98 protein-coding genes, 3 tRNA genes, 1 pseudogene and 1 riboswitch (2 of these 103 cut by a window edge) are annotated in these 115,343 nt (G+C 64.2%); of the genes and pseudogenes, 49 read left to right on the top strand and 53 right to left on the bottom strand.

What is annotated here, in order from left to right; translation table 11 throughout:
• The 3 genes in view from EUV02_RS04430 to EUV02_RS04440 are tightly spaced (each overlapping or abutting the next) and all read left to right on the top strand, a layout consistent with a single transcriptional unit that may run on beyond the window.
• On the top strand, positions 1-601 hold the 3' portion of the coding sequence (locus EUV02_RS04430; RefSeq protein WP_135244977.1) for an isopenicillin N synthase family dioxygenase. It extends 338 nt beyond the left edge of the window; only the last 601 of its 939 coding nucleotides appear in the window; its start codon lies off the left edge, out of view; it ends in the stop codon at positions 599-601.
• Positions 598-2,106, top strand: a complete 1,509-nt coding sequence (locus EUV02_RS04435; RefSeq protein WP_243445757.1) for an alkaline phosphatase — start codon at positions 598-600, stop codon at positions 2,104-2,106. Before EUV02_RS04430 ends, EUV02_RS04435 begins: the two co-directional genes overlap by 4 nt.
• Positions 2,106-3,257, top strand: coding sequence for an aminotransferase (locus EUV02_RS04440; RefSeq protein ID WP_135244979.1), 1,152 nt, complete (start codon positions 2,106-2,108; stop codon positions 3,255-3,257). Before EUV02_RS04435 ends, EUV02_RS04440 begins: the two co-directional genes overlap by 1 nt.
• 3 nt (positions 3,258-3,260) lie before the next feature.
• On the opposite strand, the gene EUV02_RS16000 is transcribed toward EUV02_RS04440, so the two are convergent.
• The 3 genes from EUV02_RS16000 to fmt all read right to left on the bottom strand — a co-directional run bounded on the left by EUV02_RS16000 (position 3,261) and on the right by fmt (position 5,213).
• Complete coding sequence (locus tag EUV02_RS16000; protein WP_279379490.1) at positions 3,261-3,386, bottom strand: hypothetical protein; 126 nt, start codon at positions 3,384-3,386, stop codon at positions 3,261-3,263.
• Between the two features lie 184 nt (positions 3,387-3,570).
• A complete protein-coding gene (gene truA / locus EUV02_RS04445) occupies positions 3,571-4,311 on the bottom strand; it encodes a tRNA pseudouridine(38-40) synthase TruA (protein WP_135244980.1) in 741 nt (246 codons plus the stop codon).
• On the bottom strand, positions 4,308-5,213 hold the full coding sequence (gene fmt, locus EUV02_RS04450) for a methionyl-tRNA formyltransferase (RefSeq protein ID WP_135244981.1): 906 nt from the start codon (positions 5,211-5,213) through the stop codon (positions 4,308-4,310). The genes truA and fmt overlap by 4 nt, the downstream gene beginning before the upstream one ends.
• A gap of 230 nt (positions 5,214-5,443) precedes the next feature.
• Between fmt and recR the strand changes: the two genes are divergently transcribed.
• The 3 genes from recR (at position 5,444) to def (ending at position 7,163) form a co-directional block, all read left to right on the top strand.
• Complete coding sequence (gene recR / locus EUV02_RS04455) at positions 5,444-6,040, top strand: recombination mediator RecR (RefSeq protein ID WP_135244982.1); 597 nt, start codon at positions 5,444-5,446, stop codon at positions 6,038-6,040.
• Positions 6,041-6,169: 129 nt separating this feature from the next.
• Entirely contained in the window at positions 6,170-6,565 is a 396-nt protein-coding gene (locus EUV02_RS04460; RefSeq protein ID WP_207790106.1) for an endonuclease domain-containing protein, read from the top strand.
• Between the two features lie 43 nt (positions 6,566-6,608).
• Positions 6,609-7,163, top strand: a complete 555-nt coding sequence (gene def, locus EUV02_RS04465; RefSeq protein ID WP_135244984.1) for a peptide deformylase — start codon at positions 6,609-6,611, stop codon at positions 7,161-7,163.
• Here def and EUV02_RS04470 read toward each other — a convergent pair.
• The 4 genes from EUV02_RS04470 to purF all read right to left on the bottom strand — a co-directional run bounded on the left by EUV02_RS04470 (position 7,126) and on the right by purF (position 11,229).
• Positions 7,126-7,878, bottom strand: coding sequence for a hypothetical protein (locus EUV02_RS04470; protein ID WP_135244985.1), 753 nt, complete (start codon positions 7,876-7,878; stop codon positions 7,126-7,128). The two genes, def and EUV02_RS04470, sit on opposite strands and share 38 nt — an antisense overlap.
• Before the next feature lie 167 nt (positions 7,879-8,045).
• Positions 8,046-8,666 (bottom strand): PEPxxWA-CTERM sorting domain-containing protein, encoded by a 621-nt coding sequence (locus EUV02_RS04475; protein ID WP_135244986.1) that lies wholly within the window; start codon positions 8,664-8,666, stop codon positions 8,046-8,048.
• Between the two features lie 270 nt (positions 8,667-8,936).
• Positions 8,937-9,635, bottom strand: coding sequence for an SDR family NAD(P)-dependent oxidoreductase (locus EUV02_RS04480; RefSeq protein WP_135244987.1), 699 nt, complete (start codon positions 9,633-9,635; stop codon positions 8,937-8,939).
• A 121-nt stretch (positions 9,636-9,756) separates the two neighbouring features.
• Positions 9,757-11,229 (bottom strand): amidophosphoribosyltransferase, encoded by a 1,473-nt coding sequence (gene purF / locus EUV02_RS04485; RefSeq protein WP_135244988.1) that lies wholly within the window; start codon positions 11,227-11,229, stop codon positions 9,757-9,759.
• A gap of 111 nt (positions 11,230-11,340) precedes the next feature.
• On the opposite strand from purF, the gene hisI reads away from it, so the two are divergent.
• The 9 genes from hisI to EUV02_RS04530 all read left to right on the top strand — a co-directional run bounded on the left by hisI (position 11,341) and on the right by EUV02_RS04530 (position 21,658).
• A complete protein-coding gene (gene hisI, locus EUV02_RS04490) occupies positions 11,341-11,706 on the top strand; it encodes a phosphoribosyl-AMP cyclohydrolase (RefSeq protein ID WP_135244989.1) in 366 nt (121 codons plus the stop codon).
• Positions 11,703-12,344 carry an NAD(P)H-binding protein gene (locus tag EUV02_RS04495; RefSeq protein WP_135244990.1) on the top strand — a complete coding sequence of 214 codons (642 nt, stop codon included), beginning with the start codon at positions 11,703-11,705 and terminating at the stop codon, positions 12,342-12,344. The genes hisI and EUV02_RS04495 overlap by 4 nt, the downstream gene beginning before the upstream one ends.
• A gap of 51 nt (positions 12,345-12,395) precedes the next feature.
• Entirely contained in the window at positions 12,396-13,607 is a 1,212-nt protein-coding gene (locus tag EUV02_RS04500; protein WP_135244991.1) for a cytochrome P450, read from the top strand.
• A gap of 50 nt (positions 13,608-13,657) precedes the next feature.
• Positions 13,658-14,098, top strand: coding sequence for a MerR family transcriptional regulator (locus EUV02_RS04505; protein ID WP_135244992.1), 441 nt, complete (start codon positions 13,658-13,660; stop codon positions 14,096-14,098).
• Positions 14,099-14,129: 31 nt separating this feature from the next.
• On the top strand, positions 14,130-15,923 hold the full coding sequence (locus EUV02_RS04510; RefSeq protein ID WP_135244993.1) for an acyl-CoA dehydrogenase C-terminal domain-containing protein: 1,794 nt from the start codon (positions 14,130-14,132) through the stop codon (positions 15,921-15,923).
• A gap of 76 nt (positions 15,924-15,999) precedes the next feature.
• Positions 16,000-17,211, top strand: coding sequence for an acetyl-CoA C-acetyltransferase (locus EUV02_RS04515; protein WP_135244994.1), 1,212 nt, complete (start codon positions 16,000-16,002; stop codon positions 17,209-17,211).
• A 130-nt stretch (positions 17,212-17,341) separates the two neighbouring features.
• A complete protein-coding gene (locus EUV02_RS04520) occupies positions 17,342-19,528 on the top strand; it encodes a 3-hydroxyacyl-CoA dehydrogenase NAD-binding domain-containing protein (protein ID WP_135244995.1) in 2,187 nt (728 codons plus the stop codon).
• Positions 19,525-20,796, top strand: coding sequence for an NADH:flavin oxidoreductase/NADH oxidase family protein (locus tag EUV02_RS04525; protein ID WP_166430496.1), 1,272 nt, complete (start codon positions 19,525-19,527; stop codon positions 20,794-20,796). The genes EUV02_RS04520 and EUV02_RS04525 overlap by 4 nt, the downstream gene beginning before the upstream one ends.
• 43 nt (positions 20,797-20,839) lie before the next feature.
• On the top strand, positions 20,840-21,658 hold the full coding sequence (locus EUV02_RS04530) for a metallophosphoesterase (protein WP_135244996.1): 819 nt from the start codon (positions 20,840-20,842) through the stop codon (positions 21,656-21,658).
• Here the strand turns inward: EUV02_RS04530 and EUV02_RS04535 are convergent.
• The 3 genes from EUV02_RS04535 to EUV02_RS04545 are packed head-to-tail and all read right to left on the bottom strand — an operon-like array spanning position 21,633 to position 24,288.
• Positions 21,633-22,034: a VOC family protein gene (locus EUV02_RS04535; RefSeq protein ID WP_166430497.1), complete on the bottom strand. Its 402-nt coding sequence runs from the start codon at positions 22,032-22,034 to the stop codon at positions 21,633-21,635. The two genes, EUV02_RS04530 and EUV02_RS04535, sit on opposite strands and share 26 nt — an antisense overlap.
• Before the next feature lie 19 nt (positions 22,035-22,053).
• Positions 22,054-22,971 carry a cysteine synthase A gene (cysK, locus tag EUV02_RS04540; RefSeq protein WP_135244998.1) on the bottom strand — a complete coding sequence of 306 codons (918 nt, stop codon included), beginning with the start codon at positions 22,969-22,971 and terminating at the stop codon, positions 22,054-22,056.
• Between the two features lie 51 nt (positions 22,972-23,022).
• Positions 23,023-24,288 (bottom strand): MFS transporter, encoded by a 1,266-nt coding sequence (locus tag EUV02_RS04545; RefSeq protein ID WP_135244999.1) that lies wholly within the window; start codon positions 24,286-24,288, stop codon positions 23,023-23,025.
• A 158-nt stretch (positions 24,289-24,446) separates the two neighbouring features.
• On the opposite strand from EUV02_RS04545, the gene EUV02_RS15885 reads away from it, so the two are divergent.
• Positions 24,447-25,070, top strand: a complete 624-nt coding sequence (locus tag EUV02_RS15885; RefSeq protein WP_243445758.1) for a PEPxxWA-CTERM sorting domain-containing protein — start codon at positions 24,447-24,449, stop codon at positions 25,068-25,070.
• An 18-nt stretch (positions 25,071-25,088) separates the two neighbouring features.
• Here EUV02_RS15885 and EUV02_RS04555 read toward each other — a convergent pair whose 3' ends face one another.
• Positions 25,089-27,398 carry an ATP-dependent helicase gene (locus EUV02_RS04555; RefSeq protein WP_135245000.1) on the bottom strand — a complete coding sequence of 770 codons (2,310 nt, stop codon included), beginning with the start codon at positions 27,396-27,398 and terminating at the stop codon, positions 25,089-25,091.
• Positions 27,399-27,459: 61 nt separating this feature from the next.
• Entirely contained in the window at positions 27,460-27,978 is a 519-nt protein-coding gene (locus EUV02_RS04560) for a hypothetical protein (protein ID WP_135245001.1), read from the bottom strand.
• Between the two features lie 199 nt (positions 27,979-28,177).
• Between EUV02_RS04560 and EUV02_RS04565 the strand changes: the two genes are divergently transcribed.
• Complete coding sequence (locus EUV02_RS04565) at positions 28,178-28,861, top strand: lipid-binding SYLF domain-containing protein (protein ID WP_135245002.1); 684 nt, start codon at positions 28,178-28,180, stop codon at positions 28,859-28,861.
• A gap of 20 nt (positions 28,862-28,881) precedes the next feature.
• Here EUV02_RS04565 and rsmD read toward each other — a convergent pair whose 3' ends face one another.
• Entirely contained in the window at positions 28,882-29,427 is a 546-nt protein-coding gene (gene rsmD, locus EUV02_RS04570) for a 16S rRNA (guanine(966)-N(2))-methyltransferase RsmD (RefSeq protein WP_243445759.1), read from the bottom strand.
• Positions 29,427-30,365, bottom strand: coding sequence for a pseudouridine synthase (locus EUV02_RS04575; protein ID WP_243445760.1), 939 nt, complete (start codon positions 30,363-30,365; stop codon positions 29,427-29,429). The genes rsmD and EUV02_RS04575 overlap by 1 nt, the downstream gene beginning before the upstream one ends.
• A 279-nt stretch (positions 30,366-30,644) precedes the next feature.
• Between EUV02_RS04575 and EUV02_RS04580 the strand changes: the two genes are divergently transcribed.
• A tRNA-Leu gene (locus EUV02_RS04580) sits at positions 30,645-30,729 on the top strand.
• A gap of 94 nt (positions 30,730-30,823) precedes the next feature.
• The gene (locus EUV02_RS04585; protein WP_166430498.1) at positions 30,824-30,991 is read left to right on the top strand and encodes a hypothetical protein; all 168 of its coding nucleotides are present in this window, start codon (positions 30,824-30,826) and stop codon (positions 30,989-30,991) included.
• On the opposite strand, the gene EUV02_RS04590 is transcribed toward EUV02_RS04585, so the two are convergent.
• Entirely contained in the window at positions 30,988-31,566 is a 579-nt protein-coding gene (locus EUV02_RS04590) for an Rrf2 family transcriptional regulator (protein WP_166430499.1), read from the bottom strand. The genes EUV02_RS04585 and EUV02_RS04590 overlap by 4 nt on opposite strands.
• Positions 31,567-31,718: 152 nt before the next feature.
• Here EUV02_RS04590 and EUV02_RS04595 point away from each other — a divergent pair, with 152 nt between their 5' ends.
• On the top strand, positions 31,719-33,437 hold the full coding sequence (locus tag EUV02_RS04595; RefSeq protein ID WP_207790107.1) for an alginate export family protein: 1,719 nt from the start codon (positions 31,719-31,721) through the stop codon (positions 33,435-33,437).
• A gap of 16 nt (positions 33,438-33,453) precedes the next feature.
• Entirely contained in the window at positions 33,454-34,485 is a 1,032-nt protein-coding gene (locus EUV02_RS04600) for an SDR family NAD(P)-dependent oxidoreductase (protein ID WP_135245007.1), read from the top strand.
• Positions 34,486-34,697: 212 nt separating this feature from the next.
• Here the strand turns inward: EUV02_RS04600 and EUV02_RS04605 are convergent, their stop codons facing one another.
• The 4 genes from EUV02_RS04605 to EUV02_RS04620 form a co-directional block, all read right to left on the bottom strand.
• Positions 34,698-37,013, bottom strand: a complete 2,316-nt coding sequence (locus tag EUV02_RS04605) for a molybdopterin-dependent oxidoreductase (protein ID WP_135245008.1) — start codon at positions 37,011-37,013, stop codon at positions 34,698-34,700.
• Positions 37,014-37,048: 35 nt separating this feature from the next.
• Positions 37,049-37,747: an SDR family NAD(P)-dependent oxidoreductase gene (locus tag EUV02_RS04610; RefSeq protein ID WP_135245009.1), complete on the bottom strand. Its 699-nt coding sequence runs from the start codon at positions 37,745-37,747 to the stop codon at positions 37,049-37,051.
• Positions 37,744-38,325 (bottom strand): 2-hydroxychromene-2-carboxylate isomerase, encoded by a 582-nt coding sequence (locus EUV02_RS04615; RefSeq protein WP_207790108.1) that lies wholly within the window; start codon positions 38,323-38,325, stop codon positions 37,744-37,746. The genes EUV02_RS04610 and EUV02_RS04615 overlap by 4 nt, the downstream gene beginning before the upstream one ends.
• 184 nt (positions 38,326-38,509) lie before the next feature.
• On the bottom strand, positions 38,510-39,103 hold the full coding sequence (locus tag EUV02_RS04620; RefSeq protein WP_135245010.1) for a TetR/AcrR family transcriptional regulator: 594 nt from the start codon (positions 39,101-39,103) through the stop codon (positions 38,510-38,512).
• Positions 39,104-39,288: 185 nt separating this feature from the next.
• On the opposite strand from EUV02_RS04620, the gene EUV02_RS04625 reads away from it, so the two are divergent.
• The 3 genes from EUV02_RS04625 to EUV02_RS04635 are packed head-to-tail and all read left to right on the top strand — an operon-like array spanning position 39,289 to position 41,503.
• Entirely contained in the window at positions 39,289-40,032 is a 744-nt protein-coding gene (locus tag EUV02_RS04625; protein ID WP_243445761.1) for an SDR family NAD(P)-dependent oxidoreductase, read from the top strand.
• Positions 40,033-40,043: 11 nt separating this feature from the next.
• The gene (locus EUV02_RS04630) at positions 40,044-40,664 is read left to right on the top strand and encodes a 2-hydroxychromene-2-carboxylate isomerase (protein WP_135245012.1); all 621 of its coding nucleotides are present in this window, start codon (positions 40,044-40,046) and stop codon (positions 40,662-40,664) included.
• Between the two features lie 53 nt (positions 40,665-40,717).
• Positions 40,718-41,503 carry a crotonase/enoyl-CoA hydratase family protein gene (locus EUV02_RS04635; RefSeq protein ID WP_135245013.1) on the top strand — a complete coding sequence of 262 codons (786 nt, stop codon included), beginning with the start codon at positions 40,718-40,720 and terminating at the stop codon, positions 41,501-41,503.
• Positions 41,504-41,601: 98 nt separating this feature from the next.
• Here the strand turns inward: EUV02_RS04635 and EUV02_RS04640 are convergent, their stop codons facing one another.
• The 3 genes from EUV02_RS04640 to EUV02_RS04650 all read right to left on the bottom strand — a co-directional run bounded on the left by EUV02_RS04640 (position 41,602) and on the right by EUV02_RS04650 (position 46,892).
• Positions 41,602-43,164 carry an acyl-CoA synthetase gene (locus EUV02_RS04640; RefSeq protein ID WP_135245014.1) on the bottom strand — a complete coding sequence of 521 codons (1,563 nt, stop codon included), beginning with the start codon at positions 43,162-43,164 and terminating at the stop codon, positions 41,602-41,604.
• Between the two features lie 141 nt (positions 43,165-43,305).
• Positions 43,306-44,694 (bottom strand): sulfatase family protein, encoded by a 1,389-nt coding sequence (locus EUV02_RS04645; protein ID WP_135245015.1) that lies wholly within the window; start codon positions 44,692-44,694, stop codon positions 43,306-43,308.
• Entirely contained in the window at positions 44,691-46,892 is a 2,202-nt protein-coding gene (locus EUV02_RS04650; RefSeq protein WP_135245016.1) for a beta-glucosidase, read from the bottom strand. Before EUV02_RS04650 ends, EUV02_RS04645 begins: the two co-directional genes overlap by 4 nt.
• A gap of 263 nt (positions 46,893-47,155) precedes the next feature.
• Here EUV02_RS04650 and EUV02_RS04655 point away from each other — a divergent pair, with 263 nt between their 5' ends.
• The 8 genes from EUV02_RS04655 to EUV02_RS04690 all read left to right on the top strand — a co-directional run bounded on the left by EUV02_RS04655 (position 47,156) and on the right by EUV02_RS04690 (position 56,462).
• The gene (locus EUV02_RS04655) at positions 47,156-48,916 is read left to right on the top strand and encodes an N-acyl-D-amino-acid deacylase family protein (RefSeq protein WP_243445762.1); all 1,761 of its coding nucleotides are present in this window, start codon (positions 47,156-47,158) and stop codon (positions 48,914-48,916) included.
• A gap of 9 nt (positions 48,917-48,925) precedes the next feature.
• Positions 48,926-49,810: a beta-keto acid cleavage family enzyme gene (locus tag EUV02_RS04660; protein WP_135245017.1), complete on the top strand. Its 885-nt coding sequence runs from the start codon at positions 48,926-48,928 to the stop codon at positions 49,808-49,810.
• A 21-nt stretch (positions 49,811-49,831) separates the two neighbouring features.
• Positions 49,832-51,577, top strand: a complete 1,746-nt coding sequence (locus tag EUV02_RS04665; protein ID WP_135245018.1) for an N-acyl-D-amino-acid deacylase family protein — start codon at positions 49,832-49,834, stop codon at positions 51,575-51,577.
• 179 nt (positions 51,578-51,756) lie between these two features.
• A complete protein-coding gene (locus EUV02_RS04670; RefSeq protein ID WP_243445763.1) occupies positions 51,757-51,999 on the top strand; it encodes a hypothetical protein in 243 nt (80 codons plus the stop codon).
• Positions 52,000-52,001: 2 nt separating this feature from the next.
• Positions 52,002-52,247 (top strand): hypothetical protein, encoded by a 246-nt coding sequence (locus tag EUV02_RS04675; RefSeq protein ID WP_135245019.1) that lies wholly within the window; start codon positions 52,002-52,004, stop codon positions 52,245-52,247.
• A gap of 39 nt (positions 52,248-52,286) precedes the next feature.
• Entirely contained in the window at positions 52,287-53,972 is a 1,686-nt protein-coding gene (locus EUV02_RS04680; protein WP_135245020.1) for an N-acyl-D-amino-acid deacylase family protein, read from the top strand.
• Entirely contained in the window at positions 53,969-54,931 is a 963-nt protein-coding gene (locus tag EUV02_RS04685; protein ID WP_135245021.1) for an alpha/beta fold hydrolase, read from the top strand. The genes EUV02_RS04680 and EUV02_RS04685 overlap by 4 nt, the downstream gene beginning before the upstream one ends.
• Before the next feature lie 10 nt (positions 54,932-54,941).
• Positions 54,942-56,462: an FAD-dependent oxidoreductase gene (locus EUV02_RS04690; protein WP_135245022.1), complete on the top strand. Its 1,521-nt coding sequence runs from the start codon at positions 54,942-54,944 to the stop codon at positions 56,460-56,462.
• 9 nt (positions 56,463-56,471) lie between these two features.
• Here the strand turns inward: EUV02_RS04690 and EUV02_RS04695 are convergent, their stop codons facing one another.
• Both EUV02_RS04695 and EUV02_RS04700 read right to left on the bottom strand, forming a co-directional pair.
• Positions 56,472-57,824, bottom strand: a complete 1,353-nt coding sequence (locus EUV02_RS04695; protein WP_166430500.1) for a sensor histidine kinase — start codon at positions 57,822-57,824, stop codon at positions 56,472-56,474.
• A gap of 10 nt (positions 57,825-57,834) precedes the next feature.
• The gene (locus EUV02_RS04700) at positions 57,835-58,494 is read right to left on the bottom strand and encodes a response regulator (RefSeq protein ID WP_135245024.1); all 660 of its coding nucleotides are present in this window, start codon (positions 58,492-58,494) and stop codon (positions 57,835-57,837) included.
• A 239-nt stretch (positions 58,495-58,733) separates the two neighbouring features.
• Here EUV02_RS04700 and EUV02_RS04705 point away from each other — a divergent pair, with 239 nt between their 5' ends.
• Positions 58,734-65,501, top strand: coding sequence for an FG-GAP-like repeat-containing protein (locus tag EUV02_RS04705; protein WP_135245025.1), 6,768 nt, complete (start codon positions 58,734-58,736; stop codon positions 65,499-65,501).
• Between the two features lie 208 nt (positions 65,502-65,709).
• The gene (locus EUV02_RS04710; protein ID WP_135245026.1) at positions 65,710-67,455 is read left to right on the top strand and encodes an amidohydrolase; all 1,746 of its coding nucleotides are present in this window, start codon (positions 65,710-65,712) and stop codon (positions 67,453-67,455) included.
• Between the two features lie 61 nt (positions 67,456-67,516).
• Here EUV02_RS04710 and EUV02_RS04715 read toward each other — a convergent pair.
• The 8 genes from EUV02_RS04715 to EUV02_RS04750 all read right to left on the bottom strand — a co-directional run bounded on the left by EUV02_RS04715 (position 67,517) and on the right by EUV02_RS04750 (position 74,616).
• Positions 67,517-67,591: transfer RNA gene (locus EUV02_RS04715), tRNA-Glu, on the bottom strand.
• An 80-nt stretch (positions 67,592-67,671) separates the two neighbouring features.
• Positions 67,672-69,048: a class II 3-deoxy-7-phosphoheptulonate synthase gene (locus EUV02_RS04720; protein WP_135245383.1), complete on the bottom strand. Its 1,377-nt coding sequence runs from the start codon at positions 69,046-69,048 to the stop codon at positions 67,672-67,674.
• Between the two features lie 220 nt (positions 69,049-69,268).
• Positions 69,269-70,612 carry a glutathione-disulfide reductase gene (gene gorA / locus EUV02_RS04725; protein ID WP_135245027.1) on the bottom strand — a complete coding sequence of 448 codons (1,344 nt, stop codon included), beginning with the start codon at positions 70,610-70,612 and terminating at the stop codon, positions 69,269-69,271.
• A 60-nt stretch (positions 70,613-70,672) separates the two neighbouring features.
• Positions 70,673-71,056, bottom strand: coding sequence for a GFA family protein (locus EUV02_RS04730; protein WP_135245028.1), 384 nt, complete (start codon positions 71,054-71,056; stop codon positions 70,673-70,675).
• Between the two features lie 55 nt (positions 71,057-71,111).
• A complete protein-coding gene (locus tag EUV02_RS04735) occupies positions 71,112-71,606 on the bottom strand; it encodes a CinA family protein (protein ID WP_243445764.1) in 495 nt (164 codons plus the stop codon).
• Between the two features lie 39 nt (positions 71,607-71,645).
• Positions 71,646-72,839, bottom strand: a complete 1,194-nt coding sequence (locus EUV02_RS04740) for a bifunctional 2-C-methyl-D-erythritol 4-phosphate cytidylyltransferase/2-C-methyl-D-erythritol 2,4-cyclodiphosphate synthase (RefSeq protein ID WP_135245029.1) — start codon at positions 72,837-72,839, stop codon at positions 71,646-71,648.
• Positions 72,840-72,904: 65 nt separating this feature from the next.
• On the bottom strand, positions 72,905-73,282 hold the full coding sequence (locus tag EUV02_RS04745; protein WP_135245030.1) for a hypothetical protein: 378 nt from the start codon (positions 73,280-73,282) through the stop codon (positions 72,905-72,907).
• Between the two features lie 62 nt (positions 73,283-73,344).
• Positions 73,345-74,616: an alpha-amylase family glycosyl hydrolase gene (locus EUV02_RS04750; protein WP_166430501.1), complete on the bottom strand. Its 1,272-nt coding sequence runs from the start codon at positions 74,614-74,616 to the stop codon at positions 73,345-73,347.
• A 229-nt stretch (positions 74,617-74,845) separates the two neighbouring features.
• Between EUV02_RS04750 and EUV02_RS04755 the strand changes: the two genes are divergently transcribed.
• Positions 74,846-76,099, top strand: coding sequence for a peptide MFS transporter (locus tag EUV02_RS04755; protein WP_279379500.1), 1,254 nt, complete (start codon positions 74,846-74,848; stop codon positions 76,097-76,099).
• A 17-nt stretch (positions 76,100-76,116) separates the two neighbouring features.
• Here EUV02_RS04755 and EUV02_RS04760 read toward each other — a convergent pair whose 3' ends face one another.
• A complete protein-coding gene (locus tag EUV02_RS04760) occupies positions 76,117-77,571 on the bottom strand; it encodes a CYTH and CHAD domain-containing protein (RefSeq protein ID WP_135245033.1) in 1,455 nt (484 codons plus the stop codon).
• 74 nt (positions 77,572-77,645) lie between these two features.
• Between EUV02_RS04760 and dusB the strand changes: the two genes are divergently transcribed.
• From dusB to hflX, 7 genes and pseudogenes are all read left to right on the top strand, one after another.
• Positions 77,646-78,668 (top strand): tRNA dihydrouridine synthase DusB, encoded by a 1,023-nt coding sequence (gene dusB, locus EUV02_RS04765; protein ID WP_135245034.1) that lies wholly within the window; start codon positions 77,646-77,648, stop codon positions 78,666-78,668.
• A complete protein-coding gene (locus EUV02_RS04770) occupies positions 78,665-79,804 on the top strand; it encodes a two-component system sensor histidine kinase NtrB (RefSeq protein WP_166430503.1) in 1,140 nt (379 codons plus the stop codon). The genes dusB and EUV02_RS04770 overlap by 4 nt, the downstream gene beginning before the upstream one ends.
• A gap of 5 nt (positions 79,805-79,809) precedes the next feature.
• Complete coding sequence (ntrC, locus tag EUV02_RS04775; RefSeq protein ID WP_135245386.1) at positions 79,810-81,267, top strand: nitrogen regulation protein NR(I); 1,458 nt, start codon at positions 79,810-79,812, stop codon at positions 81,265-81,267.
• 111 nt (positions 81,268-81,378) lie between these two features.
• Entirely contained in the window at positions 81,379-83,817 is a 2,439-nt protein-coding gene (locus tag EUV02_RS04780) for a sensor histidine kinase (protein ID WP_135245035.1), read from the top strand.
• A 1-nt stretch (position 83,818) separates the two neighbouring features.
• Positions 83,819-85,225, top strand: a complete 1,407-nt coding sequence (ntrX, locus tag EUV02_RS04785) for a nitrogen assimilation response regulator NtrX (protein WP_135245036.1) — start codon at positions 83,819-83,821, stop codon at positions 85,223-85,225.
• Between the two features lie 151 nt (positions 85,226-85,376).
• Positions 85,377-85,610, top strand: a pseudogene (hfq, locus tag EUV02_RS04790) (RNA chaperone Hfq); the annotation flags it as partial.
• A 110-nt stretch (positions 85,611-85,720) separates the two neighbouring features.
• Entirely contained in the window at positions 85,721-86,986 is a 1,266-nt protein-coding gene (gene hflX, locus EUV02_RS04795; protein ID WP_135245387.1) for a GTPase HflX, read from the top strand.
• Between the two features lie 166 nt (positions 86,987-87,152).
• On the opposite strand, the gene EUV02_RS04800 is transcribed toward hflX, so the two are convergent.
• The 10 genes from EUV02_RS04800 to EUV02_RS04845 are packed head-to-tail and all read right to left on the bottom strand — an operon-like array spanning position 87,153 to position 97,007.
• A complete protein-coding gene (locus EUV02_RS04800) occupies positions 87,153-88,220 on the bottom strand; it encodes a beta-N-acetylglucosaminidase domain-containing protein (RefSeq protein WP_135245038.1) in 1,068 nt (355 codons plus the stop codon).
• Positions 88,217-89,014 (bottom strand): nucleoside triphosphate pyrophosphohydrolase, encoded by a 798-nt coding sequence (gene mazG, locus EUV02_RS04805; RefSeq protein WP_135245039.1) that lies wholly within the window; start codon positions 89,012-89,014, stop codon positions 88,217-88,219. Before mazG ends, EUV02_RS04800 begins: the two co-directional genes overlap by 4 nt.
• Positions 89,015-89,045: 31 nt before the next feature.
• Positions 89,046-89,840, bottom strand: coding sequence for an MBL fold metallo-hydrolase (locus EUV02_RS04810; RefSeq protein ID WP_135245040.1), 795 nt, complete (start codon positions 89,838-89,840; stop codon positions 89,046-89,048).
• A complete protein-coding gene (locus EUV02_RS04815) occupies positions 89,837-90,619 on the bottom strand; it encodes a TatD family hydrolase (protein WP_135245041.1) in 783 nt (260 codons plus the stop codon). Before EUV02_RS04815 ends, EUV02_RS04810 begins: the two co-directional genes overlap by 4 nt.
• Positions 90,619-92,169, bottom strand: coding sequence for a methionine--tRNA ligase (metG, locus tag EUV02_RS04820; RefSeq protein WP_135245042.1), 1,551 nt, complete (start codon positions 92,167-92,169; stop codon positions 90,619-90,621). The genes EUV02_RS04815 and metG overlap by 1 nt, the downstream gene beginning before the upstream one ends.
• Positions 92,170-92,189: 20 nt before the next feature.
• A complete protein-coding gene (locus tag EUV02_RS04825) occupies positions 92,190-93,203 on the bottom strand; it encodes a DNA polymerase III subunit delta' (RefSeq protein ID WP_135245043.1) in 1,014 nt (337 codons plus the stop codon).
• Positions 93,197-93,826: a dTMP kinase gene (gene tmk, locus EUV02_RS04830; RefSeq protein WP_135245044.1), complete on the bottom strand. Its 630-nt coding sequence runs from the start codon at positions 93,824-93,826 to the stop codon at positions 93,197-93,199. The genes EUV02_RS04825 and tmk overlap by 7 nt, the downstream gene beginning before the upstream one ends.
• Positions 93,826-94,992: a D-alanyl-D-alanine carboxypeptidase family protein gene (locus tag EUV02_RS04835; RefSeq protein WP_135245045.1), complete on the bottom strand. Its 1,167-nt coding sequence runs from the start codon at positions 94,990-94,992 to the stop codon at positions 93,826-93,828. Before EUV02_RS04835 ends, tmk begins: the two co-directional genes overlap by 1 nt.
• A 37-nt stretch (positions 94,993-95,029) precedes the next feature.
• The gene (locus EUV02_RS16005; protein WP_279379491.1) at positions 95,030-95,920 is read right to left on the bottom strand and encodes a septal ring lytic transglycosylase RlpA family protein; all 891 of its coding nucleotides are present in this window, start codon (positions 95,918-95,920) and stop codon (positions 95,030-95,032) included.
• Positions 95,921-95,936: 16 nt separating this feature from the next.
• Positions 95,937-97,007: a lytic murein transglycosylase gene (locus tag EUV02_RS04845; protein WP_243445765.1), complete on the bottom strand. Its 1,071-nt coding sequence runs from the start codon at positions 97,005-97,007 to the stop codon at positions 95,937-95,939.
• Between the two features lie 139 nt (positions 97,008-97,146).
• Here EUV02_RS04845 and EUV02_RS04850 point away from each other — a divergent pair.
• Positions 97,147-97,233, top strand: a tRNA-Ser gene (locus tag EUV02_RS04850).
• A gap of 7 nt (positions 97,234-97,240) precedes the next feature.
• Here EUV02_RS04850 and EUV02_RS04855 read toward each other — a convergent pair.
• The 6 genes from EUV02_RS04855 to EUV02_RS04880 form a co-directional block, all read right to left on the bottom strand.
• Positions 97,241-98,047, bottom strand: a complete 807-nt coding sequence (locus EUV02_RS04855; protein WP_135245047.1) for an SDR family oxidoreductase — start codon at positions 98,045-98,047, stop codon at positions 97,241-97,243.
• Positions 98,044-100,251 carry an NAD(P)-binding protein gene (locus EUV02_RS04860; protein ID WP_166430504.1) on the bottom strand — a complete coding sequence of 736 codons (2,208 nt, stop codon included), beginning with the start codon at positions 100,249-100,251 and terminating at the stop codon, positions 98,044-98,046. Before EUV02_RS04860 ends, EUV02_RS04855 begins: the two co-directional genes overlap by 4 nt.
• Positions 100,252-100,341: 90 nt before the next feature.
• Complete coding sequence (locus EUV02_RS04865; protein WP_166430505.1) at positions 100,342-101,970, bottom strand: TIR domain-containing protein; 1,629 nt, start codon at positions 101,968-101,970, stop codon at positions 100,342-100,344.
• A 204-nt stretch (positions 101,971-102,174) separates the two neighbouring features.
• Positions 102,175-103,665 carry a sulfotransferase gene (locus EUV02_RS04870; protein ID WP_135245050.1) on the bottom strand — a complete coding sequence of 497 codons (1,491 nt, stop codon included), beginning with the start codon at positions 103,663-103,665 and terminating at the stop codon, positions 102,175-102,177.
• Positions 103,666-103,667: 2 nt separating this feature from the next.
• Positions 103,668-103,928, bottom strand: a complete 261-nt coding sequence (locus EUV02_RS04875; protein WP_135245051.1) for a hypothetical protein — start codon at positions 103,926-103,928, stop codon at positions 103,668-103,670.
• Between the two features lie 84 nt (positions 103,929-104,012).
• Entirely contained in the window at positions 104,013-105,446 is a 1,434-nt protein-coding gene (locus EUV02_RS04880) for an arylsulfotransferase family protein (RefSeq protein WP_166430506.1), read from the bottom strand.
• 145 nt (positions 105,447-105,591) lie between these two features.
• On the opposite strand from EUV02_RS04880, the gene EUV02_RS04885 reads away from it, so the two are divergent.
• Positions 105,592-106,386, top strand: a complete 795-nt coding sequence (locus EUV02_RS04885; protein WP_166430507.1) for a potassium channel family protein — start codon at positions 105,592-105,594, stop codon at positions 106,384-106,386.
• Positions 106,387-106,394: 8 nt separating this feature from the next.
• On the opposite strand, the gene EUV02_RS04890 is transcribed toward EUV02_RS04885, so the two are convergent.
• Positions 106,395-107,366: an NADPH:quinone oxidoreductase family protein gene (locus tag EUV02_RS04890; protein ID WP_166430508.1), complete on the bottom strand. Its 972-nt coding sequence runs from the start codon at positions 107,364-107,366 to the stop codon at positions 106,395-106,397.
• A 249-nt stretch (positions 107,367-107,615) separates the two neighbouring features.
• Here EUV02_RS04890 and EUV02_RS04895 point away from each other — a divergent pair, with 249 nt between their 5' ends.
• A complete protein-coding gene (locus tag EUV02_RS04895; RefSeq protein WP_135245055.1) occupies positions 107,616-109,211 on the top strand; it encodes an AMP-binding protein in 1,596 nt (531 codons plus the stop codon).
• Between the two features lie 10 nt (positions 109,212-109,221).
• A complete protein-coding gene (locus tag EUV02_RS04900) occupies positions 109,222-109,635 on the top strand; it encodes a DUF2177 family protein (protein ID WP_243445766.1) in 414 nt (137 codons plus the stop codon).
• A gap of 57 nt (positions 109,636-109,692) precedes the next feature.
• On the opposite strand, the gene rpmE is transcribed toward EUV02_RS04900, so the two are convergent.
• The 3 genes from rpmE to EUV02_RS04915 all read right to left on the bottom strand — a co-directional run bounded on the left by rpmE (position 109,693) and on the right by EUV02_RS04915 (position 111,777).
• Positions 109,693-109,923: a 50S ribosomal protein L31 gene (gene rpmE / locus EUV02_RS04905; protein ID WP_135245056.1), complete on the bottom strand. Its 231-nt coding sequence runs from the start codon at positions 109,921-109,923 to the stop codon at positions 109,693-109,695.
• Between the two features lie 87 nt (positions 109,924-110,010).
• Positions 110,011-110,658, bottom strand: a complete 648-nt coding sequence (locus EUV02_RS04910) for an HAD-IA family hydrolase (RefSeq protein WP_135245057.1) — start codon at positions 110,656-110,658, stop codon at positions 110,011-110,013.
• A 39-nt stretch (positions 110,659-110,697) separates the two neighbouring features.
• Positions 110,698-111,777, bottom strand: a complete 1,080-nt coding sequence (locus EUV02_RS04915) for a zinc-binding dehydrogenase (protein WP_135245058.1) — start codon at positions 111,775-111,777, stop codon at positions 110,698-110,700.
• 91 nt (positions 111,778-111,868) lie between these two features.
• Positions 111,869-112,058: riboswitch (cobalamin riboswitch) on the top strand.
• A 170-nt stretch (positions 112,059-112,228) separates the two neighbouring features.
• Here EUV02_RS04915 and EUV02_RS04920 point away from each other — a divergent pair.
• The 3 genes in view from EUV02_RS04920 to EUV02_RS04930 are tightly spaced (each overlapping or abutting the next) and all read left to right on the top strand, a layout consistent with a single transcriptional unit that may run on beyond the window.
• Positions 112,229-114,043: a TonB-dependent receptor plug domain-containing protein gene (locus EUV02_RS04920; RefSeq protein ID WP_166430509.1), complete on the top strand. Its 1,815-nt coding sequence runs from the start codon at positions 112,229-112,231 to the stop codon at positions 114,041-114,043.
• Positions 114,040-114,822 carry an ABC transporter substrate-binding protein gene (locus EUV02_RS04925; protein ID WP_135245060.1) on the top strand — a complete coding sequence of 261 codons (783 nt, stop codon included), beginning with the start codon at positions 114,040-114,042 and terminating at the stop codon, positions 114,820-114,822. The genes EUV02_RS04920 and EUV02_RS04925 overlap by 4 nt, the downstream gene beginning before the upstream one ends.
• Positions 114,819-115,343: the 5' portion of a FecCD family ABC transporter permease gene (locus EUV02_RS04930; RefSeq protein ID WP_135245061.1), read on the top strand. Its footprint extends 441 nt past the window's final position; 525 of the gene's 966 nt are visible here — the first part of the coding sequence; the start codon lies at positions 114,819-114,821; its stop codon lies off the right edge, out of view. The genes EUV02_RS04925 and EUV02_RS04930 overlap by 4 nt, the downstream gene beginning before the upstream one ends.

Consider the following 115,343-nt stretch of genomic DNA (forward strand, 5'->3'; position numbering starts at 1 on the left):
GCCGAATGTGTGGCCCGCCGAGATTGCCGATTTCGAGCCGGCGGTACGGACGTTGTTTTCGGCGCTCGACGGTGCCGGGGCACGGGTGCTGCGGGCGATTGCACTGCATCTGGGGCTGGCGGCGAATTACTTCGTCGAACCGGTGCGCGACGGCAATGGCGTGTTGCGATTGCTGCATTACCCGCCGCTGGCGCCGGGCGTGGCGGGCGAACGCGCTGCCGCGCACGAGGACATAAACGTCATCACCTTGCTGTTCGGCGCCGAGGAGGCGGGTTTGCAGTTGCGCGACCGTGCCGGCCAGTGGCGCGACATTGCGGTGCCGGACGGCGCGCTGGTGTGCAACATCGGCGACATGCTGCAGCGGCTGACCAACCACCGGCTGCCCTCCACCACGCACCGCGTCATCAATCCGGCGCCGGAACGGGCGGGCAGGGCGCGCTATTCGATGCCGTTTTTCCTGCATTTCGCGCCGGATTTTGTCATTCGGACGCTGCCCGGGTGCATCGACAAGGCGCGGCCCGACCGCTATCCCGAAGCGATCAGCGCCGACGCCTATCTGCAGCAACGGTTGCGCGAAATCGGCCTGTTGGGGGACGGATGATGATGACACGTGCGATACTGGCGGCACTGCTGATGACGGCGGCGGCGGGCGCCGCGCCGGTGCTGACGACCTCGGCGACACAGGATCCCTATTGGCAGGTCGGGCGCGACACGTTGGCGACGCGGCTGCATGTCGTCAACCGGCCGGCGCATGCGAAGAACGTCATCCTGTTCATCGGCGACGGCATGGGGATTTCTACGATCACCGCGGCGCGCATTTTCGACGCGCAGGAGCGCGCGCGCAAGGCCGGCACCAAGGCTTTGGGCGAGGAAAACAGCCTGTCGTTCGAGAAGCTGCCGTTCAGCGCGTTGGTAAAGACCTATAACACCGACGCGCAAGTCCCTGATTCGGCTGGCACAGCGTCGGCAATGAACACCGGCATCAAGACGCGCATTGGTTATATCAACTTCCGCCAGGACCAGACTGCAACGGCGTGCGCGACGCCCGATGCGTGGCCGCGGACGCTGGCCGAAATCGCCAAGGGCCAGGGCATGTCGGTCGGCGTGGTGACCAACACGCGGCTGACGCACGCGACTCCTGCCGCCGTCTACGCCCACGTCCCCAACCGCAACTGGGAAGGTGCCGACGCGACCTTCCCGGCGAAGGACCGCGCCGCCGGCTGCCCCGATATCGCCAGCCAGCTCGTCAATTTCCGCTTCGGCAACGGCATCGATCTCGCGATGGGTGGCGGTCGCGCCAAGTTCCAGCCCAAGGACGCCGGCGGCTCGCGCGATGACGGCAAGGACCTCGTCGCGGTATGGAGCGCGCGCTACCCGGCCGGCCATTATCTCGGCGACGCGGCCGCACTGCGCGCGCTCAAGCCGACTACAGCGGGGCCGGTGCTCGGCCTGTTCAGCCCCGATCACATGTCGTACGAAACCGATCGTGATGCGGCGAAGCAGCCGAGCCTGACCGAAATGACGACGTTTGCCATCGCCAGGCTCGCCGCCAGCTCGCCCAAGGGCTATTATCTGATGATCGAGGGCGGGCGCATCGATCATGCGCACCACGCCAGCAACCCCTACCGTGCGCTCAGCGAAACGCAGCAATTCTCGCAGGCGATTGCCGCGGCACTCAAGCAAATCAATCTTGATGAAACACTGGTGCTGGTCACTGCCGATCACAGCCATACGCTGACAATTTCGGGCTATCCGCAACGCGGCAATGACATTCTCGGCTATATCCGGCCGACGCCGGCGGGCGAGGGCGGCGACGGGCTCGACGAAGATGGCGACTCGATCGACGATCACGGCCAGCCGATGACGACGCTCGGCTATCAGAGCGGCCCGTGGAGCGGCACCATCGAAGGCCAGAAGCTGTCGCCGCGCCTCGCGCCCACCGACAAGAACTACATCTCCGACAAGCTCCACGGCACCGGCAGCGAAAGTCATGGCGGCGAGGATGTCGCACTTTTCGCCACCGGCCCGTCGTCAAACCTCGTCGGCGGTGTCATCGAGCAGAACGTCATTTTCCACATCATGGCACAGGCGCTCGGCTGGCAGTAATGAACCCGTTCTACGCCAATATGCCGACGACAATTTTCGAGGCGATGTCGGCGCGCGCCCGCGCGACCGGGGCGATCAACCTTGGGCAGGGCTTCCCCGATGCGCAGGGGCCGCGTGATGTGCTGCAGGCGGCGGCGGACGCTTTGTTCAATGAGTCGAACCAGTATCCGCCGATGTCGGGGCTGCCCGGGCTGCGTGCGGCGGTGGCGGCACATTACAGTGCGCACCAGGGCCTCGACCTGACGCCGGACGAAATTATCGTCACCTCGGGCGCGACCGAGGCGCTGGCCGCGTCGATCCTCGCGCTGGTGCGTCCCGGTGACGAGGTGGTGCTGCTGCAGCCGATGTACGACAGCTATCTGCCGATGGTGCGCCAGGCCGGCGGCATTGCGCGGCTGGTCAATCTGCAGGCACCCGACTGGCAGGTCACGGACGCCATGTTGGCCGAAGTTTTTAACGCAAAGACCGCGCTGGTCGTATTGAATACGCCGCATAATCCAACGGGGTCGATGCTCAATGCGCAGTCGCTCGCCGTCATTGCCGACTATTGCCGGCGCTTCGATTGCGTCGCGCTGTGCGACGAGGTCTGGGAGCATGTGGTGTTCGACGGCACCGCGCACCTGCCGCTGCTGGCGCTACCGGGGATGCGCGAGCGCTGTGTCAAGATCGGCTCGGCGGGCAAGATTTTCGCGCTGACCGGCTGGAAGGTCGGCTGGATTTGCGCCTGTCCGGCGCTGTCACAGGCGATTGCCCGGGCGCACCAGTTCCTGACATTCACGACGGCCCCCAATCTGCAACACGCGGTGACCTATGGGCTGGGTAAGCCCGCCGACAGCTTCACCGCGATGCACGCCGATCTGCAGCGCTCGCGCGACCGGTTGCGCGCGGCGCTTGAAGCCGCCGGCTATGCGGTGGCGCCGAGCGTCGGCACCTATTTCATGTCGATCGACCTCGCCGCCTCGGGGCTGGCGCTGGGCGATGTACAATTCTGCGATGAAACGCTGGTCGACGGCGTTGCGGCCATCCCGGTGTCGGCCTTCTACGCCGAGGCGCCGTCATTCAACCATGTGCGGCTATGCTTTGCGAAATCGGATGCGACACTCGACGCGGCTGCCGCGCGGCTGGCGACGACGCGGGCGCGGCTGGCCTAGGCGTCAGGCGTTGTAGTTGAGCAGCAGATACACCAGCAACAAACCGACGCCAGTGCCGACAACCAGCCCGACCAGCCAGACGAACACACCACTTTGCGCGATGCGCTTGTGGAAACCAAAATCGACCACAGCAAACTCTCGAACCCATCCATGCAGCCACGCCGCATGATTCCGACCCCTGTATCAAATGACGCAAAAAGCATGCCAGAATCTGCGCTGATACAAGTGCTTGATATCGCTTCATTCAAGCCAGTTCGTGTGACACGCGATTGTAATATTTTCTGACTCGGTTAGGGCAAGCCCAAGCAGCGGTTCAGTCGTAACGCGCGGTCAGGAATGTCAGGCCATCGGGCGGGGCGTTGAACCCCAGTGCCGCACGGTTGCGCGCCGCGAGTGCCGCGCCAAGCGTCGCCGCGCTCCAGCCGCCATGGCCCACCAGCTTGAGGCAGCCGACCATCGAGCGCACCTGATGGTGCAGGAACGACCGCGCGCCGGTTTCGATCAGCACCGCGTCACCGTCGCGGCGCACCGAGATGTGGTCGAGCGTCTTGACCGGGCTCGCCGACTGGCAATGCGCGCTGCGGAAAGTGGTGAAATCATGCCGCCCGACGAGCAGTTGCGCCGCGTCATGCATGGCGTCGGCATCGAGTGGCTGCGGCACGCGCCACGCCAGCCCGCGGTCGACGGTCAGCGGCGCGCGGCGGTTGATGATGCGGTATTGATAGCTGCGTGCGGTGCAATCAAAGCGTGCGTGGAATTCGGGGTCGGCTACGGTGCAATCGGTGATGGCGACCGGGGCGGGGGGCAGCTTGGCGTTGATCGCCGCCATCAGCCGGTACGCGGCGATGTCGCGTTCGACATCGACATGCGCGACCATCGCGCGGGCGTGCACCCCGGCGTCGGTGCGGCCGGCGCCATAGACCAGCACGGTTTCGCCGGTGACGGCGTGGATGGCCGCCTCGATGGCGCCCTGGACGCTGGCGCCACTCGCCTGCCGCTGCCAGCCGACGAACGGCCGGCCGTCATATTCGATGGTCAACCGGAAACGCGTCACGCGACGTGCGTGCCCGGCGTGATGGTCCAGCCGTTGAGCAGCGCCGCGGTCGCCATCACCGGCTTGCCGGCGCGCTGCACCAGCGTCGGGCGAATGGCATCGACGCCGCACGCCAAGGTCAGCCGGTCATCGAGGACGGTGCCCGGCGTGCCGCGCGCTGCGACGACATCGACGGCGAGCAGCTTGAGGCGCTCGCCGGCGAGTTCGATAAAGGCGCCCGGTGCAGGGTTATAGGCGCGCACCAGCCGTTCGAGGACCAGCGCCGGCTGGGCGAGGTCGAGCCGGGCTTCGGCCTTGTCGATCTTGTGGGCATAGGTGACGCCGGTTTCGGGCTGCGGCTCGGGGCGCTGCGTGCCGAGCAAATCCAGCGTTTCGACGAGCAAGCGCGCGCCGAGCATGGCGATTTCGGCAGTGAGATCGCCGGCGGTCTTGGTCTCGATCTCGATCACTGCCGAACGCCACATCGGGCCAGTGTCGAGCCCGCGCTCCATCTGCATGATGGTGACACCCGTCGCCAGGTCACCCGCAGCAATCGCGCGCTGCACCGGCGCCGCGCCGCGCCAGCGCGGCAGCAGCGAGCCATGGACATTGATGCAGCCGTAACGCGGCGCATCGAGCAACGCTTGCGGCAGGATCAGGCCGTAGGCCGCGACCACGGCGACATCGAGCGTCAGTTCGGCAAACGCCACGACATCGGCAGGATCCTTGAAATTGACCGGCGTGCGCACCGGAATCCCCAACGCCTCGGCGCGGCGCTGGACCGGCGAGGGGCTGAGCTTGTGACCACGCCCCGCCACGCGCGGCGGCTGGCAATACACCGCCACCACGTCATGCCCGGCCGCAACGAGCGCATCAAGCGTCGGCACGGCAAAATCCGGGGTTCCCATGAAGGCAATACGCATGCGCGGTGCTTTATACCTGTCGCGGCGCGCGTGCAAAGTTGGTGTGCAAGCTGAAGGGCCTCCGGCGGGCAGGGGCTTGCCCCTGCACCCGATTTTTTGGGGCGGTTCAACGTACATCGACGTGGCGCCAGGCTGCACCGCAATCAATCGGGTGCAGGGCCAAGGCCCTGCCCGCCGGAGGCTCTTTCCTGCCATTGCCATCGCTGCCGCACGACGGCATAGCTAACGCCATGTCGTCTCCCGAAATCGATGCGCTGGCGCAGGCGCTGGCACGGCTGCCGGGGCTGGGGCCACGGTCGGCGCGGCGTGCGGTTTTGCATCTATTGAAGCGGCGCGAGACGGCGCTGGTGCCATTGATTGCGGCGTTGCAGTCGGTCGCGGCCAATCTGTCGACGTGCGAGATTTGCGGCAATGTCGATACGCGCAATCCGTGCGGCGTGTGCACCGATCCGCGGCGCGATGTTCGGCAGCTGTGCGTTGTCGAGGAGGTCGCCGATTTATGGGCGCTCGACCGGTCGCGGCTGTTTCCGGGGCGGTTCCATGTGCTCGGCGGCCGCTTGTCAGCGCTCGATGGCGTGACGCCCGAGGATTTGAGCATCGCGGCGCTGGTGGCGCGGGTGCGCGCCGGCGGCATCGAGGAAGTCGTACTGGCGATGAACGCGACGATCGAGGGGGCGACGACAATGCACTACATCGCCGAGCAACTGCGCGGGCTGGGCGTGCGCGTCATGCAGCTGGCGCACGGCATGCCGGTGGGTGGCGAGCTCGATTACCTCGACGAGGGGACATTGGCGCAGGCGCTGCGGGCGCGGCGGCTGGTCGACTGAACCTTCTCCCTCCCCCCTGCGGGGAGGGCGACTCAGCCGGAGGCTGAGCGGGGTGGGGGTGCCACCGTCACGCCAACACACGCCAAACCCGCTTGCCGCAACTGCCAAACCACGCGCATGCTTGGCTGTATGACCGACCTGCACCCGCGCGCCCGCGCCATGCGCAACGCTGCAACGCCTGCCGAGCGCGCCATGTGGAATATTCTGCGTACGCCGCCGCTGGCGACATGGCATTTTCGCCGTCAGGTGGCGTTCGAAGGCCGCTACATCGCCGATTTCGCATCGTTTTCTGCGCGATTGGTCATCGAATGTGATGGGGCTTCGCATGACCAGACGTTTGCGGGGGACTCGGCGCGCAGTGGCTGGTTCGCCGGGCAGGGATATCGGGTGCTGCGATTTGCCAATCAAACCGTTTTGACCGAGCGCGAGGCGGTTTGGCGGACGTTGGTGCAGGTGTTGGGGGTGGCACCCCCACCCCGCTCGCGCGCCGCGAGTCGCCCTCCCCGCAAGGGGGAGGGAGGATAGGCGGCGCTTGACCGGCGGCGTCGGACTACCTAGCTAGCGCGCCATGGCTATTCTCCCGATCCTTGAAATTCCCGATCCCAAGCTGCGGCTGATTTCGGCGCCGGTGGCGAGCGTCACCGACGCGCACCGCCAGCTGATGGATGACATGCTGGAAACCATGTACGATGCACCCGGTATCGGGCTCGCAGCGATCCAGGTCGGCGTGCCCGAACGCATCCTGGTCATCGACCTGCAGCGCCGCATCACGCCGGTGGATGACGAGGGCAACGAGATCGAGGCCGAGGCGCACGACGTTCGCGAGCCGCGGTATTTCGTCAATCCCGAGATCGTCTGGGAGTCCGAGGAGTACGGCGTCTACAACGAGGGCTGCCTGTCAGTTCCCGAAATGTACGGCGATGTCGAACGGCCGGCGCGGGTGCGGGTCAAGTGGCTGGGTTATGACGGCGCCGCGCATGAGCAGGAACTCGACGGGCTGCTGGCGACCTGTTTGCAGCACGAGATGGATCACCTCGACGGCATATTGTTCGTCGACCATCTGTCGAAGCTCAAGCGCGACATGATCATGAAAAAGCTGACGAAGGCGCGCAAGGGCAAGTAGCGCGGCGGCGGCGCAACACGGTACCGGTTGCGGCAAAACCGCCAAGCATCATGGTCCAACCTGCCGTCTCGGGAACCCCGGGCACCACCGGCATCTCGTCGCGCACGCTGAATTTCACGGCACCCGCGCTGGTGCCATAGGCGTCAGCCTGCCGGTGTCCGTTGAGGTTCAGGCTGAAGCCGCCGCCATGATCGGTGAAGCGCCTTGTCGGGGAAACGAAATCGAGCTGGGTTGGCATCGGTTTCAACGCCACATTGTTGAAAATCAGGGCCTGGCCCCAGCCATAATTGCTGAAACGCGCGATCGAGTAATAGTCGGTCAGCCCGACTTCGACCGCGCCATAGGATTCCGCCATATAATAATGGTCGTAAGTGTCGCAGCCGCGGGCATCGGGGTCGAAAAAGTCGATCTGCGGCAGGTGCTGTGAAATGCCGTTGATCGTCACGGCAACATCGAGGATCGGATTGCACTGCCAACGGCCCTCGAGAAGCTCGGATACGCCGGGCATCGGGTTATGGTCGCCAATCGCCAGATCATAGCGATAGACCGTCGTATATTCCTTGCCGGTGAGATCGGTGCCGGGTGCGCCGAACAAGCCAGCACGATCATAGCCGCTGGCGAGCGTGCTCCTGAATGTGGCAATCTTGATGTTCGCCAGAACCGGCGTGGCGAGCAGAGCCGTCAGGACTGCAACGCTGCGCAACATGATGCCCATCGGACCCTCCATGTTATAGGCGCATTTTTAGCACGTTGTTCGCCAACCGGCAATTTTACCAGAACTGCACCGGCACGGTAGCAGGACACGCGGCATGGTTCGCTGGCGAACACGAAAAAGGGCGCGGCGTTGGCGGCCGCGCCCTTCATCGTTGCAGCGACCTGCGATTAAGCGATCGCGCGCGTCCGGCGGCGCAGCGTCGCGCCGACCATGCCGAAGCCGACGATCATCAGCGCCCAGCTGGCGGGTTCGGGAACCGCACCGCCGCCAACCGAGAAGCTGACTTCGAAGATGCCGTTTTGGCCGTAGGTGCCACCGGTGCCATTGGTCGGGAAATTGAGGCCCGAACCGAAGATCTGCAAATCGCCGCCATAGGTGTATTCGGGGATCGACACGATGCCCGTAGCGAACGAGTTGAACGTGCCGTCACCCAGGAACTCGCCACCGATGACATAGCGACCGGCGCCGAGCGTGTAGGTCGGGATCGCGCCCCAGACAAAGTGACCGACAACCGGATCGGTGCCGAGCACCGTGGTCGACGTCAGCAGCGTGCCGGCCGAATCCCAGATGCCAACCTGATGGTTGCTGCCGCGGCCGTTGTCCCAATAGCCGAGCGCGTTGATTGTGACGGGACCACTGAGCGAGAATGAATAGCCGAGCGTGAACGGGCGACTGTCGCTCAGCGTGCCGGCGGAGGTATATTCGACGGCCGGCGTGATGACGACTGCCTGTGCCGCGCCCGCCGCTGCCAGCGCCAAAGCGCCAGCAACCATGTGTAAAGCCTTCATATTGGTCCCCTGTTGAAGTCTCGTGGATATTTGCAGACGTCCCCTGTGCTTCTCACCAAGAATGTCTGCACTCAACTTTAAGCAATATTCATGCCAATTCATTAGCCACAAAAGAGCGTTATTGTTTCAGCAGGTTGTGAAATAGTTAATATTTATGCGACAAAATTGTGTAAAGAATATTGACACAATCCTGCCGATTAGCGCGCGCATGGGCACGCTGTGTCGACTTGCTGCCATGCTTTGGAGGCCGGGACTACGGCCGAAAGTCGCTCAGTAGGCGACGCGTCCGCCGGTTTCGAAATCGTCCTGCAGCAGCTTGACCAGCACCGCCGCGACATCGGCGGGGGTCTTGAGCGTTGTCGCATCTTCGCCGGGGAAGGCGCGGGCGCGCATCGTGGTGGCGGTGGCGCGCGGGTCGAAGCTGATGGCGCGGACCTGGGTGATGTTCATGATTTCGGCGGCATAAGTGGCGACCAGGCTTTCGAGCGCGGCCTTGGTCGCGGCGTAGCTACCCCAATAGGCGCGCGGGGCAACCGCGAGGCTGCTGGTGACGGCGACCAGCCGCCCGGCGTCGCTGGCGCGCAGCAGCGTGTCAAAGGCGCGGATCATGCGGAAATTGGCGGTCAGGTTGAGCGATACGACCTGTTCCCACTCCTTGAGCGCAATATGCGGCACGGGGGTCAGCGTGCCCAGCGTCGAAGCGTTGAGCACCAGAATGTCGAGCTTGCCCCAGCGGTTGGCGAGCGCGCCGGCGAGCCGGTCGATGCCGTCGAATTCGCGCAGGTCCATCGGTGCGATAGTGGCGGTGCCGCCGGCGGCATGGATGCGGTCTTCGACTTCGACCAGCCCGGCTTCGGTGCGCGCGGTCAGCACGACATGCGCGCCGGCTTTGGCGAGCGCTTCGGCGGTGGCGGCGCCGATGCCGCGGCTGGCGCCGGTAACGAGCGCGATTTTTCCGGTGAGGTCCATCAGTTCAGTCCATAAAGCGGGAAGGGGAAGGGCCTCCGGCGGGCAGGGGTGACCCCTGCACCCAATTACTGTGCGCTCTTCAAATGGGTGCAGGGTCTAGACCCTGCCCGCCGGAGGCCCTTTAAATCATTCTCTCGGCAAGCATGCTCAACTGGTCGGGAACCTCGGCCTCCTCGAAATCGGTGAGGCGGGTCGGGTAATCGCCGGTGAAGCAGGCATCGCAGTACTGCGGGGCGTCATCGAGGCGCAGGTCTTCGCCGAGTGCGCGGTAAAGGCCGTCGATCGACAGGAACGCCAAGCTGTCGACCTTGATGTATTCGCGCATGCGCTCGACATCCATGTTGGCGGCGAGCAGCTTTGAACGTTCGGGGGTGTCGACGCCGTAGAAGCAGCTGTGGCGCGTCGGCGGGCTGGCGATGCGCATGTGGACTTCGGCGGCGCCGGCGTCGCGGAGCATCTGGACGATCTTCAGGCTGGTAGTGCCACGGACGATGGAGTCATCGATCAGCACGATGCGCTTGCCGTCGATCATCGCACGGTTGGCGTTGTGCTTGAGCTTGACGCCGAGGTTGCGGATCTGGTCGCCGGGCTGGATGAAGGTGCGGCCGACATAGTGGCTGCGGATGATGCCGAGTTCGAACGGCAGCCCCGATTCCTGCGCGTAGCCGATGGCGGCCGGCGTGCCCGAATCGGGGACGGGGACGACCATGTCGGCATCGACCGGACTTTCGATGGCGAGCTGCGCGCCGATCTTCTTGCGGACCTGATAGACCGACGAGCCGTCGACGACCGAGTCGGGGCGGCTGAAATAGACGTGTTCGAAAATGCACGGGCGCGGGCGCATGACGCCGAACGGCCGCAGCGAGCGCAGACCGCGTGGGGAAACGACAACCATTTCGCCGGGTTCGACCGAGCGCAGGAAGGTGGCACCGACAACATCGAGCGCCACGGTTTCCGACGCGAAGATATAGGCGTCGCCCAAGCGGCCGAGCACCAGCGGCCGGACGCCGAGCGGGTCGCGGCAGGCGATCATGCCTTCGCCGGTCAGGCAGACGAGGCTGTAGGCGCCTTCGACCTGCTTCAGCGCATCGATGAACTTGTCGAGCAGCGTCCGGTAGGTGCTGGTGGCGACGAGGTGGATGATGACTTCGGTGTCGCTGGTCGACTGGAAGATGCTGCCCCGGCGGATGAGTTCGCGGCGCAGCTTGACCGAATTCGAGATGTTGCCGTTGTGCGCCACCGCAAAGCCGCCCGAGGCGAGCTCGGCGTAAAGCGGCTGGACGTTGCGCAGCGCGGTCTCGCCGGTGGTCGAGTAGCGGTTGTGACCGATGGCGATATCGCCGACGAGGCGCCGGATGACTTCCTCGCTGTCGAAGTTACCCGCGACATGGCCCATCGCGCGGTGCGTGTGGAAGTCCTTGCCGTCGAAAGTGGTGATGCCGGCGGCTTCCTGGCCGCGGTGCTGCAGCGCGTGCAGGCCGAGCGCGGTCAGCGCTGCGGCGCCTTCGCTGCCGTAGACACCGATGACCCCGCACTCTTCGTGAAGCTTGTCATCATCGAATGGATTGCCAAAAGGAAGTGTCGTGAGGTCCATCGGGACTCCCCAAGCATTGCGCGCATCAGCTATAGCGTTCGGGCCATATAGTGGCGGCGCGGGCGTTTGTCTCCCCCCAAGCTGTCACATCGCTGCAACAGGAGCCATGCATTGAGCGACAGTGACCGCGAGACATCGACCGTTCTCCACCCCAAATGGGACGAGCGCGGGCTGATCCAGGCCGTCGCCAGCGACGCCGACAGCGGCGAGCTGCTGATGGTGGCGCACATGAACGCCGATGCACTGGCCGCGACCATCGCCACCGGCGAGGCGCATTACTGGAGCCGGTCGCGCGCCGAGGTCTGGCACAAGGGCGGCACGTCGGGTAACATCCAGACGGTCGTCGAAATGCACATCGACTGCGACCAGGACGCGCTGTGGCTCAAGGTCAAGCCCGCCGGGCCGGCGTGCCACACCGGCGAGCGCAGCTGCTTTTACCGCCGGCTGCAGGACGGCAAGCTGGTGCGCGAGGCATGAGCGTGCTGCTTGCCGGGGCCACCGGGCTGGTCGGGTCGCGCGTGCTCGATTTGCTATGCGCGGCCGGTACACCGGTCGTGGCTGTTGCAAGGCGCGCGACGGGCAAGACCGCACCGGCGTTGACCGAGGTCATTGCCGACTTCGCCGCGCTGCCACCGCTGCCCAAGGCCGATGTGGCGATCTGCGCGCTCGGCACCACCATCCGCATTGCCGGCAGCCAGCCGGCGTTCCGTGCCGTCGACTATGACGCGGTGCTGGCGTTTGCGCGTGCGGCGCAGGCTGCCGGCGTCACGCATTTCGTCCTGATCAGCTCGGTCGGCGCCAGTGCGGCGTCGCCGGTGTTCTATTCGCGGGTGAAGGGCGAGGTCGAACGCGACATCGGCGTAATGAACTTCGCGCGCTTCGATGTCATCCAGCCGGGACTGATCCTCGGCCCGCGCCCCGACCGGCGCCCGGCGGAGGCGATGTTCCAGGCTGCAGCGCCGTGGCTCAACCCGCTGCTGTTCGGGCCGGCGGAGCGCTACGGCGGGATTGCTGCCGATGTAATTGCCGCTGCAATCGTGAAGCTGGCGAAGCTGCAGACGCCGGGGCGCTTCGTCCATCAAAACGGGGAATTGCGTAAACTGGCGAAAGCCTAGACATTGTCGAGGCCAGACCGGGCAGAAAGTCCGGCGGCGGGGAGGGATGCGATGACCACGGCCGTACCGACGGGCCTGCAGTTGACGGTTTTCGACGAGACGTTTCGCAACCGTCCGCACGAATATTTTGACCTGTTGCGGCAAGCCGAGCCTGTCCATCGCGACACGACGCTCGGTCGCGTCGTGCTGACCCGCGCCGCCGATGTTGCTGCCGTGCTCAAGGATCGCAGTTTTTCGGTCGATAACCGCAAGGCCGCGCCCGATTCGATCGTGCAGCGCCTGATGACTGCAGAGGACCGTGACGCACCGCGCTCGATGCTGGCGCTCGACGATCCCGACCATGCGCGGCTGCGGCGGCTGGTGACGCATGCCTTCAACGCCCGCGCGATCGAGGGCATGCGGCCGCATATAGCCGTCGTGGCCGACGCGTTGCTCGATGCGGTTGCCGACGCCGAACAATTCGACCTGATCGAGGACTATGCCTCGCCGCTGCCGATCATCGTCATTGCCGAAATGCTCGGCGTCGGTGCCGCGGACCGTGCCGACTTCCGGCGCTGGTCGAAGGGCCTCGCCAATGTTTTCTCGCCGTTGCGGACGCCGGAGCATCTGGCCCAACTCAAGGTCAATGCCGACGAGCTCAGCGCCTATTTTGCCCGCGCGATTGCCGAACGCCGCGCCACGCCGCGTGACGACCTGATCAGCGCGTTGATCGCGGTGGAGGACAACGGCGACCGGTTGAGCACGCAGGAAATCATCACGATGTGCAACCTGCTGCTGCTGGCAGGGAACCTGACCACCACCGACCTTATCGGCAATACCGTGCTGGCGCTGCTCCAAAACCCCGAGCAGCGCGCCAAGGTCATGGCCGCGCCGGCGCGGATCGTCGATGCGATCGAAGAGACGCTGCGCCTTGACCCGCCGGTCATGCAGTCACTGCGGATTGCCACCAGTCCGCGGGCGGTTGGCGGCATCGAACTTGCCGAAGGCGCTGCGATCACGCCGTTCCTGATGGCGGCGGGGCAGGACCCAACGGTGCACAGCAATCCGCTGAGCTTTGACATCGACCGGCTCGACAAGACGCACTTCGCGTTCGGCGGCGGCGTGCACTTCTGTCTGGGGGCGCCGCTGGCGCGCGCCGAGGCGGAAATCGCGCTGTCGCGGTTGCTGGCGCGCTTCCCCGATTTGGCGCTGGCCGGACAGCCGATCGAGCGCAACATTTCGGCGGCGTTCAACGGCGTCAAGGCGCTTTGGGTGAAGGCTTGAAACACACCCGTATTCTTGACCCTGACGTTAACGTAAACTAATTAGGTTCCATGCCTCCAGAAACGCTTGAGAACTTCGCCACTGTCGCCATTCCCGCACCGCCCGGGGATGCCGAAAGTTTTACCATCACCGATCTCGCGACGGGCTTTGCCATCACGCCGCGCGCCATCCGATTCTACGAGGACCAGGGCCTGATCTCGCCGCAGCGGCAGGGTCAGAACCGCGTCTATTCGCGGCGCGACCGGGCGCGGCTGGCGTGGATTTTGCGCGCCAAGAATGTCGGGTTCAGCCTGGCCGAAATCCGCGAGATGATTGACCTGTACGATGTCGGCGACGGCCGCGTGCAGCAGCGCCGCGTCACTATCGAAAAATGCCAGACGCGCATTGCCGCGCTGGCCGAACAGCGCGCCGATATCGATGCGACGATCGACGAGTTGCAGCAATTTGCCGACATGGTCGAAAGCCTGATTGCCGACACGGCGACAAACTGAGGCCAAAACGGCCACCAACTAGGATTTTCACATGCCCAGCTACCGCGCTCCCGTGAAGGACACGCTGTTCGTGTTGCAGTCGGTCTGCAAGCTCGACGCGCATTCGAACCTGCCGGGCTTTGCCGATGCGACCCCCGATGTCGTGCAGGCGGTGGTCGAAGAAGGCGGCAAGTTCTGCGAAGGCGTGCTGGCGCCGATCAACCATTCAGGCGACCTGCAGGGCTGCACGCGCCACGCCGATGGCAGCGTCACCACCCCTGACGGCTTCAAGGCGGCGTATGACGCGTTCGTCGAAGGCGGCTGGGGCACATTGATGGCGCCGTCGGACTATGGCGGGCAGGGGATGCCGCACATCATCGGCACGGTGTTCCAGGAATTTTCGGCGAGCGCCAACATGGCGTTTGCCATGTACCCCGGCCTCAACGAGGGCGCGCAGGCGGCGATCATGGCGGTCGGCTCGCCGGAGCTGAAGGAGCGCTTCCTGCCCAACATGGTCCACGGCCGCTGGACCGGCACGATGAACCTGACCGAGCCGCAGTGCGGCACCGACCTCGGCCTTATCCGCACGCGCGCCGAGCCGCAGGCCGACGGTAGCTACAAGATCAGCGGCACCAAGATTTTCATCTCGGCGGGCGAACATGACCTGTCGGAAAACATCATCCACCTCGTGCTGGCGAAGACCCCCGACGCGCCCGACAGCGTCAAGGGCATCTCGCTGTTCCTGGTGCCGAAGTTCCTCGTCAACGCCGACGGTACGCTGGGCGCGCGCAACGGCGTGTCGTGCGGCTCGATCGAGCACAAGATGGGCATCCACGCCAACGCCACCTGCGTGATGAACTATGACGGCGCCACCGGTTATCTGCTCGGCGAGGAGATGAAGGGCCTGCGCGCCATGTTCATCATGATGAACGCGGCGCGACTGGGCGTCGGCGTGCAGGGGCTGGCGCAGGCCGAAGTCGCCTACCAGAACGCCGTGACCTATGCCCGCGACCGCTTGCAGGGCCGCGCGCTGACCGGCGCCAAGAACCCCGACGCCAAGGCCGATCCGCTGATGGTGCACCCGGATGTGCGGCGCATGCTGATGGACGGCCGCGCCTTCATCGAGGGCGCACGGGCGCTGATCCTGTGGGGCGGATTGCAGGTTGACCTCGCGCACAAGGCGGCAACGCCCGAAGAACGCGAACTTGCCGACGACCTGATCTCGCTGCTGACGCCGGTCATCAAGGGCTATTGCACCGACAAGGGCTATGAAATCGCCACGACGTCGCAGCAGGTTTACGGCGGCCACGGTTATATCGCCGAATGGGGCATGGAGCAGTTCGTTCGTGATGCGCGCATTGCGCAGATCTACGAAGGCACCAACGGCATCCAGGCGATGGACCTTGTCGGCCGCAAGCTGGCGATGAACGGTGGCCGCGGCTTGCGCGCCTATCTCGGACTGATTGCCGAGAATGTTGCGTCAGGCAAAGCCGATCCGCGCACCGAAGCGCTGGCGACGGGTCTGGAGAAGGCCGCGGGCGAACTGCAGGCCGCGACGATGTGGCTGATGCAGAACGGCATGACCAATCCCGACAATGCCGGTGCCGGCGCAACCGCCTATCTGCACCTGATGGGCATTGTCGCGCTGGGCGAGATGTGGCTGCGCATGGCCATCGCCAGCCACGCCGCGCTCGACGCCGGCAGCAGCGACAAGCCGTTCTTCGAAGCCAAGCTGATCACCGCACGCTATTTCGCCGAACGCAACTTCCCCGATTGCGGGGCGCTGCGTCGCAAGATCGAAGCCGGCAGCGCCGCGATGATGGCGATGCCAGCGGAAGCGTTTTAGTCCCTTCAATCGGGTGCAGGCCTCAGGCCTGCCCGCCGGAGGCCCTTTCTAATTCTGTTCGTTTGGGAGACTGACCATGGCTGAAGCCTTCATCTACGACGCGGTCCGCACCCCGCGCGGCAAGGGCCGCAAGGACGGCGCGCTCCACGAAATCACCCCGATCCAGCTGGCGACGCAGATGCTGCAGAGCATCCGCGACCGCAACGGCATCGATACGGCGGACGTTGATGACGTGGTGCTCGGCTGCGTCGGGCCGGTGGGCGAGCAGGGTGCCGATATTGCGCGCGTCGCGGTGCTCAACGCCGATTATGCCGAAACGACGGCGGGCGTGCAGGTCAATCGCTTCTGCGCGAGTGGGCTGGAAGCGTGCAACATGGCCGCGGCGAAAGTCATTTCGGGCGAGGCGATGTTCGCGATTGGCGGCGGTGTCGAGAGCATGAGCCGCGTGCCGATGGGCAGCGACGGCGGCGCGTGGATGATGGACCCGGCGGTCAACCACAAGACTTATTTCATGCCACAGGGCATCGGCGCCGACCTGATCGCGACGAAGTACGGTTTCAGCCGTAACGACGTCGATGCTTATGCGATGGAAAGCCAGAAGCGCGCCGCGCGCGCCTGGGCCGAGGGCCGCTTCAAGAACAGCGTCATCGGCGTCCGCGATGTCATCGGCGAAGTCGTGCTCGACCATGACGAGCATATGCGGCCGCAGACCGACATGCAGTCGCTGGGCGCACTGGCGCCGGCGTTCGAGGGCATGGGCGAGGCGATGCCGGGCTTCGATGCCATCGCGATGCTCAAGTATCCCGAAGTCGAAAAGATCAACCACGTCCACCACGGCGGCAATTCGAGCGGCATCGTCGATGGCGCCAGCGCGGTGCTGATCGGCAACGCCGAAATCGGCAAGAAATACGGCCTCAAGCCGCGTGCGCGCATCAAGGGCGCGGCGTCGATCGGCTCGGAACCGTCGATCATGCTGACCGGCCCGTCGTTCGTCACCGAAAAGTTGCTCAAGCGGCTGGGCATGAGCGTCGCCGACATCGATCTGTATGAATTGAACGAGGCGTTCGCCAGCGTCGTGCTGCGCTACATGCAGGCGCTGAACATTCCGCACGACAAGATCAACGTCAACGGCGGCGCCATCGCGATGGGCCACCCGCTCGGCGCCACCGGCGGCATGATCCTCGGTACCGTACTCGACGAGCTCGAGCGTACCGGCAAGCAGACCGCGCTGGTGACGCTGTGCGTCGGCGCCGGCATGGGCACCGCCACGGTTATCGAACGGATTTGACCGCCTGAAACCGCTGGTTGCCGGTCCCCGCGTCGCTCATCCCGAGCGCAGTCGGGGGCCGACCAGCGCTGGACCAGTCCCTCGACTGCGCTCGGGACGAGCGAGGTCGGGTTATGAAAGGGAAGAAGTCATGACCACTGCCATTCACCAGAGCCTCGATGCCGATGGTATCTTGCTGCTGACGATCGACGTTCCCGGCCAGACGATGAACGTCATCACCCCCGAAGTGAACGCCGACTTGGCCGCCGCAGTGGCGCGCATCAAGACCGATGACGCGGTCAAAGGCGCGGTGCTGACCAGCGGCAAGGCGTCGGGCTTCATGGCGGGCGCCGATCTGAAGGGCATGGCGGCGATCTTCGGCGACGGCAGCGGCGGCGATCCGGCGAAGTCGAAAATGGCGAACCTGTTCGACGGCGTCTATGCGCTCAACAAGCAGCTGCGCGAGCTCGAGACCTGCGGCAAGCCGGTGGCGGTGGCGATCAACGGGCTGGCGCTCGGCGGCGGGCTCGAATTCACGCTGGCCTGCCACTACCGCGTCTGCGCCGACAATCCGAAGATCGCGCTCGGCCTGCCCGAAGTGCTCGTCGGCCTGTTCCCCGGTGGCGGCGGCACGCAGCGGCTGCCGCGGCTGATGGGCGTGCAGCCGGCGCTGATGTACCTGATGCAGGGCAAGAACATGAGCCCGCAGGAAGCGCTGGGGCTCAAGGTCGTCCACGAAGTTGCGCCGCTGGCCGAAATCGTCGACCGCGCCAAGGCCTGGGTCAAGGCCAACCCGACCAAGGGCGTGCAGCCGTGGGACGAAAAGAACTTCCGCTTCCCCGGCGGCGTCGGCATGGCGAGTCCGGCCTTCGCGCAGGCGTTCATGGCGGGCACTGCAGTGGTCGGCAAGCAGACCAGCTTCAACATGAACGCGCCGCTCGCCATCTTGTCGGCGGTCTATGAGGGCTCGCAGCTGCCGATGGACACGGCGCTGCGCGTCGAGAGCAAATATTTCGCCAAGATTGTCGCCGACCCGCAGGCCGGCAACATGATCCGCTCGCTGTTCATTTCGAAGCAGGCCGCCGAAAAGGGCGCGCGCCGGCCCAGGAACATCGCACCGATGTCGCCGAAGAAGATCGGCATGCTCGGCGCCGGGTTGATGGGCGCAGGCGTCGCCATGGTCAGCGCGCAGGCCGGCATCGAAGTCGTGCTGCTCGACCGCGACTTGGCCGCCGCCGAAAAGGGCAAACAATACACCGCCGACCGGCTCGCGAAGAAGCGCATGGACGCCGACAAGGCTGCCGCCATTCTGGCGCGCATCCACCCGACCGCCGATTATGCCGATCTGAAGGGCTGCGACCTCGTCATCGAAGCAGTGTTCGAAGACCGCTCCATCAAGGCCGATGTCACCAAGAAGACCGAAGCGGTGGTAGGGGCCGACACGTTCTTCGGCTCGAATACCTCGACCTTGCCGATCACCGGCCTAGCCGAAGCGTGGAGCAAGCCCGAGAATTTCATTGGCATCCACTTCTTCTCGCCGGTCGAGAAAATGCCGCTGGTCGAGATCATTGTTGGTAAGAAGACCGGACCGGAAGCCATTGCCAAGGCTATCGATTATGTCGCGGCGATCAAAAAGACACCGATTGTCGTCAATGACAGCCGTGGCTTCTACACCTCGCGCTGCTTCGGCACCTATGTCCAGGAAGGGCTGGCGCTGCTCGGCGAAGGCACGGTGCCGGCGCTGATCGAAAATGTCGGCAAGCAGGCCGGCATGCCGGTCGGACCGCTCGCGGTGAACGACGAAGTCGGGCTCGACCTCGCCTATAAGGTCGGGCAGGCGACGAAGAAGGATCTGGGCGACGCCTATCGCCCCGGCCCCGGTGAAGCGGTCATCGAAAAGATGAACGAACTCGGCCGCTTCGGGCGCAAGAACGGCAAGGGCTTCTACGTCTATCCCGAAGACGGCAGCAAGAAGTTCATCTGGCCCGATTTGCTGGCGACGGTGGCCAATGCCGCCGACGATCAGCCCGGCGCCGCCGCGGTCAAGGAGCGGCTGATGTTCCGCCAGCTCGTCGAATGTGCGCGCTGCTTCGAGGAAGGCGTGCTCGAAACCCCCGAAGATGGCGACCTCGGCGCCATTTTCGGCTGGGGCTTTGCGCCGTTCACCGGCGGGCCGTTCAGCATGATGGACACCATCGGCATCGCCAACGTCGTGGCGACGCTCGACCGGCTGGCACAGCGCCACGGCGAACGCTTCAACGCCCCCAAGCTGTTGCGCGACATGGCAGCCGCCGGCGAGACTTTCTACGGCCGCGCTGCCGCGAAGAAAGCCGCGTGAGCGACGCGCTCGGCACGCCCGTCACGCTGCCGTCGGGCATCGGGTTCAAGAACCCGATTGCCAAGGCGGCGATGACTGAAGGGCTTGCCGGGCGCGACGGCCACCCCAATGAAGGCCATGCGCGCCTGTACCGGCGCTGGACGGCGGGCGGGGCAGGGCTGTTGATTACCGGAAATGTCCAGGTCGACCGCCACCACCTCGAACGGCCGGGTAATGTCGTCGTCGATGCGCCACTCGATGCAGCCGCCCGCGCCGCGTGGCAGCGTTGGGCCGCGGCATCCAGCGAACATGGCGCCAAGGCCTGGGTGCAGGTCAGCCATGCCGGGCGCCAGACACAGGTCGCTGTCAACAAGACCCCCAAGGCGCCGTCGGCGGTCAAGCTGAGCCTGCCCGGCGGCATGTTCGGCATGCCCGAACCACTGACCGAGGCCGAAATCCTCGATTTGATCGCACGCTTTGCCAATGCGGCCGTGGTCGCGCGCGAAGCCGGCTTTGCCGGCGTGCAGATCCACGCCGCGCACGGCTATCTGATCTCGCAATTCCTATCGCCGCTCGCCAATCGGCGCACCGACGCCTGGGGCGGCAGCATCGAAAACCGCGCACGCTTCGTGACAGAAACGGTCAAGGCGGTGCGCGCCGCAGTCGGCAATGACTTCGGCGTCGGCGTCAAACTCAACAGCGCCGACTTCCAGAAGGGCGGCTTTGCGTTTGAGGATTGCATCACCGTGTCGGGCTGGCTCGCCGATCTCGGTGTCGATCTGCTCGAATTGTCGGGCGGCAGCTACGAGCAGCCGGCGATGATGGACTTTGCCGGCATGGACCCGCCCGAGCGCCCCAAACAGGCGTCAACTGCGGCGCGCGAAGCCTATTTCGTCGATCTCGCCAAGGCGCTGATGGCCGGGCGAACACCGCCGCTGCTGGTCACCGGCGGCTTCCGCAGCCGCGCGGCGATGGAGCAGGCGCTCGCCGCCGGGATCGCCATGATCGGCATTGGCCGGCCGTTGTGCGGCGCCCCCGACGCGGTTGCCGACTTGTTGGCTGGCCGCATCGACAGCCTGCCGCGCTTTGAAACGCAGCTGCGTATCGGGCCGGGGCTGCTCGGGCCGAACTCGCCGCTCAAGCTGGCGCGTGCGCTCAACGGTTTCGCCGCACAGGCCTGGTATTATGTGCAGCTGCGCCGCATTGCCGCCGGCGAGCCGCTGGCGCTCGACATCAATCCACTGATGGCATTCCTCTCCGAGCAGCGCGACGCCAAGACGCGCAGCTGACGCGGCGCTTGTATTGCCGGCGGCGTTGCGCCATCTGGCCGCGATGCGCCGCATCCTGCTTGTCCTTTTGCTCATTCTCGTCGCGTTCGGCGTGTTCGGTTATGCAGGCGCGCGCCAGCAGCCGAAGATCGTGCGCTACGACGTCGCACTGGCGGACTGGCCGGCGGGACAGCCGCCGCTGCGTATCGTCCAGTTGAGCGATCTGCACGGCAGTTGGCTCGACATGCCGCCCGACCGGATCAGTGGCATCGTTGCGCAGGTCAACGCGCTGAAGCCCGATGTCATCGTGCTGACCGGCGACTATATCGGCGGCAAGGTGTTCGACTGGCCGCACATTCGCCTTGAAGATTTCACCGACCGGCTGGGCAAGCTGCAGGCGCGCTATGGCGTCTATGCCGTCGTCGGCAATCATGACACGCGCTACTGGACGCGCTGGGCGTTCGACCGTGCCGGTATCCACACGCTGATCAACCAGCACGCCGATATCGGGCCGGTGATCATTGCCGGCCTTGATGATGCGACCAATGTCGGTAACACCGCCGTGGCGCTGCGCACGCTCGTCGCGCAGGCGCAGGGTGACAAGCCGCTGCTGGTGCTGGCGCATGAACCCGATTATTTTCCGTACGGCAACGCGGCGGTCGATCTGATGATCTCCGGCCACACGCACGGCGGGCAAATCATGCTGCCGATCATCGGCGCCAAAAGCCTTGGCCCGTTTCTCGACAGCCATTTGCGCGGGCTATTCTACGAAAGCAGCCGCTGGCTGGTCGTGTCGTCCGGGCTGGGGACGTCGATCGTGCCGATGCGCATCGGCGTGCGCCCTGAAATCGTCGTGATTACCGTCGGTCCGAAAGCGCCTTGAGTTCGACGGTGTTGCCACTGGGATCGCGCACGTAGAACGAATAGCCGTTGTCATGCGCCTGTTCTTCGATAATGGCAGTGGCTGTTTGTGCGAGATGGTCGCGCAAGGCTTCAGCCTCGGCAGCGACAGCGATGCAGAAATGGTCGATGTTGCGGCCGCCGGTGACGTCGGGCCTTGCCCAGCTGCCGGCCGTAATCGCTGGTGCGACAAGCGCCAGGCCCGACGCGCCGACCTGCATTTCGACCATCGCGAATTGGTCGAGGCGCTCGACTAGTTCGGCACCCGCGACCACTTCATAGAAGCGCACCGCTGTGTCGAGGTCATCGACCAACACCAGAATGTGGTCGATGCCGATTGCCCGGATGGGTCCAGCCATCGCCAAGCCGGCGCTGCGTTCAGGCTTCCGGCAGGAAGTCGGGCACCGACAGGTAACGCTCGCCGGTGTCATAGTTGAAACCGAGGATGCGCTTGCCGGCCAGCTCGGGCAGCTTCTGCGCGATGGCGGCGAGCGTTGCGCCGCTCGAAATGCCGACCAGCATGCCTTCGGTGGTCGCCGACTTGCGCGCCCAAGCCTTGGCATCGTCGGGGGCGACCTGGATGACGCCGTCGAGCAGCTTGGTGTGGAGGTTTTCGGGGATGAAGCCGGCGCCGATGCCCTGAATGGCGTGCGGGCCGGGCTGGCCGCCAGAAATCACCGGCGACAAAGTCGGTTCGACGGCGAAAATCTTGAGCCCCGGCCACTTCGGCTTGAGCACTTCGGCGACACCGGTGATGTGGCCACCGGTACCGACGCCGGTGATGATTGCATCGATCGGCGTGTCGGCAAAGTCGGACAGGATTTCCTGCGCGGTGGTCTTGACGTGCGCGGTGATATTGGCGGGGTTTTCGAACTGCCCCGGCGTCCACGCGCCCGGGGTCGATTTGACGATTTCAGCAGCGCGTTCGATGGCGCCCTTCATGCCCTTTTCACGCGGCGTCAGGTCGAACGTCGCACCGTACGCCAGCATCAGCCGGCGGCGTTCGAGCGACATCGATTCGGGCATGACGAGGACGATCTTGTAGCCCTTGACCGCCGCGACCATCGCCAGCCCGATGCCGGTGTTGCCGCTGGTCGGCTCGACGATGATGCCGCCGGGCTTCAATACGCCGCGCGCTTCGGCATCCTCGATCATCGCCAGCCCGATGCGGTCCTTGATCGACCCGCCGGGGTTGGCGCGCTCGGCCTTGATCCAGACTTCGGCGTCGGGGAACAGGCGGCTGACGCGGATGTGCGGCGTGTTGCCAATGGTGGCGATGATGCTGTCGGCTTTCATGGCAGGTCCTCTTCAAGTCCACTAACATACTAGGCTTTGAAAATCGGCGTGTCAGCCGCTTTCGCGCGGTACGAAACGGTCGGCGCGGCGCAGTTCGGGGAACCACCACGCCCATAGTCCGGTGACGATTATAGCACCGATGCCGCCGAGCACGACAGCCTCGACGGGGCCAAGCCACGCCGCGGTCAGCCCGCTTTCGAACTCGCCCAGCTCGTTCGATGCCGAGATGAACAGCATCGACACCGCCGACACGCGACCACGCATTTCATCGGGCGTATGCAGCTGGATCAGCGACGAGCGGACATAGACGCTGACCATGTCGGCCGCACCGAGCACGGCGAGCGCCGCCAGTGACAGATAGAGGTTGGTCGACAGCCCGAAAACGATGGTGGCGACGCCGAACAGCGCGACGCAGCCGAACATCTTGACGCCGACGCGGTTGGCCAGCGGCCGCCATGCCAGCACCAGCGCGGTCAGCGCTGCGCCGGCTGCGGGGGCAGCACGCAACGGCCCGAGCCCCTCGACGCCCACGTGCAGGATATCGCGCGCAAACACCGGAAGCAGCGCCGTGGCACCGCCGAGCAATACCGCGAAAAGATCGAGGCTGATCGCGCCAAGCACGATCTTGTTGCGCTGCACATAGCTCAGCCCTTCGACGGTCGAACGCCACGGGCTGAGTTCGGAACGCGGAGGCCGCGGCACTTCGCCGATCGCCATCAGGCCGATGAACGCCAGCGCGAACAATCCGGCGGCGGTGAAATAGGGCAGGTAGGCCGCGCCGGCATACAAGAACGCCCCCAGCGGCGGCCCGGCCACGGCGCCGACCTGCCAGCTGATCGAATTCCACGCGATGGCAGTGGGCAGAACCTCGCGCGGCACCAGATTGGGCGCCAGCGCCGACAGCGACGGGCTGGCAAACGCCCGGCCGACACCGAGCAGTACCGCGACGGTGAACAGCGCCACCATCGTCACGCCGCCGGTCATTGCCAGCAGACCCAAAGCCACCGCGCAGCCCAGTTCGAGCGCCACCGCAGCGCGCGCAATGAACCGCCGGTCAACGCGGTCGGCAACATGGCCGACCACCAAAGTCAGCGCGAACAGTGGCAGGAACTGCGCCAGCCCGACCATGCCGAGCAGGAACGCCGCCTCGCGCGGTGCCATCGTCTCGCGCGCCAGGTCGTAAACCTGCCAGCCGAGCACGACGACCAGCATCATGCTGCCCAGCGTCGACGCCAGCTTGGCGGTCCAGAACGCGCGGAAATTGGCGAAGGCGAAGGGGGAGGCGGGCGGCAGTTCGGAAGGGGTCGGTTTGGCCATGCGCCTGTTTTGCATGTGTGCCGCGCTGGCGCAAATGATGTGCGGCATAGAATTGATTTGTCACGCCCTAGGCCGGCTCGACACACGGGGATCCAAAAGGGTCTTGGCAATCCCTAAAAACTGCCTAATGTTTAAAACTCATAGCGGGGGCAGATATCATGAAACTTAAGGCAATTGCGGCGCTGGCACTTTTGGGTGCGGCGGGTTCGGCGCAGGCGGTAACGCATACCATCGTGTCGACGTTCGATCCGACAACCGTTACGCGCTATTTTTTCAACACCGTGATGTTGCCGAACACTCTGCTGATCGGCGTCGGCGACACGGTCGATCTGACGATCAATTTTACCGGCGGCCAGTCAGTCACCATCGACAATGCCAATGCGCTGTGGACCGGGCTTTTCGTCGGCCGCGCGCCCTATGAAACGGTGACGACGAGCGGCACGATGACGATGCAGGGCGCGTTCGGCCCGGCGATCGTCAGCCAGTCGGTGACACAGAACAATCAATATGTGCATATCGGCAGCTATTATTCGCCGGTCGCGACGGCGAGCGGTCCGATCGGCTTCAAGTCGCTGCGCCAGGTCTTCTCCGTTGATGCCGACCAGTTCGGCACGCAGCGCGACTATGTCCAGTCGTTCTTCTATTTTCAGGGCGATCTGACACCGGGCGGCGGCGGTGGCACAGTGCCCGAACCCGCCAGCTGGGCGATGATGGTCGCGGGCTTCGGCCTTGTCGGCGCGGCGCTGCGGCGGCGCGTGACACGTGTGACCGTCAACGCCTGAGCAAGCGCAGCGCCGCGTTCAGGCGGTCACTTCGATAAAGCTGTCGAGCACGCGTTTGCTGCCGGCCTTCTCGAACTCGATCTCGAGCTTGTTGCCATCGATGGCGGTGACGGCGCCGTAGCCGAATTTGCTATGGAAAACGCGGGTGCCGACCGCCACGTCCTTGCGTGCCGGCTGGGCGAAGCTGACAGCGCTGGCGCGAGCTTCAACCGGCGCGGCGCGGGCGACGTTGCGGCCGCGGCCGCCGAGCGCGCCTGAATAGGGTTCGACGGTGGCGGCGCGCTGCCAGCCGGGGCCGCGGCCGGTGCCGCGCGCGACATCGGCGAACGGGTCAGCTTGCCCAAGCGCGGCGCGCCACAGGCTCGGGCCGCCGCTCAGCGTGTCGCTCGACTTGATGGCGTCTTCGGGCAGTTCGGCGATGAAGCGCGACGGGATGCTCGACGTCCATTGGCCGTAGACGCGGCGGTTGGCGGCGTGGAGGATGGTTGCTGATTTCCGTGCGCGGGTGATGCCGACATAAGCGAGGCGGCGTTCTTCCTCGAGGCTGGCGTTGCCGCCTTCGTCGAGCGAGCGCTGCGACGGAAACACGCCTTCTTCCCAGCCGACGAGGAAGACATGGTCGAATTCGAGGCCCTTGGCGCCGTGCAGCGTCATGATCATGACCTTTTCGGTCGCCTCCGACGCCTCGTTCTCCATGACCAGCGCGACATGTTCGAGGAACGCCGTCAGGTTCTCGAAATCCTCCATCGCGCGCGTCAGTTCGAGGAGGTTGTCGACGCGGCCGGCGGCTTCTGGCGACTTGTCAATCTGCCACATCGCCAGATAGCCCGATTCTTCGAGGATGACGCGCGCCAACTCGGGGTGCGGCAGTTGGCCGAGTTGGTCGCGCCAGCGCGCGATGTCCTGCATCAGGGCGGCGAGCGCGCGGCGGGCGGCGGGTGTGAGTTCATCGCTTTGGACGATGGCGTTGGCAGCGGCGGCGAGCGGCTTGCCCTGGGCGCGGGCGAGTGCGTGCAGCCGCTGTAGCGCCTTGTCGCCAAGGCCGCGCTTGGGGGTGTTAACGATGCGTTCGAATGCCAGGCTGTCGGCGGGCGAGGCGACGATGCGCAGATAGGCGAGCGCGTCGCGGATTTCGGCGCGTTCGTAGAAGCGGAAGCCGCCGACGATACGGTACGGCAGCCCGATGGTGATAAAGCGGTCTTCGAACTCGCGCGTCTGGAACTGCGCGCGCACCAGGATGGCGCATTGGTCGAGCGCCACGCCGTCGCGCTGCAGCGCCTCGATGCGTTCACCGACGCGGCGGGCTTCTTCGGGGCCGTCCCAGACACCGATGACTTCGACCTTGTCGCCGCCGTCGCTCGCCGTCCACAGCGTCTTGCCGAGCCGGCCGCCGTTGTGCGCGATCAGCCCGCCGGCGGCGGCGAGGATGGGCGCCGTCGAGCGGTAGTTCTGTTCAAGTCGGATAATCGTTGCGCCCGGGAAGTCCTTCTCGAACCTCAAGATATTGGCGACTTCGGCGCCGCGCCACGAATAGATCGACTGGTCGTCATCGCCGACGCAGGCGATGTTGCGGCGTTGCTGCGCCAGCAGCCGCAGCCACAGATATTGGGCGACATTGGTGTCCTGATATTCATCGACCAGCACATATTTGAAGCGCTGTTGATAGCCCGCCAGCACGTCAGGATGCGCGAGGAAAATGGTCAGCATGTGCAGCAGCAGGTCGCCGAAATCGGCGGCGTTGAGTTCGGCGAGCCGGGCCTGATAGCGCGTGTAGAGCGCGATGAGCTTACCGTCGGCAAAGTCGTGGGCTTCGTGCGCCGGCACCTGCGCCGGGGTCAGCCCGCGGTTCTTGAAGCGATCGATATGCCCGGCGAGCGCCTTGGCGGGCCAGCGCTTGTCGTCGATACCGGCCTCGATGATGATCTGCTTCATCAGCCGCTGCTGGTCATCGGTGTCGAGGATGGTGAAATTGCTGTCGAGGCCCACCAGTTCGGCATGGCGCCGCAGCATCCGCGCCGCCACCGCGTGGAATGTGCCGAGGAACTGCAGGCCTTCGACCGACTGCCCCAGCAATGCCGCCATGCGGTGCTGCATCTCGCGCGCCGCCTTGTTGGTAAAAGTGACGCAGAGGATTTCGGACGGCCAAGCCAACCGCGAATGCAGGATATGCGCCAGCCGCGTCGTCAGCGCGCGCGTCTTGCCGGTACCGGCTCCCGCGAGGATCAGCACGGGGCCATCGGTGGTCAGCACCGCCTGACGCTGCGGCGCGTTGAGGCCGGACAGGTAGCGCGGCTCGCCGGTGGCGGCAGGGGCGGGAGTGGCAGTCATTGCCGGAACAAGTAAGGAACATCGCACGGGCTGCCAAGCCCTGTTTGCGAATTAGGTTGCTTCAGCCAGCGAGCGTCAGCGGCCCGATGCGCAAGATGAGCGCCGTATCGGGGTTTTCGGCGCGCGGCGGCTCGAGGTGCAGCGCCACCGGCACCGCGCGGTCGATCCCCAGCCCGGCGAGCAACGCCGCCTCGACAGGGTCTGTAGCGGCGTGCGGGATTTCCAGAAAGGCGTTGCGATGTACCGCGTCGATGACGACGCCGGTCATCAACTCCGCGGCAACCAGCGACTGCGCGACGATACCGACACGGTAGCGCAATTCCAGCTGCAGCGGCGCCAGCGCGCCACGCGGCAGATTCCGCAGCGGTTCGGAAGGTGCCGCACCAAGCAACATCACCTGAATGCGGTTGCCCGGCGTCGACGCCGCCGGCAAGGCCGCAAGCACCACCGGCGTATGCGCGAGTAGCGCCAGTGTGACCGACACGCGTGCCAGCGCCAGCCCGGCATCGGCGGTGATTTCGGCTTCAAGACACTGGCGCAGCGCAATGCCGGCCTGGGCGATAGCGATCGAACTGGACATGTCGGGCTGCCGAAGTTGTTGCTGCGGCGCGATGCTAGGTCGCGCGCCGCGGCTTGTCACCTGTGCGTTCGTCGCAATCGTCTCTTTCCACGTCGTTCAGGCAGGTCTATCATTTTGGTACAGGTTCCCGCGCGTTGGCTCACCGGTGCGGTTCGACTATTTTCGCGGCAATCCGCCGCAAGTTAGGGAGTGACCTACAATGACGCATTATCCGACCCGCCGCATGGCGCTGACGCTGGCGGTTGCCGCCGGCGTGACGATGGCGATGGGGGCACCCGCCGCCGCCAAAGTCAGCGACCAGCAGAAGCTCGTCGATGATTCGACCGCAACGCTCAAGGATTTCCTCAGCGACAAGCAGATGACGTGGCTCAACGCCAACATCGGCAAGGCGAAGGCCGTGATCATTGCGCCGTCGGTCGTCAAGGCCGGCTTCATCTTCGGTGGTTCGGGCGGGCAGGGCGTCGTGCTGGCGCGCGGCAAGGACGGCAAATGGGCCGGCCCGGCGTTCTACAAGCTCGGCACTGCCAGCGTCGGCTTCCAGGCCGGTGTTTCGGATTCGGCGATGGTCGCGCTGGTGATGAACCAGAAGGCGCTTGACAGCCTGATGGCCGGTTCGTTCAAGCTCGGCGCCGATGTCAGCGTCGCGGCCGGGCCCGTCGGTGGGGGCGCCAAGAGCAACCTGAAGGCCGATGTCATCGCCTATTCGAAGTCGAAGGGCCTGTATGGCGGCGTCAATTTCTCGGGCACCGGCATCGCCACCAACAACAACTGGAGCGAGCAGTTCTACAGCGTCAAGCCGCTGACGCCGATCGACATTCTGGTGAAGCGTTCGGTCAAGCCGGGCACAGCAGCACCGCTCGTCGCTGTGCTCGAAGGCAAGTAAGATACCTGCGCCCGTTGCCGTCAGGGCAGCGGGCGCAACAGGTGCAGCCGCGCCTTGCCGTGTTTGCGTGACACTTCGACACTGAAACCCGGCACGTCGAGCTCCTCGCGGAAGCCGGTTTCGACCGAAATTAACGCATGCGGTGCGATCCAGCCTTGCGCCTGCAGCCGCGCCAACGCCGGCGGCACCAGCCCGGCGCCATAAGGCGGATCGAGCAGCACGACGTCACAGGCTTCGCGCGCGACGCCAATGTTTTCAACCGATTGCGGCACGATGCTGCTGTCATATTCAGCTTCGAATGTCGCAACATTGGCCTTGAGCACGGCGAGCGCGACGCGTTCATTCTCGACAAAGCTGGCGTGGCGGGCGCCGCGTGACAGCGCCTCTAGCCCCAGCGCACCGGTACCAGCGTAAAAGTCACCGACATGCAGGCCTTCGAAGCTGCCGAGGCGGCTGGTCAGCATCGAGAACAACGCCTCGCGGACACGGTCGGCGGTCGGGCGAGTCGTTTCTCCCGGCGGCGAGGCCAGGGCGCGGCCGCGCCACTTTCCCGCAATGATGCGCATCAGTCGCGGGCCTTGCCGAACGATTTCTTGAGCCGCACGATGGCATCGCTGTCGATTTCGGCGACGCCGCGCACCGGCAGTTCACCAAGTTCGAACGGGCCATAGGCGACCCGGATGAGCCGCGACACCTGCAACCCGAGGAATTCGAGCACGCGGCGGATTTCGCGGTTCTTGCCTTCGGTCAGCCGCATCGAAATCCACAGATTGCGGCCGGTGCGGATTTCGATATCGGCGTCAATCGGGCCGTAGTGCATGCCGTCGATGGTGATGCCGTCGATCAGCGCGTCGAGCGTCGCCACCGAGATGTCGCCGTAAGCGCGGACGCGGTAGCGCCGCGACACCGCGTTGACCGGCAGCTCGAGCTGGCGCTTCAACGCACCGTCGGTGGTCATCAGCAACAGGCCTTCAGTGTTCATGTCGAGCCGGCCGACCGGCACCAGCCGCGGCAAGCCCGGCGGCAGCACGTCGAAGATCGTCGGTCGGCCGGCAGGGTCACGCGCCGTGGTCAGGAAGCCCGCGGGCTTGTTGAACGCGAACAGCCGCGTCGGCTCGATCGAGGCGACGGGATCGCCGTTGACGGTGACGCCGTCGAGCGATGACAGGATGAATGCCGGGCTTTCGAGCACCTTGCCGTGCACCGCGATGCGTCCTTCGGTGATCATTCGTTCGATATCGCGGCGCGAACCGACACCGGCGCGCGCCAGCAGCTTGGCGATGCGCTGCGGCTCGATGGCGCCGGCGCCGGGGGCGCGCGCTTCGGCTGCACGACGCTCGCCGCGGCCGCGACGGCCGGCGGGAATGGTTGGTTCGCCGGTCGGCACCCCGCCGCGCGGCAGCCGCACGGGGCGACCGCCGGGGATGTGCTGGCGCAGCTCGCGCACCGATGTGGCGAGCGGTTCACCGCCGTCGCGGCTGCGACGTGGGTCAGTCGCACGCACGGGCCGCGTATCGGCGCTACGAGGTGGACGCGAGTCCGCTGTGCGTGGCGGGCGCTCGTTGAACGGGGAGGGCGGACGCGCGCCGCCAGGCTTGCCGCCAGGCGGGCGATTGCCGGGGGGACGGTTGCCGGGCGGGCGACCGCCGGAGGCGCCGCCGCCACCGGGAATGCGAGGAGGTCTGGACATAATCGCCTCCGTGCGGTCTTAGCGCCAAATAGGCAAGGTTTGTTTGTTGAAGCGTTGCACACCCGCGCGTCATCGGCTAGCAGCGTGGCCGATGCCCCTGTGGTGAAATTGGTAGACGCGCTCGACTCAAAATCGAGTGCCGCAAGGCGTGCTGGTTCGAGTCCGGCCAGGGGCACCATTAATTTCTGTGTACCATAATCGATCAAGCTTGAGCCTAGCGCCGAGCTACGACGGCAATGACCGGTTCGGGGCCGGAAGCGGTCCGTCCGGTTTTGGTCGATCGTACTGGGATAGCTGCCATTGGTATTCGCCAGAACGGCATCCCGGCTATCGACCCCATTCCGGTCAACTACGAGCCGACATTCGATGCCCGAATCCGGCCGCTCGCGAGGCGACCGATCTTCGGCCGCAAGGGCGCCGATTGCGGCTCGGCAGATTAGGAGTCGAAGCTGGCCGCCGCATTTGCTGAGGGCAGTTTGTGCAGTTCGATCCAGCCGCGCGCGGCCAGCAGCCCCGCGAATTGGGTGAATAATCCGTCGAGCATATCGATGGCAGTCAGCGTGGGCGGGCTCAAGTCACTCGATGCCTGCGCATCGACGACAAGATGGCCGTTTGCACCGCGCACGACCCAACCGGCCTTGACGAGCTCGTCGACTTTGCGCCGCACGCTTTCGCGCGGAATGCCCGTCGCCGCCGCAATAGATCCAATGTTGGTCAGTCGCTCCTGACTGAGCGGCGGTATCACGTTGCCAAGCTGTTCGAACCGCGATGTTTGAAACTGCGGCTCACCAAGCATCTGTTGGCCGATCACCGCCAGAATCATGATCTTGTCGAGGTCGTTGCCAAACACCTGCCGCAGTTCGACGAGGATGCGCAGATGACCTTCGACCCACAGCCAATGCGTGCGCGCGAAGTCTTCCTTCATCAGGCTGGCAACAAGGCCGCGTAGCGTGGCGTCTGGTGGTGAGGCTGCCATCCGCCAAATGGACAGGAATTGGCGCCGGTCGTCAATCAAGCGCGCCGTTCATGCGCTGGAATGTCGCGCGCGGTGCTGCCATGATACCCAAATTGGGCATCAAGTGACTGCACCGAATTAATCGTAGCATATAGGGTCTTGCGGCGCAGTATCGCGCGGCAGTCCAGACGGCGGGGTTACCGGTGGCAGCAATGACCGCATCGTTCGGCATGTGGCGACGGCTGAGCCATGGCGTGCGCTTCATCGCGCTGCTACTGTCCATTGTTGCCACGCCGGTGGTGGCGCAGGTCGGGCCCGATCCGTGGGAGGATTTGCGCATCGAGACCGTGCGTATCGCGCTGGTCAACGCGCCCGAAGACCCCGGCGAACGCAGCGCGCTCGAAGACAGCGCGCGCAAGGCACTGGGGCTGTTTCCGGGTTCGGGTTTCCGCAACCTGCTGCTCGACTGGGGGCTGGGCCGCGTGTCGGGGTTGGCGCGCATCGCCGACGCCAAGGCCACGCTTGAACCGGGCACAATGGGCGGCGTCATTATCAACGTCACGGTCACGGTCCGTGAAGGCAAGGTCGCGACGGCTCCACCTGCGCCGGGATTCCCCTATTTCCGCCGTACTGCCGACAGCGTGCTCAAGCTCAAGGCCGTCGCGGCGACGCTGGCCTATGCCAACCACAACGCCTGGTACGCCCAGCCCGATGCGTTTCTGGGCGCCAATCCGCTCGCCGACGGTCCGTCGGGTGCCGGTTGGTCGGCGTGGGGCGAAGGCGCGTATGAAATGGGCGTGCAGGGCATCGGGCCGCTGACGCCGTCAATCTACGTCTATGGCAGTCTGTCGTACATGTTCACCGAATCGGGCGGGGCCGAGCTGTTCACCAGCCAGACGCGCAGCTATGGCGCGGTCGAAGACGCCTATGGCGGCGTGGTTTTCGGCAAGACCTGGGACGACGGCCGGCGGCTGGTGGTCAATCTGTCGGCGGGGCGGCAGCCATTCAAGATTGCCGACGGCATGCTCATCCGCATCACCGCCGGCAACGGTTTCGACCGCGCCGGCCTGCAGCTCAACCCGCGCTGGGCCGCGGACATGCTGTATCTGGCGGAGGCGCGCTACAACAACATCAAGGTCGCGGTGTTCCACTTCAATCCCGACGAACTGCCGCCGATCGATTCGCAGACACTGGTCAACGGCATCAACGTCGAAACCGGACTGGGCACCGACAAGCAGTTCGGGTTGACGTACCTGCATGTGCCGCAATCCGGCTACGGCTATTACACGCCGACGTCATCGGGGACTCGCGCCGGGCTCAACGTCTTCGACCTGCGTTTCTATTGGCAACCGACGCTGACCAGTCAGAGCGGGCCGTATTTCCGCACCGAAGTCGCGCATCAGCGCAACAACGACAATGTCTTCGAAATGCGCGCCTGGGGCGGTTATGTCGAAGCCGGCTGCACGGCGACGCGCTGGGCATGGAGCCCGACGCTGAGCTACCGGCTGTCGTATTTCAGCGGCGATGACCCGACGACACCGACCTATGAACGCTGGGACCCGCTGTTTTCGGGTGGCACCCCCGAAGAATGGGTGCAGGGCATCAATCACTACAAGATGTTCCAGGATTCGAACGTGATCGCGCAGCGGCTTCAGGCGCGGATGCGACCTGGCCCGCGCGCCGAATTCGTGCCGCAGCTGTGGTTGTTCACCGCCGACCAGACCAACAACATCGGCGGCACGCTGTCGACGCTGGCGGGCAAGCCGCTCGGCTGGGAAATCAACGGCACGTTCAAATATTTCCCGACACGCAACATCTATATCCAGTCCGGTGTCGCCGCGACCTTCCCGCTTTCGGGGGTCAGCGACGCGATTGCCGCACCGCTGTCGCCGTGGTTCAGCGCGATGGCGATGGCACGTTTCAGTTTTTGAGCAGAGGAGAAGTCTGATGGATCGTCGTTCTTTGTTGCAGGGTCTCGCGGTGGGCGCCGCAGCCATGCCCGTCGCGCAAGCCGTGGCGGCTGAAAAGGCCGCGGCGAGCGGTGCGACACCCCCGACGGCGGTGCCGGTGGCTGGTGCGACCGCGCTTGAAGTCACGCCGCTCGATCCGGCCTATTTCATCCCCGGGCGTTTCAACGGCAAAACCATCGTCATCACCGGCTTTGCCCGTGGCATGGGGCGCGGCGCCGCGATCCGCGCCGCCCGCGAAGGCGCCAATATCGTCGGCATCGACTGGCTGCCCGCTGAGGCGCGCGCCACCGCGGCCGAGATCACCGCCGCGGGCGGCAGGATCGCCTATATGGTCGGTAATGTCGCCAAGACCGAGGATTGCGACAAGCTCGTCGCACTGGCGGTGCAGAGGTTCGGCGGCGTCGACCTGGCGATCAACAATGCCGGGGTGATGGACGGCGTCTATTCGGGCGACCCGATCGACTATCCCAAGCAGAAGCCGCTGGTGTTCGCGCCTGTCGCCGAAGCCAGCGACGAATATTGGGACAATGTCTTCGCAACCAACGCCGCCGGCGTATTCAAATCGATGCGCGCCGAATTGCGCCAGATGGTGGCGCAAAAGCGCGGCGGTGCGATCGTCAATGTCGGATCGATTGCCGGGCTGACCGGGCTATCCGGCAACCCCGCCTATGTCGCCAGCAAGCATGCGGTCAACGGCCTGACGGCGAACACCGCCATCGACTATGCGCCGTACGGAATCCGCGTCAATTCGGTCAACATGGCGGCCACCGACACGCCGATGGTCGAACGCGCCGGCAAGCTGGTCGCTGCGGTCAACAAGGAGAGCGCTGGTGGCGGCACCAGCATGGGCAAGATCAAGACCGAGTCGATCCAGATGTACGCCAGCCCGACGCACCGCATGGCGACGGTGTGGGAACAGGTCGCGGTGATGCTGTTCCTGCTGTCGCCCGAATCGTCGAACCTGACCGGCGCGCAATATGCCACCGACGGGGGGTGGACGGCGTATTGAACGGCGATCCCGAAAGGTTTTGATACAGCCGATGTTCGAGCCGGATGGACCGGCAGCAATCGAGCATCGACTGTTGTGTATCTAACGACCGGAATAGCGCGCGTTGCGACCGAGGCACATTTCTGACCGGATTGGGGCCGATAGCGGAAAGGCAGCTTTAGGTCGCGCAATCGCAATTCTGGCCATTATGTGAACTCCGCGGTAGGCCATTGCTAGCCTGTGACCTGCTTGGCCCAGACTTCCTGTTCTTCGTGGAAGCTGATCTCCGCTAGAGTCGGCAGCTCGACGCGGATTGCCACATTCTTGTGGTGCGGCGTGCGCGCGATCGGGTCGCAGTCTTCGGTCATGGTGATCATGTTGAGGCGCGGGCCGATGGTGACCCGGCCTTGCGGCGTATCGTAAATCTGTCCGTAGCCGTGCGGCAACGAAGCCTGGCCGCGGTGCAGGCGGGGATCGGCGTCAACCCTGACCACCAAGCGCCCAGCCGGGGTCACGACCGCCATCCAGCCGCCGGCGACGCCGTTTGCCGCCGCCAAATCATCGGGGTGCATGTGCAGCGCGCCCGCCGGGTCGTTCTTGCGCCAGCGCGGGTCGCGGATGGCCTGATTGGCGTTGTAGTGGCGGCGTTGCCCGGCGATCAGCATGATCGGGTATGCCGGGTCGGGCTCGACAACGGCGACGTTCAGCCGCGCCAGCCAGTCGAACATTTCGGGAATGGCAAGGTGCACCTTGCCGTCGGCATGCCCGACCAGTCGCCACAGGTCTTCGTGCTTTTCATCGGTGAAGATCACGCCGGAGCGCCGGCTGACCATGGCTTCGAACAGCGCTTCGCCCAGTGCCGGGCCTTCGCCTTCGAACCCGGCGCCGATCACGGCGTCGCGGTTGACCCGGGCGCATTGGTGGGCGGCCGGCCACCACACCGCTGTCGCCGCGGCACCCGGCGGCAGCGCCTGACCCAGCGTCTCGTAAAGGATGACGGGCGCGATGTAGCGGTGATGCGGTGCTTCCTTCAGCAACTCGGCAAAAGCTGCGGAAAAAGCCGAGCGGTCCGAAACAGCCAGTTCGCGCAGATGCTCCAGTTGCGCGTCCGCGGGCATGAAGCCCATGGCGCGGATGAGCCGCGCATAGATTTCGGGCTCGGGCTGCGTGCCGGGCAACGGGTCGAACAACGGCTCGCGCAGCTGGAAGACATTGTGCGGGTATTCGAAGTTGAACAGCGTGTTTTCCCAGCGTTCGAACTGGTTGCAGGCCGGCAGGACATAGTCGGCCAGCCGCGCGGTTTCGGTCATGGCGACTTCGACGACGACGAGCAGATCGAGGCTCGAAAGCGCTTTTTCGACGGCGGTGGTGTCAGTCACCGTGTTGGCGGGGTTGCCCGAATCGACGAACATGGCGCGGACGCGTTCGGGGTGATCAGTCAGGATCGTCTTGGGCAGGTCGTTGGGCGGCGACAGCCCGGCGATGCGCGCCTGACCGGTGGCAAGGTCGGCCGAGCCTGGACGCGAGTGGCCCCACATCGGTGCGAGCCAGGTGTGGAGGCCGTTGCAGCCGGGCTTGAGGAAATTGCCGGTGACGAGGAACAGCAGCTTTTCAAGATAGGCGTTGAGCGTCGAATTGCGCGACTGTTGCACACCGACGTCGGCGCGCACTGTCATCGATGCAGCGTCGATGATCATGTTGACGGCCGACTCCGCCTGTTCGCGGCTGATGTCGGCCGCCTTGAGCCAAGCATCGACGGGCACTTTCGCAAGTTCGGTGCGCACCTCTTCCCAGCCGGTGGTGCGGGCGGCGAGAAATGCATCGTCCTGTCCGCCGCGTGCGACGATCATGGCGAGCAAGGCGCCCAGCAGGAAGGCATCGGTGCCGGGGCGCAATGCGAGGTGGAGGTCGGCAAGATCGGCAACTTCGGTGCGCCGCGGATCGATGACGATCATCTTGCGGTTCGGGTCTTTGCCGATGGCCGACATGGCGTCGCGCGCCCGCACAAAGCCGTTGGCCATCCACGGGTTGCAGCCGAGCACGATGGTGAGTTCGGCGCCATGGACATCTTCGGCGGTGTGAATGTTGTGCGCCCCGAACATGTGTCCGTTGACCCAGAAATCGCCAGTCTTCTCCTGCGAGACGGCGCTGAAATAGGGGCCGCTGCCCATCACGCCGCGCAGCGCCTGGCCGAACACGCCGCCCATCACGCTGCCTTGGCCGCCGCCGCCGTAATAGCCGAACGCCTGCGTGCCGCCGACGGCGCGCACGTCATGCAGCTTGGCCGCGATCTCGGCAATTGCCACGTCCCAGCTGATCTTTTCGAAGTCGCCGTTCTTGGTGCGGCGCAGCGGGCTGGTCAGCCGCAGCGCGCGGTCATTGGCATAATAGGGCAATCGCCCGGCCTTCTGGCAGATGTAGCCGAGCGACTTGGGGTTGTCCTTGTCGCCGCGGACGCGCTTCATCACGCCGTCTTCGATCTCGACTTCGATGCCGCAGTTCACATAGCACAGGATGCACGCCGACTTTCGGGTCACGGTTTCAGACATCGTCAATGCTCCTGCGAAGGCGGCGTTATGGCTGGCTACCAATTTTCCCGGTACGGTCGCACTTCGGCGAGGAACGACCACGCCGAACGGTCCTGATGCGCCAGATGATAGACTTCGTCGGCGATCGCGGACGGCTTGATGAAGAAGTCGTCTTCGGCGGTGGTGTAGAGCGCCCGCGCCCACGGCACGTCGATAACGGCGTCGACGATCAGATAGGCGACATGCACCCCCTTGGGACCGAGGTCGCGCGCGATCGATTCAGCCAGAATGCGTTGCGCGGCCTTTGTCGGCGCGAAGCCGGCGAACTTGGCGCGTCCGCGCTGTGCCGAAGTATTGCCGGTGACGATGATCGCGCCCCTGCCGCGTTCGACCATCAGCGGCGCGGCCCAGCGCGCGAGGTGAAGCAGCGCCATGACATTGACGTCGAAATTGAGTTGCAGCGTTTTGGGCGCCACTTCCATGAAGTCGGCAAAGGCGCCGCCGACGGCATTGTGCACGACGACTTCGGGTGCGCCGGCACGCTGCCGTATGGCCTCGAGCGCCGCGAGCAGCGCCGCGGTATCAGTCACGTCACAGGGCACGGCAAACGCGTCGGGGAGTTCGGCGGCAAGTGCATCAAGGCGCGCCACGTCACGCGCGATCATGGCGACCTGATAGCCGCCAGCAACGAAACGCCGGACCAGCGAACTACCCGTGCCGGGGCCGACCCCGGTGACGACAGCGAGCGGCTTCATGCTGCGGCTCCCATGGTGTCGCGCATGAAGTCGAGCCGGTCGTTGCCAAAGAACATCTCGGTCCCGACAAAGAATGTCGGCGAGCCGAACACGCCGCGTTCGGCGGCGGTGGCGTTTGCGGCATCGAGCAGCGCTTCGAGCACGGCGCCGTCCATCATCTCCGCCAGCCCCGCAGCGCCCGCAACGCCCGCCGCGGCCAACAGCGCGGCGATTTCGGCAGGCGACCCCAGCGGCGCAGGTTCGCCCCACATCGCGTTGAACAGCGCCGTCGCGGCTTTGCGGCGCTCGGGGCCATCGGGGATGGCTAGCGTCGCGCGCAGCAACAGACGGCCGTCAATATCGCGCATTTTGGGATTGGGGCTCATCGGCACGCCGTAGCGACGCGCCCAGCGGCCGAGATCAACCGAGGCGTAGGCGCCCTTGGCCTTGCAGGTGATGGTGGTCGGCGTGTTGCCCACCCGCTTCATCACGTCGATGACATCGAACGGGTGCAGCGTCAGGTCGATATCACCGGTCTGCGTCATCGCCAGATACGAGTAGGGACTACGATAGTCGAAATGGAATTCCACAGCTGCCACGACTCGTCTCCTCGCTGTCAGACTGGCAATTCTGTATGATGCCTATCATGCTAAATCAAGCGGGATTCCAGAGCTGACGCGGAATCCCAGCTGGCCAATGGGGCGTGTCCGATTCTGTATGACGGAGACTAGCTGTGCGCGCAGCGGCGCCTAGCGCGCCCGGGGTTCCCGAAAAAGTGCGAGCCTAGTTTTTGTGTCCGTCGTGGAGCGCCGCAAGCTCGAGAATCGATTTGCGCGTCAGCGCCAGCACCCGATCGGCCAGCGGATCATCGCCCAGAATGCGCGAAATCATCATAGCGCCGACCATCATCGACCAGGCGGATACGGCGAACTGCTCGGTATCCTGTCCGGATTCACCCAGCGCTTCGCCCATGGCGTCGAACGATTTGACCAGCTGCTGCGCCATGACAGCGCGGACTTCGGGATCGGCGCGGCTGACTTCGCCGGCGAGCGTCGGAATGGCACAGCCGCTGCTTGGATGATCGCGATGCGCGGGGCTGAGATAGCTGTTGACGATCGACTTGACCGTGATGCTGCCGTTCTTGCCGGCATACGCAGCGGACGCCTTTTCACCATCGGCCAGTGCCTGTTCAAGCGCCGCGGCAATCAGGTGCGCGCGCGATTCAAAGTGCCCGTAAAAGCCGCCGTGCGTCAGGTTGACCGACTTCATCAGGTCACCCACGCTGATGCCATCGAGGCCCGATTCACGGATTTTCGTCGCCGCCGCAGCCAGAATGCGCTCGCGGCTTTGGGCCTTTTCAGCCTTCGAATGTCCCAATTTCGGTCTCCATCTGTATCGGCATCATCCGGCAACATGACATATATCATGCTGATTTGATACTGCCAGCAGCATGCAAGCTTGACCACCTGAATGATAAACATCATACAGATGGCCAAGCTCGAATGGCGCGGTAAATGCGATCCGGCGTGCAGTTTCGGCTTGCTTGGTGGAGGAGAAGGCAGGTGGAACGGGTATCGGCGAAGGAAGTTTGTCTGGTAATCGGCGCAGGTGAAGGCGCCGGCGCCGGCATCGCCCGGGCATTTGCTGCGGAAGGCATGCCGGTGTGCATGACCCGGCGCGCCCGCAGTCTGGACCAGCTCAAAGCCCTTGCCGAGGCCATTCGCAGCACCGGCGGCGAGGCGCATGCTTTCGGCGTCGACGCACGCTCCGAGGCAGAAACGATCGAGCTGTTTGCCACCATCGAACGCGACATCGGGCCGATCAGCGTCGTGGTGTTCAACATCGGCGCCAACGTCCAGTTCGGCATCCGCGAGACGACGACGCGGGTTTTCACCAAGGTTTGGGAAATGGCCTGCTTCGCCGGATTTCTGGCCGGGCGCGAGGCGGCGCGGGTCATGGTCCCGCGCGGAAAGGGCACCATCATCTTTACCGGCGCAACCGCCAGCATCCGCGGTCGTGAAAATCTCGCGGCGTTTGCGGCTGCCAAGAACGGCCTGCGCGCCGTTGCGCAGTCGATGGCGCGCGAACTGGGGCCGCAGGGCGTGCACGTCGCGCATGTCATCTGCGACGGTGCGATCGACGGGGTGTTCACCAGGTCGCGGATTGACGATGTCACGCCGCTGCTCGACGAAGACCTCATCCTGAAGCCCGACGACATTGCCAGCAACTATGTCATGCTGCACCGGCAGCAGCGCTCGGCATGGACACATGAACTCGATCTGCGCCCGTGGCGCGAAAAATGGTGAGGAGCCCCGACATGAACAAACCCGTCATCGAATTCATCTTCGATTTTGCCAGCCCGAACGCGTATATGGCGCTGAAAGTCCTGCCGAAAATCGCCAGCCAGAACGGCGCGGAAATCAAATTGGTCCCGTGCCTGCTCGGCGGGATATTCAAGCTGACCGGCAATCAGGCGCCGTTCAATGCGTTTGCGGGCATCAAGGGCAAGCTCGAATATGAGCACCTGGAAATGCAGCGTTTTATTGAGCTGCACAAACTGCAAGCGTTCCGGATGAACCCGCATTTCCCGATCAACACGCTGGGGCTGATGCGCGGCATGGTTGCAGCGCAGCACATGGGGGTCGCGAACGAATATCTGGACATCGTGCTCGGCGGGATGTGGGAAGCTGGCGAAAAAATGGATGATCCGGCGGTGTTTCTCGCCTGCTTGAACAAGGGTGGCCTCGACGGGCAGCGCTTGATCGAGCTTGCGAACAGCCCTGACGTCAAGGCGGAGCTGGTGGCCAACACCGATGCAGCGGCCGCACGCGGCGTGTTCGGCATTCCGACCTTCTTCGTGGGTGACGAGATATTCTTCGGCAAGGAACGCATCGGCCAGATCGAGGACTTGCTGAAGCGGATGGCTGCCAGCGCCTGAATTGCTGAATTGCAATCGTCATGCAGAGGCGCGACGACCGAAGGAGAGCAATGATGTCCGACATGTCCGATGGTCGCGTCTATGCCGAACGGCACGACCACATCCTGAAGATCATTATCGACAATGTGGCGAAGAAGAACGCCTTCAGCCCCGAGATGATGGCGCAGCTTTCCGATGCGCTGACGCTGCTCGAAAATGATGATGACCTTTGGGTGGGCGTCGTGTGTGCTTCCGGCAGCGCCTTTACCGCCGGGCTCGACATGCCGAAGTTCTTTGGTCCCACCGCTACGGTGAAGCCGCATCCCGAAGGCAATATCGACCCGTTTGGGCTTGCCAACCAGTGCACCAAGCCGATCGTCACCGCGGTGCAGGGGATTTGCTTCACCATCGGCATCGAACTCATGCTATCGGGCGACATCGTTGTCGCGGCAACCGACGCGCGCTTTTGCCAGATGGAAGCCAAGCGCGGCATCGCGCCGTTGGGCGGCGCGCACTTCCGCTACATGACGCGCGCCGGCTGGGGCAACGCGATGTACCATCTGTTGCTGTGCGACGAATTCAGCGCTGTAGAGGCCTATCGTATCGGGATGGTCCAGGAGCTTGTGGCGCCCGGCGAACAGATCGACCGCGCCATGGAGCTCGCCCGCATCATCGCCGCGAACGCCCCGCTCGGCATCCGCGTGACAAAGACCGCCGGCCGCAAGTTCATCGAGGCCGGCGAGCAAGCCGCCATCGACGCGATACCGGGAATCAAGGATCAGGTGATGAACAGCGCCGATGCCGCCGAAGGCATCAAGTCGTTCGTCGAGCGCAGGTCAGCAGTGTTTCAGGGCCGGTAGCCTCGTATCGATGCGCCGGCATCGGAATGCGCGTGTGATTCAGTAAATGGATGCCGCACCATTCTGCGGTGCGGCTCCGAGATTTTTTTGACCCGCGCCTAGCGCCGGTTGCCGGCGACCAGTTCGAGCGGGGTTGCGGCCTTGCCCCAATAGGTGTCGCGGATCAGGCGCTTGTAGAGCTTGCCGGTCTGGTGGCGCGGCAGTTCGACCATGAAGTCGATGCGGCGCGGCGACTTGACGTGCGACAGGCGTTCGCGGAGCCAGGCCGAGACTTCGGCGGCGAATTCGGGGGTGGCGTCGGCCCAGTCCATCGGCTGGATGACGGCGACAACTTCCTCGCCCATTTCCTCGTGCGGGGCGCCGACGACGGCGACATCGGCGACCTTGGGGTGGCCGATGAGCAGGTTTTCGATTTCCTGCGGATAGATGTTCACGCCGCCCGAAATGATCATGAAGCTCTTGCGGTCGGTGAGGTAGAGGAAGCCGTCCTCGTCGAGCCAGCCGACATCGCCGAGCGTCGACCAGCCGTGCTTGTTGAGCGATTCAGCGGTCTTGGCTGGGTCGCCGTAGTACTCGAACTGGCCGCCGCCGGCGAAGAACACCAGGCCTTCGCTGCGCACCGGCAGTTCGTTGCCGTCCTCGTCGCAAATCTTGACTTCGACACCCATGCCCTTGCCGACCGAGCCCTTGTGCGCGAGCCATTCGGTCGAGTTGCAGACGCAGAAGCCGTTGCCTTCGGTGCCGGCATAATATTCGTTGATGATCGGGCCCCACCAGCTGATCATCGCTTCCTTGACCGGCACCGGGCAGGGCGCTGCGGCGTGGAATACTGCGGTCAGCGACGACAGGTCATATTTGTTGCGCACGTCGTCGGGCAGCTTGAGCATGCGGATGAAGTGCGTCGGCACCCATTGCGCGCTGGTCACCTTGTGGCGTTCGATGGCTGCGAGCGCCGCTTCGGCATCAAAGCCCTCCATCATAACCACGGTGCCGCCCAGCGACTGCACCGCCATCGACCAGCCGAGCGGTGCGGCATGATACAGCGGCGCCGGCGACAGATAGATGGTGTCGGCGGACCAGCCGTAAAGCGCAGTGCCGATCATCGCGAGCGTATTCGGCGCGGCGATATCGGGATCGACGACGCCGGCGCGCTTGACGCCCTTGGGCCGACCGGTGGTGCCCGACGAATAGAGCATCGCGCTGCCCGACGTCTGGTCGGCAATCGGCGTTGCCGGATAGCGGGCACGTGCCGCCTCGAAATTCTCGAAGCCGCTGGCGGTTTCGCCGAGCACATAGAGGTTGCTGGTACCCGCCTGAGCAGCGGCGGGCACGGCAATGCCGAGCAGCGCTGTCGAGGCGATGAACGCCTTGGCCTGGCAATCCTGGAGGATGTAGGCGACTTCATCGACGGTCAGCTTCGACGACAGGCAGGTGAAACGCAGCCCGGCGCGCTGTGCGGCCCATAGCAGCTCGTAATAGCGCGGGTGGTTTTCGATGAAGAAGGCGATGCCGTCGCCGGCCTGCAGCCCGATGGCGCGGAACAGTTGCGCGCCCTGGTTCGAGCGATCGTCGAGTTCGCGATAGGTCACCGTCTCGCCGCTGCCGGCCATGATCAGCGCGGCCTTGTCGGGGTTGGTCTGCGCGTGAAGGTAAGGATGCATGGCGGTTCTCCGGTCGGTCGAAGTGGGGACGTCTACGGTTGACGTAAGCGTCAAGTCTCAGCGGGCTTTATGTCGTGCAGGGGCCCCGCGTCTATACCCTCGTGACGTTGCACCCGCCGCCAACGTTCAAATGTTGCGAGCCTAGGGTTGCGCCGGTTTCATCATCGCTTCGTAGAGCGCGCGATAGACCGGCGGAATGTCCTTGGCTTTCATCGGGCCGAACGTCGCCCGCGCGGCCTTCAGCCGGGCCTGCATTTCGGCGAGCACATCGGGGTGCAACGACGCGACGCTGTAGTTTTCGCGCGCGTCGGACGCCACGTCGTAAAGCTGCGGCGAGCCCATCTTTTCGAGCGGCAGCAGCACGCTCCGGTAATATTCGGCAGCGACATATTTCCAGCGCTGGGTGCGGACGCCGACGAGATCCTCATTGTCGAAAATCAGCAGTTGATCGTGCGGGGAGGGGTCGCCCGCCGTCAGCAGCCGCCCGATATCGGCACCGTCGAGCGTCACGCCCGCGGGCAGCGGCGCACCGGCCATCGCGCAAAATGTCGGCAACAGGTCGATGCCCATGGCGATCGAGTCGACGCGCTTGTTCGCCCGCACGACGCCGGGCTGGCGCGCGATGAACGGTACGCGGTAGCCGCCGTCATAGCCGGCGCCGCCCTTGCGGTCGCGCAGGTCGCCAGCCGAACCTTCGTACCAGGGGCCGTTGTCCGAGGTGAAGATCAGCAGCGTGTCATCGGCGATGCCGAGCTTGTCGAGCTTGGCGAGCAGCCGCCCGACCAGCGCGTCGATTTCGGCGACGACATCGCCGTAGGCGCCCGCTTTGCTGGTGCCGCCGAACTTCGGGTCGGGAAAGTTGGGCAGGTGCGGCGCACTGAGCGCCAGTTCGACGAAGAATGGCCGCGCAGCGTTGACGGTGATGAAGCGTTCGGCGGTTTCGTAGAACTGCTGCTGCAGCCGCGCCTGCTCGACGGGAATGCCGAGTGGTTTCACGCCGCTGCCGTCGTCGGCGAACTGCTCGAGCGGCTGCATGTCATGGCTGTAGGGGATGCCGAAGAATGCATCGAAGCCGTGCTTGACCGGCGACCAGTCGGGGCCGGTGTGGCCGAGGTGCCATTTGCCGAACAGCCCGCTGACATAGCCTGCGGGTTTGAGCGCTGCGGCGATGGTCACCTCGCTGGTCGGCAGCACACGCGTGTCGCCCTTTGCCATGATGACCTGATAACCAAGCCCGGTGCGGATCGGGTAGCGGCCGGTCAGCATGCCGGCGCGCGACGGCGTGCAGATGTTGGCGGGGGCGTAATAGTCGGTGAGCGTCGTGCCCTCGCGCGCCAGCCGGTTGAGGTTGGGCGTGCGGATCGAGGTGCCGCCGTTGGCTTCGATGTCGCCGAAGCCGAGGTCGTCGCACAGGATGACGATGAAGTTGGGTTTCCTGCGCGGTGCTGCATAGGCAATCCCGCCCATTGCGGCGAGCGCCAGCGCCGCCGTGCTGGCGCCGAGGAACTGGCGGCGGCACAGCACGCTCATGGTTTCCAGTGCCGTGCGGCCAGCGTGACTTCGACCGGCGTGCCGAGGTCGGTCGCCGAATTGCCCAATGCGAAGCTGTAGCGGCCGGCGGCGATATTCCAGCCGTCCTTCTCCCAGCGGGCGATGGTGCGCGGGTCGAGCTTGACCTCGACCTGCTGCGCCGCGCCGGGTGCCAGCGTCAGCTTGGTGAAACCCGCCAGTCGCTGGCGCGCGCTGCCGTTGGCATTAACGAGGTAGAGCTGCGGCGTCACCGCGCCGGCGCGCGCGCCACTATTGCGGATGCTGAAGCTTGCCGTCAGCGTGTGCGGGTCGACGTGCAGCGCGCCGGTTTCAAAGCTTGTGTAGCTCAGCCCATACCCAAATGGAAACAGCGGCTTGCTGCCGTTCCTTGCGAACCAGCGGTAGCCGACGTCGGCGCCTTCGATGTTGTAGTTGGCGCTGAGCGTTTCGCCCTGCAGGGCCCGGCCGTCGAAGCGCGGCTCGAGCGTATCGCTGCCATCGAGCTTGGGGCGCGGCAGTTGGTCGAGGCTGGCGGGGAAGCTGACGGGCAGGCGGCCCGAGGGGTTGGTATCGCCGAACAGCACGCTGGCAATCGCTTCGCCGCCGCGCGCGCCGGGATACCAGGCCTCGATGACCGCAGCGGTCTTGTCGAGCCACGGCATCATCACCGGCCCGCCGGTTTCGAGCACGACGATTGTGTTGGGGTTGGCGGCGGTGACTGCGGCAATCAGCGCGTCCTGGCCGTACGGCAGCGACAGGTCGGGCACGTCCATGCCCTCGCCGGTCCACTGCGTTGCGAAGATGATGGCAATGTCCGACTTGCGCGCGATGGTGACCGCGTCAGTGATGTAGTTGCCGTTGCGGTAGCGGATCTGCGCGTTCGGCGCGTGCGCACGGATCGCCTTGAGCGGCACCGAGCGGTGATAGAACTGCCCCATGAACGGTGCGAACGGCCCGTCGCCGCCGATCGGCACGTTGATCGCCGGGCCGCCCATACCCTGCACCTGCGACGAGCCGCCGCCCGACAGCACGCCGCTGTCGGCATAGCCACCGATGACGGCGATCGATTTGGCGCTGGCAGCGAGCGGCAGCGCATTCTTGTTGTTGCGCAGCAGCACGATGGCTTCCTTTGCCACCGCCTCGGCGAGGACCGCGTTGGCGGCGAGGTCGATGGGCTTGATGACGGGCGGGTTGGTGTCAATGCCGACCGCGTACATCGAGCGCAGGATGCGGCGGTTCATGTCGGCGACGCGAGTCGTATAGGCCGGGTCGCTGGCTGCCTTGGCAGCGAGCGGCGCACCGAAGAACGGCGCCTTGTCGAGCTGCGCGCCCATTTGCTGGTCGAGCCCGGCGAGCGCGCTTTCGACGCCGTCGACCGAGCCCCAGTCGGACATCACCCAGCCCTTGTAGTGCCAGTCGCGCTTCAACACGCCGTTGAGCAGCCAGTCATTGGCGCTGGCCTGGGCGCCGTTGACCTTGTTGTACGAGCTCATCACCGCGCCGGGCTGGCCGCGTTCGATGGCGATTTCGAACGCCAGCAGGTCGCTTTCACGTGCGGCGGCTTCGTCGATGATGACGTCGACGAAATGCCGCCCGGTTTCCTGGCCGTTGAGCGCGAAATGCTTGACCGTTGAAATGACGTGCTGCGACTGGATGCCCGCCACCGCAGCGCCGCCGAGCAGCCCCGAATGTAGCGGGTCTTCGCCAAGATATTCGAAGTTGCGGCCGTTGCGCGGGTCGCGCACCAGATTGATGCCGCCTGCGAGCAGGACGTTGAAGCCCTTGGCATGGGCTTCGCCGGCGATCATTGCGCCGGCGGCTTCGAGCAGCGGCGGGTTCCATGTCGCGCCCATCGCCATGCCAGATGGCAGCGCCGTCGCGCCGTCCTTTCGCGCGCCGCCGACATAGGAGACGCCAAGGCTGGCATCGGTCTGCGTCAGCGCCGGCACCCCGAGCCGGGGGATGCCCGCCACATAGCCCGCGCCGAGGATGGCTTCCTTGGGCAGCGGGTCGCCAAACATCGGCAGCGCCATGATGCCGATGGTCAACGTCGTGCGCTCGTCGGCATGCATGGCTTTTTCGGTGGTCGCAGCGCGGTCGTCGGGGGACGGTGCGGCCTGCGCCGATGCCGCAGCAAGCGCAGTGCCGGCGAGCGCAATCAGGTGGTGCCCGATCTTGGGCGGGTTTGCTTCCGGCATGTCAGTCTCCCCATCGACGATGTGCGATCTTTGTCGCGACTTCGGTCAGTGGTTAGGCGGCAGCGCTTCGGACTGTCCGCCCGGCCACTGCCAAGCTTGGCACAACGACTACCCCATCACCTGCGCGCCGCCAAGCCGGTGCAATGCCGGTCGGGCCGGGGCTATGATGTGTCCGATTGTCATAATGGCACACAGCCTTGATTGCGGCGAATTATGGTCTGCGGCAAAATCAGCGATTGTGACGTGGCGCCCGACAGTGCAGCATGGCCGTTCAAAAAAGTGAAAACGAGGAACTTGGGGTGATGTACGATCTGGTGCTGCGTGGTGGCTTGATTGTCGATGGTTCGGGCGAGGTGCCCTATGTCGGCGATGTGGCAATTTCGGGCGAGCGCATCGTCGCGGTCGGCGAAGTTGTCGGCACCGGCCAACGCGAAATCGATGCGCGCGGGCTGATGGTCACGCCCGGCTGGGTCGATATCCACACGCATTATGATGGCCAGATCACCTGGGACTCGCGCGTCACGCCGTCCTCGACGCTGGGCGCGACGACGGTGGTGGTCGGCAATTGCGGCGTCGGCTTCGCGCCGGTGCGGCCGCAGGACCATGACACGCTGATCCGGCTTATGGAGGGCGTCGAGGACATTCCCGGCGCCGCGCTGCACGAAGGCCTGTCGTGGAAATGGGAAAGCTTCGGCGACTATATGGACGCCGTCGAGCGGCTGCCGCATGACATCGATGTGGCGGTGCAGGTGCCGCACGGCGCGCTGCGCGTCTATGTGATGGGCGCGCGCGGGGCCAACCGCGATCCGGCGACGCCGCAGGAAAATGCCGCGATGCGGTCGCTGACTGCCGAGGCCATCCGCGCCGGCGCCATCGGCTTTTCCACCACCCGCACGATGGTCCACCGCACCGCCGACGGCGACCTGACGCCGACCGTCGGTGCAGCGCGTGCCGAGATGGAGGCCATCGCCCACGGCCTTGCCGACGCCGGTGCCGGGGTGTTCCAATGGGTGTCCGACTTCCGCGACATGGATGAGGAATTCACGCTCGTCCGCGATCTCACGACGATTTCGGGCCGACCGCTCAGCTTCACGATGGTGCAGGCCGATGTCATCCCCAATCAGTGGCGCGAACTGTCGCGACGCCTCGACCAGGCGGTCGCCGACGGCCTGCCACTCAAGGCGCAGGTGGCCGGACGTCCGGTCGGGCTGATGCTCGGGCTGCAGGGCTCGGTGCATCCATTCGTCAGCCGGCCGAGCTATCAGGCGATTGCCGGATTGCCGCTCGCCGAAAAGGTCGCGGCATTGCGCGATCCCGAACTTCGCCGTGCGCTGATTGCCGAAGAACCGCTGCCCGACCACCCGTTCGTCAATTCGCTGGCAGGCGCCTATCACAAGATGTTCCTGATCGGTGACCGTGTCGATTACGAACCGTCACCGGAAGACAGCATCGCGGCCATCGCCGAACGGCAGGGCGTCAACCCCGACGAGCTGGTCTATGACGCGCTGCTCGCCGACGAGGGCCACGCCTTCCTGTTTTTCCCGATGCACAATTACACCGAGGGCGATCTGGAAAACGTTCGCCAGATGATCACCAATCCCAACACGCTGGCCGGGCTCTCCGATGGCGGTGCGCATGTCGGGGCGATTTGCGACGTCAGCCTGCCGACCTTCATGCTGACGCACTGGTGCCGCGACCGTAGTCGCGGGCCGTTGCTCGACCTGGCGGAGACGGTGCGGCAGCAGACGCTCGACACCGCGCGCGCCGTCGGCCTCGACGATCGCGGGCTGTTGGCGCCAGGCTATCTGGCCGACGTCAATCTGATCGATTTCGACAGGCTCGAACTCGGCAAGCCGTATATGGCGTATGACCTGCCGACCGGTGCACGCCGGCTGATGCAGAACGCCGAGGGCTATGTCGCGACGATCAAGTCGGGGCAGGTCATCTACGCCGACGGCAAGCCGACCGAGGCGCTGCCGGGCAAGCTGGTGCGCGGCCACCAGCGCCAGCCAGTCGCGGCCTGAGGCCAACACATGGACCCGCTGATCATCGAAGTCGCGCTCAACGGCGGCACCCCCAAGAAGCGCAACCCGCATGTGCCGGTAATGCCCGCCGAAATCACCGCGGATGCGCTCGCGACGATGGAGGCAGGCGCCGCCATCGTCCATTCGCACATCGAGCGCTTTGAGCTGACCGGCGATGCGGCGGTCGAGCGCTATCTCGAAGGCTATGCGCCGGTTCTGGCGGCACGCCCGGATGCGATCCTCTGGGGTACGGTGGCCGCTGCCAAGGGCGTCGAGGCGCGCTTCGGCCATTACCGCGGGCTGGCTGCGGCCGGCATGCGCATGGGGGCGTTCGATCCGGGATCGGTCAACCTCGGCAGCGAAGGGCCCGACGGCCTGCCCGGCATGTCGATCGTCTATTCGACATCGTTCGACGAGATTGCCGGGCTGGTGGCGCTGGTCGACGAAGCGCGACTGGGGCCGGCGATTGCCATCTATGAACCCGGCTGGCTGCGCACGACGCTGGCGTATAAAAAGGCCGGGCGGTTGCCAGCGGGTGCCTTCGTCAAACTCTACTTCAACGGTCGCTACAATTTCATCGACGGCAAGCGCAGCAACATCGCCTTCGGCCTGCCGCCGACGCAAACCGCGCTTGATGCCTATCTCGAACTGCTGTCGGGCTCGAAGTTGCCATGGGCAGTCGCGGCTATCGGCGATTGTGTGATCGATACTGGCCTCGCGCGCCTCGCCATTGAACGCGGCGGCCATGTCCGTGTCGGGCTAGAGGATTTCGGTGGCGAGCGCCAGCCGACCAATGTCGCGCTGGTCGAGGAAGTCGTGGCGCTGGCCAAGGCTGCGGGCCGCAAGATCGCGACGCCGGCGGAAGCCGCGCGCATCCTCGGCCTGCCCAAGTGACTGCGAAATAGGGGACGCACCATGTACGATATTCTGGTCAAGAACGGCACCATCGTCGACGGCACCGGCGCACCGCGCTTCCGCGGAAATGTCGCGATTTCCGGCGGCAAGGTCGTCGACGTCGGCGACGTTTCGGGTGCGGCCAAGCGCACGATCGATGCCGACGGCTGCGTCGTCACCCCCGGCTTCGTCGACATCCACACGCATTATGACGGCCAGGTGTGCTGGGACAATGTGCTGGCGCCGTCGTCGATCAATGGCGTCACGTCTGCCGCGATGGGCAATTGCGGCGTCGGCTTCGCGCCGGCGCGCGTCGACAAGCATGACTGGCTGATCCAGCTGCTCGAAGGCGTCGAGGATATTCCCGGCACGGCGCTCGCCGAAGGGCTGACGTGGGACTGGGAGAGCTTCCCCGAATATCTCGATGCGCTGGCGGCGCGGTCGTACACGATGGATATCGGCACGCATGTCCCGCACGCAGCGCTACGGGCGTTCGTCATGGGCGACCGTGGCGGAGATCATCTGGCGGTGCCGAGCGACGACGAGATCGCCAAAATGGCGCGATTGACGGTAGAGGGTATGGACGCCGGCGCGCTCGGTTTCTCGACATCGCGGACGCACGCGCACCGTAGCCGCGACGGCGTCAACATCGGCACGTTGACCGCGGGCGACCCTGAACTGCTCGGCATTGCCGCTGCCATGCGCCAGCGCGGCAAGGGTGTCATCCAGCTGATTTCGGACGCCTATCTGACCGCCGATGACGATTTTGCCGCGGCCGAACTATCGTTGATCCGCCGGCTCGCCGAAACCAGCGGCCGCCGGCTGTCATTCACCGTCCAGCAAACCGACGATTCGCCCGAACGCTGGCGCAGCATCTACAACGAAATTGACGCGATGGTCGCTGATGGCCTGTCGGTCAGCGCACAGGTCGCGCCGCGGCCGATCGGCGCGATCCTGTCGTTCGCATCGACGACCAATCCATTCATCGCGACACCGACCTATCGCCGCATTGCCGCCGCCAGCGCGAATGTCGCCGAGCGGCTGGCAGCGCTCGCCGATCCGGCGGTGCGTACGGCGATCCTTGCCGAACATGCCGACTTCCGGCCGACCGAGGGCTTCATTGCCATCCTGACCTGGGGCTTCAAGCGCATGTTCCGGATGAGCGATCCGGTCGATTACGAGCCACAGGAAAGCCAGTCGCTCGCCGCCGAAGCCGCGCGCGCCGGTGCAGACCCGGCTGCCTACGTCTATGACACGCTGATGGAGGAGGGCGGCCAACGGCTGCTCTACATGCCGCTGATCAACTACGCGCACGGCAATCTCGACGATGTCCACAGCATGATGACCGGCAAGCATGTGCTGTACGGCCTGTCCGACGGCGGCGCGCATTGCGGCACGATCTGCGACGGCAGCTTCCCGACGACTACGGTGGCGCTATGGTCAAAGGGCAACAAATCGGGCCGCTCGGCGTCGATTGAAAGCCTCGTCCATGGTTATACGCAGCGCAATGCCGCGCATGTCGGCTGGCACGACCGCGGGGTGCTCAAGCCCGGCTATCTTGCCGATCTCAACGTGATCGCGCTCGACGAACTGTCGCTGAGCCCGCCCGAAATCGTCCAGGATCTGCCTGCCGGTGGCACGCGACTGCTGCAAAAGCCGCACGGCTATCGCTGGACGCTCAAATCGGGCGTGCCGACATTCGAGAACGGCGTCTGGACGGGGCAGACCCCCGGCGGCCTGTTGCGTGGCGAACAGCAACGCGGCTGACGCATAGGGGGAATCGGCCCAAACCGACCGCCTCACATCGGCAGTCAACGGTGTCGCACCGCTAGGTTTCCGTTTGCGTTAACCTGCGAACTGTGCATCAATCTCTATGACCGATGCCGTGCGGCCATAGCGCGTGAGCGCCCGCCTGCGGAGTTCGGAAAGCTATCTGGGGAGAGAGCATGAACGTCATGGCAAAGGAACTGTCTGCAGTACGCAAATCGGTACTGCCGCAGGGTGGCGACACCTGGGCGACAATCGCCCAGCGCGAGCTGCCGGGCACCGCCGAAAGCGACGCGGTGTCGATGCTGCAGAGCTGGAACCTGCATGTCTTCATGCGCGCCGCGGGTGGTGTCGGGCGGATGCGCGGCGACAATCCGATCCTGCCGAGTGATGTCATTTTCATCGAGCCGCCAAAGGCCTGAACATGGCTGGCGCCACGATCAGCGAAGTCCATGTCGTTGCCGCACATGACGGCGAGGCCGAGCTGCGCATTACGCTGGACTTCGGCAACGGCGGTCAGTCGGTGGTGACGCTCGACGAATTCGCGACGCGGGCGCTGATGACATCCTGCGGCGCCACCAGCGCCGAGCAACTGATCGGCGTCGACTGGGCGCACGTCCGCGACGCGCTGATTGCCGCGTCGGGCCGCTTTGCCGAAGCTGCGGCCTGAACAAAAACGCACACATTGAATGCAAGGGGAGAGTTGAAAATGTACGATCTGGTCATCCGTAACGGGCGCATCGTCGATGGTTCGGGGCTGCCCGCCTATAGTGCCGATATCGCCGTCAACGGCGACCGCATCGCGCGCATCGGCCACATCGCTGCTGCCGGGCGCCGCGAGATCGACGCCGCCGGCAAGATCGTCGCCCCGGGCTTCATCGACCCGCACACGCACTTCGATGCGCAACTGCTGTGGGACGGCTATGCCAAGCCGGCGCTGTCGCACGGCATTACCACGGTGGTCGCGGGCAATTGCTCGCTGTCGCTGGCACCGCTGAAGGCCGAACACCGGATGAAGCTGGTCGGCATGTTCAACCAGATCGAGGAAATGCCGTTGAAGGCGTTCCGCGAAGGCGTGGTCTGGGACTGGGAAAGCTTCGGCGACTATCTGGCGCGCATCCGCAAGGGGCTGGCGATCAATGTCGGGCAGCTGGTCGGGCACAGCGTCATCCGGTTGTGGGTGATGGGTGACGCCGCGATGGAACGCACCGCCAACCCGCAGGAAATCGCCGCGATGCAGGCGCTGCTGCGTGAATGCCTCGACGCCGGCGCCATCGGGCTCTCGACGAGCTATGTCGACATGGACGAGACGCTGAAGCCGGTGCCGAGCCGCTATGCCGACGCCGACGAAGTCGATGCACTCGCCAGCGTGCTTAGCGAATATGGCCGCGTGCTGCAGATCGTGCCTGAATTCTACGACCCCGATCTCACGATCGCGCGGCTCGACCAGCTTGCCGAGCTGTCGTTGAAGCACAGCATCCCGACGACTTTCTCGCCGCTGTTTGTCAGCGCCGACAATGCCAAGGCAGTGGCGCGGGTAATGGCGCGCGTCGATGAACAGTTCGCGCGCGGTGCGCGGGTGTGGCCGCAGGTGCAGACGCGGCCGATCGACATCAGCTTCAGCTTCGCAGTGCCGAGCCTGATCTTCATCCGCTTCCCCGGCTGGTACAATGTCATGCGCTTCGGCACGCCTGACGAAATCATCGCGGCGTTCAGCGAACCCGAAAGCCGCGCCAAGCTGATCGCCGAAGCAACGCCGATGATGGGGCTGTGGTCGTTCCTGCGGCTGCGTCAGGTGGCGAGCGCGGCGAACCAGCCGCTGGTCGGCAAGACACTGGTTGAAATCGGCCAGCTGCGCGGTGTCACGCCGCTCGAAGCGATGATCGACCTGTCGATCGAGGAAAAGCTCGACGCGCATTTCCTTGCCGAAGGCATGGGGCATAACCAGGACGTTGAAGTCGGCGGGCTGCTGCGTCATCCACGTGTCCATATCGGCGCCAGCGACGGCGGCGCACACATCCTGTCGTTCTCGACCTATGGCGACACCGGCTATCTGTTCGGGCATTTCGTGCGCGACGCCGGCATGCTCACCGTCGAGGAAGCGGTCAAGAAGATCACCTCGGACACTGCCGCGATCTGGGGCATCCCCGACCGCGGGCTGCTGCAGGCCGGGCAGATTGCCGACATCGTGGTGTTCGATGCCGCTGCGATCGACCGCGGCGCCGAGGTCTATGTCCAGGACGTGCCGGGCGACGGCAGCCGCTATGTCCGCGATGCCCGCGGTGTCGATACGGTGATCGTCGGCGGCGGTGTCGCGTGGAGCGCGGCCGATGGCTATTCGGCCGATGCGCGCGGCGTCATCGTTCCTGCAGCTCTCGAGGGAGCTGCCGCATGAGCTGGGCGGGCGTAACCGAACGGCGCATCGCGACCAACGGCATCGAGCTCAATATCGCCGAGGCGGGGAAGGGGCCACTGGTGCTGCTGCTCCACGGCTTCCCCGAAAGCTGGTATAGCTGGCGCCACCAGTTTGCGCCGCTGGCGGCTGCCGGCCACCATGTCGTGGCGCCCGACATGCGCGGCTATGGCAAGAGCGACAAGCCCGAAGCGATCGACGCTTATAATCAGGTAGAGGTGGTCAACGACATCATCGGGCTGATTCCCGCACTTGGCTATGAACAGGCCGTGGTCATCGGTCACGACTGGGGTGCGCCGACTGCCTGGGCGACGGCGCTGTTCCATCCCGACAAGGTTCGTGCGGTGGGCGGGCTGTCGGTGCCGTTCATGCCGCGTTCGCCGGTGCAGCCGATGCCTATGCTGCGGATGCTGTTCAAGGGTCAGTTCTTCTATCAGCTCTATTTTCAGGAACCGGGTGTTGCCGAGGCCGAGTTCGAAAAGGACATCAAGGGCGGCCTGCGCAAGTTCCTCGTGATGGCGGGCGGCGAGACCGATCTCACCAAGCTGCCGCCCAAGACGGAGCATGACGACCTGCTGTCAAACCTGCCCGATCCCAAGACGCTGCCGGCGTGGTTGAGCGAGGCCGACCTCGACTTCTACACCGGCGAATTTACGCGATCGGGCATGCGCGGGCCGCTCAACTATTATCGCAACCATGATCTCACCTGGCGGCTGACGCATGGCGCGCCTACGCAGATCCACCAGCCAGCGATGTTCGTCGCGGGCGCTGCCGACGGCGTGGTGATGATGGCGGCAGAGGCGATCAAGGCGCTGCCCAGTTTCGTGACCGACCTGCGCATCAATCGGATGATTCCGGGCATCGGGCATTGGACGCAGCAGGAAGCGCCCGATGCGGTCAACGCCGCCATTCTGGAATTCCTGCACGATATCGATGGCTGACGGGGACAGTATGACTGAGAAGGTAATCGTCATCGGGGCGGGCATCGGCGGGCTGTGCACGGCGCTGCTGCTGGCGCCATCGGGGCGTGAAATCATAGTTCTTGAACGCGACGGGCCGCTGGCGTCCACCGACCCTGACGAACTGTTCCGCAGCTGGAAGCGCAACGGTGTCGCACATCTGCGCCAGAGCCATGCTTTTCTGGCGCGGCTGCGCACGATTATGAAGACCGCGCATCCGGCGCTGCTCGACGAGCTGATGGCGAACGGCGTGCGCGAAATCACCTTCGACATGATGCTGACGCCGTCGCAGCAGGAGCGCTACCGCGCCGCGCCCGAAGATACCGAGCTGACAATCATCACCAGCCGGCGCACGACGCTCGAAATGACGATGCGGCGCTACGTCGAAACGCTGCCGAATGTTTCGCTGCGCTGCGGCTTTCGCGTCAGCCGCCTTGTCACGCAAATGGCGGCCGATGGTATCATCGATGTCACCGGCGTCGAGGGCGAGGACAATGGCACCCCGGTGACGTTGACCGCCGACATCGTCGTCGATGCATCGGGTAAGGGTGGAAACCATATCAAGCAGTTGATGACCGAAGGTGCGAATGTACACGAGGAAGGCGAAACCGCCGGTATCCTTTATTACACCCGCCATTACCGCTTGCGCCCCGGCCAGGTCGAACCCGACCGCCACGCCAATCCGCCGGCGTCGGGCGATCTCGGCTATATCAAGTTCGGGGTCTTTCCCGGCGACAATGGCAATTTTTCAATCACCGTCGCGGTCCCCGAAATCGAAAGCGTGCTGCGCCAGACGATTGTCGATCCCGATATCTTCCACGCCATGACGTTGAAACTGCCCGGCCTGCAACCGTGGACCAATGCCGAACGCTCGGAACCGACCAGCAAGGTTGTCGGCATGGGCGACCTCGTCAGTCGCTGGCGCGACATGGTCGTCGACGGCAAGCCGGCAGCGCGCGGCTATTTCGCGCTGGGTGACACGCTGGTGCGCACCAACCCGCTGTACGGGCGCGGCTGCTCGTTCGCCGCAGTCAGCGCGCAGTGCCTCGGCAATGTCCTCGATGCCCATAACGATCCGGTGGCGCGTGCCGTTGCCTTCCACGCGGCCATACTGGCCGAACTACAACCCTATTATCTTGACCAGCGACGGCAGGACCGTTCCGCCATCAAGCGCGCGCGACATACGCTGACGCCGGGCTACACGCCGCGGTGGCGGGCGCGCATGCAACAGAGCTTCGTCGATGACGGCATCCGCATCGCGCTGCGATCGGACACACGACTGCTGCGTGAGGCGATGCGCGGCTTCCACATGCTAGAGCACCCCGACAACTGGCTGCGCAAGCCGCGCAACATGGCGGGCGTGCTCTATTACTGGGCGCGCGGCAAACGCCTCAACGCCGCCGCCTATCCGCCGAACCCCGGTCCCGACCGCGAGACAATGATGCGCACGCTTGGTCTGGACTATAGCGCCGACCTTAATCCCGCAGATGCGGACACGGCACTGGCGGCCTGACGCAACGGCTTATGCGCCGCGCGGCGCGGGCAGGGTGACTGTTACGATCAGGCCATGGGGATCGCGGTTCGCGACGGTGATCTCGCCGTTGTGGCGCATGACGATACGGTCGACAATCGACAGGCCGAGCCCGCTACCAGGCTCGCTGCTCGACAGCCGGACGAAACGGTCGAACATAGCACGCTGGCGCTCGGGCGGCACACCCGGCCCACTGTCCGAAACGCTGAGGGCAACCTTGCCATCGTCGCGCCGCGCCAGCGCGACCCTGACGTCGCCGCCCGCCGGTGTATAGCGAATGGCATTGTCGAGCAGGTTGCGCACCACCATCATCAGCGCCTCGAGCTGGCCTTCGACGATGATGTCGGGCGCGATATCGGCTTCGAAATTCTGGCTTTTGGCGATCGCGGCCGACACCATGACGCGCGCCACGGCATCGGTCAGCTTCGACATATCTACCGGCTTGCGCACGACCTCGCTGCTCGACAGGCGGCTGAGGTCGAGCAACTGGTCGATAACCCCGGCCGCACGGTTCGTCGCTGCCACCAGCCCGCGCGCAATCGCTTGACGGTTGCTGTCGCCGTCGAGCGCACGTTCGACGACCTGCGCGCGCGCTTTGACCGCCGCAATCGGCGTCCGCAACTCGTGCGCGGCATTGTCGACAAACTCACGCTCGTGCGCGATGGCAGCACGCATGCGCGCGATCAACCGGTTGAAAGCATCGAACAGCGGCGCAATTTCCACCGGCACGCGATGGCCGTGCAGCGGTTCGAGGTTCGACGGCGCGCGCGCATCGATCTGCTCGGATATCTGTAATACCGGGCGCAATGCGGCAGCGACCTGAATGTAGATGATCGCGCCGATCGCCAGAATCAGCGACAGCACCGGCAGCAGCAGGCTGAGCATGATTTCGCGCACCACGGTATCGCGCAGCTGCGACGATTGACTGATCTCGACGATTACCGGCTCGCCGGGATAGGTAATGGCAAAGCTGCGCCAGCGCTGGCGGCCGATGCTGCGATCGCTGAACCCCGGCGCCGGTGGATTGCTGGCCGCTGGCAGTGCGCCCGACTGGGTAACAACAATGCTGCCCGACCAGATGCGAAAGCCATTCTGCACGCCGAACAATTGCTCGAACTCCGGCGAGCGGACAGTCGGTGTCTGGCCAATAGCCTCGCCTTCTGTGGCTTCATGGCGCGCCAGAAACAGTACGAAGCTGGCTTCCTGCTGCATCTGGTCGTCGAGCAATAGCGCCACGGTGCGCTGGGTCACCGCCACCGCCGATATCGCCATCGCCGTGATCGCCAGTGCCAGCGGTATCATGATCGCCGCGGTCATCGCACGGCGCAGCGAATAATGCTTCACGGTGCCGGACCTACGACGCGGCCGGCACGATATAGCCCAGCCCGCGGATCGTCTTGATGCGGTCAGCGCCGAGCTTGCGGCGCAGGTGCGAAACATGCACTTCAATGGTGTTGCTCTCGATCGCCTCGTCCCAGCGGTACAGCCGCTCTTCGATTTGCGCCTTGCTGATGACATGCCCGATATTCGACAACAGCACGTCGAGCACCGCGAGCTCGCGCGCTGACAATGCGACGGGCGCACCGTCCAGTGTCACCTGGCGCGCGGCAGGCGCATAGACCATATCGCCGTGCACGATCACCGGCGCCGCGCGACCCTGACGGCGGCGGATGACGGCATCACAACGCGCCGTGAGTTCCTGCAGGTCAAACGGCTTGATCAGATAATCATCAGCCCCGCCATTCAGGCCGAGCAGCCGGTCATCCAGCGTCGCGCGCGCCGACAGGATCAGCACCGGCAACATGTTGGACGCGCGTCGCATCCGCGCCAGCAGGTCGAGCCCCGAGCCGTCGGGCAGCGCGATATCAAGAATGACCATGTCATAGTCGCCGGTTTCGAGCGCCGCCTCGCCATGGTCAATGGTGTCGACGCGCTCGACGAGAAAGCGCGGCGCCAGACCGTCGACAATCGCCGCGCCCAGCATGTCGTCATCCTCGACCAGCAAAATCGTCAAATTTCCAACCCTCAACTACGCAATCTATCGCACCCGGCCCGACATTTCGAAAGCTTAAGCTGGGCTTCAGCTTCATCTGCCAGAGCAATGTCGGGGCGTAGCGCGGCCCCCCCGCCGCCGCTACGTCCCGCCCGCTTTTGCTCGTTGCGTCAACTTTCACTGCGTTACCAGTCCGCAACGCGCGCGGCCAGTCCAAGCCGCATCGCATATCGTCCGATACCCAGCTCAAGGAAGCCTTCATGCCGATCCCGCAAACCAAGGTCTACCTCACCACAGCGCTCGCCAGCGGCCGCGCCTACAAGTTCCTGCCCAATGCGGCGGGCGACTTTGCGACGATCAACAACGGCGCGCCGTTCGCACCGTGGCTCGGTGTGGTGAACGACCTCAACGGCGACGGGCGTCCCGACTTTATCATCGGCGCGGCAAGCGACAGCGACAAGGCCTTCGAGGCCGGGCGCGTGTTCATCTATCTGGGTGCGGTGGCAGCTGGCAGCACCAACCAGGTAGCGAGCAGCCTCAACGCGGTCATCATCGACGGCGTCAACGCCGGTGACCGTGCCGGCTCGGCGGTCGGCTCGGTCAGCGACCTCAACGGTGACGGCAAGGCTGAAATCCTCATCGGCGCACCGGGAATGGAAAACGGCACCGTTGTCGATGCCGGCGCGGCATTCGTCATCTGGGGCCGCTCGACGGCAGGTGGCATCGATTTGAACGATCCGTTCACCGGCAATGGCCAGGGCTATGCCATCAAGGGCCAGACCTCGGGTGACGAGGCCGGCACGACGATCATGTCGATCAGCGACCTCAACGGCGACGGCAAAGCCGACATCATCGTTGGCGCGCCCGGCAATGACAGCGGCGGCTCGAACGCCGGTGCGGTCTATGTCGTGTGGGGCAAGTCGACGACGACCGGCGTCAGTCTCGGCAGCGTCGCTGGCGGCACCGGCGGCTTCAAGATTCTCGGCGATACCGGTGGCGACCGCATCGGCAAGGCCATCGGCACGGTTGCCGACCTCAACGGCGACGGCAAATCGGAAATCCTTATCGGCAGCCCCGACAGCAAGATCGGCGGCACCAATTCGGGCGCGGTCTATGTGCTGTTTGGCAAAGGTACCGGCACTGCCGTCGACCTGACCGCCGTCGCCAATGGCACCGGAGGCTATGTCATCAAGGGCGTTGCGCAGGACATGGCCGGCGGCGCGGTAACCGGACTGGGTGACGTCAACGGCGACGGCAAGGCCGACATTCTGGTCGGCGCAGCGCGTTCAGACAGCGCCTATGTGGTGTTCGGCAAATCGACGACCACGGCAGTCGATCTCAACAACGTCCGCGCCGGCGTCGGCGGCTACTGGATCCAGGCAGAAGCCGCAGGTGATCTCGCTTCCATCTCGGTCGCGGGCGGCGCCGACTTCAACCATGATGGCATCAACGACATCGTCATCGGCGCGCAGGACAATATCGAAGGTGGCAGCAATGCCGGCGCGGTCTACATCGTCTGGGGCGGCGTCACCGGCGGCGTCATCGACCTCGCGCTGGTTGCACAGGGCATCGGCGGCGCGAAAATCGTCGGCGGCGTCGGCAGCCGGACCGGCTCGACCGTCGCCATCACCGGCGACGTCAACGGCGACGGTACCGCCGACCTCATGATCGGCGCACCGGGTACCTCGGAAGGCGCCTATGTGCTGTTTTCCGACCCCAACTGGCTGCCTTCGCCGATTTACGGCACCAATGGCGATGACATCATCGATATTGGCTATGTCAGCGGTCCACACACGGTTGGTGCGACCGATGACGTCATTCTGGCGCTCGACGGCAATGATGTGGTCAACAGCGGCGGTGGCAACGATGTTATCGAAGGCGGCAACGGCGACGATGTCATCGACGCCGGCGCCGGCAATGACAGCATCGACGGCGGCACCGGCATCGACACGATGGCGGGCGGCAGCGGCAACGACACATTTTATGTCGACGATTCGAGCGATGTGGTCACCGAAAACGCCGGCGAGGGGACCGACACGGTGCAGGCAAGCGTCAGCTATGTGCTTGGCGCCGATGTCGAAAATCTTGTGCTGACCGGCTTCGGCCTCGATGGCACCGGCAACGACCTCGCCAACACCATCACCGGCACCGCCGGCACTGATTTCCTTGATGGCGGCGCGGGCGCCGACACGCTGGACGGCGGCGCGGGCAATGACAGCTACGGCGTCGACAATGCCGGCGACGTCGTTGTCGAAGCCACTGGCGGCGGCACCGACACTGTCTATGCGGCAGTCGACTACACGCTCGGCGCCAATGTCGAGAACCTCGTGTTGACCGGCGCTGCCCGCATCGGCACAGGCAACGGCCAGGCCAATAGCCTGACCGGCACCGACTTCAACGATACGCTCGATGGCGGTGCCGGCAACGATACGCTCGCTGGCGGTCTGGGTGACGACATTTACGTCGTCGACAGCGCCGCGGATGCCGTCATCGAAGGCCTGAATGCGGGCATCGATACGGTGACCAGCAGCGTCAACCTGACGCTCGGCGCCAATATCGAGAACCTCGTGCTGGCAGGTGCTGCGCGCATCGGCACCGGCAACGGCCTCGCCAACACCATAACCGGCACCGGGTTTGCCGACACGCTCGACGGCGGTGCGGGCACCGACACGCTGGTTGGCGGGTTGGGCGATGATACCTACAAGGTCGACAGCGCCGCGGATGTCATCATCGAACTGGCCGGCGAGGGCAACGACACCGTAGTCGCATCGTTCGATTATGCGCTAGGTTCGGGATCGATCGAAAATCTGACGCTGACCGGTGCCGCGCACATCGGCACCGGCAACGCCGGCGCCAATGTCATCACCGGCGGCAGCGGGAATGACACGATCGACGGCGGTGGCGGCATCGATGCGCTGGTCGGCGGCGCCGGCAACGACACCTATATCGTCGATTCGCTGACCGATACGATCACCGAAGTCGCGGGCGGCGGCACCGACACCATTGTGTCGAACATCGACTTCACGCTGAACGTCGCCGAAGTCGAAAACCTGACGCTCACCGGCAGCGCGCATCACGCCACCGGCAACGCGCTCGACAACGTCCTGACCGGCGGCAGCGGTGCCGACACGCTCGACGGTCTCGCAGGCAACGATACGCTTGATGGCGGCGCAGGTGCCGACGTGATGACCGGCGGCATTGGCGACGATACCTACTACATCGACAACGTCGCCGACGTGGTCAACGAAGTCGCCGGCGAGGGCACCGATACGGTCGTCGTCAACAGCGACTGGACACTCGCCGACAATATCGAGAACGTCAAACTCGTCGGCACCGGCCACACGCTGACCGGCAACGCCGCGAACAACACGCTATCGGGCGACGCCGGCAATGACCGCCTCGATGGCGGTGCCGGCGATGACACCGAAATCGGCGGCGACGGCAACGATCATCTCGTCTCGACTTCGGGCCATGACACGCTGGCCGGCGGTTCGGGCGACGACGTTTATGAAATCCACGGTGGTTCGGCGAATATCGAAGACTTCCAGGGCCATGACACGATCGACGCCAGCCAGGCGAGCGGCGACAGCCACATCGACCTTTCGGGCGATACCGAGTCCGAAGTCGAAAACCAGATCTGCCACCTCGGCGGCGGTGGTACCGTCACCGGCGCGCTCAACGTCCAGTTCCTGCAGGATCTGACCGGCTCGTTCGCGGACGATATCGCGACGGTGCGGACGCTTGTCCCGCAGATCATGACGGCACTGCAGGCGGTCCAGGGCGGCGCGGCGTTCGGCGTGTCGAGCTTCCGCGACAAGGCAATCGGCAGCTTTGGCAGCGCCGGCGACTGGGTCTATCGCACCGATGCCACCATCGGCACGACGCCGGCGGCGCTGACCGCCGCCTATGGCGCGATGGTTGCCTCTGGCGGCAACGATCTGCCCGAAGCGCAGCTTGAGGCGCTGATGCAGCTCGGGCTGCGCGCCGGCACCGAAATCGGCTTCCAATCGAACGCCGCGCGCTTCGTCGTGTTGTTCACCGATGCCAGCTACCATGTCGCCGGCGACGGTGCGGCGGCGGGCATAACCACCGCCAACAACGGTGATGCCATCCTCGATGGTGGCGGGATCGGCGAGGACTATCCGGTCATCGGGCTGGTCCGGTCGGCGCTCGAGGCGTCGAACATCATCCCGATCTTCGCGATCGCCGGCGGCTTCGAAACCACCTACCAGAACCTTGTCACCGACCTCGGTCGCGGGACTGTGGTGACACTCGCGGCGAACAGCTCGAACGTCGTGACGGCGATCACCGCCGGGCTGACGGCGGCAACGACAACGCACATCGCTGACGCCATCGGCGGCGCCGGCAACGATGTGCTGGTCGGCAACGTCAGCGACAACGTGCTCACCGGCAATGGCGGCAACGACAGCCTCAAGGGCGGTGGCGGCAATGACACGCTCAAAGGCGGCCTGGGCACCGATACCGCGGTGTTCAGCGGTCTGCGGTCGGACTACACCGTCACCACCGTCGATGCCGTGACGGTCACAGTGCATGACAACCGCATCAACGCGGACGGCACCGACACCGTCATCGATGTCGAGTTCCTGCAGTTCAGCGATGTCACCGAAGCCGTCGGCGGCGGCACCGTCACCAATCACGCCCCCACTGCCGCGACGCTGGCGACCAGCGCGGTCGATGAGAACGCCGCAGTCGGCACGCTGGTCGGCACCGTCGTCGGCAGCGACCCCGATGTCGGCGACACGCTGACCTACACGCTGACCGATAATGCCGGCGGGCGCTTCGTCATCGACGCTGCCAGCGGCGCTCTGAGCGTGGCCGCAGGAGCACCGATCGACTATGAAGCGGCGGTCAGCCACGCCATCGGCGTGCGCGTCACCGACGCGGCCGGGGCGTTCAGCGACTTCGCCTTCACCATCAGTGTCAACAACCTCAACGACGTTGCGCCGGTGTTCGGCTCGGCCGCTGCATTCGCGGTCAACGAAAATGACACCGCCGCAGGCAGTGTCGCTGCCACCGACCCCGACGGTCTGGCCAGCGTCAGTTATGCCATCACCGGTGGTGCCGATGCCGCGCTGTTCACCGTCGACGCCACGACCGGTGCGCTGGCATTCATTGCGGCGCCCAACTTCGAGGCCCCGGCCGATGCCGGCGGCGACAATGTCTATGACGTCATCGTCACCGCCAATGACGGCGGCGGCGCGACGGATCAGGCGGTCCAGATAGCCGTTAGCAACATCGCTGACGCCGCACCGGTGTTCGCCTCGGCAGCCTCTTTCGCGATTGCCGAAAACGGTACTGCAGTGGGCAGCGTCGCTGCCACCGACCCCGACGGTCTGGGCGCCATCAGCTACAGCATCAGCGGCGGCGCCGATGCCGCGCTGTTCGTACTCGATGCATCGACCGGCGCGCTGGCGTTTGCCGCCGCGCCCAACTTTGAACTGCCCGGCGATGCGGGTGGCAACAACGTCTACGACGTTATCGTCACTGCCAACGATGGCAGCCAATCGACCGACCAGGCGCTCGCCATCAGCGTCACCAATATCGTCGAGGTGCCAACGATGGTTTACACCGGCACGGCGCTCAGCGACGCCTTTACCGTCATCGACGGCAACGGCTGGACGATGTCGGGGCTGGCGGGCAACGACAGCCTGACCGGCGGCGTGGGTGCCGATGTGTTGATCGGCGGCAAGGGCAATGATGTTCTCGCCGGCGGCGACGGCGACGACGTCTTCAAATTCGCCGCCGGCGACGGCACCGACAGCTTCAGCGGCGGCACCGGGTTCGACAAGATTGTCGCCACCACCGCCAATGCCGTGATCGGCATCAGCGCGCTGTCGGGCATCGAAGCGATCAGTTCGGGCGGCTTTGCCGGCACCAGCATCATCGGCACGACGCTTGCCGACAGCCTCGACTTCTCGGGCGTGGCGCTGACCGGTATCGTCTCGATCGATGCGGGTAGCGGCAATGATACCGTCACCGGCTCGGCTGGCAACGACACCATCGTGCTCGGTAGCGGCAATGACGTCTTTGACGGCGGCAACGGCGACGACCTGTTCCTCGCCAAGGCCAGCAGCGGCATCGACGCCATCAACGGCGGCGCCGGCTTCGACACCATCCGCGCCGGTGCGAACAATGTCGTCATCGGCTTCAGCGCGCTCACCAATGTCGAGGCGGTCGACGCCGCCGCGTTCACCGGCGTGCGGCTGACGGCAACGACGGCCGCTGACACCATCGATCTGTCGGGTGTCACCTTCACCGGTACGGTCACGATCGACGGCGGTAGCGGCAACGATACTGTCACGGGTTCGGCGGGCAACGACCGCTTCGACCTCGGCAGCGGCAACGACGTGTTCAATGGCGGCAACGGCGATGACGTCTTCCTCGCCAAGACCGGCGCAGGCATCGATGTCGTCAACGGCGGCGCCGGCTATGACACCATCGTCGCCACCGCCGCTTCAACGAACATCACGCTATCGACATTCAGCGGTGTCGAGGAAATCAGCAGCGGCGGCTTCACCGGCGTCAAGATGACCGGCACCGCACTCGCCGACATCATCGACCTGTCGGGCGTACTGATGAACGGCATCGACTCGGTGTCAGGCGGTGCGGGCAATGACACGATCACCGGCTCAGCGGGCGCCGACCGCTTGCTCGGTGGTGCCGGCGTCGATACGTTGACCGGCGGCGCGGGCAATGACGTATTCGCCTATCTGACCAGTGCCGAAAGCGGGTTGGGCGTCACCAAGGCAGACGTGCTGATGGATTTCACCAGCGGCCAGGATCTGATCGACCTCAGCGCTATCGACGCCGATACGACAGTCGTCGGTGACCAGGCGTTCACTTTCATCGGCAACGCAGCGTTCACCGGCCTCGGACAGTTGCGTATCGGAACCGACTCGACCGGCCATGCGGCGATCTTCGCCAACACGACCGGCAGCCTGACCGCCGACTTCCAGATCTCGCTACACAACAATGCGACGGTGACCGCGGTCGACTTCCTGCTTTGACATGTGACGACCGCTGCGCTGCAATGCCCGCGCAGCGGCCTTCAAAGTCGCTGGCAACGGCCAAGCCTGCCACCTTCAGTGCCTGTCGATCACCGGTTTCAAGGGTGATGTGACTTTTGGCATCCCCGCTGATAGAATCCGGACTCACCGGTGGTTCCGCTTTGAACCACTGCAGAATAACAACAGCTTGGGAGGCTGAGGTAGTAAAATGGGTAAGGAAACGATCGACCGTCGCAAATTCATCAAGGCGGGTGCGGCTGCTGTCAGCGCCGTCGCCGTGCTGGATGTGGGGTCGGCGATCGCAAAGGAAGCCTCCAGCCCCGCGACCGCGCAGCCCGCGCCAACCATCTATTTCAACGGGACCATTCTGACCATGGAGGGCGATACGCCCGGCTATATCGAGGCCGTTGCGGTCAAGGATGGCAAGATCGTCCATGCCGGATCGAAGGCGCACGCGCTTGCCAAGCTGCCGAGGGCCACGCAGGTAGACCTGCAGGGCCGCACCATGTTGCCGGGCTTTATTGATTCCTGGGGGCACTTCACGCTGTTCGCGCAGCAGACGCTGGGCGTCAACCTAGCCTATTTCAGCCCAAATCCCCCGGCAAGCCGGGCCGATGTCATCAAGTTGTTGAAGCAGACTACACCGTTCAACGGCTGGATCATCGGTTATGGCTATGTCGCCGCCATGCTCAAGGATGGCGCGCTAACGCTCGCTGACCTTGACGCGGCATTCCCCGATACACCCGTGATGATTGTTACGCTGTCCACTCTGACGGGACAGATCAACAGCGCCGGCATCGCCAAGCTTGGCCTGACGCCGGATAGCAAGGCGCCTTCGCCGGGCGTCATCGTCAAAGACCCGAAAACCGGCAAACTGACCGGCGAGTTGCTGTTTACGCCATTTCTTATGGCGCGGCTGGCGGCGGTCGGTGCCTATCCCCAGTCGGTGTCGATCAAGACCTTCAAGGCGGCCGAGGCACTGCTGGCGCAGCAGGGCTATACGACGGTCCAGACCTATCAGCTCAACCCGCAGGAATTGCAGGATCTGCGGGCGGCCTTTGACCAGGGCGCGCTGGCGGTTGATGTCATCGGGATGCCGTCGGTATCGGATGCCGCGACTGGCAAATTCGTCATGGACGCCGATTGGAAGTGGGGCGCCTATAGTCACGGCGACCATGGACTGAAAATTCCGGGCTACCAGGTCGCAACCGATGCGTCTCCGCAACTCCGCCTTGCCGCCTTCACCGAGCCCTATCTCGACACGACCGGGCTTCCCGACGGCTGGAAAGGCATGCTGTTGCCCAAGGAACAAGTCGAGCATTGGGTCGGCTATGCCTATCAGAATGACATCCAGCTGTATTGCTACAGCAACGGCGATGCCGGCATCGACATGAGCCTCGCCGCGATCGAGAAGGCCATCGCCGCGACCGGCAAGACCGGCGACCGGGGCACCGTCGTCGCGCATTCGTATTTTGTCCGTCAGGACCAGCTGGAGACCTACAAGAAGCACCATCTCGGGGCATCGATGATGCCGCCGCACATGATGGTCTATGGCGATCTGCTGATGAAACTGCTGGGGCCGGCGCGCGCGACGATGGAGTCGCCGCTTGCATCTGCATTCAAGCTGAATTCAAAAACGACGATGCACTGTGACTGCCCATCCGCCTCGCCGAACATGATGGAGGCGGTGGGGACGGCCGTGACACGCAAGACAATGTCTGGCCAGGTGCTGGGGCCGCAGGAGCGGATCAGCCCGTATCACGCCCTGCTGGCTGCGACCCGGAACACCGCCCACACCTACCGCGAAGAGGCGATCAAGGGCACGATCACCGCCGGCAAGTTCGCTGACCTGGTGATCCTCGACGCCAATCCGCTCACCGTGGCACCCGACAAGATCCGGGACATCAAGGTGGTCGAAACCATCAAGCGTGGGCAGTCGCTGTATCGCGCCTGAGGCGATCCACTGCGCGGTGCGGTAGCGCGTAGCTAGGCGACTAAATCGTTTAGCGGGCGATTGGTGACCCCTACGGGAATCGAACCCGTGCTTTCGCCGTGAGAGGGCGACGTCCTGACCGCTAGACGAAGGGGCCGGTGGCGCGGGCCCGGTTGGAGCCACGTCAGCGATGCGCGTCGATATGGGGCAGGTGCCCCGGTGTCAAGCGAACTGCGCTTAGGCTGCGGCGGCCTTGGCGGTGGCGGTGCGCTCGGCCTTAAGGCTTTCGGCGAGCAGAAACGCCAGTTCGAGGCTTTGGCTGGCATTGAGGCGCGGGTCGCACTGCGTCTGGTAGCGTGAGGCCAAGCCTTCATCGGTGATGGCGATGGCGCCGCCGGTGCATTCGGTGACATCCTGGCCGGTCATTTCGGCGTGTATGCCGCCGGCGTGGGTGCCCTCGGCACGGTGAACGGCAAAGAAGCCCCGCACTTCGGCCAGGATGCGATCGAACGGCCGCGTCTTGTAGCCGTTGGCCGCCTTGATGGTATTGCCGTGCATCGGGTCGCACGACCAGATGACGCTGCGGCCTTCGCGTTCCACCGCGCGGATCAGCGGGGGCAGGCCGGCTTCGATCTTGTCGGCGCCAAAGCGGGTGATGAGCGTCAACCGGCCGGGCTGGTTGTGCGGGTTGAGCGTGTCAATCAGGCGCAGCAGCTCGTCGGGCGCCAGGCTTGGGCCGCATTTGAGGCCGATCGGGTTGCCGACGCCGCGCAGGAACTCGAGATGCGCCGAGCCTTCGAAGCGTGTGCGGTCGCCAATCCACAGCATGTGCGCCGATGTGTCGTACCAGTCGCCGGTTAGGCTGTCCTGCCGCGTCATCGCCTGCTCATAGCCGAGCAGCAGCGCTTCATGGCTGGTGAAGAAGCTGGTGCCCTTGAGCTGCGGCACGGTTTCGGGCGAGATGCCACAGGCTTCCATGAAGTCGAGTGCTTCGCCGATGCGGTCGGCCATCGCCTGATATTGTTCCGACCACAGCGAGCGACCGGTGAAATCGAGGTTCCATTTGTGAACCTGGTGCAGATTGGCATAACCACCGCTGGCGAAAGCGCGCAGCAGGTTGAGCGTCGCTGCCGACTGCATGTAGCCGGTACGCATGCGTTCGGGGTCGGGTTCGCGCGCTTCCGGCGTGAAGGCAATGTCATTGACATTGTCGCCGCGGTAGCTCGGCAGCGAGACGCCATTCTGTTCCTCGAAATCGCCCGAGCGGGGCTTGGCGAACTGGCCTGCCATGCGGCCGACCTTTACCACCGGCAGCTTCGACGCGAACGTCAGTACCACTGCCATCTGGAGCAGCACGCGGAAGGTGTCGCGGATGTTGTTGGGGTGGAAGTCGGCGAAGCTTTCGGCACAGTCGCCGCCCTGGAGCAGGAACGCCTTGCCCGCCGCGACTTGCGCAAGGCTGGCAGTCAGGTCGCGTGCCTCACCTGCAAAGACCAGCGGCGGATAGCTTTGCAGCTCGGCCTCAACCTTCGCGAGCGCGGCCTGATCGGCATAGACGGGGAGCTGGCGCGCGGTATGCGTGCGCCATGAGGCGGGGGTCCAGTTGGTATCGATGTTCATGCGGCGGGCTTTTGCGCTTTCTGGCGGCGAGATTCAAGCGTCAGCCACAGCGCAGGCGTCAAGGTGTGCGGGAAGATGGCGTTGGAGGGGGTTGCAACCGCCGGATGGGCTCAATATCCGGCAGCAGCAACGCTTACCGCAATGCCCTCCGAAGCTTGATGTAACAGCGACGCAATCGCACAAATGTGCATAATTTGACATTTGGCGCGATTGTTCAGCGCATCAGCACCAGCTCCTCGCTCATCGTCGGATGCAGCGCCATTGTCTCATCGAACTGCGCCTTGGTGAGCCGCGCCTTGACGGCAATCGCCAGCGCCTGAAGGATTTCGGGGGCATCGGGGCCGATCATGTGGGCGCCGACGACGACATCGGTGGCGACATCAACGACCAGCTTGTAGAGCGCGCGTTCGTTGCGACCGGCAAGCACGTTGCGCATCGGCCGGAAGTCGGCGGTGAAGGCGCGGACATCGCCGTATTTCGCCCTGGCCTCGGCTTCGGTCAGGCCAACACTGGCGAGCGGCGGGTTCGAGAAGACGGCCGAGGCGACACAGCTGTGGTCGACGCGCCAATGCTTGTCGCCGAACAGCTTGTCGGCCAGCGCATGGCCTTCGCGGATCGCGACCGGAGTAAGCTGGATGCGGTCGGTAACATCGCCGACGGCGTGGACCGATGGGATATTGGTGTGGCTATCGGCATCGACGGCAATGGCACCGCTGGCGTTGAGCGCCACGCCGGCGGCTTCAAGGCCTAGGCCTTCGATGTTGGGGACCCGGCCAACGGCCCAGAGCAGCACGTCGGTATCGAGGTTGGAGCCGTCCTTGAAGTGGATGCGCAGGCTCGAATCCGGCAGCTTTTCAACGCGTTCGAAGGCAGTGTTGAACCGGAATGCGATTCCCTTGACGGTCGAGATTTCAAGCAGGCGTTCACGCAGCGCCGGCTCCCAGTTGCGCAGAATCGTGTCGCCGCGGTTGACCAGCGTCACGTGCGTGCCGAATTCGTGGAAGATGCCGGCGAATTCATTAGCGATATAGCCACCGCCGGCGATGACCATGCGCTTGGGCAATGCATCGAGATGGAAGATTTCGTTCGAGGTGATGCCATGCTCGGCGCCGGGCACATCGGGGATCAGCGGCCGCCCGCCTGTGGCCACGAGGATGTGACGCGCACTCACGGTGCGACCGCCAACGCTGACGTGGTGCGGGTCTGTGAGAACCGCCCGGTCGAGCAGTTGGTCGACCTTATGGTTTGTCAGCGTAGCGGTGTAGAGGCCGTTAAGCCGGTCGACGTCGGCAAGCACATTGTCGCGCAGCGTGTGCCAGTCAAAGCGGTGTTCGCCGAGTGTCCAGCCGAAGCGGCGGGCGTCATCCAGGTCTTCGGCAAAGTGCGCGCCATAGACGAGCAGCTTCTTGGGCACGCATCCGCGGATGACGCAGGTGCCGCCGATGCGAAATTCCTCGGCCACCGCAACGCGCGCGCCGTAGCTGGCGGCGATGCGCGCCGAGCGGACGCCGCCCGAACCGGCGCCAATGACGAAATAATCATAGTCGTACTGCGTCATGCTGCGGCTTTCGGGTGCGCCCGGCAGCGACGCGGGGCGGGGACTCGGGTCAATAGGCGGTTAATCGAGCGTGGCACGCGCGGCTTCCCAGTTGGCGCCATCAAACGGCACAATCGTGGAGCTGACGCCGATACTGCTATCGAGTGCGCGCCAGTTGACGCTATAGCCATCGGGATGCGAGCGCGGCACGTAAAAGCTCTTGATGCCGCAGGTGCGGCAAAACAGATGCCGCGCGGTACCGGTGTTGAAGCGGTATTCGCTGAGCTGGTCGGCACCCCGTTCAAGTTCGAATGCATCAGCTTTAACGATTAGATGCAAATAGCCGGCCATCGCACAAAGCGAGCAATTACAGTCAGTTATCTTGACTTGCTGCGGAACAGTCACGTTGAACCGGACTGCGCCGCAGTGACAGCCGCCGTGGAGCGTGATGGTTTCAGTACCCATGCCATCTTGTAACGTGCTGCGACGCCGACGCAAACGGCATTGCGCGGTGGACGGCTCAGGCCGGCAGCAGCAGTTCGAGCGCGACGAGCATCGCCTGGCGACGGATTTCGCTGCGGCCGAGGTCGCCAAAGCATTTGGTGTCGGCAACGACGTGATCGGGGTCTTCGCCGCGCCGGGCGCGCGCGAACACCACCATGCCGACAGGTTTGAGTTCGGAGCCGCCATCGGGGCCGGCGATACCGGTAATCGCGACCGCAACATCGGCATTGCTATGCTTCAACGCACCCTGCGCCATCGCCCAGGCGACCGCGATTGACACCGCACCAAAGGTTTCGAGGATTTCAAGGTTGACCCCGAGGCTTTCGAGCTTGGCTTCGTTCGAATAGGTCACGAAACCGCGTTCGAACACCTCGGACGCACCCGGCACCTCGGTCAGTGCGCCCGCGACCAATCCGCCGGTGCACGATTCAGCGGTTACCACCGTCAAGCCGCTGGCGCGGTTGGCGTGGATGACGCGTTCGGCCAGGTTCATGGTTTCTTCGTCGAACATCTATTCCTCTTTGGGTTCGTCGCGCGGCAGAGTTTACGCCTAAGTCGCCTGCGGCGCGAGCCTTACGCTCGCCAGTGCCTGCGCGGCAATGCCTTCACGCCGACCGGTGAAGCCCAGCCCTTCGGTCGTTGTCGCCTTGACGCTGACATTGGCGACGGCGATGTCCAGCAGTGCGGCGATGCGCGCGCGGATGGTTTCTCGGTGCGGGCCGACCTTGGGCGCCTCCGCCATGATTGTCAGGTCCACATGATCGATGATGCCGCCGGCGTCGCGCACAAGGTCGCGCGCGTGCGACAGGAAGCGGTCCGATGCAGCGCCCTTCCACTGCGGATCGCTGGGCGGGAAATGGCTGCCGATATCACCTGCACCGACGGTGCCGAGTAGGGCATCGGTCAGTGCATGGAGTGCGACATCGGCATCACTGTGACCGACAAGCCCTTGCGAATAGGCGATTTTGATGCCGCCAAGCCAAAGGTGGTCGCCCGGCCCGAAGCGATGGACGTCAAAACCGCTGGCGGTGCGGCTGATGTATGTCGGCGCGGCATCGGTGGCGGGCAGGGTGCTTGCCGCCAGCACAGCTTCTGCGCGGCGAAAATCTTCGGCGACGGTCAACTTGAAGGCGCGCTCGTCGCCGTCAACGATGGCGACATCAAGCCCGGCGGTACGCGCCACTTCGACATCGTCGGTGGCATCGGGTGCGGCGTTGCGATGCGCCGCCAGAATGGCATCGAATGCGAAGCCCTGTGGCGTTTGGACGCGCCACAGTCCGGCACGGTCGATACTGGCTTCAACCAGCCCGTCAGCCCCGCGTCGCAAGCTGTCGACCACGGCCAGCGCCGGAGTCGCGCCCGGCTGTGTGGCCAATGCCGCCAGAATGCGGTCGACCATCGCCTGCGGCACAAACGGCCGCGCCGCATCATGAATGAGCACAATCTTCGCGCCCCCGTCTGCGGCAACGGCCTCGAGTCCGGCGCGCACCGACGCTTGCCGCGTCGCCCCGCCGTGAACGGGCGGCGGTATATCAAGCCCGGCGATCGCCGCCGCATAGGCCTCAGCATCATCGGGGTGGATGACGACGCGCACGGCATCGATGCGCGGGTGGTTGAGCAGCGCCTCGACAGCATGGCGCAGCACAGTCTGTCCGCCCAACAGCCGATATTGTTTAGGACCACCGGCGCCGGCGCGGAAACCCCGGCCGGCGGCCACGATCAGGACTTGAACGGGTGCGTGCATCGCGGCTGCCTTAGCTTGAACCGACCCGAGCGGGAAGGGGGCAACCTTGTCGCGGGACACCGGTGCTAGCGGCAACGCTTGAGGCGGGTCGTCTTGCCGTCTTTGGCAACCATGACCAGCCGGTCATTGACCGGGAAGCTGATCTGCTCGCGCTGCTCCTGTGGGCTCGCGACGGTGATTGTCTGGCCGTTGTCGTTTTCGACGCTGGTCGTAATGATCGTCAGCGTCATGCCATAAAGGCGCCAGCTGCCGCCGGTGCGATACGCCGACCATTTGCCGTTGCTATCGAACGCCAGCGCATTGTCGCCCTGGCATTGATCGGTCTCAAGGCCCCAGGTGCCGATCAGCGGCGATAGCGGCGGCGCATGCGACGGCGCTACCGAACCAGTGGTTTGACAGGCCGAAACGGTCAGCAGCAGCAAGGTTCCCGCAAGGCGTCGCATCGGCGAAGGATGCTGGAAGCACGCGGCGAATGCAATATCGACCACGCGCTTGCCCCGGCCCGCTAGTCGACGGCGATGGCATAGTCCCAGGCGGCGAGGGTGCGCGGCTTGGCTTCGATGCTGAAGGCCGCTGGCTTGCCCGACAGATTGGCGATCACGCGGATGCGGTTGCCGTCGCGCACACGGTCATAGGCGATGACATCGGTATTGCCGGTGGCGAGCATGACGAGCTTGCCGCCGGCGGTACCGTTCCAAAGCGCCTTATTGTCGGTCTTGAGCCGCAGCAATCCGGCGTAGAAGTCGGCGAGCGAGGCGCCGTGCCAGTCGATCGGGTCACGCTTGAAGAACTCCAGCCGCTTGTTGAGGCTCGCTTCCTGCCCGCCGTAGATCAGCGGCATGTCGGGCAGTGTGGCGGCGAGCACCGCGAACGCCTTGAAACCGGCACCGTAGAGTTCTGGATCGCTGCCCGCCCAGCTGTTGAAGTCATGGTTACTGGTGAAGCGCATCCGGTAGGTATCGGGCGCGTATTGCAGCCGCGGATGTTCGACATAGGCGGCAAGATCGGCGGCACTTGCCTTGCCCTTGGCGACTTTTTGCATCAGGTGGGCGAAGTCCCAATCATAGACCATGTCGAAGGCCTGCGCGAGGTCGGGGGCATCGCCTTCGGCCAGCCAGAACAACGGCTTGCGCGCATCGAGCGCGGTGCGCGCGGCAACCCAGAACGGCACCGGCACGCGCCCGGCGACATCGGCGCGAAAGCCATCGATGCCCGCGACATCGACCCAATAGCGCATCGCGTCGATCATCGCTGGCCACAGCGTCTTGTTGCGATAGTCGAGCCCGACGACATCATCCCAATGTTCGAGCGAGGTGCCGTTGTCATAGACATAGCCGCTGATCTGTCCCTGCGCGTTCTTCTGGTACCAGTCGGGGTGCTGCGTGACCCAGGCGCTGTCCCAGGCGGTGTGGTTGGCGACCCAATCGAGCACCACCTTCATGTCATGCGCGTGCGCGGTGGCGACGAGCCGCTTGAAATCATCGAGCGTGCCGAATTCGGGATTTATGCCCTTGTAATCGCGCACGGCATAGTAGCTGCCAAGTTCGCCCTTGCGTTCCTTCACGCCGATTGGCTGGATCGGCATGATCCACAGGATCTTGACGCCCATCTTCTGCAACCGCGGGATTTCTGCGGTGACGGCATTGAAGCTGCTGTCGCGCGAGAACTGCCGGACATTGACCTCATAGATGTTGGCGCTGCGGGTCCACGGCGGCGGCGTGAACGCCAATGCCGGCAGAGCCAACAGCAGCGCGGCAAGCAACGACAACAGGCGCATTGGCAGTTCCAGTCCCCACAGATTTATCATGCTCTGAATGCCCTCGGTGCTGGGCCAATGCAAGCGTTTGCATAGAGCGCGCTTGTAGATTCTCCGGACACTGTCATGGTGCGATTGGGGGACATCAATGCATCAGCCGGCGCCGCGCGAACGTACCTTCTTCGGCATGCCGATCGGGCTGGCCTATCTCAGCTTCACCGAGGCGTGGGAGCGCTTTTCATTCTACGGCATGACATCGATTCTGGTGCTCTACATGAGCCAGGCGCTACTACTGCCCGGACGCGTCGAAGGGATCATCGGGTTCGAGCGCTTCCGGATTGGTCTCGAAGCGCTGTTCGGCCCTATGACGACACTGGCGTTGGCATCGCAGATCTTCGGCCTCTACGCCGGCTTCATGTATTTCACGCCGGTGTTCGGCGGGCTGGTTGCCGACCGTTGGCTCGGGCGGCGAGCCGCCGTCATGCTCGGCGCGATATTGATGAGCGGGGGCCACATCGCGATGGCGTTCGACGCCACCTTCCTGCTGGCACTGTTTCTGTTGATCATTGGCTGTGGTTTGCTCAAGGGCAACATATCCGCTCAAGTTGGCGGGTTATTCGACGCCAAAGACGGCGCGGCGCGCACCCGCGCGTTCGCGATATTTTCGACCGCGATCAATATCGGCGCGGTGCTCGGGCCCTTGGTTTGCGGGCTGCTGGCGCAAATTTGGGGCTGGCACGTCGGTTTTGCGGCGTCGGGTCTGCTGATGTTGTGCGGGCTTGCGACCTATGTCGCCGGTTTTCGCTACCTGCCCGATACGCCGCGCGGCAAGGATCGCCCCCGGAGCGAAGTGCTCACACGGGCTGAAAGGCGGACGATCGGCTTGCTGGTGCTGGTGCTGGGATTGAGCGTTTTCCAAACCGTCATTTATTATCAATCGAGCAACATCGGCCTGGTGTGGATTGACCAATACGTTGATCTCCGTCTCGGGAATTTCAGCGTGCCCCCGGCATGGTTTGTATCGGTCGACTCGTTTGCTTCGATTGTGGGCATGCCGTTGGTGTTACTGCTCTGGCGCCGACAGGCAGAAAGACATGGCGAGCCAACCGAAATCGGCAAGTTGGCCACCGGGCTGGTTTTGGCGATTATTGCCAACCTGTTGCAGGTCTTTGCCAGCCGCAATGCAGCACCTGGGACGGTTTCGGTGATCTATCCGCTGGTCGCGCTGATCATCCACGGCGTGGGTTTCGTATTCTACTGGCCGCCGCTGTTGGCGCTGGTGTCACGGCTAGCGCCGCCCTCGGTCAATGCCACAATGATGGGCGTCGTGTTCTTGTCGATCTTTGCCGGCAACTCGCTGATTGGCTGGATCGGACGCTACTATGAACCTTTGGGGCCGGCGGGCTTTTGGATGCTACAAGTCGCCATCGGTGGCGTCGGGCTAGTGCTCATCCTGTTGCTCAAACGTCCGATTGAGCAGGCGTTGGCGTCACGCGTCGGCTAACAACACGCGCGGGGTGCTTAGCGCCAGTAGCGCTTGAGCCTAGTCAGCGTGGCGTGCGCCGTTCCAGCAGCGACGCACAGTGCGTCATGCCTGGCCTTATCGAAAGGCACGGCGTTGGCGCCTATGCCGAATTCTTCGAGCACAGCCGCTGCAGTCGCCTGGTCGTTGAGATCGCCAAGCGCACCGAGCAGCGCTTCGAGTGTTTCGAGCCAGGCCATGCGCCGCCGCTGTGCCTTGTCACCGGGGTAGATCGAGTCCAGAAACTCTGTGGCATAGCGCAACTTTTTCGCCTCGATGCGAACGCGGTGGCGGTGTGCGTCGTCAAGGTCGGCAAAATGCCAGCCGCGGCGTTTGAGGCGCCGGAAGCGATGCTCAAGTTGCACCGCGGCAAAGTTGTCGAGTCGTGGTGCAGGCGTCGGTTGTCGAAGCCATGCGCCCAGCGTCAGCCAATGCGTCAGGTCCAGCAACAAGGTACGGACGCGCGGTGCGCGGATTACATCCAGCAGTATGGCTAACGACTGATGCCGCAGCTGGGCAAGGCGCGTGCGCGTGCGAATGTCACTACTCGCCGCGATCAGCACATCTAGGCTGCGCACTGTCCCGAACTGTTGCGCTAGCCATCGCACCTCGCCGTTCAGCAACCGCAACGCATGTTCGCCGAGCAGCGGCCGGAACAGCGCCAGCGCTGACCGCAGCCGTCGCAAGCCGACACGCGCCTGATGTACAATGTCAGGGTGATCATCGTGTTCCATTAATGCGGCATTGCGCAGGAATTGCTGGAGGCATGAAGACGCGATCTGCTGGAACGCCAGCGTCGCCGCCATATCGGCATCCAGCTTCAGGCTTGCCGCTTTCGAAGGTCGCAACAGCAGCTTGGCGGCAAGCAAGCGACCCCGATCGGACTTGGTCAGCGCGGCAGGACGCAGCGGCGTCGTCAGCGCAATCTCGCGCGCCACACTGAACAGCGCCTGCGCCGAGCCTGACACGCTCTCGATCTCGAGTTCGCAGATCGGCGCGCTGCGCTTGCCGGCAATGATGATGCCACGGTCTAGAGCCAGTTCGATTTCTGCGCCATCGACTATCATCCGACGACGGCAACGGTCGATCTTCGTGCGGAATTGCGCTTTGAACCTGGGGCGGCTGTGCTGGGCCAGCAAGGTCGCCAACGGCCCGTCGGCGTCGGTGATTTCGGGACGGTCGCCGACGATGTCGCGCTCCCATTCGGTTCTTGCGAACATCCCGGCGGCATTGCCGGCACAGGCTTTGAACGTCTGGATGCGGCGATCACCGCTGTGGCGGACGCGCAGCACATATCCTGCGCTGCGCAATACTTGGTCGTGCGTGTCGAAATAGACTGATTCGATATGTGCGCAATCTGCGTCGGCAAACCAATGTCCGGCGGCAAGCTGATCCGCGACGGCCGGATCAATATCCAGCTTAAGTTCGCGCTCGACTGGTTCCGCACCCGTCATGACAGCGGCATAGCTTGCGAGACATGGAATTTCAATATATGCGGTTCTGCCCAGTTTTTAGGCAGAATTGATAGATGCCCCGCCTTTCACCAATTTCCATCGGCCCATTGACGATTACGGCACCTGTTGTGCTGGCGCCGATGACCGGTGTTACCGATCTGCCGTTCCGCAAGCTCGTCAAGCGCTTCGGCGCCGGGCTGACCGTCACCGAAATGATCGCCAGCCAGGCGATGGTCCGCGAAACGCGCCAATCAGTGCAAAAGGCAGCGTGGGACGCGTCCGAGGAACCGGTTTCGATGCAGCTTGCCGGGTGCGAGCCGCAGGTCATGGCAGAGGCCGCCAAATTGAACGCCGACATGGGCGCAGCCATCATTGACATCAACATGGGCTGTCCGGTGAAAAAGGTCGTCAACGGCCATGCCGGCTCGTCGCTGATGCGCGATCTGCCGCTCGCCGCCAGCCTGATCGAGGCGACCGTCAAAGCCGTCGACGTGCCGGTCACACTCAAGATGCGCATGGGCTGGGATCATGACAGTCTCAACGCGCCGGAACTGGCGCGTATCGCGCAGGACCTCGGCGTCAAGCTGATCAGCGTACATGGCCGCACGCGCAACCAACTGTATAGCGGTACCGCTGACTGGGCCTTCGTTCGCAAGGTCAAGAATGCTGTGTCATTGCCGGTGCTGGTCAATGGTGACATTTGCGACCTCGACGATGTCGATGCAGCGCTGGCGCAGTCGGGCGCCGACGGCGTGATGATCGGGCGCGGCGCCTATGGCAAGCCGTGGCTGTTGGGGCAGGTGATGCGGTGGTGTAGCAGCGGCGAGCGTATCGCCGAACCGACGCTCGCCGAACAATATGATTTATTGATAGAGCATTACGATGAAATGCTAGAACACTACGGGAGCTTCATAGGCGTCAAGATGGCGCGCAAGCACCTCGGCTGGTACACCAAGGGGCTTCACGGATCGGCGGAATTCCGCAACAAGGTCAACTTTGTCGATGAACCGGCGGCAGTGCAGCTGATGCTGCACGATTTCTACACGCGATTGATCGACGCCGAAGCCGGCGGCATCGATATCCGCCGCGCCGCATGATCATGCCCAAGCTGAGCAGCCTGCGTCGCTCTGTGACGCCGCAGCCGGCCATTCCCGAACTTGGTGACCTTCTCAACGCGCTACCGACACCGATGCTGGTGCTCGATGGTGATGATCGCATCCGGCTGGCGAATACCGCCGCCGAAACCTTCTTCAATACCAGCGCCAGCCTGCTCGCCGAGCGTGGCTGGGCAGGGCTGCTGCCTGCCGACAGTCCGTTGATCGGTCTGCTCGACGAAGCGCGCGACATGGCGGGCGGCTATGCTGCCTATGACGTTGAGTTGAGTTTCGTTGGCGGCCGCACAACACGTGTCGACGTGCTGGTGGGGCCGGTGGCCGATGCGCCGGGCTGGCGGACGATCAGCTTGCAAACGCGTAGCGTTGCATTGATGGTCGACCGGCAAATGGTGCACCAGGGCGCGGCGCGGTCAGCAGTCGGTGTGGCGGCCTTGCTGGCGCACGAAATCAAAAACCCACTGTCGGGCATCCGCGGCGCGGCACAGTTGCTGGCGCAGAACGCCGATAGCGACGGCGAGGAACTGACCGAACTGATCTGCACCGAAGTCGACCGGATTACGCGGCTGGTCGATCGCATGGAAGATTTCACCGACACGCGGCCGTTGGCGCGTGCGCCGGAAAACATCCACGCCATTCTCGGCCATGTCCGACGTGTTGCGGAGCAGGGGGTGGCGCGCGGCATAACCTTCCGCGAACGCTATGACCCATCATTGCCCGATGTCATGGGCGACCATGACGCGCTCGTACAAATCTTCCTAAACCTTGTCAAAAATGCTGCGGAAGCCATTGGCCAGACAGAAGGTTCTGCGCGCGGTGAAATCATGATGACCACCGCTTACAGGCACGGTCTGCGCGTCGCCGTGCGGGGTTCAGCGCGGCGAATTTCGTTGCCGCTCGAGGTCTGTATCATCGACAATGGCCCTGGTGCCCCTGCCGAACTCGCCGATCACCTATTCGATCCATTCGTGACGTCGAAGCGCAATGGCGGCGGGCTGGGACTGGCGCTAGTTGCCAAGATTGTCGGCGATCATGGCGGCATCATCGAATATGACCGCACGCATGACGCAGAGCCCCGCACCGTGCTGCGGGTGTTGCTGCCGATGGCGGATGCGCGATGACCGAAATGCTCCCGGCGCTTGGCGCCACAATCCTTGTTGTCGATGATGACGCCGCAATCCGCACCGTGGTTCGGCAAGCGCTGACTCGCGCCGGCTATCTGGTCCGCACCACCGATAGCGTCGCCGGGCTGTGGCGCCTGATCGAGGAAGGGGTTGGCGACATCGTCATTACCGATGTCATGCTTCCCGATGCCAATGGCCTCGACACCATTCCGCGCATCCTCGACCGCCGGCCAGGGATGCCTGTCATTGTCGTCAGCGCGCAGAATACCTTGTCGACAGCTGTGCGTGCGACCGAGCAGGGGGCGTTTGAATACCTGCCCAAACCCTTCGATATCAATGAATTGACTCGCGCTGTTGCCAGTGCGGTCGCAGCCATCCAGCAGGGATTGCGCCCCAATGCCGGTGCTGCCGACGTTGGCGACGGGCTACCTCTAATCGGCCGCTCGCCGGCGATGCAGGAGGTTTACCGGACCATGGCGCGTGTCGTGCCGACCGATCTGTCAGTGATGATCCTCGGCGAGTCGGGCACCGGCAAGGAGCTTGTGGCGCGCGCACTGCATGACCTTGGCGCACGGCGGACCGGGCCCTTTGTCGCGATCAACATGGCGGCCATCCCGCGCGAACTCATCGAAACCGAGCTGTTCGGCCATGAACGCGGCGCCTTTACGGGTGCTGCGACGCGCACCAGCGGTCGTTTCGAGCAGGCACAGGGTGGGACGCTGTTCCTCGATGAAATTGGCGACATGCCGATGGATGCCCAGACCCGTCTACTGCGCGTGTTGCAGTCGGGCGAGTTCTCGACTGTCGGCGGCAATCGTACATTGCGTGCCGATGTGCGGATTATTTCGGCGACCAACAAGGACTTGCACCGCTCGATTGAAAACGGCCAGTTCCGGGAGGATCTGTTTTACCGGCTGAATGTCGTGCCTTTGCGATTGCCGCCATTGCGCGCGCGCGCCGACGACATTGCCGAACTGGCGCGGCACTTCCTGACACGCGCAGTTGCTGAAGGGCTACCGCTCAAACATCTCGATGCGTCGGCAGTCGCGCGACTGCAGCAATATGGCTGGCCGGGTAACGTTCGCGAGCTGGAAAATCTGATGCGTCGGTTGGCGGCGCTGACGCGCGGCGAGACGATTGATGCGGCGGCTGTGGATGCCGGGCTGCACGAAGGCCAGCCCGCACGCCCCGGCGGCAGTACAGAATCGGGCGACAGTTTGGCAGATGCCGTCGAGTTGCATATTGCGCGATATTTCAACGTCTTCGGTGACGATCTTCCGCCCGACGGTTTGTACGAGCGCATCCTTGCCGAAATCGAGCGGCCGCTGTTGATGCTCAGCCTCGCCGCGACGCAAGGCAATCAGATCCAGGCGGCGAAGCTTTTGGGCATCAATCGCAACACGCTGCGCAAGAAGCTCACTGAGCGCGGAGTCGATCCAACGGCCTTGCGGCGCAGCTAGGCAGGTCCGTCAGGCGTCACATTCGGGCAACGTTTCGTCGCAAGACTGTGTTCCATTGGCAACGCTTTAAGTGTATTGGCGTGTGATGCTGCCGACACGATATCGTCTGTCATGAACGCGCCCGCTGTAAAACCAGTGCGGCCGCAGCGCTGGCGCCTGTTTCAGCGCCGCCTTGAGCGCCGCTTTCGGCGCTGGTCTTCGCGCGTCGATTTCTATCCGCGCCTCGAGATTGCCGTTGCCGCGCTGACGCTGGTGATCGGGTTGTCGAGTTATGCGTTTCTGACCAGCAAACGGCTGCCCGCGGAAGGCCTGTCGCCGCCCTTCGTAACGGCGCTGGTGGTGGTCAATCTGCTACCGCTGATGGGCCTGCTGGTTCTGATTGCGCGGCGCCTCGCGATCTTGCTGAGTAACCGGCGACAGGGGCTGGCCGGCGCACGGATGCATGTGCGGTTGGTGGCACTGTTTGCCAGCATTGCCGCAGTCCCGACATTACTCGTGGTGGTTTTCGCGTCCTTGCTTTTCCAGTTCGGCGTGCAGTTCTGGTTTTCGGATCGCGCGCGCACCGTGCTCGACAACGCCGACCGCGTTGCACAGGCCTATGTCGCCGAAAACAAGACGCGTTTACTCGATGACGTTGTAGCAATGTCGCGCGACGTCCGCGGCTATGCGCAGGAATTCGGCGTCGCCAGCCCCAGTTTCGCCGACGGGCTGGCGTTCCAGCTCGCTGCACGCAACCTGTCCGAAGCGGCAGTCTTCACCACGTCGCCCAAGGGTATCACCATCATTGCCGCGACCGGCCTCGATAGCCGGCCAATGACCAACCGAATCCAACCGCGTGATCTTATCAAAGCTGGTGCCGGGCCACTGGTTATCGCATCCAGCGGCGACCGCATCGAAGCCGTGGTGCGGCTCGACGCGGCAAGCGGCCGCTATCTCTATGCCAGCCGCAAGGTCGATCCGCAGGTGCTCAATCAGGTAGCGCGCACCGCCACGGCACTGAGCGACTACCGCTCGCTGATCGAGCGCTCGAGGCTGCTGCAGTGGCGCTTCAACCTGATCATGGTCGTTGTGTCATTGATCATTCTGGCGGTGGCGATCTGGTTTGCACTTTGGCTCGCCAACCGGCTGGTGACCCCGATCGGCGCACTCGCCGAAGCCGCCGAGCGCGTCGGCGCGGGCGATCTCGATGCGCGCGTGCCGGTGCGCGGTGCCACCGATGAAATCGCGACACTGAGCCGGGCGTTCAACCGCATGACCGGTCAGCTCAAGGCGCAGCAAAGCGCGCTGGTCAGCGCCAACAGCCAGCTCGACCGTCGCCGCCAGTTTACCGAAGCCGTCTTGTCCGGGGTTTCGGCAGGCGTGTTGTCGGTCGATTCCGGCGGCTTCATCCGGCTCGCCAATCAGAGCGCCGCCGAGCTGCTGCGCTCGACCGAAGGCGCACTTGCCGGTACGCGGTTGCGGCAAGTCGTGCCAGAACTGGGCGACCTGCTGGACATTGCCGCGCAAACCGGTGCGGCCAGCGGTCAGGTCCGGATCGCGCGCGGCAACGACACGCAAACGCTGGTGGTGCAGATAGCCGCGGAATCGGGCGCTTTCCACAAACCGACCGATGTGGCGAACCACGGCCAGAGCCTGGTGGTGACGTTCGACGACATCTCGGAGCAGCTGGCCGACCAGCGCAGCGCCGCCTGGGCCGATGTCGCGCGGCGCATTGCGCATGAAATCAAGAACCCGCTGACGCCGATCCAGCTTTCGGCGGAACGGCTGCAGCGGAAGTACGGGCCGCAGATCACCATCGATCCCGAAATTTTTGCCAGTCTGACCGGGACGATAGTTCGGCAGGTCGGCGATCTGCGGCGCATGGTTGACGAGTTTTCGGAGTTCGCGCGCATGCCCAAGCCGGTGTTTCGTACGGAGGTGGTGCTCGACCTGCTGCGCCAGACGCTTTTCTTGCATGAAATCGGCTTTCCGACGATTTCGTTCGAGCTCGATGCGGAAGACGATCTGCCGGGGCTCGAATGTGACCGCCGCCAGATCACACAGGCGCTGACCAATTTGCTCAAGAACGCCGCGGAATCGGTGTTGGCGCGTGTCGAGGCCGATGAACTGCAGGCGGAGCAGTCGAACACTGCGGACGCGGCGGTAACGCCGGGCAAGATCGTGCTGGCCGCAAAGCCAGGCACCGGTAACGAGGCCGGCCAGCTGATCATCAGCGTCACCGACAATGGGCTGGGACTACCGGTAGAACAACGCGACCGGTTGACCGAGCCTTATGTGACGACGCGTGCGCGCGGTACAGGGCTTGGCCTAGCGATCGTCAAGAAGATTGTCGAAGAACATGGCGGCACGCTCGAACTGGGCGATGCGTCTGTCGACGGTCTGAAGGGCAGGGGTGCTGTCGCCAGGCTGCATTTTGACTTGGCGGCAGCTGCGCGGCTGCACGTCGATCGATTTGTCGAGCCGGTCACGGTCCCGGCGGCGCAGGCCGGAGCACCGATATCAGATACGCCAGCACAGGCGACCATCATTCAGTTCAAGCAGCAGGTTTGATATGGCACTCGATATTCTGATCGTCGACGATGAAGAAGACATTCGCGCGCTGATTTCAGGTGTGCTCGACGACGAAGGCTATGGCACGCGAACCGCAAGTGACAGCGACAGCGCGTTGGCCGCGCTCGCCGAACGGCGACCGTCGCTACTCATTCTCGACATCTGGCTACAGGGCTCGCGGCTCGACGGCATCGAATTGCTCGACGAGGTAAAACGCCGCGATCCGGCATTGCCGGTCATCGTCATATCGGGCCATGGCAATGTCGAGACTGCGGTGGCTGCGATCAAGCGCGGCGCCTATGACTTCATCGAAAAGCCGTTCCAGACCGAACAGCTGCTGCAGGTCGTCAAGCGCGCCACCGAAACCGAACGGCTGAAGCGCGAGAACGAGGAATTGCGCGTCCGCGCTGGGTTCGAGACCGAACTCACCGGGTCTTCGTCGCTGATCAACGGCGTACGCGCCACGATCAAGCGCGTCGCCGCGACGGGCAGCCGCGTGCTGATTACTGGCGCGGCGGGGTCGGGCAAGGAAATCGCCGCGCGACTGCTGCACCAATGGAGCCCGCGTGCCGGTTCACCCTTCGTCGTCGTAAGCGCAGCACGGATGGAGCCCGAGCGCGTGGAAGAGGAGTTGTTCGGCGCCGAGGAAGGCGGGCATGTCGTGCGCTCGGGACTGTTCGAGCAGGCTCATGGTGGCACGTTGTTTCTCGATGAAGTCGCAGACATGCCATTGACGACGCAGGCGAAAATCCTGCGCGTGCTGACCGAGCAGGTGTTCCAGCGCATCGGTGGCTCGCGCTGGGTCCGGGTCGATGTTCGCGTCATCAGCGCGACGTCGCGCGACCTGTCGACGGAAATTGCTGAAGGCCGTTTCCGTGAGGACCTGTATTACCGTCTTAACGTCGTGCCGGTGCGACTACCGTCACTTTCCGAACGTCGCGAGGATATTGCCGAGCTCGTCAATTACTTCCTCGCGCGCTATGCCGCCGAGCGCCGGCTGACGACACCGGTGCTGACCGAAGCGGCTGCCGCTGTGCTGCAGGGCTATGAATGGCCGGGCAACGTTCGCCAGCTTCGTAATGTCGTCGAGCGCACATTGATCCTCGCGGCGCCCGAGCGGATCGGCCAGATCGACATCGACATGCTGCCGCCCGAAATCGCCATGGAACCGGCCAAGCTGTTTCCTGGCCCTGCAGCGCAGTCGATCATGGGAACGCCGTTGCGTGTGGCGCGCGAGGCGTTCGAGCGCGAGTATCTGCGCGCCCAGATCCGGCGCTTTTCGGGCAACATTTCGCGCACCGCAGTGTTTATCGGTATGGAGCGGTCGGCCTTGCACCGCAAACTCAAGGCATTGGGACTGGGGGAGGGCGGCGCAGACGGGGAGGACGACACCGGTCCGACCGAATGACTCGCGCTTTGCTGTTGCCATGCTGCACCGCAAAACGTTAGACTGGGCCGTCTGCCGGCTTTGCGGTAGATCGACCTGACGCCGGCGACACGGCGCGGGACGCAAACCCGAATAGTTTGCCAATAAGAATTGCCCGGAAAGGCAGGACAACATGGCCGAGAAGACCAATAATCTGCAGGATATTTTCCTCAACACCGTCCGCAAAACCAAGACGCCGGTGACGATGTTTCTGGTGAACGGCGTCAAGCTGCAGGGCAACATCACCTGGTTCGATAACTTCTCGGTGCTGCTGCGCCGCGACGGCCAGTCGCAGCTCGTCTACAAGCACGCGATTTCGACGGTGATGCCGGCTGGACCGATCCAGCTGTTCGATGCCGAGCGCATTGATGACGAGGCACCGATCGATTGATCGACACCCCCGATGAAGTGACGGCATCCGTCACGCCGGTCATCACCCCCAACGCCGAAGCGCCGAGCTTCGACGCCGGACGCGGCATGCGTTTTGGCGCCGGTGCCGTCGTCATTCTGCCCGAACGCGACGGCCAGAAGCTCGATATCCGTGACTCCGCCGGCCGACTGGCCGAAGCGGTCGGACTGGCGCGCGCCATTTACCTGCATGTGCGGCATGAGGAGATCGTCCGCATTCGCAAGGCTTCTGCCGCGACCTTGCTCGGCAAGGGGCAAATCGAGCGCATCGCCGCGGCGGTCGCAGCGACCGGATCGGAACTGGTGGTCATCGACGGCATCGTCTCGCCGATCCAACAGCGCAACCTCGAAAAGGCCTTCGGCGCCAAGGTCATCGACCGTACCGGGCTGATCCTCGAAATTTTCGGCGAGCGGGCATCCACAAAGGAAGGCACGCTGCAGGTCGAACTGGCGCATCTGCAATATCAGGCAAGCCGCCTGGTGCGGTCATGGACCCACCTTGAACGCCAGCGCGGCGGCTTCGGCTTCCTTGGCGGCCCCGGTGAATCGCAGATCGAGACCGATCGCCGGTTGATCCGTGAACGCATCGTGCGCCTCAAGCTCGACCTGGAAGATGTGCGGCGGACACGCGGCCTGCATCGGACACGGCGGCAGAAGGCACCGTATCCGGTGGTCGCGCTCGTCGGCTATACTAATGCCGGCAAATCGACGCTGTTCAACCGCCTGACCGGCGCCGATGTGATGGCCGAGAACCTGTTGTTCGCGACGCTCGATCCGACAATGCGGGCAGGGGTATTGCCCGGGTTCGACAAGGTTATCTTCTCCGACACCGTCGGCTTCGTCTCGAACCTGCCGACGCAACTGGTGGCGGCATTCCGCGCGACGCTGGAGGAGGTCGGCGAGGCCGATATCATCGTCCATGTCCGCGACATCGCGCACCCCGACAGTGCCGCGCAGGCCGAGGACGTGATGACTGTGCTGCGCGGGCTGAAAGTCATCGACAGCGACCGCAACACGCCGATGATCACTGCGCTCAACAAAATTGACCTGTTGAGCCCGGAAGCGCGGGCAGGGGTGCGGACCACCGACGATACCGTCCCGATTTCGGCCGTAACCGGCGAGGGCGTGGAGGCACTTGCCGCGTGCATCGCCGCGACACTGCAATCGGCCGCGCGGGTCCATGAAATCAGCCTCGCGGCGCATGAGGGCAAGCGTCAGGCCTGGCTCTACAGCCATGGCGAAGTCATTGATCGCGAAGACCTTGAGGACGGTTCGAGCGTGCTGCACGTCCGGCTTTCCGAAGCTGACCGCGCCCGCTTCGATTTGATCCGTTAGGGCCGCTCGGGGCTGCGCCGAAGTTTACAATCTGTACGAAGATTGCGGCATTCGCGAAGTTTGCACTCCGGGTCAAAATTTGACTGCTGCATGCTCCGATGCCCGAATGCAGTTCAAGCCATGAAGTTTTAATAACCTATCTGGCGCATTTTGCCAACTGTCGTGGCTACTGGGTCTGCACCGCTTCGCCACTGATGGCATAGCCACCGTTCAGCCATTCGACGACTTCGGCGGCTGCCGGGTGTGCAAGGCCACTGTAGCGCGCCACCAGCCGCGCGCGGCGCTCGGTGCCGATGCTGTCGAGCCCGCCGTCGTTGAAGGTCAGCAGATCGGCGGTGAGGGCTGCAGCGAGCTCGGCACCGAACATGGCGGTCGCGGCATCGGTGAACGCCCGGCCGTAGCAATAGGCATCGCCCTGCGCATAGCTTGCCGCCAGTGTCAGTGCCGGAATGCAGCCGAGCCAGGGTTGCGAGGCGGGATTGACTGCATGACCGGCGATTTCGCCCGCGATGGTGGCAGGCCGGCCGGTGAAGCCGCGCAAGTGCAGGAACTTCGACATGCGCGGGCCATCGTTTACCGGATAATTATCCCATAACAGTGGTTTGCGGCGGAGTTTTGCGGCGGTATCGCGCAGATGACCGACCGAAAATTCCCTTGAACAGACCTCCTCGCCAGTCCAGTAGATTTGGATTTCGGGCGCGAGCAGTTCGCCGAGTGTTTCGAGATAGCCATCGGGGCGCCGGCCGAAAACGCGGTCGAGCACCGGGTCATTGCTGTAATAGCTCGGGCACATGATCAGCCGCTTGGCACGCGTGTGCGCGGCGACCCAGTCGATGATTGCGGCCTGGCGCGCGGCAAGATCGGGCAAGTCGCCGCGCATATCATCGAACAGGATAGCGACTTCACGCACGCCGATATCATCGAAGAATGCGAGTTTTGCGGCGAGTGTGGTACGCGCTTCGGCGTTGAAATCGAGATACAGTTCATACGGGCTGAGGCCGATGCCGAAGCGCACATCGGCATCCGAACAGGCGCGTGAAAATGCTGCAATATCAGTGGCCTGATCCACCGGATGCGGTTCGCGCCAGCGCCGCCGCAGATAGGCGTCGGACTTGGGGGCATAGTGGAAGAAGCCGTAGCCGGCGTCGCGTAGCCGCTGCATGACCGCGGTGCGCGTCGGCCAATCCCAGCTGCGGCCGAAATAGCCTTCGATAATGCCAAGGTCGGGTGTCATTGCCGCTCGTCCGCTTTGGCGGCGTCCCACAAGGCGTCCTTGGCGGCGAGATCGAGCGCCGCGAAGCCATCGCCGGCCTTGGCCTCCATCGCGGCAAAGCGACGTTCAAACTTGGCATTGGCCTGGCGCAGCGCGACTTCGGGATCGACCTGATGGTGACGCAACCAGTTCACGACGGCAAACAGCAGGTCGCCGCCTTCGTCGACGCGTTCGACATGACTGGCGGCCGAAGCAAATTCGGCAATTTCCTCCACGATCTTGTCGCGCGGGCCATCGGCGTCGGGCCAGTCGAAGCCGGTGCGCGATGCGCGCGACTGCAGTTTCTCGGCGCGCATCAGCGCGGGCAGGGCCGCTGCCACGCCGTCGAGTGCGCCGCCGCGTGGCTTGGCGGCACGTTCGGCGGCCTTGATGGTTTCCCAGACATGTTTCTGCGTGCGAATGTCGCTCGACGCCGTGCCGTCGCCAAAAATGTGCGGGTGGCGGCGTTCCATCTTGTCGCAAATGGCGGCAACGACATCGGGCAGCGCAAAGTGTCCGGCTTCTTCGGCCATGCGGGCGTGGAACACTACTTGCAGCAGCAGATCGCCAAGTTCGTCGCACAGGCCCGGCATATCGGCCTCGGCGACGGCTTGTGCGACTTCATAGGCTTCCTCGATCGTGTACGGCACGATGGTCGCGAACGACTGCGCCAGATCCCAAGGGCAGCCATCGACCGGATCGCGCAGCCGCGCCATGATTTGAGCCAGCCGCGCGAGGTCGGGTGGGGTCGCAGTCTGTACCGGCTTTGACGACATAGCTTAGTCCGATAATATATATTATGTTAAATCAGATATCACCCAGAGTGAGCACCTGGCCGTCATAAGCCGGTGCAACGCCCTCGGGCAGCTCGGCACACAGCGTCGCATAGTCCATCGAATTGTCCATATGCGTCAGCAGCGCGCGGCCAGGTTTGAACGTCGAAATCCATTCGAGCGTCTGCGCCAAATGTGTGTGCGTCGGATGCGGTGCACGGCGCAGCCCGTCGACAATCCACATATCGAGGCCTTGCACGCAGGCATGTGCGGCTTGCGGCAGCGCATCGAGGTCGGTTGAATAGGCCAGCGCCACACCATCGGCTTCAAAGCGGAAACCCAGTGACGTGATACCGCCGTGCTGCTGTTCGAACGGCGTGATCGTCATCGCGCCGAAACGCAGCCGATCGGGCATGACATAGCCGGCACAGGTCGGCGGATAGCCAGGTGCGCCGTTGAAGGCATAGCCGAAGCGCCGCTGCAGCGTCGCCAGCGTCGGCGCCGTCGCATAGCAATCGACGGGTTTGCGCTGGTTGTGAAAGACCTGCCGCAAGTCATCGATACCATTGGCATGATCGGCGTGGTCGTGCGTGTAGAGCACGGCATCAAGACGCCCGCAGCGCGCATCTATCAACTGCGCGCGCAAATCCGGGCTGGTATCGATAAGGACATTATAGTCGCCATGCTGCACCAGGAGCGAGACACGGCGGCGGCTGTTGCGCGGCTCGTGCGGGTCACAGGCGCCCCAATCCGCGCCGTCCGGGCCGATGCGCGGTACGCCGCTCGATGTGCCCGAACCGAGAACGGTGACGCGCAGTGCGGCAGTCATGCCGGCCGCACGGCTTTGGTGGCGAGATTGAAGAAATTGTCGGTCGTGGTGTTGGCGAGTTCGTCGGTCGAAACGCCGCGCAGTTTTGCCAGAAATGCCGCCGTGTGCGCGACGAACGCCGGCTCGCACGGTCGCCCGCGCATCGGCACCGGCGCCAGGAACGGTGAATCTGTTTCAATCAGCAGCCGCTCATCAGGGATCAACCGCGCGCTGGCTTGCAAATCGAGCGCATTCTTGAACGTCACAATGCCCGACAGGCTGATATAGAAACCCAGCGCAAGTGCTTGTTCAGCAAAGCTTTGACTGGCGGTGAAGCAATGGATGATGCCGGGGAAGGCGCCCTGCCCGATTTCGTCGCGCAGGATATCGAGCGTATCGGCTTCGGCATCGCGGGTGTGGATGACAATCGGTAGCTGCGTATCGCGTGCAGCAGCGATATGCGCGCGGAAACTCGCCTGCTGCTGCGCGTGATCGCTCTTGTTGTAGTAGTAATCGAGCCCGGTTTCGCCGATGGCGATGACGCGTGGATGCGCCGCCGCATCGATTAGGCGCGCGGCATCGATATCGACATGGCTATCGGCTTCGTGCGGGTGAATGCCGACCGACGCCCAGATGTCGGGGTGCGCGTCGGCGAGGCCGATGACGGCGTCCCACTCCCCTGCCCGCGTGCTGATGCCGAGCATCGTGCAGACACCGGCGTCACGGGCGCGCGCAATGACGCCGGCCTGGTCCTCGACGATGCCTTTGTAGTTCAGGTGGCAGTGGCTATCGACGAGCATCAACCGGCCTTGGGCTCGACCCAGCGCGGGAAAACGCCTGCGGGCGCGGGCAACGGCGTGCCAGCCGCGACCTGCACATCGAGTGCATCGAAGCCGCGTGCTTCGGGGCTGACGCCGAGTTGGTCGAGTAGCGCCGCGCTCGACGCCGGCATTACTGGCTGGACGAGGATGGCGATGCGGCGCACCGCTTCGAGCGTCGTCGCCAGCACCGCGGCCATGCGCACGGGATCGGTCTTGGCGAGCGCCCAGGGGGCGCTGTCGGCGAAATACAGATTGGCCGCCGCGACCATTGCCATAACGTTTTCAAGCGCCCTGTGCAGCTGTAGCACCGCCATCGACGAGAAATAACCTTTGCTGTGCTGGACAAGTGCTTGTTCCAGAACGGCTTCGGCTTCGCCACCGGTGTCGGTTGCCGGCATTTTCGCGTCGCAATTCTTGGCGACCATCGACAGCGAGCGCTGCGCCAGATTGCCGATGCCGTTGGCGAGATCGGCGTTGGTCCGCTCGGCAATGGCTTCGTGGCTGTAATTGCCGTCATCGCCGAACGCGACGTCGCGCAACAGGAACCAGCGCAGCTGATCGACGCCGAAGGCATCGGCCAGCGCTACCGGTTCGACGACATTGCCGAGCGATTTCGACATTTTCTCGCCGCGGTTGAGGATGAAGCCGTGGCCGAACACCGTCTTGGGCAGCGCCAGCTGCGCCGACATCAGGAAGGCCGGCCAATAGATGGTGTGGAAGCGCACGACGTCCTTGCCAATGACATGCAGGTCGGCGGGCCACCATTCGCGATAGTCGCCGTCGGGATAGCCGACCGCGGTCAGGTAGTTCGCCAGCGCATCGACCCAGACATACATGACGTGGCCCGGGCTGTCGGGCACTGGAATGCCCCAATCAAAGCTGGTGCGCGAGATCGACAAGTCGCGCAATCCGCCGGCAACAAACGCCCGCATCTCGTTGAAACGGCTGGAGGGCTGGATGAATTCGGGGTATGCGTCATAGTGCGCGAGCAATCGCTCCTGATACGCCGACAGCCGGAAAAACCAGCTTTCCTCGACAGTCCACTCGACTTCGGTGCCTTGCGGCGACAGGCGCACGGTGTCGCCACTGGCGCCCTGCCCTTCGACCAGCTCGCTGTCATCGTAATAGGCTTCGTCGCGGACCGAGTACCAGCCTTCGTAGCGATCAAGGTAGATGTCACCGTTCGCCACCATCGCGCGCCACAGCGCCTGGCAGGAGGCTACATGGTCGGCATCGGTGGTGCGGATGAAGCGGTCTTGCGAGATGTTGAGCTTGGCGGCCATCGCGTGGAAATGCTGCACCATGCCATCAACATAGGCGCGCGGCGTGACATCGGCGGTGCGCGCGGCCTGTGCTATCTTGAGCCCGTGTTCGTCGGTGCCGGTGACGAAGCGGACGTTTTCGCCGCGCAGCCGGTGAAAGCGCGCGATTGCGTCGGTGGCGATCACCTCATAGGCATGGCCCATGTGCGGGCGGCCGTTGGGGTAGGAAATCGCGGTAGTAACGTAGAAGTTGTTCTTGTTGGTCATGACTTTGGCAGGTTTTCCTGTCACGTTTCGGCAAGTCCTGACACGAGCATGGCCAGGTCGAAGGCGACACTTTGGGGTTCGAGTGACAACGCCACTGCCGAAGCCGCGAGCGCCGTCGCCTTTTCCCATAGCGCCAGCGCGCGCGCAAGCCGTGGCCCGCGCCGGTCACGCGCGGCATGCGCGATGGACGCGGGCGCGAGTTCGAGAAAGGCTTCGTAGCGCGGCGTTGCGGCCTTGGCGGCGAGCGATCGCGACAGCAGCAGCGCGCGTGCGGTGGCCGCCTGCGGTCCTGCAACCGCCAGTTCGCCAAGCTCGGCCTCAAGCGCCGCGATGCCGATACTGGCAAAGCGCAGCGCGCGGCCGGGGGCGCCCTGCGCGATACGAACCAGGGCGTCGCGGTCGGTCATCGAAAGGTCGGGGCGGACATCGTCGAGCACGCGCGCCACGTCTTCATCGCTGAGCGGTTCAAAGCGAACCAGTCTGCACCGCGACCGTATTGTTGGCTTCAGCCTGCCGACTGAATGTGTGACACATAGAAATAAGGTGCCTTGCGGCGGCTCCTCGAGCATCTTTAGCAATGCATTGGTGGAGTTGTCGTTCATCTCCTCCATGGCGTCGATAATGACCACGCGCCAACTACTCAATGCAGGTGTTGACCGCAGGCTTTCGGAGAGCGGCGGCTCCCATTTGCTCTTGGGCCTGCGGACTATCTGATCAATCTGAATATCGCGCCGCAATTTGTCGGATGGACGGCCTTCACTATCAGCATAGACCCGCTCGACAAGCCGGAAATCAAGGTGACTTCTAGCTCTTAGCAAGCACGCCGTTGGGTGGTCAGGTTGCACATCTAGACTTTCGGTCGAGATTCCAGATTGCGGGCCTGCAGCGCGAGCCAACAGCCACTGGGCTGCAGCCTTGGCGAAGCTCGCTTTACCGATGCCCTGCGGTCCGGCCAGCAGCCAAGCGTGATGTATGGTTCCGCTTTCGAAAGCGGCCCTGAATGCCGCGCCCTGTTCGCGGTGGCCGATCAGCATGGCAGCAGTGGCGCGACCTCGGCCCAGATGGCGGCCGCGACGTGGTGTGCGTCGATGTCGGCGTTGATGGTGCGGATGCGGCGCGGTTCGGCGGCGGCGCGCGCATGGAAACGTGCCGCGACGCGCTGGTGAAAGCTGATGTCATGCGCTTCGAAGCGGGTCGCGCCACCGATTCGCTTGAGCGTGCGCGCCAGCCCGGTTTCGACGGGCAGGTCGAGCAGCAAGGTCAGGTCGGGCCACAGGTCGCCTGTCGCAACGCGGTGCAGCGCCTGCAGATCGGCATCGGCGACGCCCTTGTCGCCGCCCTGATAGGCAAAAGTCGAATCGGCATAGCGGTCGCACAGCACCCAGTCGCCGCGGTCGAGCGCCGGCCGGATCAGCCGCGCGACATGGTCGGCGCGCGCGGCATTGACGAGGCAGGCTTCGGTCGCCGCGTCCCAGCGGTCGGTGGCGCCGCTGACGAACAACTCGCGGATGGTTTCGGCGCCTTTGGTGCCACCGGGCTCACGCGTCGTTACCAGTTTGATGCCGGCGTCCACCAGCCGCTCGGCGAGCAGGTTGAGCTGCGTCGACTTGCCCGCGCCCTCCCCGCCTTCGAGGCTGATGAAGCGGCCGCGCGTCATTACAGGAACAGCGCGCGGAACGCTGCGGCAATGCGACCGAACGGCCCGGCCTTGTCGACGGCGTTGGCAGCGACCAGCGGTAGCCGCGTATCGGGGAAGCCCGGCACGCTGACGACGAGTTCGGCGATCTTCGCACCCTTGGCAATCGGCGCGGTCACCGGGCCCTGATAGACGATCTTCGCCTTGACGGCGTTCGCTGCACCGCGCGGCACGGTAACCTTGAGGTCGGTCGCGGCGGTCAGCGGCACTTCGGCCTCTTCACCCATCCAGACCTTGGCGGTGCCGACGACCTGGCCGGGCTTGACCAGCAGCTTGCGACCGAAGGCGTTGAAGCCCCATTCCATGAACGCCACCGACGCCGAAATGCGCTCGTTGAACGACGACAGGCCGGCGAGCACCATGACCAGACGGCGGCCGTCCTGAACGGCCGAGCCGGTAAAGCCGTAGCCGGCGTCTTCGGTGTGGCCGGTCTTCAGACCGTCTGCACCCGCGACGCGCCCGAGGATCGGGTTGCGGTTGGCCTGAGTGATATCGGCGCCGGCGCCGAGCGTCTTGCCCCAAGTGAAAGACGGCTGACCGTAGAACTTCTTGTAGAGGTCGGGGAAGTCGCGGATCGTCGCCTGCGCCAGTGTGGCCAAGTCGCGCGCTGTGACCATTTCGTTGGGATCAGGCCAGCCGTTGGTGTTGGCGAAGCGCGAATTCTTCATCCCAAGTTTCTGTGCGGTCTTGTTCATCAGCGCGACGTAGTTTTCGTCGGTGCCAGCGAGGCCCTCGCCGAGCGTCACACAGGCATCATTGCCCGACAGCGTGACAATGCCGTGGAGCAGGTTTTCGACGCTGACCTGCTCACCCGGTGACAGGAACATCGTCGAGCCCTGGCTATGCCATTTCGTCCAGGTTTCGGGACGCACGGTGATCTTCTTGTCGAGCGTGATCTCACCGCGCTTGATCATGTCGAACGCGACATAGACGGTCATCATCTTGCCCATCGACGCGGGCGGCATCGGCGTATCGGGGTCCTTCTGGAACAGCACTGCGCCGTTGGACATATCAACCATGAAGGCATAGGGCGCCGGCGTCGCAAAACTCGGCATGGCTGCCTGCGCGAACGCCGAACTGCTGATGCCTGCGATGAGCAATGCTGCGACTGCCGATTTGAAACGCATGAAATAACCCTCGTGGACTCGAATTGTCTGACCCGCGTCAGCGTGGCGGCGCGGCGGCCGCAACACGGACGATTGCTGCATCGCTGTAACCCGCCGCCTGCACGCGCGCCAGTGTCGATGCAGCCGAATCTGCATCTGAAACCGGCCCGATGCGGACGCGCCACAGGCCCGACGGTGCCGCAGCAATGGTGACGGTGCCATAGGGCGCCAGATAGCTGCGCAGCCACTCGGCACGGCCCTGGTCGGAAACCGCGGCGACCTGGATGAAAAGCTGCTGCGTTGGCGGTGGCACAACCGTCATGGCCGCCACAGCAGCGGGTGGAACGGCGACAACGGCAACCGGTGCTGGCGTCGTATCGACAGGTGCGACTTCAGCGGGAGCCGCCGCTACGTCTGCAGCAGCAACCGGTGCGACGACTGGCGCAGGAGCCCGAACCGCGACCGCCTGTGGCAGCGGCGCCAGCGCGGCAATCTGTTCGGCATCCGGAAACACGCGTCGCACGCGCACCTTGGCGGTTCCGGCCTTGTCGATACCGAGCAACTGTGCGGCGCGGCGCGACAGATCGATGATGCGGCCGTCGACAAACGGCCCACGGTCGTTAATCCGTACCGTCAGCACGCGACCATTGTTCAGGTTCGTGACCTCGACATAGCTCGGCATTGGCAGCGTTTTATGTGCGGCGGTCAGCGCGTCCATTTCGTAGCGCTCGCCGTTCGCGGTATCGAGCCCGTGAAACCCCGGCCCATACCATGACGCAATGCCGACAGCGTCATAGCTGCGGTCATCCGACGGCGTGTACCAGACGCCGAGTACTTCATAAGGCTTGCCGATCTTGACCTTTGACCCGGCGCTGGTCGCCGGCTTGCTGCCTGCGCTGGCGGGCGGTTTGGCAGTTTTATCGGCACAGGCGGCCAAGGTCAGAAGCAACGCCAGTGCGGCGGCCCTAGTTGCCGGGTTGGTCAATCGCATCGCCGAGCAACGCCACCGACAGCGCATAGAAATTCGAGCAGTTGTACGCCAGCAGAGCGCGGTAGTTGCCAAAGGTCAGATAGGCCGGCGTGCCGGGTCCATCAGGTTCAACCAACGTGGCAAGTGTATCATCGGCGGGCCACGGTTTGCCCATCGGGATCAGGCCGAGCGCCTTCCACTCGCCGACCGAAATCCAGCGGCTGTGGCGCTGCATCGGCCGCACGCACTGGTCGGGCTGGACGAGGTTGCGGACGCGCCAGCGTTCGAGGTTGCCCGGCACGACGACGCGCATCCCCCAGGGCTGGCCGCGCCGCCAGCCGTTTTTGGCCAAATAGTTGCCGATCGACGCCGCAACATCGGGCTTGGAGTCCCAGATGTCTGCATGCCCGTCACCATCGCCGTCGACAGCATAGGCGAGGTAGGAGCTCGGCAGGAACTGGGGCTGGCCCATCGCGCCGGCCCAGCTGCCCTTGAGCTCGTCGCGGCGCGCCAGCCCCTTGGCGATGATGGCGACGCTGGCATCGAGCTCCTTGGTGAACAGTTCGCGGCGACGGCCGTCATAGGCGAGGCTGGCGACCGCGCGCGGCACGTCGAAATTGCCGGTGTTGACGCCGTAGCTCGATTCCATCCCCCAGATGCCAAGGATGATATTCGCCGGCACACCGGTCCGCGCTTCGATTTCGGCGAACTTTGCGGCCATGTCCTCGTGCAGCGCCCGCCCACGATTGATGCGGCTGCCGTCGAGACGACGCGACAGATAGTCGCTGAACTGGCTCTGCGTGCGGTTGCTGTCATCGGGCTGCGCGCGGTCAAGTTCGACAACACGTGGCGAATAGCTCAGTCCGCCAGTGGTGGTGGCGATCGCCGCCGGGTCGAGCCCGCGCGCCTTTGCGGCACGGGCATAGTCAGCGAGCCATACCGAAAAGCCCGGATTGACCACGACGTCGGGCGGTGGCGGCACGGCGGGCACATTCTGCGCGCGCATCGGCACAGCAGCGGCTGCCAGCAGCATTCCGAACAGCAACAAGCGCGGGAATCGGTTCATCACCGCATTGATGCCACAGCATGGCCGTTCGGCGAAAGCCTCAGACGGTGACATTCGCAATTCAGCTGCCGTGCAGAAGCTGCAACGGGCTTGCGCTCGCGCCGCGACACCGGCAAAAGCGCCGTCACCGGCTGCGTCCGGACGGGTGGCCGAGTGGTTTAAGGCAGCGGTCTTGAAAACCGCCGTGGGTGAGAGCCCACCGTGGGTTCGAATCCCACCCCGTCCTCCGGCCGCTACCCCAGGAACATCTTGCGAATGCCGGCGCGGAACGCGTCGATGCCGACCTCAAGGCGCTGGGCATAGCTTGCCTTGGCGTCTTCGCCGGCGACGAAGGTGATACGGTCGCTGGTGTCGGTAGCGGCCTCGTAAACAGTTTCGGCGATTTGTTCGGGCGTCGACGGGACGCGGCGTTCGGGATTGGTGAACGCCGCCATCGTCTTGGCGATGGCCTCCATATAGGCGGGGTGTGGGGTGAAGACGAGCGAGCGGCCGGCAAAGTCGGTGGCGATACCGCCGGGCGCAACGGTCTTGACGCGGATGCCGTGCGCTTCGAGCTCGAACGCGAGACTCTCGCTCCAGCCTTCAAGCGCCCATTTCGTCGCGTGATAGACCGAGTTGAACGGGAACGTCGTCAGCCCGCCGATCGAGGTGGTAGTAATGATGGTGCCCTGCCCGCGCTCGCGCATCGCCGGCAGGAACGCCTGCGTCACGCGCATCACGCCGAGCAGATTGGTGTCTAGCTGGTTGACCAGCTGCGCATCGCTGGCGCCTTCGAACGCGCCGGCCAGGCCGTAGCCGGCATTGTTGAACAGCACATCGACGGGACCCATTGCCAGTGCCTTGGCAGCCGTTTCGGCAACTTGCGCTATATTCGTGACATCCAGCGGCAGCAAGGTGATGCCCTTGACCTTGGCGAGTTCGGTTTCCTTGTCAGGGTTGCGCATCGTCGCGATGACATTCCAGCCCTTGCCGGCAAACAGCAACGCCGTGGCGCGGCCGAGGCCGGTTGAACTGCCGGTGATGAAGATGGTCTTGGTCATGCCGCGGTCTCCGCTGCTTTGGGTTTGGGATAGCCATAAATGGTGTCGAGCGTCGGGAAGCCGGTCAGCGCATGGCTGGCGAGTTTGCCGCTCATCACCGTGCCTTCGAAGCTGCCGACGTTGAGCCCGGTGTAGATCCAGTCGCCGGCAATGGCGAGATTGGTGAAGCCGGTTTCCCACGCCTTGATGCGGCACGCGGTGCTGCCCGGCGGCGAGGTGACATAGCGTTCGGTTGGGTCGATGTTGGCGCGCCAGAACTGGCTTTCGAAGCGCGGGATGCCGCGAATTGCTTCAGGTGCATTGGCCGGCAAATTGGCATTTGGACGTGTATCGACGAGGAGGTTGAAATCGAGGCAGATCGGGTCGCCGGGCGGGTTCCAGCCATCGGGCGTACCCTTGGGCAGGATGAAACCCGTCGTCGCCTGAAGATATTGGATGCACTGGTAGCGCACGCGTGCGTGCTGGCGGTACGGGTAGTCATGGTCGCTGAACGGCGGCTGTGGGCCATATTCATCCATGACGCCGCTGAAGTACCATAGGCCTTTCGGCGTGTTGTCGGCAGGCCAGTTTTCCATCGGAATCAGGTGATGAAAATCGACCATGCCATTAATCGGCGCCACGAAAGTGCCCGACACTGCGGTATCGTTGCCCGTGTAGGGTATATCCCAACCGAGTGTGGTCGAATCCTCCTTGAGCCAGATCTGCATGGTCTGCGTCAGCACTGCAGGGATGCCCTTGACCATCTTGTCCCACGCCGGATTAGTCTTGATGAGCTCATGGCAGAGGTATGGCACCGCGCCGATCGAGATGGCGAATACAAGCTCGTCAAAGCCGTCGGGGCCGTCGCCGGCGGTCAACGTCATCTGCTTGACCGGCTTCCACGGCGTCCACCAAGATTCGAGGTCGATCTTGCGGATACCGTGGTCGGGGCCGGTACGTTCGCCGGGGTCGGGATCGAGCACGCCGGCCTTGATCTTGTCGCCTTGGACAAGCTGGTCATAGAGCGGCTCGGCGGGCCAGCATGGCAAGCCCTTGACCGGCACCAGGGGCTGGTATTCGGCGCCGGCTGACTTGTCCTTGAGCGTCGCCTGCACGCCGATATCGACCGAGATGATTTTATGCTTGCCCGGATTTGCCGGGTCGGGGCCGACGTGCAAGCCTTCGACCTTGTGGAAGAAGTGGAATTTGACGCCGCGCTTCTTCAGCACTTCATAGAGCGGCGCGATCATCGTTTCGCCGGTGCCCGCCGCAAAGGCGTAAACGGCATAGCCGAGGTATGCGAAGCTGCGCAGCGTCCAGTGCAGATAGGTGCCCGCCGCCATCACAGGTTGCCGCGTCGTGTCGCCGTGCGGGTTCTGGTACGACAGGTTGATGGTGTTGATGGCGAGCGACGAGGTCAGCGTCATCGGGCTGGCGCCATTGGCCTTGAGCCAATCGCCCCAGTCCTGATCGTCGAGCTGGTCATAGCCGTTTTCGATGACATTGGCGTGGATGGCGCCGCGCATCAGCGCCAGCATGTAGTCGGTGAGCAGGAACAGGTGGCGCAGAGTGTCGCTGTCGTCGATCTTGCTGAGCAGGTGCGCGTAGAGCCACCGCCACGCCTTATCGATGATTTCGAACACCGGATGGTTCGGGCCGTGCGCGAGGTCCTTTTCGAGCGCGTCGATGGCCGAATCGAACAGTTTCTGGAAAAAATTGAGCTCGAGACCGTGGCCCTTGGCGTGGGCGGCGTGTTCGTGGTGTATGAACTTCAGGAGTTCAAGAACCGAGATAAGGCCTTGTTCGATCTTGGCAAATTTCTCCGGGTGCGCCGGATCATAGTCGTTCGGCGGGAAACGGAACGGCCATTTCTTGAACTGGCCGTCGATGAATTCCCACATGATCACCGAACTCATCGGCACCATCGCCGTATCGAAGCTGTGGATCGGCATCGTCGACGGCCGGTCGAGCTCGTCATAGATCGCCTTCACCAGGGGGATGGCGTTGTAATAGCTGCCGAGAAAGCCGTGGATGCCATGTTCTTCGATGCGACCATTGTCGCCGCGCGAAGAGGCGCACTTGCCGCCAAGACGCCAGCCGAGTTGGTGCAGATGGACTTCGTACCGGTCTTGCCACCCGGGCTGACTGGTCAGTTCGAATGCGGTCGTCAGACCACCGATACCGCCACCCAGGATGCGGATAACCTTGCGCCGTGCTTCAACCATGCTGCTACTCTCCCCCGACGAGCGGCGCATGATAGCGCCTTGCGAGTGAAGTCTAGACCGGAAATCTATCGGGTAGAAGTGCCCCCGGCCCTACCCGTCCCAGCCGGCGCCGCGCAGCGCAGTTGCGAAGCGTTCAAGGTCTTCGGGGTTGGTGAACGGGTGCCCCATCTTCATGCCGCGCATCGTGTAGCGCGGCATCAGTTCAACGCCCTCGGTATAGGCGGCGCGCGCCTGCGCGGCGTCCCCATTTGCGAAGTGGCACGCGGCGCGCAGGAAATGCAGGAAGAAATAGTCGGGGCGGCGCGCGCAGGCATCCGCGGCATAGCCCGCCGCCTCGGCAAATCGTTCCGCGATGAAGCAGGCGATCGCCTTGCTGCGAAACCAAAGGAAGGCGTGGGTATTGTTGGGGCTGGCCTTGATGGCGCGGTCGCTCATCTTGATTGCCTCGTCGGTGCGGCCGGCAAAGGCCAGCAGTCGGCCGAGCTCGCCGGCGGCGGCCACGTCATAAGGGTTCAGTTCAAGTGCACGGCGTTCTTCGGCCATCGCCTGCTCGCTTTGCCCGAGCATCGACAGCACGACACCGAGCGCCTGATGCGCGCTGCTGTCGGCGCCGTCGAGCGACACCGCACGCATCGCCATCGCATGCGCCTCGCCAATCAGCGCAGCCGGGTCCTTGGCGACGCCGGCCCATATATCGTTGAGCTTAGCGAGCGCCAGCATCGACAAGGTAGGTACATCGTCAGGCGCGAGTTCAAGTGCCTTGGTCAGCCATTCCTGCGCCTGATGGCCGTCTGACACCGACGGCCGCCAGAAATGGTAGCGGCCGCGCATGAACAGGTCCCAGTGCGCGAGGTCGCGAGTGCGCTGGAACGACTGCGTCTGTTCGCGGCCAAGCAGCGCCGGTTCGAGAGCGCTGACAATGGCGGTGACGATTTCGTCCTGCACCGCAAACAGATCGTCGATAGGCCGGTCGAAGCGGCCCGACCAGACAGTATCATCAGCCTCGCCGTCGATGAGGTCGGCGGCAACTCGAATGGCGCGACCCATACGGCGGACCTGGCCGCGTAGCAAATAGCGCACGCCGAGGTCGCTGCAGATGGTCTTGGTATCGACGTCTTCGGCGTTATAGGTCAGCGATGATTGCCGCGAAATCACTTCAATCAGGTGCGATTTGGCGAGCCCGGCAATGATGTCTTCGGCAACGGCCTCGGCGAAATAGCCCTGTTCCTCGTCACCGCTGGCATGGCGGAATTCGAGCACCGCGAGCGATGGCCGGCTGCGGCGCTTGGGTGCAGCGGCAGCGCGCGGCCGCCTCTGGCGTTCACCGCGCAGCACGGCTTGCACGACCTCGAACATCGCGTTGAACTGCGGGTGGTCGCAATCGCCGTTCCAGTCATGCAGCGGCACGCACTGGATCTGCCCGAAGCCTAGAGGTGGCGACACCGGGTCGAGTGTCACCGGCAGATAGACGCCGCGCTCCTTGGCATGGCTGGCTTCGTCCTGGACGAACTCGCCGTCGGGTCCGACGGAAGCTTCGCTCCACATGACGATGACGCAGCGCGCGCCCGACAGGTTCTCGGCAATTGTCTGGCGCCATCGCGCACCGCCGCCGATACCAACATCCCACCACACTTCCAGCCCCTTGGACTGCAGCGCGTCGACCAACGGCTGCACGCGCGCGCGGTCCTCGTGTTTGTACGAGATGAAGACGTCCGCCAAAACTTTGTCCGACCCTGATTCAAACTCAAACGCACCAACCATAGTGATTTTATAGTTTCATCCCGCGCTGGCTGCCGGGACAGCCGCTCATTTTTGGATTGGCAGCATTATCACCCTATCGGTTAGCACATGCAGCTTTACCGTTGAAATTGTTCGCGGGCAACGATTCATCGTGCTGAAGTAGAGACAGATGCTTGGCTGGGGTTATGTCGTCGCCGCTGCTAGCAAGCGCTTGTAAAGCGCCGATGCTGCGGCCAGCAAAGCCGGATCGACGCCTTCGGTTGGCACACGGCGTGCGGTCGAATCACGAATATCGGCACCGCTCGCAACGAACGCCGCTGGGTCGGAAAGTTTCAGCTTTGCCGCAAGCGCCGTCATCACCTGCGTGGGATTGGCGCACAGCGCCTCATGGCCAACGAGGATAATCCGGCTGCGATGCTGCTCGAGCAGATGCGTGTAAGCGGCGACCCAATAGGCCAGCCAGAAATCAAGCGTAAGCGGGTCGCGATGGGTCGTCGTTAACAGCCAGCCATCGAAATCAACGGGTTTGAGATTGGCCCCGAAATCGAAGTGGCCCACCCCGGCCATGTAGGTGCGCGTAAAATCATCACGGGCGTGGACCGTGAGGAAATTCTGATGCTGGCGAAGCAGCGACGCCGCATGCTGGACGGGCTCGCGAAACGGCACGACGATGTCGGCGTCGGGGAAAGCCTGCGCTAGCAGGCCGATGCGGACGATGTTGAGGTTGTTCTTCGATGCATAGCGCGTGGTTGCAGCGGCCCCAGGCCGGCGCAGCTCGGCGATTTGCAGCATGTGGCCGGCGAGCCGGTCGCGCTGTTCGGCCGGCAGCGCGTCGGGCCAGACCTTGAGCTGCGCGCTACTGTAGAGTTCGGGTGCGAACGCGTGCCAGATCATTTCCTCGAACGCCTCGGGGCTATCGAGGCCGACAAGCATGCCGTCGCCATGCGCGCGCTCGCGCTTGACGTCTTCCTGCTGGAAACCACCCGAAATGCGGCTCCAAAGGCTCGGCACCAGCACAAACGGCATGTCGCGGTAGGTGTGCGTGGCAAATTCGGGGAGCTCGGCAAAGCGGTCGAGCAGCAGCGTCGTCCCGGCGCGCGGTAGCGCGGTGATGAACAACGGCGGCCGCGGTTGGGTGACGCCGATGCGATCGCGCAGTTTGCGGTCTTCACCTTCGGCGAAATCGAGCTGCAGCGCGCCGGTGGAGAATGCCAGCCGGTGCAGCAGGCGGTCGAGCCAGCCGTAGTTGTTTTCAAACCCGCTTGCCGCGCTGGCCCTGGCGGCAGCTGGGCGGCGCCCCAGCATGGCGACGACAATGAACACCCCGACCCCGACGAGCAGGAACGGCCAGGTCAGCGATACCTCGATAATGTGGTCGAAACTGACCACGCCGGTTTGCGCCACCGCCCAGACTAGCGCCATCGGCAGCGCGAGTGCCGCGGCGAGCCCGGCGGTGAGCTTGAAGAAGAGCCCGAACATCGCCTTTGCCGCGGCCTGCATCGCGGCTTCCTTGGCATCGTCATCGAGCGCCGGATTGCGCATGACGGCCATGCTTTGCCGCGATTGCACCCCGACGTCGCGTGCGATCTCCACGAGGCCAAGCCGCGCCAACAGCCAGCCGAAAACGATGATTATGAATCCCGCGCCGAGCCAGGCGGGCAGATCCGCAGGCACGCTCAGCGCTGCGTCTCGTTGGGTTTGGTCGGCGGCAGCGCGGTCTCAGCCTGCCCGGCTTTGCGCTTCTTGAGCAAACGCTTGATCGGGAACCAGATGAACCCGAAGATACCGGCGAATACGGCACCGATCAGCGCCACCAGCGAGCCGATCATCGACAGTCCAGCCCCGGGGCCCGCATAGGCCTGCGCCGGAACAGCGGCCACCGCAATGACCAGCACGAGCGGCCATGCCAAAAGCTTATGTCGCGCAATCCCGGTCATGTGCGAAATCTCCCTGCGTCTGCTCAGGCAGCTTTAGGCATTCACCCGAAGCGGCTCAAGCGTGAAGTCATTCACCCTGCCCGCCTATCTTCCGGGAGCGGCCCCTACCGTGGGCCGCACATAATAGGCACCGAACTGCTTGAAGCGCGCGGCGTGATCGACTTCGGGCGGCGCCGTGAGCCCGAGCGACCGCAGATCATGGAGGTTGTCGAGACGGGTCAGCAGGCGTCCGGTGGCGAGATCGATCTCATAGGTCAGCCCGGCTTCGGTGACCGCGACCAGCGCGCGCTTGCCATCGGCGGATTGATCGATGTTGCCCGCGACCGTGGTATAGAACGGCGTACCCGCCGGCGTTTCGGGCCCGGGGAACACCGTCGTCTGGGCGTTGGTGACCGGATCGAACAGGATGACGCGCGACGGGCCACTGGCGGCCGCGGCACCGAGATCATCAAATATCAGGATCTTGGCACCGGCCGGCTGGGCGCTGTGCTGGAAGAAAAAGTTGCCGCGGAAGACGTGCTTCATCTTGCCGGTGCGGCGGTCCATGATGCCGATGGCGCTGATGTTGCGCATCGACAGCAGCCAGTCATCAGGGGCGACATCGCCCAGTGCGGCGGCCATTTCGGCACCTACTTCGACGACGAAATTAGTATGCAGCGGATCGCACGATTCGGGTGTCTTCTTGAATGGGATCGCCGTCTGCAGCAGCAAGGCGCGATACGGCGAATCCAGCATCGCTTCGTAGATCGAATGGCTTTCGAGCAATTTGCCGTCGCTGCCGAGCACATGCACGGTGTCGCGCAAATAACCCGCTTTGCAGCCCGACACGAGCATGTGGCCGGCGCCGAGGTGGCGCCACACCGGCTTGGTCGAGATTTCGGCGCTGGTCACCAAGACCTGTCCGCTGGGCAGCAACGTCGGCCAGTGATGCGTATAGTCGTGACGATACCAGACGGCATGGCCATCGCGATTGATGCGCGCCACGCCAGCGCCGAACGGGAACGCCTTGTCATTGTAGAAGGTGACGATGAGGTCGCCGCCGGGCAGTTGGGCGAGCCCTTGCGGATTGAGGTCGAGCGCCGGATTGTCGAACGGCTGCTCGTAGGGCCGATCGGCAATGTCGCCCTTGTGCAGTTCGTCAGGACGGAACGGGTAGCCGTGGACGAGCTTGCCCTGACGGTCGATGATCACCGCGAGGCAGCCGCTGCCGGGGCAGAAATCGAGATAGCGTTGCGGGCCACCGACGAGCAACAATGCCTCGTCACCACCCGGTGCCAGCACGTTCATGCGCGCCTGCGCCAGCTGGCTGACCGGGATATCGGTATGGCCCATGAAATCAGAGCTGTGTTTGCTGGTAAAATGGTCCTTGATCACGTCGACCGACTTGACGACGCCGTCGACATAAGTCGCGGGCCAGACCTGCTTGATAGTCGTGAAATAGCCCAGCACGAACGCGATCGCGAGCCACGCCAGCGCGAACAATACCAGCGGCATGTGGCTGAGAAGGCGTCGAAACATCGGTGTCCCCCGGGGCATTTCTGTGCTGGCGCGTGACTAGCGGCTTAGCAGCCGTCAATGCAGGCGTCCAGCAGCGCCCAGCCATGCATCGACAAGCACGTCGGCGCGACCTATGTCGCATGGAAGCAACAAGCGAGACTGCAACGTGTCATTCTACCGAGTCAGTGACCCGAGCCGCGGCGCCTATCGCCTGCGCGTCTGGCGTCGGCAGGCGCTGGGGTCGATGGCGATGCTATTGGCGCTAATGGCGTTTAGCACGTTCGGTCTGGCCTTCCTCGATCCCGGCACGATGAGCTATTCGGGCAAGTTGTTCGTCGGCTTGTGGAATTCGGCCAACATTGTCTCGACACTCGGTGACTTTTCGGCGTTCAATACCCAGCAACGCCAGTTCATGATCATCATGATGTTGTCGACGATGTTCATCGGCGGCTTTACCATAACCCGCCTGAATGGACTGCTGTCGAACGAGGACGTCCTTATCTACCGCGAGAACCGCCGCATGCAACGCACGCTCAACACGCTCACCAACCATGTCGTTGTGGTCGGCTTCGATGCTGTCGGCGCCAAGGTTGCCAACCATATGCGGGGCCAGGGCGATACCGTCGTCATCGTTACCGCGATCGAGGACCGCGCCGCGGCAGCTGCCGAGCAGAAATTCACCGTCGTCCTTGGCGATGCCGGGGTCGACGACGATGTGCTGCACCATGCCAAGATCGACAAGGCGCGCGCGCTTATCGTCGCCACTGCCGACCCCAACCGCAACCTCGTCATTACCTTGATGGCGCACACACTCAACCCGAAGCTGGCAATTGCCGTCTACGGCGAGAATGGCTCACGCCGCGAACTGCTCAAGCGCGCCGGTGCGACCATCGTCGTCACCGCCGAGGACCTGATCGCCACTGCGCTGGTCGAAAAGCTCGTCACCAACGCTGCGGTTTGAAGCCGGAGCTAGAACGTCACCACCGCCTTGCCGACCAGCGTCCCGTCGGCCATCGCGGCAAAGGCTTCGCCGGCGCGGTCGAGCGGCACCCGCAAGCCGATGAACGGGTTGATCTTGCCCTCGGCCGCGAGTGTGTCGATCGCCCGCAGGTGGCGCGGCCCGCTGCCCGGCACCTGCCGCGCATATTCGCCGGCGCGCACGCCGATAACTTCGGTGCCGGCGAGCAGCAAGCGGTTGAGCGGCAGGCTGACCGGTGCGCCCGCAACAAAGCCGATGATCAGGTAGCGACCGCCCCAGCGCAATGTTCGCAACGCCGGCATCACCGCCGGCCCGCCGACGGGATCGAAGACCAGATCGAAATGCCCCTTATATGCGCTGAAATCGGGTGCGGCGCGATCGAGCAACAGCGTTTCATGGGCGCCGCAGGCCTTTGCCGCCGCGAGCTTTTCGGGGGTCGACGCCGCTGCCACGACCTCGCCGCCCAACGCCACCGCCATGCTGACCGCCGCCAGGCCCATGCCACCGCCAGCACCGAGCACCAGCACACGCTCTCCCGCCTGCATGCGGCCACGCACCGCCAGCCCGACATAGGCGGTCAGCGCGCCGACGGTGTGGGCTGCGGCCTCGTCATCATGCAGGCCGTCGGGGACGATGCGCAGCGCCGACGCCGGCAGCGTCATACGCTCGGCGAGGCAGCCACCACGGCCGCCGACAATTACGTGCTCGTCGATGAGTTCGCCCGACAGCCCCTCCCCTACCGCAGTGATGATACCGCAACCCTCCATGCCGGGGATGAACGGCAATTCGGGGCGGTATTGATAGCCACCGGACAGCATCAGCAAATCGGGATAGTTGAGCGATGCAGCCGTCAGCGCGACGGTGACCTCGCCGGCGCCGGGGACGGTCGGTTCGGGCCATTCGGTTTCGAAGCGCAGTCCGCTGCGGTCGTCTTGAAGGCTGTGGCAGACCCAGGCACGCATCGATCGATTCTCCCCGCGCCGGTTTCGAAAGTCGGCCCCGCTGTCTGCGGGGAGCCGACGCCGGCGTCGTGACTGGCATGATTGACACAATTTGCCGGCTTGCACACCGTCTGAGCAGGCTGACGCGCAAAAATTCCCGCCATCGTCGTCGCGCTTGTATCTGCGAGTGCGATTGACCATCACTGCAGGCACAATAATTTGAAATGCTGCCGGGCTAGACAGCCGGTAGCGCTCCACGGGGACCAGGCCATGTTCAGCTTCGGCAGCATCTTCGCCAGCATCGGCGCGCATATCGAACCCAAACGGCCAGCGCTGATCCATGGCGACCATGTGACGTGCTGGGGCGTTCTCGACAGGCGCACCGACAGCCTGGCAGCCAGTTTCATCGGCGCAGGTGCCGGCACCGGCGACAAGGTCGCCCACCTGATGCGCAACTCGCCCGCCTATCTCGAAACCACCATTGCGACGTTTAAGGCACGCATGGTGCACGTCAACATCAACTACCGCTACACCGGCGAAGAGCTGTTCTACATCCTCGACAATTCGGACGCGGCGGTTCTCGTCCATGACGCTGATTTCGCCGAACTCGTCGCGCAACTTGTCCCGCGCCTGCCCAAACTGAAACTAGTCCTGCAAGTCGGGGGGCAGCCCACCAAACCGTCGAGCAGCTTCGAGGTCGCCGCCACCTCGGGTCTATCGCTACCAGCGCAGGACTATCAGCCCGACGACATGCTGTTCATCTACACCGGCGGCACCACCGGCATGCCCAAGGGCGTGATGTGGGACCAATCGGCGGTATGGTCGCTGCTCGGCGGCGGTGCCCTCACCCCAGAAACCGGCCCGGTCGCGAGCCTTGCCGACCATTGCGCCAATGTCAGCGATCCCGCGACGATTTCGCGCATCCTCGTCATGCCGCCGCTGATGCACGGCACCGGCTTCCTGATCGGCATCTACACGATGGCGCGTGGCGGCACAGTGATGACCCTCCCCGGCTTGAAATTCGAGCCAGCCGAGGTCTTTGTCGCCTGCGCGACGCACGCGCCTGATCTCGCGGTGCTCGTCGGTGATGCGTTTGCGCGACCCTTGCTTGGCGGTCTCGACCGCGGCGAAGGCAGCATCGCGTCGATCAAGACGCTCATTTCGAGCGGCACGATGTGGTCGCCCGAGGTCAAGGCCGGACTGCTGCGCCATAATCCTGAACTGATGATCCTCGATTCGCTCGGCTCGTCGGAAAGTATCGGCATGGGTGCATCGGTACAGACCGCCGACAACGCCGGCGCCGAAACGCGCTTTGTCGCCGGCGACGATACACTGGTACTCGATGAGAATATGCAGCCGGTGGCACCGGGATCGGGCGTCGCCGGCCGCATCGCGCGCGGCGGGCTGATCCCGCGCGGCTATTACAAGGACGAAGCCAAGTCGGCCGCGACGTTCGTACGCGTCGGAGACAAGCGCTACGTGCTGGCCGGCGACTGGGCAACGATCGACGCCGACGGTTCAATGGTGCTGCTCGGGCGCGGCAGCCAGTGTATCAACACCGGCGGTGAGAAGGTCTTCCCCGAAGAAGTCGAGGAAGCGCTCAAGACGCATCCGGCGGTCGAAGATGCGCTGGTGTTCGGCGTGTCTGATGACAAATGGGGGCAGCGCATCAGCGCGGTCGTCGAACTGTCGCCGGGTGCGGCTGCGGATGTAGCTACGCTGGTGGCGCATGTGCGCGGGCGGCTGGCGGCCTACAAGGCGCCCAAGACGGTGACGATCGTGCCAAAGGTGCCGCGCGCGCCCAACGGCAAGGCCGATTATGCGACGGCGCGCGACCTCGCCGAAAAAGGCGCCACTGTGGCTTGAGGCGCTCCGCATGATCCGCCGCTACACCATTGCGTATTTCACCACCGGCATCGCATTTGCACTGATCGACGCGATCTGGCTGCGTGCCATGTACACGCGGCTCTACCAGACCGAGATCGGATCGCTGTTAATGGACGGGCTGCGCTGGGGGCCAGCGATCAGTTTCTACCTGCTCTACATCGCCGGCATCATGGTGTTCGCGATGCGGCCAGCCTTTGCCAGCAGGCGTTGGCAGACAGCATTCGTTAATGGCGCGCTGTTCGGCTTCTTCACCTACATGACCTATGACCTGACCAACTACGCGACGCTGCGGGTCTGGAGTCTGAAGATCACGCTGCTCGATATCATCTGGGGGAGCGCACTAACCGCGTTGGCGGCAAGCGCCGGCTACCTGTTTACCCGCGCCGTCACCCGGACAAAGTAACGGCGGCAGTCGTGAGACTGCCGCCGGAAACTGTTCCTCGAAAGTGGGCCTGAGGCCCTACTTCTTGCCGAGACCGAGACCGCCGAAGCGCTTGTTGAAGCGGGCAACCTGACCACCGGCGTCGAGCATCTTGCCGCCGCCGCCGATCCACGCCGGATGCGAGGTCGGATCGATGTCAAGATGCATCGTGTCGCCTTCCTTGCCCCAGGTCGAGCGCGTCGTGTAGGTGCTGCCATCGGTCATCTGGACCGTGATGGTGTGGTAGTCGGGGTGGATGCCCTGCTTCATGTCAAATTCCTCGAGATATGGGCTGGTTCCGACCAGTCCTGAAAGCGAAGCGCGGCGCATAGCCGACGCAGCGCGGTATTGCAACCTTCAGCCGAACGTGATGCCGAGCACGCGGCCAAGGTCATCGAGCGCCTGGTGTTCGCCGTTGACCTTGATCGCCGTCATGCCGAGCGCCGCCGCCGGCTTGCAGTTGATCCCGAGGTCGTCGAGATAGACGCACGTATCGGGCGCAACATCGAGTGCCTCACACATCATCAGATAGATGCGCGGATCGGGCTTGCGGATGCCCGATTTCGAGCTTTCGATGACGTGTTCGAAGCGCGACATCGCATCGGCCATCTGCGCGGCACGGGTTTCGTTGGCCGACATGCCGGCACCATGACCGACCTGTGCGTTGTTGGTGATGCAGCCGAGCCGGAAACCCGCCGTCTTGCAGGCATCGAGCGCCGCGACCATGCGCGGCCGCACCGTGCCCGACAACAAGGCGATGACATCTGCACCACGCACATCGAAGCCGGCTTTTGCCGCCTCGGTCGCGAACAGTTCGTCAAACTCGGCGCCGCCGATTTCGTTGCGTTCGAACTTCGCCCAGGCATTGACGTCGGGGTCGGTGGCGTTGATGCGGCGGATCAGGTTTTCGGGCAGCCCGCGTTCGCGCTCATAGGCGTTGAATGCATCGAACGGCGAGCTGGTAATGACCCCGCCGAAATCCCAGAGTACGGCTTTGAAAGACATGAGTGTTCCTCATTGGCGAATTTAACGGCGTTCACGAAGCTAACGGCTGGGCTCGACGATGATCTTGATATGCGCATCGGGCTTGGCGAGCGTTTCGAACGCGCCTGCCGTGCCCGCGAGATCGACAGTGCCGGTGATGAAATGATCAGCATTTACCGTACCTTCGGCAAGGTAGTGCAGACACTGTGCATATTCGTCGGGGGTGTAGGCGAAGGCAAAACGCAGATCGAGATGCTTGACGATCGCCAGCGCGGGCTCGAAGCGGTCGGTTTCCATGCAGACGCCGACGATGATGATCTGCGCCGAATTGGGCGCACCTTCGATAAGCTTTTGCACCATTCCCGGCACGCCGACACATTCGAAGATCACTGCATTCTTGGGCACACCGCCCATCATGGCGATCATGCCGCGTTCACCGGCGTTGGCGGGAACACCGAAGTCACTCCAGCGCGAATACGGCGACGTGGCCGCCGGATCGACGACGATGTCGGCGCCAATGGCTTCGGCGCTGGCGCGGCGCTTGGGCGAGAAGTCGGCCGCGAGAACCGGTCCGAAGCCACGCGCCTTCAATGCCGCGATCACCGCCAGCCCCACCGGCCCGCAACCGATGACAACCGCAACGCCGGCGGTTTCGAGGTTCGCCAGATTGACCGCGTGCAGCCCGACGGCGAGCGGCTCGGTCAGCGCGGCGGCGGTGCTCGACAGTCCATTGGGTACTTCAAGAAGCATCGCTTCGCTGAGCAGCATATTTTCGGCGAAACCACCGGGTACTCGGTTCGAATAGCCCACCGATTCTGCCCCGGTGGGCCCCAGTAGCACCGGCACCGAGACGACACGCGTCCCGGCCTTGAGCGTCCTGGCGTTGCCGATGCCGTGTTCGAGGATCTCGGCGCAGAATTCATGCCCGAAAACAATGTCTTTCGACGGGTCCATGACATCGCCGCCGCCACCGCTGCGTCGCGCCATATCGGCCAGCGCTTCGGCATGGTGCAACGCATGCAGGTCAGACCCGCAAATGCCGCAGGCCAAGGTCTTGACCAGCACCTGCCCCGTCCCCGGGGCCGGCACCGCCATGTCATCGACAACCAGCGTTTTGCCACGCCGTACAACTGCCCGCATCCTGCTTCTCCCAAGGCCGTTTTTTGCCTTCTTGGCGGGCAATGCCGCGCTTGTCGAGCAGTCACGGCTTGCCACGAGGCGCCAATTCATTCTACCCACCACCGCAGATGGTGCCACCGGAGACGGTGGCTAAGAGGGAAGCCGGTGCGAATCCGGCGCTGTGCCCGCAACTGTAAGCGGCGAGCCGAGCACGAAAATGCCACTGGGGAGTATTCCCTGGGAAGGCGGTGCGAAGGTGTCGACCCGTGAAGTCAGGAAACCTGCCATCGCGTCGTCTACACCCCGGCCGGGTCCAGCCAATGGTGTGCGGCGAGCAGGCCAAAGCCGGCCTTCTCCGTTGCGACGACAATGTCGCAACCGCGTGTTCGCTTCAGGCGATGACGCAACGGAGAAGAATATGCCCTTGTTTTTATTGGCGCTAGCTGCGGCAACTGCAACCCCATCCATTGTTGTGACTGCCGCGCGAACACCGGTGGCCATCGACCTGTCTGGCGCCTCGATTTCGGTTATCGACGGCACAACTCTGACTGCTTTCGACCTGCCGCTCGCCGCCGACTATTTGCGTCTGGTGCCGTCGGTCGCGGTGGCTTCGACGGGGCCATTGGGCGCGCAGACACAGGTCCGTATCCGTGGTGCCGAAGCCAACCAGACGCTGACGTTCATCGACGGAATCAAGGCCAATGACCCGGCATCAGGCGGCGAATTCCGCTGGGAAACATTGCTCGCCGGCGGACTCGACAAAGTCGAGGTGCTGCGCGGCCCGCAGTCGGCGCTGTGGGGGTCGGAAGCCATCGGGGGTGTCGTCAACGTCATCACCCGCACGCCGAACGCCGGCACAGCCTTGTTCGGCAAGGCCGAGGCCGGGTCGTTCGGCACCTCGACCCTCGCCGGCGGCGGCAACTTGGGCACCGACCAGGGCGGCGTTACTGCGCAAGCTGCGTATCTCAGCAGCACCGGCATCGACAACTCAGCCGTGCAGGGCGGCGACAACGACGGCTTCCACAACTTCACCGCGACTGGCAAGGGCGTCTATCACCCCTCCCCCAACAGCGAAGTCGGCTTGATCGCGCGCTATGTCTCGGCAACCACGAACTTCGACGACTTCGACTACAGCATCGGGCAATCGGCCGATGCGCCGCTGTCGAGCAACGCCGAAGCCTTTGCGTTGCGCGGCTATGCGCGGCTCGACCTGTATGACGGCCGCTGGTCGCAGCAGGTCGAAGCGGTGCTCAACGACACCCGAAACACGAACTACGACGACCGTGCGTTCCTCAATCAGAGCGACGGCTCGATCGGCAAGCTGGCCTATCAAACGACGGGCAGCCTGCAGAGCGGCGACTTCAGCCATGTGATGACCGGTGCCGTCGAGTATGAGCGCCAGACATTCACCAGTACCGATGTCGATCCACTGGCGCTGTCGAACCAGGACCGATCGCGCGACCAGACCAGCCTGATCGCCGACTACCGGCTGACCTATGCGCAGATCTTTTCGGCCAGCGGCAGTGTGCGCCACGATATCAACAGCCAATACGCCAACACCACGACGTTCCGCGCCAGCGCCGCGTTGGCGCTGGCGCAGGGGTTTCGCGCGCATGCCAGCTTTGGCGAAGGTGTGTCGGACCCGAGCTTCTTCGACCTGTATGGCTTTTTCCCGGCGTTCTTCGTCGGCAACCCCGACCTCATCCCCGAGACATCGCAAGGCTGGGACGCCGGTATCGGCTGGAAGTCGCAGGCGTTCGCCGTCGATGTGACGTGGTTCAGGACCAACCTGACCAACGAAATCGTCTCCACCTATGACTTTGCCACGGGCCTCGCCGGCGTCGCCAACGCCAGCGGCACCAGCGAGCGGCGGGGACTTGAACTGACTGCCACGCTGAACCCGACCGACTGGCTCGAAATCGCAGGCACGTACGCCTATCTCGACGCGACCGAGCAGCAGTTGGCGAAAGGTCTGGCCTCGCGCGAACTGCGGCGTCCGAAAAATAGCGGCTCGTTGTCGGCGCAAGTCGCCAAGGGCGCGTGGACGGCTTCGGTCGCAGCGGCTTTTGTCGGTGAACGCTACGACACCGACTTCGCGACCTTCACGCGCATCACCCTGCCCGCCTATACGCTGGTGACCTTGGCGGGGTCCTACCGCATCAACGACGCTATCGCGCTGACCGCCCGCATCGAAAATGCCGGCGATGCGCGGTATCATGATGTCGTGGGCTACCGCACGCGCGGCTTCGGGGCGTTTGCCGGCGTGCGGCTCAACTGGGGCAAATGATGCGCGCATTGGCGGCAGCGCTGTTGGTTTGGAGCGGTGCTGCCGCTGCTGCACCGACGCGTGTTGTCTCGCTCAACCTGTGTACCGATGAACTTGTGCTGCTGCTCGCAGCTCCGGGGCAATTGGCGTCGATCAGCTTCCTTGGCGCAGACAGCAACGAGACCGCGCTGGCGCCCCGCGCGCGCGGGCTGCCAACCAATAACGGGCGGCTCGATTCGGTCGTCGCGCTGGCGCCCGATCTGGTGTTCACCGGCGGCGGTAGCGACCGCTATGCGCGCGAACTCGCGATCCGACTCAAGCTGCACGTTGTCGATGTGCCGCCGCCGCAAAACATCGCCGATATCCGGCGCAACATCGCAAGCGTAGCGAACGCATTAGGACGCGATGCCGCCGGCACTGCACTGATTGCTCAATTCGATACCGCATTGGGACCCACACCTGCAGCCACCCGGTCCGCGCTGCTGCTCGGCGGCGGCGGTACAACCGCGGGAGCGGACGGTGTCGGTGCACAATTGTTGCGCCACGCAGGGCTGATGCAGCAGGATGTGCCCGCCGGACAAGTCAGCCTCGAGCAACTTCTCGCCGAGCCGCCGCAAGTCATCGTGCAGACAAAGTATCGCAGCAGTCAGGCGTCGCTCGGCCAAAGCTGGCTTCAGCATCCGGCGCTCAGATCGCTGCCCCCGACGACACGCACCATCACCGTCGATGGCCGACCCTGGACGTGCATGGGCCCACTGGTGGCGCCCGAAATCGCGCGGCTACGGGCTCGGTTGCAATGACCCGCCTCAACCTCTCGCTCGCCGCGCTTGCGCTGCTGCTGGCGACCGCTTCGCTGTGCTCAGACCCGGCGGGCATGCTGGCGTTGTGGCAGCGTTCACCTGAAGCGGCGCGCGCAATCCTGATTGAGCTGCGATTGCCGCGCGCGTTGCTGGCCCTGGCGATTGGCGGATCGCTCGGGCTGACGGGCGCGGCGATGCAGGGTCTGCTGCGCAACCCACTCGCCTCGCCCGACGTGCTGGGGCCGAGCACCGGCGCAGCGCTTGGCGCGGTGATTGTCGCCTACACTTTTGGCATCGCCGGAACGCTGGCGATGGCGCTTGGCGGCATTGGCGGCTCGCTCGCGGCGCTTGGGCTACTGCTGTTGCTGTCGCGCGGCGGCGCCTCGACGGCGACATTGCTGCTCGCGGGTGTGGCGATTTCGGCGCTGGGCGGCGCCCTCACCAACCTCGCGCTCAGCCTCGCGCCGTCGCCCTATGCGCTGTACGACGTGCTGTTCTGGTTGCTCGGCAGCCTCGCCGAC

The sequence above is a fragment of the Glacieibacterium arshaanense genome (assembly GCF_004681125.1).
In the GTDB taxonomy this organism is placed as follows: Bacteria; Pseudomonadota; Alphaproteobacteria; order Sphingomonadales; family Sphingomonadaceae; genus Polymorphobacter_A; species Polymorphobacter_A arshaanense.

What these genes read in the sequence shown, in the direction of transcription:
- EUV02_RS04760 (WP_135245033.1), bottom strand. Translation starts at nt 77,571, where the DNA reads ATGACGGGTGCGGAACCAGTCGAGCGCGAACTTAAGCTGGATATTGAT.
- cysK (WP_135244998.1), bottom strand. Translation starts at nt 22,971, where the DNA reads ATGAAAGCCGACAGCATCATCGCCACCATTGGCAACACGCCGCACATC.
- rsmD (WP_243445759.1), bottom strand. Translation starts at nt 29,427, where the DNA reads ATGCGCATCATTGCGGGAAAGTGGCGCGGCCGCGCCCTGGCCTCGCCG.
- EUV02_RS04560 (WP_135245001.1), bottom strand. Translation starts at nt 27,978, where the DNA reads ATGTCCAGTTCGATCGCTATCGCCCAGGCCGGCATTGCGCTGCGCCAG.
- EUV02_RS04605 (WP_135245008.1), bottom strand. Translation starts at nt 37,013, where the DNA reads ATGTCTGAAACCGTGACCCGAAAGTCGGCGTGCATCCTGTGCTATGTG.
- def (WP_135244984.1), top strand. Translation starts at nt 6,609, where the DNA reads ATGGCTATTCTCCCGATCCTTGAAATTCCCGATCCCAAGCTGCGGCTG.
- EUV02_RS04745 (WP_135245030.1), bottom strand. Translation starts at nt 73,282, where the DNA reads ATGCGACGCCTTGCGGGAACCTTGCTGCTGCTGACCGTTTCGGCCTGT.
- EUV02_RS04475 (WP_135244986.1), bottom strand. Translation starts at nt 8,666, where the DNA reads ATGAAGGCTTTACACATGGTTGCTGGCGCTTTGGCGCTGGCAGCGGCG.
- EUV02_RS04595 (WP_207790107.1), top strand. Translation starts at nt 31,719, where the DNA reads ATGACCGCATCGTTCGGCATGTGGCGACGGCTGAGCCATGGCGTGCGC.
- EUV02_RS04875 (WP_135245051.1), bottom strand. Translation starts at nt 103,928, where the DNA reads ATGACCGGGATTGCGCGACATAAGCTTTTGGCATGGCCGCTCGTGCTG.
- EUV02_RS04670 (WP_243445763.1), top strand. Translation starts at nt 51,757, where the DNA reads ATGAACGTCATGGCAAAGGAACTGTCTGCAGTACGCAAATCGGTACTG.
- EUV02_RS04460 (WP_207790106.1), top strand. Translation starts at nt 6,170, where the DNA reads ATGACCGACCTGCACCCGCGCGCCCGCGCCATGCGCAACGCTGCAACG.
- EUV02_RS04495 (WP_135244990.1), top strand. Translation starts at nt 11,703, where the DNA reads ATGAGCGTGCTGCTTGCCGGGGCCACCGGGCTGGTCGGGTCGCGCGTG.
- EUV02_RS04680 (WP_135245020.1), top strand. Translation starts at nt 52,287, where the DNA reads ATGTACGATCTGGTCATCCGTAACGGGCGCATCGTCGATGGTTCGGGG.
- gorA (WP_135245027.1), bottom strand. Translation starts at nt 70,612, where the DNA reads ATGACGCAGTACGACTATGATTATTTCGTCATTGGCGCCGGTTCGGGC.
- EUV02_RS04705 (WP_135245025.1), top strand. Translation starts at nt 58,734, where the DNA reads ATGCCGATCCCGCAAACCAAGGTCTACCTCACCACAGCGCTCGCCAGC.
- ntrC (WP_135245386.1), top strand. Translation starts at nt 79,810, where the DNA reads ATGCTCCCGGCGCTTGGCGCCACAATCCTTGTTGTCGATGATGACGCC.
- purF (WP_135244988.1), bottom strand. Translation starts at nt 11,229, where the DNA reads ATGGACCTCACGACACTTCCTTTTGGCAATCCATTCGATGATGACAAG.
- EUV02_RS04685 (WP_135245021.1), top strand. Translation starts at nt 53,969, where the DNA reads ATGAGCTGGGCGGGCGTAACCGAACGGCGCATCGCGACCAACGGCATC.
- EUV02_RS04660 (WP_135245017.1), top strand. Translation starts at nt 48,926, where the DNA reads ATGGACCCGCTGATCATCGAAGTCGCGCTCAACGGCGGCACCCCCAAG.
- EUV02_RS04650 (WP_135245016.1), bottom strand. Translation starts at nt 46,892, where the DNA reads ATGCCGGAAGCAAACCCGCCCAAGATCGGGCACCACCTGATTGCGCTC.
- EUV02_RS04880 (WP_166430506.1), bottom strand. Translation starts at nt 105,446, where the DNA reads ATGTTTCGACGCCTTCTCAGCCACATGCCGCTGGTATTGTTCGCGCTG.
- EUV02_RS04535 (WP_166430497.1), bottom strand. Translation starts at nt 22,034, where the DNA reads ATGGCTGGACCCATCCGGGCAATCGGCATCGACCACATTCTGGTGTTG.
- rpmE (WP_135245056.1), bottom strand. Translation starts at nt 109,923, where the DNA reads ATGAAGCAGGGCATCCACCCCGACTACCACACCATCACGGTCCAGATG.
- EUV02_RS04800 (WP_135245038.1), bottom strand. Translation starts at nt 88,220, where the DNA reads ATGACACCCGACCTTGGCATTATCGAAGGCTATTTCGGCCGCAGCTGG.
- EUV02_RS04900 (WP_243445766.1), top strand. Translation starts at nt 109,222, where the DNA reads ATGATCCGCCGCTACACCATTGCGTATTTCACCACCGGCATCGCATTT.
- EUV02_RS04890 (WP_166430508.1), bottom strand. Translation starts at nt 107,366, where the DNA reads ATGCGTGCCTGGGTCTGCCACAGCCTTCAAGACGACCGCAGCGGACTG.
- metG (WP_135245042.1), bottom strand. Translation starts at nt 92,169, where the DNA reads ATGACCAACAAGAACAACTTCTACGTTACTACCGCGATTTCCTACCCC.
- mazG (WP_135245039.1), bottom strand. Translation starts at nt 89,014, where the DNA reads ATGTCGTCAAAGCCGGTACAGACTGCGACCCCACCCGACCTCGCGCGG.
- EUV02_RS04555 (WP_135245000.1), bottom strand. Translation starts at nt 27,398, where the DNA reads ATGACTGCCACTCCCGCCCCTGCCGCCACCGGCGAGCCGCGCTACCTG.
- EUV02_RS04520 (WP_135244995.1), top strand. Translation starts at nt 17,342, where the DNA reads ATGACCACTGCCATTCACCAGAGCCTCGATGCCGATGGTATCTTGCTG.
- EUV02_RS04910 (WP_135245057.1), bottom strand. Translation starts at nt 110,658, where the DNA reads ATGTCTTTCAAAGCCGTACTCTGGGATTTCGGCGGGGTCATTACCAGC.
- EUV02_RS04740 (WP_135245029.1), bottom strand. Translation starts at nt 72,839, where the DNA reads ATGCACGCACCCGTTCAAGTCCTGATCGTGGCCGCCGGCCGGGGTTTC.
- EUV02_RS04665 (WP_135245018.1), top strand. Translation starts at nt 49,832, where the DNA reads ATGTACGATATTCTGGTCAAGAACGGCACCATCGTCGACGGCACCGGC.
- EUV02_RS04915 (WP_135245058.1), bottom strand. Translation starts at nt 111,777, where the DNA reads ATGCGGGCAGTTGTACGGCGTGGCAAAACGCTGGTTGTCGATGACATG.
- tmk (WP_135245044.1), bottom strand. Translation starts at nt 93,826, where the DNA reads ATGACGCGCGGCCGCTTCATCAGCCTCGAAGGCGGGGAGGGCGCGGGC.
- EUV02_RS04755 (WP_279379500.1), top strand. Translation starts at nt 74,846, where the DNA reads ATGACATCGATTCTGGTGCTCTACATGAGCCAGGCGCTACTACTGCCC.
- EUV02_RS04440 (WP_135244979.1), top strand. Translation starts at nt 2,106, where the DNA reads ATGAACCCGTTCTACGCCAATATGCCGACGACAATTTTCGAGGCGATG.
- EUV02_RS04515 (WP_135244994.1), top strand. Translation starts at nt 16,000, where the DNA reads ATGGCTGAAGCCTTCATCTACGACGCGGTCCGCACCCCGCGCGGCAAG.
- EUV02_RS04845 (WP_243445765.1), bottom strand. Translation starts at nt 97,007, where the DNA reads ATGAACCGATTCCCGCGCTTGTTGCTGTTCGGAATGCTGCTGGCAGCC.
- EUV02_RS04895 (WP_135245055.1), top strand. Translation starts at nt 107,616, where the DNA reads ATGTTCAGCTTCGGCAGCATCTTCGCCAGCATCGGCGCGCATATCGAA.
- EUV02_RS04640 (WP_135245014.1), bottom strand. Translation starts at nt 43,164, where the DNA reads ATGCATCCTTACCTTCACGCGCAGACCAACCCCGACAAGGCCGCGCTG.
- EUV02_RS04925 (WP_135245060.1), top strand. Translation starts at nt 114,040, where the DNA reads ATGATGCGCGCATTGGCGGCAGCGCTGTTGGTTTGGAGCGGTGCTGCC.
- EUV02_RS04630 (WP_135245012.1), top strand. Translation starts at nt 40,044, where the DNA reads ATGAACAAACCCGTCATCGAATTCATCTTCGATTTTGCCAGCCCGAAC.
- EUV02_RS04855 (WP_135245047.1), bottom strand. Translation starts at nt 98,047, where the DNA reads ATGACCAAGACCATCTTCATCACCGGCAGTTCAACCGGCCTCGGCCGC.
- EUV02_RS04750 (WP_166430501.1), bottom strand. Translation starts at nt 74,616, where the DNA reads ATGCGCCTGTTGTCGTTGCTTGCCGCGCTGCTGTTGGCTCTGCCGGCA.
- EUV02_RS04545 (WP_135244999.1), bottom strand. Translation starts at nt 24,288, where the DNA reads ATGGCCAAACCGACCCCTTCCGAACTGCCGCCCGCCTCCCCCTTCGCC.
- ntrX (WP_135245036.1), top strand. Translation starts at nt 83,819, where the DNA reads ATGGCACTCGATATTCTGATCGTCGACGATGAAGAAGACATTCGCGCG.
- EUV02_RS04645 (WP_135245015.1), bottom strand. Translation starts at nt 44,694, where the DNA reads ATGAGCGTGCTGTGCCGCCGCCAGTTCCTCGGCGCCAGCACGGCGGCG.
- fmt (WP_135244981.1), bottom strand. Translation starts at nt 5,213, where the DNA reads ATGCGTATTGCCTTCATGGGAACCCCGGATTTTGCCGTGCCGACGCTT.
- EUV02_RS04690 (WP_135245022.1), top strand. Translation starts at nt 54,942, where the DNA reads ATGACTGAGAAGGTAATCGTCATCGGGGCGGGCATCGGCGGGCTGTGC.
- EUV02_RS04635 (WP_135245013.1), top strand. Translation starts at nt 40,718, where the DNA reads ATGTCCGACATGTCCGATGGTCGCGTCTATGCCGAACGGCACGACCAC.
- EUV02_RS04435 (WP_243445757.1), top strand. Translation starts at nt 598, where the DNA reads ATGATGATGACACGTGCGATACTGGCGGCACTGCTGATGACGGCGGCG.
- recR (WP_135244982.1), top strand. Translation starts at nt 5,444, where the DNA reads ATGTCGTCTCCCGAAATCGATGCGCTGGCGCAGGCGCTGGCACGGCTG.
- EUV02_RS04825 (WP_135245043.1), bottom strand. Translation starts at nt 93,203, where the DNA reads ATGCTGATCGGCCACCGCGAACAGGGCGCGGCATTCAGGGCCGCTTTC.
- EUV02_RS04780 (WP_135245035.1), top strand. Translation starts at nt 81,379, where the DNA reads ATGAACGCGCCCGCTGTAAAACCAGTGCGGCCGCAGCGCTGGCGCCTG.
- EUV02_RS04710 (WP_135245026.1), top strand. Translation starts at nt 65,710, where the DNA reads ATGGGTAAGGAAACGATCGACCGTCGCAAATTCATCAAGGCGGGTGCG.
- EUV02_RS04735 (WP_243445764.1), bottom strand. Translation starts at nt 71,606, where the DNA reads ATGTTCGACGAAGAAACCATGAACCTGGCCGAACGCGTCATCCACGCC.
- EUV02_RS04510 (WP_135244993.1), top strand. Translation starts at nt 14,130, where the DNA reads ATGCCCAGCTACCGCGCTCCCGTGAAGGACACGCTGTTCGTGTTGCAG.
- EUV02_RS04770 (WP_166430503.1), top strand. Translation starts at nt 78,665, where the DNA reads ATGATCATGCCCAAGCTGAGCAGCCTGCGTCGCTCTGTGACGCCGCAG.
- EUV02_RS04860 (WP_166430504.1), bottom strand. Translation starts at nt 100,251, where the DNA reads ATGGTTGAAGCACGGCGCAAGGTTATCCGCATCCTGGGTGGCGGTATC.
- EUV02_RS04835 (WP_135245045.1), bottom strand. Translation starts at nt 94,992, where the DNA reads ATGCGTTTCAAATCGGCAGTCGCAGCATTGCTCATCGCAGGCATCAGC.
- EUV02_RS04675 (WP_135245019.1), top strand. Translation starts at nt 52,002, where the DNA reads ATGGCTGGCGCCACGATCAGCGAAGTCCATGTCGTTGCCGCACATGAC.
- EUV02_RS04600 (WP_135245007.1), top strand. Translation starts at nt 33,454, where the DNA reads ATGGATCGTCGTTCTTTGTTGCAGGGTCTCGCGGTGGGCGCCGCAGCC.
- EUV02_RS04730 (WP_135245028.1), bottom strand. Translation starts at nt 71,056, where the DNA reads ATGGGTACTGAAACCATCACGCTCCACGGCGGCTGTCACTGCGGCGCA.
- EUV02_RS04610 (WP_135245009.1), bottom strand. Translation starts at nt 37,747, where the DNA reads ATGAAGCCGCTCGCTGTCGTCACCGGGGTCGGCCCCGGCACGGGTAGT.
- EUV02_RS04505 (WP_135244992.1), top strand. Translation starts at nt 13,658, where the DNA reads ATGCCTCCAGAAACGCTTGAGAACTTCGCCACTGTCGCCATTCCCGCA.
- hflX (WP_135245387.1), top strand. Translation starts at nt 85,721, where the DNA reads ATGCGTTTTGGCGCCGGTGCCGTCGTCATTCTGCCCGAACGCGACGGC.
- dusB (WP_135245034.1), top strand. Translation starts at nt 77,646, where the DNA reads ATGCCCCGCCTTTCACCAATTTCCATCGGCCCATTGACGATTACGGCA.
- EUV02_RS04655 (WP_243445762.1), top strand. Translation starts at nt 47,156, where the DNA reads ATGGCCGTTCAAAAAAGTGAAAACGAGGAACTTGGGGTGATGTACGAT.
- EUV02_RS04565 (WP_135245002.1), top strand. Translation starts at nt 28,178, where the DNA reads ATGACGCATTATCCGACCCGCCGCATGGCGCTGACGCTGGCGGTTGCC.
- EUV02_RS15885 (WP_243445758.1), top strand. Translation starts at nt 24,447, where the DNA reads ATGAAACTTAAGGCAATTGCGGCGCTGGCACTTTTGGGTGCGGCGGGT.
- EUV02_RS04480 (WP_135244987.1), bottom strand. Translation starts at nt 9,635, where the DNA reads ATGGACCTCACCGGAAAAATCGCGCTCGTTACCGGCGCCAGCCGCGGC.
- EUV02_RS04500 (WP_135244991.1), top strand. Translation starts at nt 12,396, where the DNA reads ATGACCACGGCCGTACCGACGGGCCTGCAGTTGACGGTTTTCGACGAG.
- EUV02_RS04530 (WP_135244996.1), top strand. Translation starts at nt 20,840, where the DNA reads ATGCGCCGCATCCTGCTTGTCCTTTTGCTCATTCTCGTCGCGTTCGGC.
- EUV02_RS04815 (WP_135245041.1), bottom strand. Translation starts at nt 90,619, where the DNA reads ATGCTCGTCGATAGCCACTGCCACCTGAACTACAAAGGCATCGTCGAG.
- EUV02_RS04470 (WP_135244985.1), bottom strand. Translation starts at nt 7,878, where the DNA reads ATGGGCATCATGTTGCGCAGCGTTGCAGTCCTGACGGCTCTGCTCGCC.
- EUV02_RS04810 (WP_135245040.1), bottom strand. Translation starts at nt 89,840, where the DNA reads ATGACTGCCGCACTGCGCGTCACCGTTCTCGGTTCGGGCACATCGAGC.